Raw genomic sequence first — 115,343 nt, forward strand, 5'->3', positions numbered from 1 at the left:
AAAAAAAAACTAAAGGGGGGATAAAAAAATAGCGAAAGAAACCCATTGCTATCCGCTTACACCGGGATAATCCGGGATTACCGTAATATGCAACCATCAGGGTTTATTGTTATTATTTATTTCCGCACGCTCACCATCATGAAAAAAGACAACGAAAATGACAGTATTTAAGCGAATTAATCGTACGGATGTCATTAATCCATCATTTAATAAAACACGCACAATCAGACTTTTTTATTAATCAAAAAAAAAGCCCATCGCAGATGGGCAAACAGGGGGTAAAATTATTATACCAACATTATTTTTACTGGTGCCCCGGCTGACAGGGCACCGGGATTATTAAAAAGTTTCCCAGTCATCCCCGTTATCAACCGGAGATGTTTTGGATACCGGCTGTTGTGCCGACGCTATTTTACTCGTTTTCACACCGCTGCTGAGTTCACCGGCGCGGATATGGAACACGGCCACAGACTGCGTCAGTCTGCTGGCCTGCTCTGCAAGCGATGCGGCTGCCGCTGCCGATTGCTCGACTAACGCCGCATTCTGCTGAGTGACTTTGTCCATTTCTGTTACCGCCACACCAATCTGATCAATCCCGCGGCTTTGTTCATCCGAGGCGGACGCTATCTCACTCATAATATCGGTGACGCGGGTAACGGCGCTGACAATTTCATTCATCGTCTCACCGGCACGCTCAACCAGTACCGCACCGGTATCGACTCTGCCGACCGAATCCTCGATCAGGGTTTTAATTTCCCGGGCAGCCTGCGCACTGCGCTGGGCCAGGTTACGCACCTCACCGGCAACAACCGCGAACCCGCGTCCCTGTTCACCGGCACGGGCGGCTTCCACGGCGGCATTCAGCGCCAGGATATTGGTCTGGAAGGCGATACCGTCGATCACACTGATGATATCGGCAATTTTCTTCGAGCTGTCACCAATGCCGCGCATGGTATCCACAACATCATCCACCACTTTCCCGCCGCGCTCTGCGGTCTCAGAGGCGGTTAATGCCAGATGACTGGCCTGACGGGCATTATCAGCATTCTGCCGAACGGTCGCGGTCAGCTCTTCCATACTGGCGGCGGTCTCTTCAAGAGACGCAGCCTGTTGCTCGGTCCGTGAAGAGAGGTCATTATTACCGGCCGAGATCTCACTGGCGCCGCTGTAAATAGCATTGGCACCATCACGGACATCACCGACGGTAACCGCCAGTTCATGCTGCATATGACGCAATGCATCACCCAGCATCCCCATTTCGTTTCTGCCGGTCACATTCACCGGCGTGACCAGATCACCTTTGGCAACAGACTGAATACCTGAAACAATACGATTTAACGGTGTAATAATAATATTACGGATACCCGACCAGATAATCGCGATGCACACTAACAGAACTGCAAATATCACCACAAGTAACCATATCGTTTTGACATACTTCTCAGATGATGCCTTTATATTGCTTTCATAATAATCATTGTATAAACCCTGATAGTCCCCGTGGAGTTTTTCAAACTCACGCATGGCACCGTTTATCGGCATTCTGAGGAACTCATCGGCCTGGTTATTTTTAAGCAAATCATACGATTTCACGTTGAAATCGTAAAATGCATAAAAACTGGCCTGTAATTTTTCAAAATCATATTTGCCATCAATGGTTGACTCGCGAACGGCAAACGCATCCCAGAAAGACTTGGCTTTTTTCAGCTCTTCAGCGGCTGCACTCAATCTTGAATTAACTTCACTTTTATCTTCATTATCAAAAACTCTGGATGCGATATTGATCGATAATCTGGCTTTCAGTAAGTAAACTCGTGCCTCATCCAAATCTATTGCTTTTTTTGTTTCGTTATCAATTTCAACATTGAATTTTTTATCTGTCAGCGCATAGTTAAAGAGATAGGCACCCGTTGTTACCTGCAGTGCAAAGAACAAACAGATGATAATCATCATGCTTGTTGATATTTTAAAACGGCTCAGCATTCTGCCCCCGGAATATTTATTTTTCAGCAATAAACAAACATAAATCACCTTGCCGATTTAACGAAAAAATAAATTGTTATTTATTGGTGACATACAACACCCCCAGGTACGCCTTAAAAATAAAGATATTATTTATCAAATAATTACCGAATTAACATTCACCAACAGCCCAATAAAATAGCAACAATGAAACCTTATCCCATCATTAATCGGCTGTTTAACAACATAGCCAATAACGTATAATTATATTTTCCAGTGAAACATTATGACACGCGTGATAATATTAAAACACAACTTACTCAGTTACAGATATAAAATACCAAGCGGCCAGAAGAATAACAATTAAAATACACAACCGAAAAACAAAAAATATTTTTTATGAAAAAACCAACTAATTTATGTTAGTAGAAATATCTGCCTTTAACCGATATTATTCAATATCGTTTATTACCTCACCGTGTATATATTAAAGATGAAAAGAAAAATATTTTCTACGTCCCTGCTTATTATGAGTTTCTCATGTGTTTCCGCAGAAAATCATGCGCACTGGAGTTATCAGGGCCATGACCATCCTGATAACTGGGGTAAACTTTCTCCTGAGTTTTTATTGTGCGAAACCGGTAAAGCTCAATCACCCGTCAATATAGAGGGTCCCCTGAAAAAGGTTTCCGGTAAACCTGAATTTTTCTTTATTCCAGGGAAACAGGAAATGATGAATAACGGTCATACTATCCAGATTAATACAGAGGGCGGTAATCTATTGAAACTGGGTAGTGACATTTACATACTACAACAATTTCATTTTCATGCACCGGCCGAAAATACCATTAACGGTAAACAGTTTCCGTTAGAAGCTCACTTTGTTTATCAGGATAAAGACGGCGCCCTTGCTGTTCTGGGGCTGATGTTTGAAGAAGGGAAAGGTAATCCGCAATTAGCCCATGCCTGGCAACACATGCCATCAGCGGCCGGGGAGACTGCTGTGCTGAATACACCGGTCAATATTAAAAAATTGCTGCCGGGAAAACAGGATGTTTACCGTTTCAGTGGTTCACTGACCACACCACCATGCTCTGAAGATGTTCAGTGGCTGATTCTGAAGAAACCGGTCAGTGCTTCTGCGGAACAAATCAGTCAGTTCAGAACGGTACTCGGCCAGGATAATAATCGTCCGGTACAACCGCTGAACGGGCGCACTATCCATCATTGATACCGCGTATAAAAAAAGCCCGGCATAATACGATGCCGGGCTTATTGATATCAGAACAGATTAACGCAGCAGAGTCAGAACGTTCTGCGGAACCTGGTTTGCCTGTGCCAGAACAGTTGTACCCGCTGACTGCAGGATGTTCGCACGGCTCATGTTAGATACTTCTACCGCGAAGTCTGCATCCAGGATACGGGCACGGGATTCAGACAGGTTGATAACGGTGTTATCCAGGTTGCTGATAACAGAGTTAAAGCGGTTCTGGGAAGCACCCAAACCTGAACGCATTTCATCAACCATTGCCAATGCATCGTCCATAGTCTGCAGGGTTGTCAGACTTTTAACTACCGGGTCTGTTGCTGCATCGACAGCAGCTGCCGTACCCAGTGTTAATGCCGGATTATCAGGGTCAGTAACATCGATATCTGCTGTGACAGATTTCCATGTACCATCCGCTGCTACACCGATATATGCAGTCTTACCAGTAGCGTCATCTGTGTAAGCATACATTTTACCGCCGGTACCAGTGGCACCGAACAGTTTGGTTTCAATCGCAGTAACATCAGTATCTTTTAAATTATACTTCTCAGCACCATCAACGACCTGCATCCCTTCAGTAACCTGAGATGTTGCAACCATATTCATGATACTGAAACCATCCAGACCCAGCGTACCGGTATCCATCTGACCTAAGTTGATATCGATGGTCTGACCATCGTTCGCACCAACCTGGATGCTCAGCGTCTGATCTTTGCTCAGTACTTTGATGCCGTTGAATTCAGTCTGCTCAGAAACGCGGTTGATTTCAGCCAGACGCTGGTCGATTTCGTCCTGGATAGACTGACGGTCAGATTCGGAGTTAGTACCGTTTGCTGCCTGAACACTTAAACGACGGATGTTCTGCAGGTTATCGTTGATTTCGTTCAGCGCGCCTTCAGTAGTCTGCGCCAGGGAGATACCGTCGTTTGCGTTACGGGATGCCTGAGTCAGACCATTAATGTTAGCGGTGAAACGGTTACTGATCGCCTGACCTGCAGCATCGTCTTTTGCGCTGTTGATACGCAGACCGGAAGAAAGACGTTCGATAGCAGTACCCAGAGCAGCCTGTGATTTGTTCAGGTTATTCTGAGCCACCAGGCTCATGGCGTTGGTATTAATAATCTGTGGCATATTAGGTCCTCTAATATTATGAATAAATACGTGTTATTGCGATACATTTAAAATATCGGTATCAGCGGAAAATAACTAAATAGAGCCGGACACATTTTTTTCCGGATAAAACCGGGTATCCATAACAGAATTCCCCGCTATCAATACGATATAAAAAAGAAAAAAACGCCATCACCTTAAATGCCGTCAACTTTGAAGGCTTTTATAAGGATGATAATTACTGATTTTGTTTGATGTATTTGCCGAACAGGTTTAATTTTATGCAAATATATATTGGCTGTGTCTTTAGAACTGTCTTTTTCATACCGATATTATAAGTATTAACATTCATTCGCAGGCAGGATAATAATATGGCTTCAATAACATCGTTAGGAATTGGTTCAGGTCTGGATACAGCAACAATGCTTGAACAGCTCAAACTCAGTGAGCAAAAGCGTCTGCTGCCTTATACCAATATGCAGAAAAGCTATGAGTCGAAAATTTCTGCCTGGGGGCAGATTTCAAGCTCACTGGATGCCCTGAATAAAAGCATCAAGCCGCTGCAGGGCGATGCATTCAACTCTGTCAATGTCAGCACCAACAAGGCATTTACCGCAACAGCAAAATCCGGAGCAATCGCAGATACGCATGACGTGACAGTGACACAGCTGGCAACGTCACATAAAGCCAAAACTGCGGCAGTAGACGATCCGAATGCTATGCAAGGATCGAAGGATAAGGGTACACGGACAGTCATCATTACCCAGGACGATGGCTCAGAAATGCGCGTGGAGCTGAAGGATGACGAAACATCACTGAACCAGATTGCCAAAGCCATTAACAAGGAAAATGGTGATGTTCAGGCAAGCGTACAACATACTGATGAGGGTCATCAGTTAGTACTGACGTCGAAAACGACCGGTACTGACGGTAACATGAGTGTCCGGGTTGAGGGTGATGATGATCTGGATGATTTCCTGCGTCTGGGTGGCGATGGCAGCAAGCCGGACGGAATGAAAACCGTTGCAGCCGCACAGGATGCAAAACTGACAGTTGACGGCAGTAATTATACCCGTTCAAGCAATACCATCGACGATATCCTGACCGGTGTAACGTTCGAACTGAAAGAAGTCTCCGAAAAAGATCCTTCTGATCCCTCTGGTCAGACCCTGAAGGCGGAAACGTTGTCTCTGACACCGGATATGTCTCAGTATAAAACCAGCATTCAGAATTTCGTTAATGACTACAATGCGCTGATTAATCAGACCACCGCATCCAGCAAATATGTACCGAGTGACTCCTCCGGATTAACGAATGACGATATCCAGAGACCTAACGCAGAAAACGGCGCCTTAATGGGTGATTCCATGCTCCGCGGCCTGGTCAATGAAACCCGTACCGCTGTTAACGGTGTCTACGGTGAAAATGATGCAGAGTACCGGGCATTAGCGGATATCGGTATCACTATCGACCCTAAAACCGGTCTAATGACGCTGAACGAAGACAAACTTGATGCTGCGATTGCGGACAACCCTGATGATGTTGCCAATATTTTTATGGATAAAAACGGCAATGAGGGATTAGCCAGCACCTTAGGCGGGATAATCACCAAATATAATGGTGATTCTGAGAATAAAATTGACGGATCAATCAAAACCGCGACTGACAGCCTGAATAAACAAGTCGATCAGGTCAAAGAACAGATTGACAGAACACAGAAACTGATTGATGCGCAGGTTGAACGTTATCGTATCCAGTTCCAGAATCTGGACAAAACGATGGCCAGCCTCAACAGCACCAGTAATCAGGTCGGCGCTCTCATTTCAACATTAAATAACTAATATTTTGTTTTCCGGACAGGAGACATCTCCTGTCCTTTTTCTGCTACGGAATACATGATGTATACACCTCACAGCTCTAATTCTTATGCGCAGGTCGACTTACAAAGCAAGCTGATTGGCGCAACACCGCACCAGTTAATCACAATGCTGTTTGACGGCGCTCATAACGCTATTTTGCGGGCCAAAATCTATTTTGCTAATGGCAATATCGCAAAGCGTGGTGAAATGATCTCGAAAGCCATCAATATCCTTGATAATGGTTTGCGGGCATCCCTGGATCACAAAATCGGTACCACTATTTCTGCTGATTTAGAGAGCCTTTACGAATACATGTCACGAACCCTGCTTAACGCAAATTTAAAAAATGACCCGGCTTTACTTACCCATGTGGATGAGATATTGATGAATCTGGCAGATACATGGAAAGAAATTTCGCCAAATACAAGAGGTTAACAATGAATAAAACCACTTCCGCCTGTTTTCAGGATGTCTACAAAGAAAACCTGTCTCTGCTTGAAATGGCACGGGAAGAACGCTGGGATGAATTCGCTGAACAGGCAGAACGTTATGTGATTATGATTCACGATGTCTTCGGCATGGAAATTGATGAACTTGATTCCGAAGGAAAGCGCTCTCTGCTGAAAATTATGCAGGATATTCAGGATAATGAGAAAGAAATGACCGATAAATTAAAACAACGCCTTTCTTTTCTCAGAGAGAATATGTCAAGACTTCATCACGGCAACAAATGCAGCCAGCTCTACAGTAATCAGTTTATCTCAGTAAAACAAAATTATCGTTAAACACATCCGCTTACCGCTCAGAGACAGTCTGCCTGTTAATATCAGTTCACTTTATAGTTCATGGTCAGCGAGTTCCGGAGTACTCTCAGAGGAGGACGGAGCTGGCCAATAGCATTCACACTATACACAAAATAGTATGACTCATCCGCAGGCCACCGGGATTTCGGTGTGAACTGCCCGCTTAAACCATACAGTTTTTCACACCCTCCTGAGTAACAAAGCTGAATCTTCAGCCCTGCCGGCGGCGGGGACAACAACGCAACCTGCCAGTAAATCCGGGTGGCCGAGGCCTGCAGCGGAACAGACGCCGGCGCCTCCAGTACATTGCCTCTCATTGACTGGCGGCCCACACTAAGGAGGCCGCCTGCGGATTCTTTTTGCCATGATCCGGTTGTGTTTGCCTGAAGATCCGGACAAAACAACGCCACAATCAGCAAAAGGATCTTTTTACCGGTCATGAGGCATTATCCCCGCCGATAACGGCCGTAATGCGTACTGTCCGGTTATTAGTGATTTCCATATTGGAGAGCACCACCAACTGAGGATAAGCCCGGCGCAGGAAGCGCGACAGCATAACGCGAAGCAGCGGCGTGGTTAATAATACCGGTGTCACGCCCAGCGCGGTTTGCTGAGTAATTGCCCGTTCAGTCTGCGACAGTAAGTTTGCGGCGATACCCGGTTCAATCGATGTGCCGTTCTGTATTGACTGAATAAGCAGACGTTCAATCGTGCTATCCAGGCCGATAACCTGGCATTCCTCACTTCCCGGGAACCATTGCTGGGTGATCGCACGGCCAAGGCTGATACGAACCTGAGAGGTCAGGTCATCCGGATCTGTTATCGTGCCGCAATTGTCAGCAAGGGTATCAATAATCGTGCGCATATCGCGGATAGAGACACGTTCAGATAACAGGTTTTGCAGTACTTTGTGGAAAAGTGTGATCGAAACCAGTCCCGGAATGACATCCTCAACCAGCTTTGGTGATTCTTTGGTCAGGCGGTCCAGAAGCATCTGCGTTTCCTGACGGCTGAACAGTTCATCGGTATGTAAGACAATAAGATGGTTCAGGTGTGTGGCAATAACGGAGCTCGGGTCAACAACGGTATAATTGAGTGTCTGCGCCTCTTCACGCAATACTTCCTCAATCCAGTATGCCGGTAAACCGAATGCCGGGTCTTCGCACATGATCCCTGACAGTTCCCCGTCAGCGCAGCCCGGGTTAATCGCCATCCAGCGTTCAGGCTGAACCTCACCACGACCGATTTCAACACCTTTGAGCAGGATCCGGTAAACGGTCGGTGCCAGATCAAGATTATCCCTGATATGCACGGAAGGAAGTAAGAATCCCATGTCCTGAGCGAATTTTTTACGGATCCCGCGGATACGTGTCAGTAACTGGCCGTCCTGATTACTGTCAACCATCGGGATAAGGCGGTAGCCCACTTCCAGTCTGAGCACATCTTCCATCTGCACATCATTCCAGGACACTTCGGAAGCCTGTGTTTCTTCCTGCTGCAGCTTTTTCACGGCTTCATCTGTATTTTCGCCGGCAGATGATTCCTTTTTCTCATCCCGGCCGCGTAACCACCACGCCAGAAATAACAACGCGCTCGTAAATACCAGGAAGATGAAATTCGGCATCCCCGGAATTAATCCCAGCAGACCGATAACCGCAGCGGAAAGCACCATGACCCGTGGGCTGCTTAACAGCTGTCCGACCATCTGCTCACCGACATCCTGTTCGGTGGATACACGGGTAACGATAACACCGGCAGCGGTGGAAATGATTAAGGCAGGGATCTGGGCAACAAGGCCGTCACCGATAGTCAGCAAGGTATATGTTTCACCCGCCTGGGCGAATGACATATTATGCTGGGTCATCCCTATCAATAATCCGCCGATAAGGTTAATCGCCATGATCAGCAGGCCGGCAATCGCATCACCTCGCACAAATTTACTGGCACCGTCCATCGAACCGTAAAAATCGGCTTCCTGAGTGACATCTTTACGGCGTTTGCGGGCCTCAGCTTCGCCGATCAGACCGGCATTTAAATCCGCATCGATCGCCATCTGTTTACCCGGCATACCATCCAGGGCAAAACGGGCCCCCACTTCCGCAATACGCCCCGCACCTTTGGTAATAACCATAAAGTTAATAATAATCAGAATGGCAAAAACCACGATACCGATGGCAAAGTTACCGCCGACCAGAAAATGACCAAATGCTTCAATAACATGCCCTGCTGCCGCCGGGCCATTGTTCCCGTCCATCAGAACAACACGGGTTGATGCAATATTCAGAGCCAGCCGCAGCAAGGTGGAGAACAGCAGAATAGTCGGGAATGCCGAAAACTCCAGGGTATTCTGGTTAAACATTGCCACCATCAAAATCATCAGAGAAAGGACGATATTGAACGTAAATAATGCATCCAGAATAAACGGCGGCAACGGCAGAACCATCATTGCAAGGATCATGATGATCAGTACAGGGCCTGCAAGAATCTGCCATTGTGTCTGTTTAAAATTCGGTAAACGTAATTTACCGGCGAGATTAGCCATTTCTTGTTACTCTCTGGTTTGAAAATCCATATCCCGCGGAACGGGTAAATTATCGGGTGATTTCGGTTTAATACCTCCGCTGTTACGCCAGCGTCTGATACCGTAAACCCAGGCAAGGACTTCTGCGACGGCGCTGTACAATGTTACCGGGATCTGTTCTCCCGGCTCACAATGGCGATAAAGCGCCCTCGCCAGCGGAGGTGCCTCAAGCGATGGGATCCCGTGCTCTTTTCCCAGTTCACGGATCCGCAGTGCAACTTCACCGGCGCCTTTTGCCAGAACCACCGGGGCAGACATTCCGTTTTCTTTGTACGACAACGCGACGGAATAATGCGTCGGGTTATTGACGATAACGTCTGCATCAGGAACATCCGCCATCATCCTGCCGCGGGCCGCCGCGCGCTGTAACTGGCGGATACGTCCTTTAACCTGCGGATCACCTTCCTGCTGTTTAAATTCATCCCTGATTTCCTGGCGGCTCATCCGGAGTTTCTTCAGATTGCTCATAATCTGGTAAAAAACGTCGTAACCGGCGACAGGAATTAAAAACAAAATCACGGTCAGCAGGGCGTAAAGTATCAGCATCATGGCATCACTTAATGCCCCGACAACCGATTGGTTAACTAATTGAATAAAATATGATTTATTAAGATAGAAAAATAATGCACCGGCACACCCGACTAATGCGACTTTCAGGACACCTTTTAATAATTCAGAAAGCACCTGCTTTGACAGCAGACGCTTAAATCCCGCAACGGGAGAGATACGCTTTAAATCAACCTTGATAGATTTGGCACTTAAGTTCAGTCCGCCAAGCAGCAGCGGGGAAGCAATACCGGTAATATACAGCCCGAGCATAAAAGGCAGCACCGCTTTCATTGCCATACCAAACAGGTTATCCATCTGATAAAACATACGGTTAGTTTCAATTGCTGCGCTGATATCAAACCTCAGTCCTTCAGACAGCAATTGTGAGAGACCTCTTACCAGGTAGCTTCCGGATGAAAACATAAGTGCCCATCCCACCAATAACATCATTACGGATGTTAATTCTTTCGAACGGGGAATTTGTCCTTCTTTGCGTGCCTTCTCCCGTTTATGGGGGGTGGGGTCTTCTGTTTTTTCTACATCACTTTCTTCTGCCATAAGCGTTACAGATCAGTCAGAAAATAAAAAACAGAAAACGGCAGCTGTGATAAACAGCCGCTCCGCAGACACCCTTTACCGCAACACATCAGAAGCCAAGGCTCTCGAGTAAATCGTCCACCTGATCCTGTGTCGCGACAACACCCGTTTTACTCTGGTCAATCTGAGGGCCGTTTTTGAGATCATCCTTTTTATCCGCAGGTGCCGTTTCAGATTCAGGCATGTTTTCAACCAGAACCTGGACCAGCTCTTTTTCCAGCGCCTCAATCAGTTTCATCATCCGCTGAATAACCTGACCGGTCAGATCCTGGAAATCCTGAGCCATCATGATTTCCATCAGCTGCTCATTCGTCTGTCCGGCAAGCACCGGTACGGCGGTCAGAAATGCCCGCGTATCCGTGACTAACTCTTTGGCAACCGGCATTTCCACCGGTTTATCAAACCACTCATCCCACCGGGTGGTTAATTCGGTGGATCGGCTGCTCAGCTCATCCTGCAAAGGACGGGCGATTTCCACACAGTTCAGCGCACGTTCTGCCGCCTGTGATGTTTTACTCACAATATAATTCAGACGATCACGGGCATCCGGAATTGCTTCTGCCGCATCCATAATCGCGCGATCAAGTCCCAGATTCGTCAGACTATCGCGCAACAAACGGGTCAACTGACCTATGCGTGAGAAAATACTCCGGAAATTTTCAGTCGAATGCTGACTCACCTGCGTATCCATCATTTACCACCCGAGTTTTTCAAAAATTTTATTCAGCTTTTCTTCCAGTATTGCTGCTGTAAATGGTTTAACAACGTACCCGTTTGCACCTGCCTGAGCGGCTGCAATGATGTTTTCCTTTTTGGCTTCCGCAGTCACCATCAGCACCGGAAGCGCGGCTAACGCCGGGTCTTTACGGATTTCAGTCAGCAGCTGCAGGCCGTCAACATTCGGCATATTCCAGTCACTGATGACAAAATTGAATGTTGATTCACGTAATTTGTCCAGAGCATCCTGACCATCTTCGGCTTCTTCCACATTATTGAACCCGAGATCCTTGAGTAAATTGCGGACAATGCGCCGCATTGTAGAAAAGTCGTCAACGACTAAGAAACGAAGATTTTTATCTGCCATTACATTTTCCTGATTGTTTAATATTAACCAACATCACACCCGTTAAAGTGCTGAGAAATTAAATACGGTTCGCCTGACCAACGATATTATTGAGGATGCTGCGGGCTATCTGATCGAGGTCAGTCACTTCACATGCCGCATCCAGTTTGACGGCTTCACGCGGCATACCGTAGACCACACACGTTTTTTCACTCTGTGCAATCGTCCATGCACCGGCCTGGCGCATAGCCAGCAATCCCTGAGCACCGTCGCTGCCCATCCCGGTAAGAAGCGCACCAACGGCATTTTTACCGGCCACTTTGGCAACAGAGCATAACAGTGAGTCAACCGATGGCCGATGGCGGTTAATCGGCGGCAGTTCGTTAAGGCTTAAATGATAATTCGCGCCGCTGCGGACTAATTCCATATGCTTACCGCCGGGCGCAATATACGCATGCCCGGGTAAAACACGGTCGCCGTCCTCGCCTTCTTTGACGGAAATCGCGCATAATTTATTCAGTCGTTCAGCAAAAGAGTGCGTGAATCCCGGCGGCATATGCTGAGCAATAACGATTCCCGGGCAGGTTAACGGCATCGGTGTCAGTACGTGACGTAATGCTTCCGTTCCTCCGGTCGAGGCACCAATCGAGATAATTTTTTCACTCCCGACCAACGGTGTCTTAATCGCCGCAGGCTTAATCGCCCGGTTATCGCGGCGATAAACCCGGGCATTTGCCGCCATCCGGATCTTTTCAACAATCATCTCGCTGTAATTGCGCATACTATTTTGCAGATCCATCTGCGGCTTTGTAATAAAATCCACGGCACCGAGTTCTAATGCACTTAACGTAATTTCAGAACCTTTATGCGTTAATGATGAAACCATAATGACGGGCATTGGCCGTAAACGCATCAGACGCTCAAGGAAATTAAGACCATCCATACGCGGCATTTCAACATCCAGCGTCAGAACATCCGGATTATGAATTTTAATTAAATCCCGGGCGATAATAGGATCTAAAGCCACAGCCACCATTTCCATATCAGGCTGGCTGTTAACAATACTGGTCATAATATTTCTAATTAACGTAGAATCATCCACGCACATTACTTTAATCTTTTTCATTATTCCCCTTTACTTTCCCTCTCCGTCAAGTACATAGACTGACTGTCCTTTTAAACGAAAGGGTGTGGTGGATTTACTGAAATGTTCAGAATGACCGATAAATAATAATCCGCCGGGTTTAAGCATTTTAGCAAATCGGTTAATAATAGTTTCCTGAGTTTTCTGATCGAAATAAATCAGAACATTACGGCAGAAGATAGAATCAAAAGGTGCCGGTACATTCCAGGTACTGTTTATAAGATTAAGTGGTTCATAATGAATACAGGAGGCCAGCTCTTTTTTTACTTTAACCAGTTGGCTCTGATCATTTTTACCCCGCAGAAACCAGCGTTTTTTCTGCTCAGGCGTCAGCGATTCAATATCTCTCAGCTGATATAAACCTTGTTTGGCTTTTAATAATACATCAGTATCGATATCTGTTGCCCACACCCGCGGCGGCGTCAGAGACGGGCCAAGCGCCTCTTCAAGCGTTATTGCGATTGATAACGGCTCTTCACCGGTCGATGCGGCGGTACACCACACGGAATAATTATTCGGGCGGGAACGGGCATGCTCTGCAAGAATAGGAAAGTGATACGCTTCCCGGAAAAACGATGTCAGGTTGGTTGTCAGCGCATTGATAAAATGCTGCCACTCACCATCGTTCGTGCTGTTTTCCAGGATATTTATATATTCTTTGAATGAACGGACGTCGAGTTTCCGCAGTCTGCGTGAGAGACGGTTAAATACCATATCGCGCTTTTGCCCGGATAAAACAATGCCGGCACGACGATAAATAAGCTCATTGATTTTTGTCAGTTCTGACTCGTTCAGACTAAGTTGAATATATTCACCCGAGTCTGAACTTCCCCCAACATTATTTTTATTTAACATGTCTGCTTAAACTCTGGTCTTGGTTACCGGAAATAACCTGAAAATCGGATATGACTTCTTACTGTTGTACGTATCTGATCATTATATTTAAGCAATATATCAAATACACAAAAATCAATGGTTAAACAGACATATTCATAATTTCCTGGTACGCATTGACCAGCTTATTCCGGACCTGCACACCAAGGTTTAACGCAACTGATGATTTTTGCAAAGATACCATAACATCATCCAATCCGACCCCCGGCGCTCCAATCATATATTGTTGCGCCTGACTTTTCGCACTGACTTGCAAATCACTAATATTACTTATACTCTGAAACAAAATATCATTGAAATTCGTGGTTTTTGGCTGTTCGTTAATACGACCGGCCTGCGACGCCCCTTTAATTTCATTTGCCTGGATATTAATTTGTTCCAGAATGTTATTCATTGCCTGAATTGACATGGTTTTCTTCTTAAATTTATTGAAATAATCTTACCCAGAATAATTCGTCAACTATATCATGAGCGCAAAAGTGCATCATAGCCTGATAAGTTCACACAAATAGGAACTTATTATGCATTGGTTGTCAGTCGGTCTTATGGATAATGTGCGGTGGTATTATCCGTGACAAAACACAATCAGCCTTATTTTTTATAAGGTCATATTAGCCTTTGTTTGGTAGTTGCTTTATTCATATATACAGGACTATGGCATGAATGCCACAACCGCGAGTAGCAAAAAAAATATCGCTGAAGAGTTCAAAGTCGCACTTGAACGCTTTCGGGCTAACCCGAAAATTATCTTTGCAATTGCAGCTGCAGCAGCACTCTCTGTTGTTGTTGCCTTACTGCTTTGGGCCAGAAGTCCTGATTATCGCTTGCTGTACAGTAACATCAGCGATCAGGATGCCGGAGCAATTGTCGCTCAGCTGGCGCAGATGCAGGTTCCTTATCGCTTTGAAGAGCATGGCGGCGCCATACTCATTCCGGCCGATCAGGTATACGAAGTACGTTTAAAACTGGCGCAACAGGGTTTACCAAAAGGCGGAACCGTCGGTTTTGAACTGATGGATCAGGAAAAATTTGGTATCAGCCAGTTCAGTGAGCAGGTTAACTATCAACGTGCTCTGGAAGGCGAGCTTTCCCGGACGATTGATACTATCGGCTCGATCAGTAATGCCCGTGTTCACCTGGCGTTACCGAAAGCATCACTCTTTGTCAGAGAACAAAAGCAACCTTCGGCCTCTGTCACACTGACAATCGCCAGAGGGGGTACACTGGATCCGAATCAGGTCAATGCTATTACACACCTGGTTTCCAGTGCTGTTCCGGGCCTGACACCGGCCAATGTCACCATCGTTGATCAGAACGGTCAGCTGCTGACGCAAAATGGCGGACAAGGGACGCAAACCTCTCAGCTGAAATATACCGGCGAGATTGAAGCGGACTATCAGCGCCGGATCATTGCGATTCTGTCACCGATTGTCGGGGCCGGTAATGTCCGGGCTCAGGTGACCGCGCAGGTTGATTTTACTGAGCAGGAACAAACGTCAGAGCAATATCAGCCGAATACCGCCGCTGACAAAATGGCTATCCGCAGCCGTCAGAGCAGCTCTTCCGAGCAGGGCGGACGCAATGCCGCCGGCGGTGTTCCGGGGGCATTGAGTAATCAGCCGCCTGTCGCACCGGTCGCTCCGATTGAGGATCCGGCTGCCAATACCGCCGCTAACGGTAATGCAGGGAATAATGCCGGCAACAACGCAGGCAATGCCGCCCAGGGGCAGCAGGGAGCCGCGAATGCAAGAACCGCCGGTACACCATCCGTCCCTTACAGCCAGCGTAACGAGGAAACGACTAACTACGAAGTCGATAAAACCTTAACCCATACCCGCAAAAGTACGGGCACGCTGATGCGCTTATCTGCCGCCATCGTCATCAATAACCAGGTGAATGATGAGGGAGAGAGTATTGCGTTATCAAAAGAGCAGATGGATAAAATTGAAGCGCTTGCCAAAGAAGCCATCGGTTTCTCCGTCCCGCGCGGCGATACCCTGAATATCGTGAATACTCCTTTCAGCACGCTGGACGATATTGCAACTCCGCCGCTGTGGGAACAACCCGCTGTTATCGATGCCGGTCTGACCGCACTGCGTTATCTGCTGGTGCTCATTGTGGCCTGGATTCTGTGGCGTAAAGCGGTTCAGCCATTCTGGATGAAGCACCATGAAATGGCACTTCAGCGCCTGGAGATGGAGAAAGAAAAACGTCAGGCTGAAATTGACGCCAAGCTCAAACGTGCAGAAGACAATTTACGCTCGAAAGCTGAACAGAAAATGCAGAGCGAAGAGAACATGCATAAGCTCCGTGAACTCGCAGAGCATGATTCACAAATTATCGCACTGGTTATCCGTCAGTGGATAAATAAGGAGCAAAAATCATCATGAATGCTTATGAAAAAAGCGCCATTGTCATGATTACGTTAGGTGATGAACGTGCTGCAGCTGTATTTAAGCATCTGAATACGCATGAAGTCACCGAAATAAGCAGCGCGATGGCCAAAATGAGCAGCTACACCTACGAACAGCTTTCGCAGGTGATGAGTGAATTCCATCGTGATGCCGGCGAGTATGCCACGCTCAATATTAATACCAATGAATATCTGCGTAATGTTCTGGTACGGGCGCTCGGTGAAGAGCGCGCCGCCAGCCTGCTTGAGGATCTGCTCGATACCCAGTCCAGTAATGACGGTATTGAAACACTGAACGACATGGAGCCGCAGTCTGTCTGTGATCTGATTCGTGACGAGCATCCGCAGATTATTGCCACGATTCTGGTTCACCTCAAACGCAGCCAGGCTGCGGATGTGCTGGCCCGGTTCGACGAGAAAATCCGTAATGACATCATGCTGCGTATTGCCACCTTCGGTGGTGTTCAGCCTGCCGCATTACAGGAACTGACTGAGGTCCTGAATAATCTGCTGCACGGCCAGAATCTCAAACGAAGCAAGATGGGCGGCGTAAGACCGGCTGCGGAAATTCTGAACCTGATGAAAAGTCAGCAGGAAGATGCCGCCATTGCTGCCGTCAGAGAGTTTGACCAGGAACTGGCTCAGAAAATCATTGATGAAATGTTTCTGTTCGAAAACCTGGTGGAAATGGAAGACCGGAGTATTCAGCGGATCCTGCAGGATATCGAGCAGGAGTCGCTCATTATTGCACTTAAAGGTTCTGATCAGCAATTACGTGACAAGTTCTTCCGTAACATGTCGCGCCGTCAGTCTGAAATTATGATCGACGACCTCAATACCCGTGGTCCGGTACGTATGTCTCAGGTAGAAACTGAACAGAAAAATATCCTTAACCTGGTAAGACGCCTCGCAGAAAGCGGTGAGATTGTTATTGGTGGTGGTGAAGATGTCTACGTCTGATAATGCTCCGCAAAATTCATGGCAGCCATGGGTACCGGCTGATTTATTAGCCGGCAGCAAGGACGACATGCCTGTGATCCCTGCCGACACGCAAAGCAATAATACCGTGTCTGACGAAGCATCCAGGGCCGAGCATGCCCGTCTGCGTCAGGCTGCGGAAAAAAAAGGGTTTGAGCAGGGAAGCTCACAAGGTTATGAGGCCGGACGGAAAGAAGGCTTTGATACCGGATTAGAAGAAGGCAGACAAAAAGGCCTGGAACAGGGCAAAGAAGAGATGGCGCAGCGGCAGAAGGAAATGACTGACCGCCTGGGTGAGCTGATGCATAACCTGCAAAGCTCTCTCGACAATCTCGACTATGTTATCCCTTCCAGACTGATGCAGCTGGCACTGAGCGCCACACGCTCAGTGCTGGGCACACAGGCTATCGGTGATATCAGCACAACGCTGTTACAGGAACGTATAAAAGACATTCTCCGTGATGAGTCTCTGCTGAAAAATGAAGCCTGTTTATGGGTCAGTCAACAGGACAGTGATCTGATTAAAGAACAGTTTTCAAAAACGCTGGCTGCCCGCGGCTGGTCACTGAATACGGATAGCCACATGTTACCCGGCGGGTGCCGTATCACCACCGACGAAATGGAGATCGACGAAAGCCTCGAAATGCGCTGGAAGATGCTGTGCGAGCTGGCACGCGAGGATAATTATAAATGACCTCCGGATTAAAAAAATGGCTTAACGCACTGGATACCAAGGAAAAGGAAATCACAGAGTTACCGCCATACCGGCAATACGGAAAATTGGTCCGGGCAACCGGACTGGTCATGGAAGCGGCCGGGCTGAAACTGCCTATCGGGGCATTGTGTTTTGTTGCCCGCGATAACGGCGGCGAGCAGCAATACATCGAGAGTGAAGTCGTCGGCTTCAATGGCAAGACGCTCTATCTGATGCCGCTGGAGCATGTCGAGGGCCTGTTGCCGGGCGCGCTGATTTACACTGAAAAAAAATATACCGCCGGTAAAAAACTGCCGCTGGGTAAAGAACTGCTCGGCCGGGTGCTTGACCCGAGAGCCAGGCCTCTTGATGGCCTGCCGGTTCCGGTATGTGAAAAGTACGGTGAACTGTTTACCGCTCCTTTCAACCCGCTCCTGCGCGATCCGATAAAGAATGTGCTGGATGTCGGTGTCCGGGCAATCAATGGTCTCCTGACCGTCGGACGCGGACAACGAATGGGGCTGTTTGCCGGATCCGGTGTCGGGAAAAGTGTACTCCTGGGGATGATGGCCCGTTACACAAAAGCGGACGTGATTGTCGTGGGATTAATCGGCGAACGGGGACGCGAAGTAAAAGACTTTATCGAAAATATTCTCGGTAAAGACGGCGTAAACCGTTCCGTGGTCATTGCTGCTCCGGCAGATGTCTCGCCTATCCTGCGTATGCAGGGGGCCGTTTATGCGACACGTATCGCCGAAGATTTCCGTGACAGCGGTCTGAATGTCCTGCTCATCATGGATTCACTGACCCGCTACGCCATGGCACAGCGTGAAATAGCACTGGCGATCGGGGAACCGCCGGCCACGAAAGGGTATCCACCTTCCGTGTTTGCCAAACTCCCTGCATTAGTGGAGCGGACCGGTAACGGCATCAAAGGCGGGGGTTCCATTACCGCTTTTTATACCGTACTGACAGAAGGTGATGACCAGCAGGATCCGATCGCGGATTCCGCCCGTGCAATTCTTGACGGGCATGTCGTACTTTCACGGCGGCTGGCAGAATCAGGCCATTATCCGGCGATTGATATTGAAGCATCCATAAGCCGGGCAATGACGGAAATCATCGCGCCTGCACATTACAAAAAGGTTCAGAGATTCAAACAATTACTCTCTGCATATCAGCGTAACCGCGATCTTATCAGCGTTGGCGCCTATGCGGCCGGTACTGACCCGTTACTGGATCAGGCAATAGCGCTCTACCCCCGTCTTGAACGCTATCTGCAACAAGGTATTTATGAGCAAAGTGAATACGAAGCCTGTTACACACAGCTTTCCGCACTTTTTCCTGAGCTGCCTGATGAATAAACAGAGTGGATACTATGAACCGTCATGACCCTATGGACGTATTACGCGACCTGGCCGATAAAAAGCTGACCGATACCACGAACCATCTCGGAAAGATGCGGCAGGAATATGCTCATGCTAACAACCAGCTGACATCGCTCGAAAATTATGAGCAGGAATATCAGCAGCAAATGCAGTCAGGGATGACGGATAAAGGGATGACAGTCATTGAATTATTGTCACACCAATCATTTATTGCCTCGCTTGGTAAGGTCATCAATCACCAGAAACACCAGGTGGAATTGTGTCAGCACTCAGTCGATAACGCTGTTGGTTTATGGCACAAGGATAAACAACGGCTTAATGCTTTCGACACACTGAAACAACGCGCTGAAGTTGCCCGCGTAATGCAGGAAAACCGGCGTGACCAAAAATTGATGGATGAATTCGCTCAACGTGTTACCCGCAGGAATACTTAAATGAACATAAATATGATACCTACCTATTCCGGCACGCCTGATAGTCTCAACCATCAGGATTACACCGGGCAGGGTGATTTTGCCGCTGATATGGCCGGTTATATGGCCTTGTTAGCCTCGGTAACAGACAATGCGTCTGAAAATAATGAGAAACCACCGGAGGAAAACCCGGTCAATGAGATAGCACTCATTACCGCGCCGGTTAACACGCTCGAACAACCGATGCCGGCATTACCGTTACCGGCCGGCGCTGATCAGCCTGCCTTAACCGCTGACGGCAAACCGGTAGCCGGCGTACCGGCAGAAGGCGGTGATACCGCTGCTGAATCCCCGCTGATAAAAATGATGCCGGAAACCGACATCGCAGCCGCTGACGTACCTGATGAACTGGCAACCACCGCCGCGCAGGTCCGTGATGCCGTCAGTACCGTCAGACAGGATCCGGATAACCGGATGACGCTGGTGTCTGATAAAGCGCGGAATGCACCGCCGGCCTCAGCGCCGCAGCCGGCTGAAGTCTTATCCGGTAAACCTGCTGAACCTGTGGTACCGGTATACGGTAATATGCAGACGGATGAATCTGTTGTCAGTCATGAAAATACCCTTCCTGAAAGAACAACATTACTGCCGGCAGGGATTGCGGAAACCCGGCCTGCAACCATAACACCGGCCGCATCCGCCCCGGTTCCTGTATCGGTATTGCCTCAGACAACCGGAACAGCAGAATGGCAAAAATCACTGGGACAGCAGATTGCACTTTTCGCCCGTAATGGTATCCAGCATGCGGAACTGCGGTTACATCCGGAAGAACTCGGCGCGGTGCAAATCAGTATGCGGATGAATAATGAGCGTATGAGTATTCATTTCATCGCTGAGCACGCGCACGCCCGTGATGCCCTGGAAAACGCCCTGCCGAATTTACGCCAGTCGTTAAATGAATCCGGAATTCAGCTCGGACAAAGCCATATCGGCGCAGATTCCGGAACCACACCGGGGGATAAGCGGGCAGGAACACCGGAACGGCTCAGAAAAGAAGATCCGGATATTCAGGAAGAGCATGAAGAGCCGGCACCGGCAACACAATTAACTTATTATCGTAATGGTATCAATACGTTCGCCTGACGATAAGCGAATCAACCCTTAAACTGCCGGCATTAATTTTCGCTTTTCACTGAATTGTCTAACTGATGAGATGTAATAAGATACACATCTCATCTTTATTGCCATTTTTGGCATACAGATTTTTATACAGGAATTAATTCAAGAATGGCCAGGAAGAAACAAAAAAAAAGTGAAGGAAAATCTAAGTTTCCATTTCTTTTACTATTAATGATGAGTCTGACTATCTCTGCAATCGCATTTGCAGGGTATATGTGGTTTGAACATCAGAAAGTAAAAGATACATTAATGAATACTGCATCGGAAACTGTAGCCAAACCAGCTGTTGTATCACCTGAGCCGATTTATTTTCCTCTGGAAGCCTTTACGATCAGCCTGAAACCATCAGTGCCGGGAAGCCCTAAGATTTTATATATCGGCCTGACGCTGAGACTGGCAAACGAAACGTCAAAACAAAATATTGAGAAATTTTTACCGGAAATCCGCAGTCGTTTACTGATGTTATTTTCTCATCAGGAATCGGGTGATTTATTAAACGACGAAGGTAAGCAGCGTTTGATGTCTGAAATTAAAGATGTAATAAATAAGTCTTTGAACGGTCAGGACAGCATACAGATAACAGATGTCTTATTTAATGCATTTATACTACGGTAATATTTATGTCTGATAGTTTTTTATCCCAGGCTGAAATTGATCTGCTGTTAAATGGTGAAAACCAGGCAGAAAACAGCAGTTCTGAAGATAAGCTGAATCTTGATGCGAATATCAAGCCTTACGACCCGAATACACAACGCCGTGTTATTCGTGAACGTCTGCATTCACTTGAGATCATCAATGAACGTTTTGCACGGCAGTTTCGCAGCGGCTTATTTAATTTATTACGCCGTAGCCCTGACGTCACTGTAGGCGGGATAAAAATTCAGCCTTATCATGAGTTTGCCCGTAACCTTCCGGTACCGACAAACCTGAACTTAGTGCATCTGAATCCTTTGCGAGGGACTGCATTATTCGTTTGTTCGCCTAATCTGGTCTTTATTACAGTTGATAACCTGTTTGGCGGGGATGGTCGTTTTCCGACAAAAGTTGACGGCCGTGAATTCACCCCGACAGAACAACGCATAATTAACCGCATGCTGAACATGGCATTACAGGCCTATGATGAAGCCTGGAGTTCTATTTTTCCGCTGAAAACAGAATATGTCCGTTCTGAAATACAAGTGAAATTTACAAATATCACATCATCACCAAATGATATTGTGGTCACCACACCGTTTTATGTTGAGGTGGGATCACACAGTGGTGAGTTTGATATTTGTATTCCTTTCAGCATGATTGAACCTATCAGAGAATTACTGATGAATCCGCCGCTGGAAAATTCCCGGCAGGAAAATACAAACTGGCGTAACACACTCGCGCAGCAGGTAAAAAATACTGAGCTCGAACTGGTGTCAACGTTAGTGAATATTCCGACACGTCTTTCTGATGTATTAAAAATAAAGAAAGGCGACATTATTTCATTTGATAAACCCGATTTAATTGAAGCTGCTGTTGACGGAGTTCCCGTACTGTCAGCGAAATATGGCTGCAGAGAAAATCAGTATGCTTTACAAGTCGAGAATCTCATTCCCTCGGCTTTATTATCATTTACAAAGGAATAGTTGAAAAATGAGTGATAACGAAACTTCACCAACCGGAAATCAGGATAATTTAGATGACCTGTGGGGAAGTGCTATGAGTGAGCAGTCCGCAGCTGAGACATCAGAGCAGAATAAAACATCCAATGCGGCGACTGACCATATCACAAACAGCTTCCCTGAAGATCTCAATCTGATTCTGGATATTCCGGTAAACATGACCGTTGAACTCGGAAGAACAAAGATGACGATTAAAGAACTTCTGAGGTTAAACCAGGGGTCAATCGTTTCACTGGATGGTCTGGCCGGTGAACCTCTTGATATTTTAATTAATGGCTACCTGATTGCCCAGGGTGAAGTCGTCGTTATCTCGGATAAATTTGCGATACGTATTACCGATATTATTACGCCTTCCGAACGGATCCATCGTCTGAGCCGATAATGACAACACAAGCACAATCAACAACGCAGACAACAACACCGGAAGGCCCTGTATTTACACCGGGGGGCCTTATCAGTGAGGTGGGAGGAGGATTAGTCCTGGTACTTCTCCTCTTCGTTGTTGGTGCGTGGGTAGCTAAACGGTTACGTTTTTTTTCCGGAAAAACCGGCAACGGATCAAACCTGGTTACCGTCAGACATAACCAGCTTATCGGACAACATGGCCGGTTAGTCGTCGTTGAATTCAATGAACAATTGTTATTATTAGGTGTCTGTCAGCAAAATATGCAATGTCTGGCCACAATGGAAAAACCTGCTGAAGAACTATCAGATCCTGTCCCGGCACCCTTCAAAAAAATACTAAAAGGACTGACCGCCGGGAAAAGCGGAGCTGATAAAAATGATGCGTAAACATTACATTATTCCTGTACTGACAGCGGTATTTTCACTGTTACTCCCTCAGATCTCCTGGGCTGCAAACAGTGATCTCCTGCTGATGCGGGACGGCCACTCGGAAGGCTGGTCATTACCGGTTCAGACACTGGTTCTGTTAACGTCACTGACATTTTTACCGGCTTGTTTACTGCTGATGACCGGGTTTACCCGGATTATCATCGTGCTGGGATTATTACGCAGTGCGCTGGGAACACCATCAACACCCCCAAACCAGGTCTTATTAGGTCTCGCATTATTTTTGACCTTTTTTGTTATGGCGCCTGTGTTCAGTGATGTTTATGAAAATGCCTGGGTACCGCTGTCAGAAGATAAAATCACGATGGAAGAAGCGCTGCCGAGAGCGGAACAGCCTTTCAGGGCGTTTATGCTGGAACATACCCGTGAAAGTGATTTAGCGCTGTTTACCCGTATCGCCAAACATGATAACTACGCGACACCGCAGGATGTCCCGCTGCGGGTTCTGATGCCGGCATTCGTTATCAGTGAACTGAAAACCGGGTTTCAGATAGGTTTTACCGTTTTCATTCCTTTTCTGATCATTGACCTGGTGGTTGCCAGCGTACTGATGGCATTAGGTATGATGATGGTTCCGCCTGCGACAATTTCACTCCCCTTCAAGCTGATGCTTTTCGTGCTTGTTGACGGCTGGCAGCTGGTCATGGGATCGCTGGCACAAAGCTTTTACAGTTAAATTTAAGGAAGCAGCATGACACCAGAAAGTATTATGGGTATGGGCTATGAGGCAATCAAAGTCGGCCTGATTATTGCGCTTCCTCTGCTTCTGACAGCCCTGGGTACAGGTCTGGTTGTCAGTATTCTGCAGGCATCAACCCAAATCAACGAAATGACGTTGTCATTCATCCCTAAAATTTTAATGATCGTTGTTGTCGGTATTATGCTTGGCCCTAAAATGCTGGTGATTTTCCTGGATTATATGCATACCCTTTATACCAATATTCCGGGTTCAGTGGGGTAACCCTTGCTCTCGCTTTCCGTTCTCAGTTTATACCCCCTGATTAACCAATACTTTTGGCCATTTTTACGTATTCTTGCCGTTTTCAGTTCATCGCCGATTTTTAATGAAAAAGAAATCAATAAAAAAACCAAAATCGCACTGGCGATGATACTGACGTTACTGGTTGCACCCGGCCTTCCTCAGACACAGGTCAATATATTTTCAATCGATGCGTTATGGGTCGGTATCCAGCAAATACTGATTGGCGTGGCCATGGGGCTGACAATACAGTTTATTTTCATTGCTATCCGCCATGCCGGGGAAATTATCGGCTTGCAGATGGGTCTTTCGTTTGCGACGTTTTATGACCCTTCAGGCGGACAAAACATGCCTGTTATCTCACGTATCCTGAATTTACTGGCAACACTGCTTTTTCTTGCCTTCAACGGTCATCTGATGCTGATTGACGCACTGGTTATGAGTTTCGAAGCGATACCTATCCAGCACAACCTCCTTAGATCCGAAGGGTTTATGATTTTTGTGCAGACATCGGGATTAATTTTCACCAGCGGTATGATCCTGGCTTTACCTATTGTCAGCGTATTGCTTTGTCTGAACCTGATTATGGGGATACTCAACCGGCTGACACCACAGTTATCAATATTTGTCGTTGGTTTTCCGCTGTCATTAAGCATTGGTATGCTGTCACTGAGTTTACTGATGTACTCGTTCTCTCCTTTCTTTCAGAGATTGATTAACGCCATTTTTGAAAACCTGTCATCGGTACTGATAGGATTCAGTGTGGTATAATATTTCTCACACCACTATAATTTTATTATTGATTATGTTACATCTGGTAAAATATTTACTCTCATCCGGACACTTCTGTATATATTTTCATTCCGACATTTAGTCTCCTTATTTCCCTGCCGATATATACTTATGGGAGATGATATATATGGAATGAAAATCTATAAATTGGATATATTTCCATCAATTATCTCTTTGAATTAGTTTACGCACGTCACACTTCGGATGAAATTATTTATTCACATAATAACAACATCTATATGTTATATATAAATAAAAAATAAATTAATTTACATCCGGTGAAGATAATACTTAAACCAGAGGTTTTACATGTTAAAAAGAATAAAAACATCACGATTTTTATTATGTTTTGTTTTGATATTAATGATATCACAGTTAATAACCGGCACTTTTTTTTACACATCTATCGTCAATATAGGAAATGATTTTTCTGCTGTTATTTCGATAAAACAACGAATTGATCTGGTTAATGATTCAGCAGCGAATTTACAACAAGCAAGGCTTGATGCATCCCGCGCAGCCGCCAGGTTTGATAAGAACCGGATTGCGCAGGGCGAAGCGATTTTAAACACCGCCATGGCCGCACTGAAAAAATCCAAAGAAGAGTGGGATACTGCTGACGCTATTCCAAGCAGGGTCAATCCTGAATTGCTGAGTGAGTTATCAAAAAACTATAATGCATATCATCTGAGCATTGAAAAAATGCTGAATATATTAAAAAACAACGCCATGGAAGAATTTCACAATTATGATATAACACCTCAACGTGAAGCTTTTGATAAAATTTACTCAAAATATCTTAGCGACGTTGATTTTATTGTATCAGAAATGAATGATTCCGTTAATGAATTCATCAAAAAAATATCATTTATTATAATATCTTTAATATTTATCTTTTTATTAATAATATTAGCCATTTTATTTGGTTTCAAAAAACTTTTAACATCACCACTTGACCGAGCGATAAATTATATACATGACATTTCAAACGGAAACCTGACAAACCATATTGATAAGTCCGGATTCAATGAAATATATATGCTGACAGATGCATTAGATAATATGCAAAACTCACTGACTGATATTGTCGATAATGTCCGTTCCGGAACCGATGCGATTTATACCGGTATCAGCGAAATCGCCACAGGAAACAATGATCTGTCCTCCCGTACTGAACAGCAGGCTTCAGCACTGGAAGAAACCGCAGCCAGTATGGAAGAACTGACATCCACGGTAAAACAAAACGCAGAGAATGCCCTTCAAGCCAGCCACTTATCACAGAATGCGTCAGACACGGCCCGCAAAGGCAGTCTGGTGGTTAACAGCGTTGTGCAGACCATGCGGGATATTTCAGGCAGTTCGCAGAAAATTTCAGATATTATCAGTGTGATCGACGGCATTGCCTTCCAGACCAACATTCTGGCACTGAATGCGGCTGTGGAAGCCGCCCGTGCCGGCGAGCAGGGCCGCGGATTTGCTGTCGTGGCCGGTGAAGTGCGTAATCTGGCCCAGCGCAGCGCGCAGGCGGCCCGTGAGATCAAAAATCTGATTGAAGATTCTGTCAGCCGTGTAGATGTGGGGTCAAAACAGGCGGAAAGTGCCGGTGAAACCATGACTGAGGTTGTCAGCGCAGTTACCCGGGTGACCGATATTATGGGCGAAATTGCCTCGGCATCGGAAGAACAAAGCCGAGGTATTGACCAGGTCGGCCGGGCAGTATCAGAAATGGATACTGTTACTCAGCAGAATGCGGCACTGGTACAGGAGTCAGCTTCCGCTGCCGCCGCACTGGAAGACCAGGCCGGCAGACTGACTGATGCAGTCGCGATCTTCAATATCCGGAATGCCCTGCAAAGCCCGGTACAAAAAACAAGGGCTGCCTCTTTTGTTACGAATACGCAGGTAACACCGCATCATGCCATGCCGGAGGGTGTCAAAGAAAAATACGAGGAAGAGTGGGAAGCGTTCTGAGGAACATCCGTCAGGACGTTATCTGATATAGCGGGTTAAACGTTACCGGACAGGTATCAGGATTTGATCCTTATACCTAATCCGGTAACACTCAGACGTTATTCATGCCATTAAATCAGGCATTGCAGGGTCATTAAAATGTTTCCCAGTCATCGTCTGAGCTGTCTGTTTTTTTCTTCACTACAGGTGACGGCACCGGTATATTTTTACTGCTGTGATTCCGGAGATTCAGAGCGGATGCCTGAATGTTAAACACCGCTACCGCCTGAGTTAACCGGCTCGCCTGCTCTTCAAGTGATCCGGCAGCCGCTGCGGATTGTTCTACCAACGCCGCATTCTGCTGAGTCACTCTGTCCATCTCAACAACCGCCACGCCAACCTGATCAATACCACGGCTCTGCTCATCAGACGCTGAAGCAATCTCGCCCATAATATCGGTCACTCTGGTGACAGCACTGACGATTTCACCCATGGTTTCACCGGCACGTTCAACCAAAACGGATCCGGCATCAACTTTACTGACGGAATCCTCAATCAGGCTCTTGATCTCACGGGCCGCCTGCGCGCTGCGCTGGGCCAGATTACGCACTTCACCGGCCACGACAGCAAATCCGCGGCCCTGCTCGCCGGCACGGGCGGCTTCCACAGCCGCATTCAGTGCCAGAATGTTGGTCTGGAACGCGATACCATCGATCACGCTGATGATATCAGCAATTTTTTGTGAGCTGCCGCCGATATCACGCATCGTATCGACCACATCGTCCACAACCTTGCCACCACGCTGAGCGGTATCAGAGGCCGTCTGAGCCAGGTTACTGGCCTGACGGGCATTTTCCGCATTCTGACGTACCGTTGCCGTTAATTCTTCCATACTGGCTGCGGTTTCCTCAAGGGATGCCGCCTGCTGTTCAGTACGGGCCGACAGGTCGTTATTACCGGCAGAGATTTCACTTGCACCGTTGTAAATCGCATTAGCACCATCACGGACATCACTGACCGTATTTGCAAGTTCAACCTGCATATGACGTAATGCATCACCTAACTGCCCGATTTCATTCTTCCCGGTAACATCAATCGTTCTGACCAGATCGCCTTTGGCAATATACTGAATACTTTCAACAATACGGTTTAATGGTGAAATCAGTATCCGGCGGATACCTAACCATACTAAGCTGATAATAATAAATACACTGACAATAATGACCAGAAGTATCCATATAGAACGATTATATTCTATTGTATTCTCTTCAACGACTTTATTATAAAGAACACTGTTTAATTGCATATAATCATTATATTGACTTTCAAACGCATCCTGGAAATCCTGCGTCGGCTGAGCAATATACTCATCTATTTTTTCAGCGCGTAAAAAATTAACCAAACTACGCTGAGCACCAAGGTATTTATTATATTCTTCTTCAAGATATTTTGAATTGTCATTTTCCAGTGTTGTCGGCAATGATTTAAACAGCGCCCACTGTTTTTCAGCATCTGCCATTGATTTTTCAGCAGAACTGATAAACTCCAGTGATTCCGGTGTTATTTTATCATTATTACGCAACAGCCGTGATGATGCCCGGCTCAGTTCCATTCTGGATTTTAATAAATCAATCCAGACATCACCAAGGGCATCTGAACGTGCTTTTAAGTTATTAATCATGGTGAATTTTTCATTGTCATTCTTTACAGTCTGTAAGAAAAATCCACCGGAGACTAATTGCAACATACAAAAAATACCCAAGACAAGCAGTATGCTTGTCAGAATTCTTATTCTACTTAACATTTTTACCCTTTACCTCTATAGTAATTAAACAATTAAAATTTTCATTTTAAAATAAAGCAGCCATCCATTACGCATTATTTTACAGCCAAACTTTTTAAAAATATAAAACCATAAATCTAATTTTAATTACTGCAATTACTGCAATTACTGCAATTACTGCAATTAAACCAAAAACACAGAAATACAATTAATTGTAAAACCAGGAAACAACCAAACAAATCATGAAGCTATCGCCTCATAACCATAATATAAGGATGGTTATTCTTATTAATCACCAACCTTACTATTACTATCAAAACCGTCATCTTATTAACAGATAGGAGACCAAAACCATATAAGTTCAAGTGATTCAGAAAGATAGCCTCTTGCCACTCACCCTTGTCACACTGATACTATCGGGAATTGCACAAAAAAATATATTTAAAATAACGGAATGATGTCATTTCATTATTGATATTTAATTATTATCAATAAAATTATTTTATAAAATCAAATAACTACTAAGATTTTTCTTAACCGTAGTATATTACATCACAGTAAAATCCTAATCGTTTATAAACGCTCAAAAATGCCTGTTTATATTAAACTAACATATCGTTATTTGGTTGGTTAATACTCTACCGATGTTTATAATATAAATATTGCAGAGGAGGATATTGATATGAGTTACAAAGCCGATCTAAAAGAAATGATGACAGAAATGCAGGAAATTATACATAACTATGTCGGGAACAATGCCAAAACAAAAATATCTGTAAATGAAAACAGGTTATCTATAAGCATTGGTATTGAAGGTGTTTCTGATATAGACATATCAATATCAAAAAATAAACCATCGGAAACGCATGACACCAAAAAACAATAATGGTGGATCATCAATGATAGTGGTCAGTATTTTATGAAAAACGTTTGTCTTACCTCTGTTTGGATTCTCTGGCTTTACTTCCTGTACTCTGCGGTAACAAAAAATACCTTATGGCCTGTGCTTTTAATTTGCACTGTAATTCTGTCTGTAACAATCATTATATATAACCGGAAAAAAAACATGTTCAAGAATAAAAAAAATGTAAAACCTCAGGAAAAAAACGATCTGCAAAAAAAATCCAGTGCCATCAATGATAGTACAGATAATATCAATCTTCAGTCCGGTGACGCATCTCTGGTGCAGGAAGAAAAGCAAAAAGCACAGGAAGAACGACAAGTTACTGTTATAAGTAAAAAAACAAGTTTAACCGGTGATATTGAATTTAACGGTGATCTGCAAATATGCGGAAAAGTAAAAGGACAGATCAAATCAACCTCAGGCACTGTCAGTATTATGCGTTCCGGGTTAGTTGAGGGTGATGTCTTTGCTGAAACCGTATTAATTGATGGATCTCTTGTCGGTTCCTGTAATGCCAAACAATTAGATATTCTCGAACATGGTGAATTAAAAGGAATTTGCCGTGTATCTAACCTGGCTATCCGCAAAGGTGGTTCGTTTATCGGGCAATCTGAAGAATACGATGAAAAGAATGCAATAAAATCGTAATCGCAGGATAAAAAAAGGGGCGGAATATCGATTCCGCCCCTTTGCATATATACTGGCAAATTATATGAAAAAGATCACTATCACATCATATTAAATAATGACGTATTCTTCATGGACTGAAAAACTAACATTGATGCCTGAAGTGCGAAATCAGCCATTGCCGCCTGAGTTGTCAGAGATATAAATGCCTCAGAATCCGCACCGATCGTTTGCTCATAACTGCTTTCAACTGAAATTTTATTTACATCAGAAGCGAATCCCAGCTGTTCCAGTTGTTGTAAATTAGTACCAACCTGAGCCTGCACCTTACCCAGGTTATCAATGCATTTATTGATTGAACGGTTCGTGTTATCAAGCACATCACGTAATGCCTCACGATCCGCATCCGTTTCAACAGGTTGTCTTAATGCTGTTATCGCGTTATCCAGCGCAACAAACAGATCATCACTGGTTCCGCTCATAAAGACATCGCTGCCGGTATGACCAATCTGCATTTCTGCGCTGTCACCGACCTTCTGGGTAATCGCTTTATCACCGCCGACATAAGTACCATCCGGTAAAAATGGCGGAGAATCAGAATTATATCCGCCAAAAATATAGTGGCCATTACTGTTCTTGCTGTTACCCAAATCGAGCAAGTTATCGCGGATACCTTCCAGCTCGACGGCTAATGCCTCGCGATCTGCATCTGAATAGGTATCGTTACCTGCCTGAACAATTTTTTCTGTCAGGTTTTTGGTCAGAAGATTTGTGATAGAGTTCAGCGCATTATCTTCATAACTTAATGCATCCTGTGCAAACATTCTTGCAGTATCATACTGATTTATATCAGATAATGCATTTTTATAGATAATCGCCTGAGATGCCGCTGCCGGGTCATCAGACGGTTTCAGCAAAGTTTGTCCTGCAGACAGGCGCGTATAAACGTTATTAAAGTTCACCGTCGCATTAGACATACTGTCAACATTACGCTGATACATATAACTGGTACTAAAACGCATAATTAAACCTCTTGTTATATCTGCTGATTAGCGAATGCTCAAAATCGTATCAAAAATAGTCACTGCCGTTTGCAGAACCTGGGCATTTGCCTGGTAATACTGGGTGAACATCGCTAAGTTGATAAACTCTTCGTTCATATCAACACCCGAAACAGCTTGCTTCTGGAATGCCCATTGATCCAAGGCTTTACCCGTTGTTGTCAGATCACCTTTTAACCCGCTGACCGTACTGCCTACAGAACTCACCATACCGGCATACGCTTCTGTAAACGTGGAATTACCGATCATTTTTTTATCTTTTACTTCCAGTAACAACAGCAGGTTTTCGTTATTGCTGGTTTCACTCGTATCCGGTGAACTTGATGCTGCGATACCATAGCCATCGGCCAGTGCAACCGTTATGCCGCCTGCCACACCGGAAACCGGGTTCATGATAAAGCTGTCGCCTTCAACCGGAGTACCATTCGGTGTTACCGACACACCGTCAAATAACAGTTCACCATTCGGCCCCGTATCAGGCGTAATGGTGCGACCGTCACTGGTCTTAACCTGCCAGTCCGTGCCGTCAAAGGTCAGGCTGTATTCAATCGCATTAACTTCACTGATATCGGTGTAAGTAATATCTAACGTTGTATCACTCTGATTATTCCGGTTAGCCAGCGCAACAGGATCAGGAATATTAAAAATATCTCCGCCCGGATTACCGTCTGCGTCATAACCCTGAGCATTCACCGTATTGAACTCATTTGCCATCTGCAATGCCAGCTGGTTCAGTTCATTACGGGCAGTCACCAAATCGTTATTACGGAACTCAAATAATCCGCCAAGCTTACCGCCGGTGAATTTCTGCTCGTCCAGTAACAATGCATTTCCTGATGCATCAATATAGGCAACTTCTGTAATATTCGGATTCGATGGTGATGGTCTGGCTTCCAGTGCGTAGGCTTTATCACCATTAACTAATGTCAGACCATTGGCCAGCGTAACGTCAACCCGTCCTGTCTCACGATTTTCATTAACTCTTATATCAACCTGGCCACTCAGTTTATCCAGTAATAGATCCCGCTGATCTAATAAATCCGCCGGTAATGTACCTGTCTGAGCATATATTTTATCAATTTCGCTATTGATGTTCGCGAGTTGCTGGGCACAACTGTTAATATCATCTACTGATTGGCTAATCTGAGTATTTGTACTTTTTTCCAGCCCATCCAGTGTCTTACTGTCATTGCGGAATTTATAACTGATGGAATTAAACTGAGCATACGTTTCCTGACGTTCAGCAATGCCGGAAGGGTTACTGCTCATCTTTTGCATCGCTTCAAAAATACCGCCGAATGCGTTAGAGATATTATTACTGGTATCTCCGAACATATCATCTATCTGGCTGACATTTTGATAACGGGATCCGAGTGCGGAAAATTCAGAGTTTGAGTTCCGCACCTGATTATTAATGAATCCGTCATAGGCACGCTGTACACCATCAATCTGAACACCGTACCCGAAAAAGCCATAGCTCGTCGCTTTACCGCCGGCCTCGCCCAGAAGCAGCGTCTGACGGCTATATCCCGGTGTCAAAGCATTATTAAGGTTATTACCAACTATACTTAACCCCGCTTGTGCAGAGCTCAGCCCGCTGCGGGCCAGGAACATGAGATTCATTATTACCTGCTTATGACAAATTTATTTAGTCTGATATTAGAAATATCGGCGAATTAAAAAATGACTAAACCTTTCCGGATTAAAATAATTCAAAAGCATCATTTTTATAGGCACTGATAGCCTGACCCGTGCTGTTTTTAACCTGCTGAATAATATTAATCAGCTTGCCGGAGTAATGCGGATCCGTTGCATATCCGCCCGACTGCAACGCTTTTGCCGCTATTTCAGGTGATGGGGCACTGACCACATGTTTATAACGCGGGTTTTTACTCAATAAAGACGTATAATCAGATAATGCCGCAGCATAAGACGGATATACCCGGAACTCGGCTTTTACTTTCTGTTTTACACCACCGATATATTCTGTTGTGGTGATTTCTGTCCTTTCACCTTTCCAGTTCGGGGTCGCTTTGATACCAAATAAATTATGACTCGGTTTTCCGTCTTTGGTCACAATCTCTTTTCCGCCCCATCCGGATTCCAGTGCAGCCTGAGCAATAATCAGCTGGTGATGGATGCCGCTTTTTCTTTCCGCTTCAATCGCCGGTGCCAGCATTCTGGAAATAAAGCTGCCTGCAGGGCTCCCTTCCGATAACCGCGCCATTGCTGCTTTAGCCTGAGGAAGAACCTTTTCCGCACCGGCGATCAGTGCATTTCCGACTGTCCGTGACAGGCGGCCGGGCAGCTCAACGTGATTACCGCCGGTCAGCTGTTCACTGCTGACCTTTTCACCGGTAAGTTGCGACACAATCAGATCAGCAAGCCCCAGTTTGCCGGTCGCGGCAATTTCCTGGGAGATTTGCTGATCGTACATCGATGTAAACATATTGGACTGAGGGCTATCCAGAAGTCCGCCTTTGAACGAGGCATCCCGCATACTTTTCAGCATCATCTGGACAAACAGCCCTTCCATCTGATTAGCAACGGCCCTGACACCCTCTGAAGAGTCACTTTTGACCGAGGCTTTTAATGTATCCAGAGAACGTAAATCAAATACAGCGTCACGGTTCAGTAACTCATTCATCAGTTTATCTCCAGTCGTGCCCGCAGACACCCTGCACTTTTCATTGATTGCAGGATAGACATCAGATCATTCGGTGTGGCTCCCAGGCTGTTAAGCGTCCGGATCACATTATTCAAATCAGCACTGGTATTGATCCGGTGAAGGGCGCCGCCTTTATCCGTCAGTGAAACCTGTGTTTCCTGTGTTACGACAGTCTGTCCGCCGCCAAACGGGGTATCCGGCTGACTAACCTGATTCGTTCTCGAGACCTCAACAGAGAGATCGCCCTGCGCCACCGCACAGGATTCCAGCGTGACGTGTCTGTTCATGACAACAGAGCCGGTTCGTGAATTCACGATAACCAGTGCATCCCCGGCATCCACTCTCACCGGCAGGTTCTGAATTTCCGCTAGGAAACGAACCCGGGCAGCGCTGTCCATCGGTGCATGCAGTAAAATACTCCGGGCATTTTCCGGTGTCGCCGCCGCGCTGTACCGGCGGTTAATCACATCACTGATTGCCTGCGCAACGGTAAAGTTTTCCTGATTCAGCTGTAACTTAAGTACCCGCTGATTGGCAAAATCCATCGGCACTTCACGTTCGACGGTCGCACCATCACTGATACGGGCACCGTTAAGCTGATTAACCTGGACACGGGAACCGCCGCCCTGTGCCGACGCACCGGACATCAGCAGGTTTCCCTGAGCAAGGGCGTACACCTGATTATCCGCTCCTTTTAACGGGGTCATTAACAGCGTTCCGCCGCGTAAGCTCTTGGCGTTCCCCATCGAGGAAACCACCACATCTATCTTTTCCCCTGGACGGGCAAACGGCGGTAAATCGGCCGTTACCATCACCGCAGCCACATTTTTAAGCTGCATATTGGTCCCCGGCGGAACCGTGATCCCCAGCTGGGATAACATGTTATTCAGACTCTGCGTCGTAAAAGGCGTCTGCATCGTCTGGTCACCGGTACCATCGAGCCCGACGACCAGTCCGTATCCCATCAGCGAGTTGCTCCGGACACCTTCGATCGTCGTTAAATCACGGATTCGCTCGGCATAAACGGAGTGTGAAAAAGTCAGCGTACTTAATACGCACAACATTCCCATCCAATACCTTAAAAATATATTTTTCATGATTCACTTAATCAGAATGGAGAAATATTGAGGAATAAACGCTGCAGCCATCCCATTTGCTGCGCCTCGTTGATGTAGCCATTACCTACGTATTCAATACGTGCATCAGAGACCTGCGTTGACACCACAGTGTTACTGCCGCTGATAGTACGGGGGTTAACCACACCGGAAAAACGAATAAACTCAGTCCCCTGATTGATGGCTATCTGTTTTTCACCCACCACACTCAGGTTACCGTTATCCAGCACCTGCCGGACCGTTACTGTAATCGTACCGCTGAAGGTATTCTTCGCGGCTGCACCACCTTTTCCGGCAAACTTACTGTCTCCGCTTATGGCCGTGTTCGCACGGTCGCCACCAAAAATACCCTGCAGCATATGAGGCGTCGCATCAAAAGACAGCCCCGTTGAACCGTCACGGGAAGCACCGGCAGAAGAACTTTTGCTGGCACTGACATTTTCCTGCAACAGGATAGTCAGCGTATCCCCGATGTTACGCGGGCGGCGATCTTCAAACATCGGCTGATAACCATAATTCATCATCTGCCCTGTCTGGAAAATAGAACCGTTGGCTGCGACAGGTGAAGCCTGCTGCGGTGTGGCTGTCGTCGTTCCGGTCACCAGAGGTGTGTGCGGAAACTGCACACAGGCAGTCAGCAACAGTGGTAATGTCAGCGGGAGGATGCGGCGGGAAAGTGACTTATTCATCACGTTTTTTATCTGCCTGTCCAGCCGGGCGAAAAACAAAGTAGTTGTCATATTTTTCACTATAAGAAAGACAGTGACGGGCCATTTACATGACCCGTCACTGAAATCAAAGCTGTGCCAGACGTTGCAGCATCTGATCCGAAGTGGAAACAGCTTTACTGTTTATTTCATAAGCGCGTTGCGTCTGAATCATGCTCACCAGTTCTTCAGCAACATTGACATTGGAGGTTTCCACATAACGTTGTTTCAGCATACCTGCCCCGTTTAAGCCCGGTGTGGACTCATTCGGTGCGCCGGAAGACTGAGTTTCGAGATAGAGGTTACCGCCCATGCTTTCCAGGCCGGTATCATTAATAAACGTAGCCAGCGTTAACTGTCCGATTTGCTGTGAGCCGGTTTGTCCGTTAACCGTGATACTGACGGTACCGTCATTACCGACCGTCAGTTGTTTCACATCCTGCGGGATCATGATGGCCGGCTGAACAGGATAACCATTCGACGTCACTAACTGACCATTCTGATCCGGCTGGAAAGAACCATCACGGGTATACGCCGTTGTTCCGTCCGGTAACAGCACCTGAAAGAATCCTTTTCCTTCAATCGCCAGATCCAGCGGATTATTGGTCTGCACCAGGCTGCCCTGGGTATGCAGACGCTCCGTGGCAACCGGACGAACACCGGTACCAATCTGCAGGCCGGACGGGATCGTTGTCTGCTCCGAAGACTGAGCCCCCGGCTGACGCAGTGTCTGATACAGTAAATCTTCAAATACCGCGCGCTGACGTTTAAATCCGTTGGTACTGACGTTTGCCAGGTTATTGGAGATAACATCCATGTTCGTTTGCTGCGCTTCCAAACCTGTTTTTGCTATCCATAAAGAACGAATCATATTCCTGCTTCCTCTTCCTGTGACTAGCCGGCACTTAACAGCTGGTTAGCACTTTTGGCATTACTGTCAGCACTGGTGATCACTTTCATGTGCATATCGAAACTTCTGGCCGTGGCAATCATATCGACCATCGATTTAACCGGGCTGACGTTACTTCCCTCGAGCATTTCCGGCATCAGCTGTGCTTCCTGGTCAGCCGGTAACGGAGGTGCATCCGCAATTCCTGAGCGGAACAGGCCGTCATCGCCTCTGACCAGTGTCTGCACAGGGGCATTGACCAGCTTGATTCGTCCGACCTGAGCCAGTGCGGACGGTTCATCCCCTGCACCCTGTGCAGTGATGGTACCGTCAGAACCGATAGTCAGTGTTGATTGCGGCGGAACAGTCAGAGGACCGCCGTCCCCCATTAGGGGACGTCCGCGCACCAGTAATTGCCCTTCACTGTCAATTTCAATATTCCCGTTGCGGGTATATCCTTCCCCGCCGTCCGGCAGTTCAACCGCCAGCCAGATATCCTGAGGCAGTGCAACATCCAGTGCCCGCCCGGTCATATTGACAGGCCCCATTGCCGAACTGGATCCGGGGGTTGATTCAACAACCAGAGTCCGCGTTTCAACAGTCGGGCCGATAACAGGAACTGCACGATAGGCAGAAATCTGTTCCCGGAAACCGGTTGTTGATGCGTTAGCAAGGTTATTACTGGTAACAGCCTGACGATTAAGGGCGGCATTCGCGCCGCCCAGTGCTGTATAAATGACGTTATCCATAGTCAGCTTATGTTGACCAGTGTCTGTAACAGCTCAGACTGCGTCCGGATAGTCTGGGAGTTAGACTGGTAGTTACGCTGGAAAACAATCATATTGACCATTTCCTGGCTGAGATCGACATTGGATGCCTCAAGGCGTTGCCCGTAGAGCTTACCCAGATTTCCGGTGCCTGAAATGCCGGTTGTCGGCTGACCGGATGCCGGTGTTTCGCTCCAGCAGTTATTACCTTCCGGCGTCAGTCCGCCCGGGTTAGTAAAGTTGCTCAGCAGAATCTGTCCCACGGTCTGACGCTGTCCGTTGCTGTATGAGGCAATCACTTCACCGTTATCACCGATGATAAAGCCGTTCATCTCACCCGGTGCATAACCTGTCGTGCTCGGGCTTTTCATTGATGTGTCCGATGCCTGCTGGGTCATACCGGTCAGATCCAGCTCAAAATCCAGCGCCTCCGCACCATTGTACGGATCACCTTTGACACCCAGTTTGACCGGATCCTTTAACTGGCCTGATGTATCGAATTCAAGGGTTGTTTCCTGCCAGGCAGGGGCAGTTGTCGGTGATGTGGTATCCATAGAATAGGCTTTCCACTCGTTATCACCGGTCTTAACGTAATAAACGTTAATCGTATGTTTATTCCCCAGACTGTCATACGCATCGACCTGGCTGACAGAGTTGTAACTGCTGCCATTTTCAGGATCAAACGGAGTCGTTGCCTGGTCGATAGCTTCTGTTCCGGAGGAGAGGTTTCCGTTCATTTTACCGGCGTCAGACGCACGCGGCGGCATATTGCCGTTCGGGATCTGAATAGGTTCAATAGCGGCGCCCTGCTCAATAGTCGGTGGCGTACCGGTTGCCTGATAACCGGTCAGGTACATACCCTGGTTATTAATAATGTAGCCATCTTCATTCTGTTTGAACTGGCCGTTACGGCTGTAAAATACTTTACCGCCGCCATCAATCAGACGGAAAAAGCCATCGCCCTGAATACCCATATCCAGCTGGCTGTTTCCCATTCCCAGCACACCATCACTGAAATTCTGGTTTACACCGGCAACCTGAACACCCATACCGATCTGTGAGCCTGCGAAAACATCCGCAAACGCGATAGAACCTGATTTAAAACCAACCGTCTGTGAGTTGGCGATGTTGTTACCAACAACATCCAGAGCCTGGGACGCGGCATTTAATCCACTGAGACCTTGTGAAAAACTCATATTTAATATATTCCTGAGGGGTTAATAACTGCGGTCCGGCCGTTACTGAACCTGATAAATCTCACCGAGCATAACGGTGCCGTTTAAGCCATTGAGATGTAAAACAGCCACACCGCTTTTTATGTCAACGCTTTCCACTTCAGCCGATTTTAATCCGACGATATCCGGTGCATCACCGCTGGCCGTTGTCGCCGAATACGTGACAGTGAACGGTCCGCCTTCCGGTTCTGCCGGCTGGAAGTTGGTCACATCGTCCATGGTGTAGGTATTGATACCTTTCTTCACATCCTGAATTTCACCAACATACGCATTGCCCTGATCATCGGTGAAGGTAACTTTGACTTTTTCAACATCACTGTTGATAGAAAATGCCAGTTCCGGATTTCCGTCTTCCGTGATGGTTACCACCGTATCGCCCTCAACGAGAACAGTACGGCCTATCCAGTTAACCGCATTATTCTGATGCATACTGAACACCACACCCGTATTCATGGCGACTGTGCTATTCAGTTTTTCGATACCGGCGGCGGTCTGGAACTGTGCCAGCTGAGAGGTCAGCTGGTTGTTATCCATCGGGTTAGTCGGATCCTGGTTTTGCATTTGTGCCACCAGGAGCGTCATAAAATTGCTTAATAAATCATCAGCGGCGCTGACCTGATTTACTGCGCTGTAAGAGTCATCAGTGGTCGAATTTTGTGTTACGGGTGATACAGACATGTCAATTTCCTTACTGGCCTTACTGGCCTAACATCAATGTTTTCAGCATGAGTGTTTTTGCCGTATTCATAACTTCAACGTTTGCCTGATAACTGCTTGAAGCTGAAAGGGTATTTACCATTTCACCCACAACATCAACATTAGGCATACGGACATAACCACTGTCATCTGCAAACGGATTTGACGGGTCATAAATCAGGCGGAATGGTGCATCGCTTTCAATAACATCGGAGACCTGAACACCGCCAATCTCTGTTCCGATGGACGGATTCACCTGAAAAACAACCTGCTTTGCCCGGTACGGCTGACCATCCGGTCCGGCAACACTATCGGCATTCGCCATATTGCTGGCACTGACATTCAGGCGCTTTGATTGTGCCGACATCGCGGAGCCGGAAATATCAAAAATACTAAACAATGACATATAATTAACCCTGGCTGATAACAGTCATCATGCCTTTTAATTGTGAGCCGAGGATGGTTAAACTTGTCTGATATTTCACTGTGTTATCAGCGAAATTGACACGTTCACGATCCATATCCACGGTATTACCGTCTGCACTTGGCTGATCAGGCACCCGGTAAAGTAACTGGCTGTTTTCCAGTACGGAAGATGCACCCGGAATATGTTTTCCGGATGTCATTGCTAATTTAACATTTCCCATTTTCCCCACACTGAGACGATCATTCGCATCCTTCAGTTGTTGAGAAAAATCAATATCTCGTGCAAGATATCCGGGCGTATCTGCGTTAGCTATATTCGCAGCAATAATATCCTGACGCTGTGAAAGCAGCTGTAACGCCTCATGCTGGAAACGTAATTCATTATCAAATTTATCTAGCATTATCACACTCGGACAATATATTTTTCAGTTCAATTTATATTCTTATTTTATGAGAGAACAGGATAAATCTAAACGTTGAAAACCTGACAAAAGCTGAAGCTTTTATCTTTTTAAAATGTATGTAAATCTATTTACGAAACATTAAATACGCTAATTGCCGTCAGTTATGACGCTATTATCGCGCTATGGTTATAAGATATTTAATATACAATATCCGGATATGTATATTGTTTGATTTAACTCATTGAGGTCAGTGTGGACTTTAGACTCATCCGTTATTTTCTCTTACTGACGATTCCGTTCAGCCTGCCTGCATTCCCGGCATCGGAGCAGTCTGCGGTACTGGAAAAAAATATTCAGACACTGATTGGCGGGGAACTGCAGAAAAACACCGTACCGGATGATGACCTCAGAATTAAAATTCTTTCTTCCGGAAAACAACTGGAGAGCCTCTGCGATAACCCTGTTCTTTCACTCAGCGGGCAAAACAGTAAAATCACCGGAAACCGGACCGTACTGGCCCGGTGCGGGAAAAAAAGTCATTACATCCGGATCAATGTGTCGGTCACCGGAACATACTGGGTTGCCGGACAGGCATTGTTACCTGGTGAAGCCATCACCGCGGCACAGCTGGAACTCCGCACAGGAAGCCTGGACGGGTTGCCTGCGGATATCATCACTGATCCGCAGCAGATAACAGATAAGATACCAACCCGTTTAATCAAATCCGGACAACCGGTTACTGCCGGTTCACTGAGAAAAACGTGGTCTGTACTGACGGGAGATGAAATCAGTGTCGTTGCTTCCGGTAATGGATTTCAGGTAACAACTGTCGGAAAATCAATGGATAATGGTGCTTTAGGTGACACTGTACGTTTCCGTACCCGTTTAGGCCAGATTCTCACCGGGAAAGTCACCGGAAAGAAAAAAGTCACAATAAATATGCAAAACTGACTTCAGTTCTTTTTGTGCCATGCCGATATAATAAGTAACCGACTAAAAAAATCGTTAGGGTGGAAAATGAAAATTGCCGTTGAACGCCTGGAACAAGTTAACCATCTTGCTGCGACTCAGCAGGATCCGTCAGCTCGTAACAAAGCCGCTGTATCAGAACAGAGTGCATCTGATAAAAATAAAGACGCCTCGTTACAGGTTACTCTGAGTAAAAGAATCAGTAATATTAATACTGACACCACTCATGACGTTAATCTGGAAAATGTAAATAAAGTTAAAATGCAGATCAGCGAAGGTAAATACCTGATCGATACTGATGAAATAGCACAACAACTGGTTAGTGATATTTTTAATCTTTCTAAAACTTATTGATAATTTATTTTTATGGAAAAACTACGGCACACTTTACTTAAACTGCAAGAACTACTGAACCAGATGGACAGTTTACTGATAGAGGAAATCAAACAGCTTAGTTCCTTCAGAATAAATCCGGTCGCACTTCAGCCTATTTCTGATAATAAAAGCCGGATTCTTTCTGCTATCAATTTTTATGATAACCAGAGAAAACAATTAGAGAAACAAGGTCAGTTCAGTGCGCCTTACAGTAACTCACCAAAGTTATCTAATCTCTGGTCATCCATCGTATCTCAAACAAAAAATGCGAATGAGTTAAATCAAAAGAGCTATGCCTTATTAGAACTCCATATGCAAAAAATGCAGGAGTTTAAAAAAATGGTGAAAGATCTTGAGAAAAAAAATGCGATGTATGCATCCAGCGGAAAAGCTGAACAGGAAAACACAGGACAAATGTATAATATATCCATCTGATTTAATTAAAATCAGAGGCTGGTAAATCACATTTTTTGTTCAGATAATTTTATCAATGAACGAATTTCCTGTTTATATCAATTACAATCACGATTAGTGACGGCAATTTCGTGCACTTTTAGCACTATCATATAGTCTTATTTCCGCTATAAAAGACGGTAAAATAACGCATCTCAGCGTTTTCTTTTTTATCGTCAATAACGGAATAATATCACGTGGTAAAACCTTTTCTCCGCAGCGGTCGACGCAGCGATTATTTGCCGTTAGGTGAAAACGGCCAAACAGTCTTTGATTCCGCGTTGCAAATACGTGAGGCCCTGCGATTACAGGGCTTTCATGATGCAGCCAATTGTCTGGCAATACCGCAATGCCACAGTGACAGTGACCGTATTGACTGGTATGCCCCCCGTCACGGAACACTGACATCATGGACGCATATCAGCCATCCGCAGCGTTTACACCTCATCAGCTATTTACAGGAACGCCACGCCGAACTGGACGCTTTCCGGCTGCGTTGCGGCAGTGCGGAGAATATTTCCCTCAGACTTTTTGCGTCATTACTCAAACATGTTCTGCAATTTCCGGGTGTACAGCATATCTGGTTGCTGGATGATAAACCGGTCATTGAATTCTGGGGATTTTCTTCACTTCCTCTGCATTCGGATGCCCGTATGCTCGATATTATTCTGCGGGAAGAGGAAGAGCGCCAGCAGCAACTGATACAGTCGGCAGTGCAGGCGAAGCAGAGTGAACTGAGTGATGAGCAGGCCGCAGACGAACATCCCGGTGAACCGGATTCTGAAGAATCGCCTCCGCTCGTTGTCAGTTTGTCGCAGACCTGTAACGTACCGGATGAAGAACCCGTAAAAACGGCAGAACCAGAAACCCGTAAAAAACGCAGGTTCCCGGTTAAATATGCCGTGCTGACCGTCCTGCTTATCGCGGGAGCTACTGTATTATCGCTGCCTCTGTTTTATACACCGTCAGAGAATAAAAACAGCGGAACTGAACTCCGCCCGGCAGAGCCTGAACAGCAGACAGAACAACCGGAAAAAGCGCCTCAGCCTCTCCTTTCTGAGGTGATAGAAAGTACATTATCAACCGTGATGAAAACCATTTCGTCTGCAAAACCGGTCGTTGTGACCGCTCCGGCAGCGCCGGAACCGGAAGCATTACCGCCTGAACCGGCTGCACCTGAGATCCTCCCGGCAGAACCGGTACAGGATAAAGATACCCTGATCCTTTTCCCCAACTCAGTCAGAGCCGGCTCGGTTAAATTTCTGAACGGTAACTGGCAGGCTGTTTTCTTTGGTGAAACCGCGAAACCGGAGACTTACCCTTCTGTGCGTCTGCAGATAATGAATGGTAAAGGTCATATACACCTTAATGACGGAAATAAGTCATGCCAGGCCCCTGTTTCTGCCGGCCTGCTGCCTTCCGGGACACTGTCCGTAAAAAGCCGCACACTGCGGGCACGGTGCAATGATGGTTCCCAGCAAACTATTCCGGATATCAGTTGCAAGCAGGGCACCGATTCCGTCGCAATTTGTCAGGCGAAATGGTCCGATAACGAGTCATCTCAGCTTACATTCAAAAAAATTATGGATAAATAATAACGATGTTAACCGACCTTATTCATTATAAACCCGATGTAACGCTGATCCGCGACAGTGGCATCCAGTTTCTCGATTTTGGCCTGTATTTGCCGGAAAACTCAGATAAAAAAGGCTATTTTGTCCGTCAGACCGCCAACGGCCCGCTCCTGCATCTTCATCACGATGAAAATGACGGAACATTTACTATCCCGTCATCACAGGGCGAAACGGCAGAGCGTGTCAGACCGGAAAGTGCCATTCTGCTAGCTGATTCACTCTCGGTATCCGAAGGTCAGTGGCTGCCAGTTCCCTGGCTCAGAGGCAAGACCGGGAATACATCCGCATCCGGTCCTGATAACTGGTCACGCATTCAGATAAACCGGCTTAACGAGCCGGACGCCGCCGGAAATAACATCCGGATAAGCATTGCGTTTGATACCCGCACACTTCATGAAAATGATGCCGACCCGCTTCTCGCCCCGGTTCAGTCTGACATCGATAACGGTATCCGTTTTTCATTCGTACGGGAAAATGATGATATCGCCGCATTCCTTGATAATACGTGGATTGACGGCTGGCTGCGTGAAGTCTTTCTGAGCTATGTTCAGCAGCATGAAGATCGTACTGAACAGGAAGTCGCATCCGCACTGAAATTATTTGAATATCAGGCTCATTATCTGAACATTCTTCATATGATGGCAGATCACCTTGCTTTGCCTGATGTTCTTTTAAGCAGCGGAACACTGTATACCCCGGCCATTCCGGTTGATCTGATTCTGGATGTCGGCAGTACCCATACCTGCGGCATGCTGGCAGAAGATCACCAACAGGAAAATGATGGTTTCCGTCAGTGTGAAGAGCTGCGTTTGCGCTCACTCAGTCAGCCGTATCTTATCAGTGATACGCTTTTTTCCAGCAGACTTGAGTTTAACGAAGCGCAGTTTGGTAAATCGCATTTTTCTCTCGAAAGCGGTCGTGAAAATGCATTTCAGTGGCCATCGATTGTCCGTCTGGGGGATGAGGCAAAACAGTTAATGCATCAGCGCGCCGGCAGTGAGGGATACAGCGGTATCTCGAGTCCGCGCCGCTATTTATGGGATTCAGCGCCGGTCAGTCAGCCATGGCGTTTCAGCGGTCGCCGGAAAGAAGCGCCGGCTATTGCCGCGCCGTCCATGCTGCTGATGAATGATGAAGGGATCCCCCTGCATACCCTGACGCCAGAGGTACGTTTACCGGTATTTACCCCGCGTTACAGCCGGGCCTCTCTGATGACATTAATGCTCAGTGAGCTGATCTCACAGGCATTAGTGCAAATGAATAATGTGGCGGCACGTCAGAAAAAAGGGCACCGCAATGCCCCGAGACAGTTACGTCATATCATTCTGACACTGCCGTCCGCAATGCCGTATGAAGAACAAAAGCATTTCTATAAGTATATGAGTGATGCCATCTCGCTGGTCTGGAAAAGCCTGTCATGGCATCCGCAGGATGCCGGATTCACCCTGCAGGAAGACAAAGCGAAGAGTTTATATCCTGTTCCCTCATTCTCATTTAACTGGGATGAAGCGTCCTGCAGCCAGTTAGTCTGGATATATAACGAAAGCCGCCGCTATGGCGGGAAAATTGATAAATTATTCGGACTGCTCGGCCGCCCGGATCGCCGGTATGACAACGGGGAAATCAAAGGCAAATCATTACGTATCGCTGCAATTGATATCGGCGGCGGAACAACGGATCTGGCGATAACCCGTTATGACCTCGACACCCAATTAAGCAGTAACATAAAAATCACACCGCAGCTGCTGTTCCGCGAGGGATTTAAATGTGCCGGGGATGATCTTCTGCTTGATATTATCCGCCGTGAAATTCTGCCTGCATTTGAAAAAGCCATCGCACAGGCCGGGGTCAGTAACAGCAGGAGCGTCATGCAACAGCTATTTCAGGCTCAGGGACGATTTGATGATCAGGGCACATTACGCCAGCAGGTCTCATTACAGCTGATCATACCGCTCGGCCATGCATTACTGAATGCGTGGGAACACGGTCGTACCGTTAATACCACATTCGGTGAATTGCTGGCGACATTACCGTCACCACACGTACTGGCATATATTGAAGAGACCGTAAGGTTATCCGGGGGGACATTAAATGTTCTGAATATTCCTCTGTACAGCGATCCTGAATCACTCAATCATGCCGCATTAACCGGTCAGCTTTCTCTTACCGGCGTGCTGAAATCGTTATGTGAAATCATTGAATATTACCGCTGTGATGTCCTTTTAATTTCAGGACAACCCGGCAGCCTCCCCGGAATACAAACGTATTTCCGCCGCCGCCAGCCGGTACCATCGGTACGCATCATCATGATGCAGAATTATCCGTTGCACAGTGATTTTCCGTTCTGCCCGAAAAAAGGCGGTGAAAACGGTAAAATTACCGCCCTGCTCGGCGCCACGATTTTTCATCTTGCAACAGATCTCCGTCTTCCCGGATTCAATATCACGCCCGGGAATATCACGTCAGATTCGACTCTCCGCTATATGGGGGTGCTCGATGAAAATAATTTACTCAGTAATGAAAACATCTGTTATCAGCAAAACGATGACGGCAGTTTTCCGCAAGTCATCGATATTCCGATCCGCGGAAATATCCGGCTGGGGTTCCGGCAGGCAGATAACCCTGAATGGCCTGCGACACCGTTATATCAGCTGACCATCTCAGATCCGAATCTGGCGAGAGAGCTTGCCGGGGGCGAAATTCTGCATGTCCGTTTGTTACGGGAAGCCGGTCATGACGTATTTACACTGAAAGACGCAACACTTCAGAGCGGAAAATCAATCACACCGGAATGTTTACGTTTATCGCTGCATACACTGACAGACAGTAATACAGCCAACCGGGAATACTGGATCGACAGCGGAAACTTATTTCAATAATGATGACTAAATTCAATACATTAATTAACCGGATACAGACTCTCCGTCCGGATAATATCTGGCTGAATAATGAAGCCGATATCCTTATCGATCGTTTACTGCGATACAAACTGAGCCTCAGTCATTCAGAAACGGTACCGGTCACTCAGGATCATATCCTTCGCAGTACCACACCGGTACCTTTCTCTGATGAGCTGATTGCGCATGTGGCAAATGATCATCAGTGCATTAATATTATGCTGGATAATATAACGCTGGATTATCAGGCAGATATATTGCCTAATCTCAGAAATACCTCTCTGGCTGTGAGGTTTACAGATTCACAGCCACAGTGTTACGGTCCTTATACACTGACATTCCTGCTGATGAGCCCTGCAGAGAAGGCCTGCCAGCTGATCACCCGTTATCCCGCCGCGATACAGGAAGAGACTCTCCGGTATAAAATAACAGAGCTGGAAGAGCGTAAATTACAAAAAGCTCAGGAGATTCTCGATCCTGCTGAGTTTTTATCCCTTATCAGTTTCCGGGAAAAATGCCAGCCCGCCTCTCTGCCGCTTTCTGCCGCCCTGATACTCCGGATAAGTGAACTCGTTCCGTTTCTCAGCAAACATGATCTGACCGACTTACTGTCATTTTTCTGGGGCGGCGATCTGTCGGCCACGACTGAGTGGCTCCGGTATCTGCAGGCTAAAAATACGGTGAAAAATGCCCGTCAGGTTATTGCGCCGTCAAGAACCGTTATTTCATCCGGTCTGATGTCAGATCCGTTAACCACAGGAGAATATCCGGCCTGTTTTGATGATATTCCGCTGTGCCCGCTGGCTGACGGCGTTCCGTTATCTGTCGTGCCATTATCACGCCAGAGCCTGTTTGAGATAAGCCGGGAAATCACACTGACTGTTGCCCACTCTTCACGCCGGGATACCGTGATTATTCCGGATGATCCTTTCTTCACGTTCAGTGATTTTTATCAGCAGCGTGATGATACTGATCTCCTGCTGCAACAGGAAAATGACGCATCACAGCTTTGCTCACACCTGGCTTTTCTGTTCCGTAATACACCGTTCAGTGAACATGACATTCATGCACTTATCCGGACATTACAAACCCGTTCTGATCGCCATGGTGAATTACTGGATGGCCTGATGATTGATGAAACGTTACTGGGCGCATTAACCTATACGTCATCACAGGATGAATCATCCGTGTTTCCGGGTACCATTTATTTCCCGGATGAAGAACCGGCAGCCGGTAAAAATAAGTCCGGCGGGTTTACGACCAAGGCCTGGCAGCTATGGGTTAACCATATCCGGAAAAAAGGCTTCAGCAAAACACTGAGAAAACGCAGCGGGCTGACAGACAACGAGCTCAGCATGCTCTGCCAGATTTTGATTCAGGCCGGTTATCAGGCAAATTTACAGGATCACCTGGCACAGACACTGGAAGGATTGGAAAATAATGCCGTTGCCGGCGTTTGCTGTGCGGCCCGGGTACTTAATGAGTTTGTCGCCTGGCTTGGCTACAGTTTTGTCCATCCGGATGAACGACCTCAGAGTAAAATGAATCCGGGAGCGCCGCTTTTTACGCCTTCATCCGCCGCCGGTGACCCTGCTTTCTTTTCTTCAGACAATACCGTTTCCGGTAATACGATCTGGTTAGGGGACTGGCTTATCGCCCTGTCACACCGAGCAGCAGAACTGCCGGAAGGATACGGATTAACAACGGCACAGCGCAGAGAAATGAACAAAATATTACCCAAAAACCTCAAAGAAAATTAAAGTGTCCGGTTACAAACAGAAATGACATAAAAAAACGGGTAAATGAGAAGTGGCTCATTTACCCGTCAGGAAGACTGGTCCGGCAGGTTTATTCGTGTTTTATATAAACAAACACATTACTTTGGTGATAAAAATAATTCAGTAATCTGTTATCTCAGTTGTCAATTGATTAAAAACAAAACAACAATGTGTTTATTTTTGCAATTAACCACTTTATGACTAGCTAATTACGATATTATATTACACCCTGATTGATATTCATTTATTCAGAGTGGATTTCCCGATTTTACACCATGGAAATAATCATCAATCATAGCTGATGTATCATTATAAAAATGATTATTTTCTAATATTCTTTCACGAAAAGGTAAATCAGAGAATAAATCATTAACGCTGCATTCAAAAACCAGGCTTATTTTATACAGCGTATCTGCACATATTTTATTAACACCACGTTCATAACGGGATAACTGCTGATGAGACAATCCTGTTTTCTCGGCAATGTCACTAATATTCATGCCATTATACTGCCTTATTTCCTTTATTCTCTTACCGACGATGGCTGATATATCATTCATATTATTTATCACATAGTTAGTTAATATTTGGATTGTTATATCGCCACGATTCTTCTGTGTTGACCTCTGTACGCAGCGGTTTTATCAATCATATCATTGGCAGATATGATGCCGGATTATGGAATAGCATCATTCTGTCATAATACACTTACTGAAAAATAGTCAAAAATGCATTGGGTCATAATTAAATATCATAAACCCCTTACCCTGCGTTATAAAAAATAACCGTAAGACCCGGGTTTAATTATTATTGAAATTTGTAATTATGTTTACCGCGTAATGGTCATACAACCGAAGGTCACCATCACAAATAATATTTGTATTCACCTTCACCACTCGTATTATGCAACCATAAAAATCAAAAAAACAGGAAATCAAACCCGAGAAAACACGAAGAAAGTGAATTTTTTTAAAAAATACAACTATGATTTATGATAACGTCAATATGCATATCTGCATCGTATAATAACCTGACAGTTATTCGCTTATATTGTGCGTTATACCACTAAATACCCGCAACCTGTTCTTCATACGTTTTCGCACAATGTCCCTCAGACACTGCCTCCTGCTATAATCTGGTGATGTATATTCCCCGCCCGCAAAACGTCTCTTTCAGATTGATGACGACTGGAACCAACTACTCATCAAACGCTGTTTTGCCTTCCCCGAATGGACTAAATAAGTCATTGAGAGCATGCTCGCCTGTGGTACCTGGCTATACTGTTCTTATGCGCGTCAGCGCATGTCAGGCGGCAAAAATTACTGAAAATATCACTATGACCGGATAGCCGCCGCAGCCCGGCAGCGCCGGTGACAGGCTGTTATAGTTCGCATACCCTCCCCCGCCCTGCATGAATATCTCAGCTGTAAAACCGTTCTGTTATTTCATATTCCCGCCTTTGGCCGCAGTTGGCCGGGCGTGCCCGGCTGTACTGCGCGTTATGCTGCGCTTGCGCAGTATTACGGGGAATAGTCCACTGAACCTGAAGCCTCACCATTCTGAGCGGCGGGAACTTAGTTCCCTGTGAGCGAAGGCATTATCTGGTGTTTATTTGATGGGTGCGCTTAAAAAAACGCGCCCAATCTCCTTTTTATTAAAAAAGGACGTTTAGTTCAGAAGCTAAGAACGAATTTAACCTGATTCACTATAGTCTGTACGAAGTTAACTGGTGCTGTTTCATATCATACGAAATTAACTGACTGTATTATGCACAATTACCGGGTGTGATAACACCGCCACGCGCTCCGCAGGTAAAAAAAGTACCTGTCCGGGACATAAAAACAGGGCATTTCAGGCAAAGAATCAGCACGAAAACCGCCGGGAAGGCGGTCAGTTCAGACAGGGACTGGATTAATGGTCAGGCAGGTTATCGAGGTAACACTGATACAGCAGCTCGCCGTGCAACGCAGGGAACTGCGATTTTATCCGCTGCTCCAGCGCACGGACAACAGCCACCGGGTTTATCTGTTTCCAGCGCTCATACAGCCGCCAGGCATCCCCCAGTGTATCGTCCTGCGGACGGGAGGCTTTCAGTTGTGCTTTCTTCTCTTTCAGCGCTTTTTCCAGGTGTTTCTTTTCGCTTTCCAGTGCCTCATCATCTCCGGTCACCAGACGGCGCAGCTTTTTCAGCAGGTTTTTCAGTGTGTGCCGGTTATCCAGTGACGCGACATTCGAGCGGCTCAGGCGCAGCACATGACGGGCATACCGTTTCTGGTATTCTTCCCGCAGCCCTTTGCGCTCCATCCAGCGCCGGAAGCGCGTGACAATGTCACGCAGTGCTGCAAGTCCAAATCCCAGCCCGGCAAAAAACTCCGGCCGCAGCCAGATGCGCATCGCCTTGTACTGTTTCGCCTCACGGTCAAAATCACGGTGGATGATTATCAGGTTAGCGGCCTCCCAGTCGTGCAGCGCGTGCAGTACCGGATCATAGCTTTTGCGGCCGTTCTCATACTGATGCAGCTGACCGCACTGCGCGGCCAGTGTTTCCACCGGACACATCACCTCAAACAGCGCCTCACTGTCCGGGTTATAGTCCGCATTGGCTATCATCGCCAGCGCCAGCGCATACCAGGTTTCCCGGCGCTCGGAACGCACAGACACCCGCTGGTTACGTTCACAGCGCAGATTATAAATATGGGGATTCCGGTTCCAGTCATGACGCGACAGTGCCGCCGAAAAACGGCGCACCGCCGCAATGGCCGGTAATTTACCTTTAAAGACAGGCAGATAATGACGGTGAATTTTATGACCGTTCACCGGGGTACGAAGTGTCAGGGAATCAGACACATTCTCCTGCGCTTATGTTGTGCCGCAGGAGTTGAATTTTTCTCGGCATAATTCTATACTCCCCATCAGGAGTTCAACAATACCCCTGATGGAATCACTCTGGACAGCCCTGTTAATCTTACCTTTCCGCCAAGTTAGATGAAGATTGCAGGGCTTTTCTTTTGGGTTCGGCGCGGTTCTTTGTGCCTACGTCCCTTTATGTCACCTTTCGGCGTGACAACCAAAAAATTCGTTAATGCCGCTTAATTTAGCACTCAGCCGCACTTCCCGCAATCTTTACGGTCATTTATCCGATTTCGGATCACGTTCTGACTGATTTGTGCCTGGAAAACAGGGTAACTGACTGAACAGTAAGGCTGGCGGTGTTTTCCGGGAACGGGCGGGATTAACCGGGGCTATTCCCCGATCTCTTTTTCTCTCACCGGCTCTCTTTCTCTGATGATGTCTTTTTCGGCCTGCTGCAGTTGTTCCGTCTGCCGCATACGGTGTAACTGTTCCTGCCGGAGAATTTCATCCAGGCTGACGGCCGCTTTCCGGTCATGCGTGTTTTCCTGTGACTGCAGACGCTGCTGTTCACGGACAATTTCCGCGTCCAGACGGGCATCCGGCGGCGTATCACGGACGGTGTCTGCTTTCTCCGGTAATGCGGCGGCTTTCAGTTCGGCCTCACGGCGCTGCTCCTCCGCTGTTTTCAGGGTTATCGGGTCATCCGCTGCCGGGACACCGGCACGTAGCATGTCCGGCACACTGAGGTCAGCCGGAAGCCCGCCGGTCAGTTTACGCATCACCGCCGCATTCACCGGCTCCTCCGGCTGCAGCCGGACAACCACACCGCTGTCCGGGGTCTGTTTAAGCTGAGCCAGCGCCTCTGTCATGCTCTCCGCAATCCGTGTCTCTCCGTTACTGCCGCGCTGCAGTACCATCCAGACGGCTTCCTCACGACCGACACGGCGCTGTTCCTGCCCTGCACCGTTCAGGTGCCCCTGTTCATTCAGCAGCACCGGCGTTATCCGCGTACCCGCCGGTCTGCCGTGCCGGTCATACACCGGCCACGCCACACCCGGCTCCGGGTATTTCTGACTGCCGTACACAAAGCGGGCGGTACTCTCTGCGGTCAGCCCCAGCTCACGGGACAGGGCACGGCCGACGGCCGTGTCCGTCAGGGGTTTTGCCCCCGCGTACAGCAGGTTACCGGTCCCGGCCGCCCGGTCACTGTCTGCCATCAGTAAATCATGCACGGTCGGACGGGCAGCATTACTGCCGGTTTTGTCCAGCCACTTTTCGAGGTTATCGCTGTACACCTGCACATGGGTTTTCATCCTGGACAGTGCCACATAGGCATTACGCCGCGAGGCCAGCGGCCGACGGCCGCCGGTCACGCCGCCGAGCACAATCACATACTCCTCACTCGCCCCCTGTGCCTTGTGCGCCGTACCCGCATAACCGTAGTCAATATGCCGGTCAGCAGGCTCCGCCGGGTTAATCCGGATACTGTCCTGCCCGTCTGTCAGCGTCAGGGTGCCGTCATCGTGTATCTGACTGACGGTGCGGGTGCTGTTGACCACCCGCCCCCGGTTACGGTCGGTGCGGGTGAATGTCACTTTCTCTCCTTCGGCCATCTCACGGGTTTCTGTCCGGAACACCTGTATGTCCCGCGAGCTGTTCTCAAAGGCAGAGAGCGGGATATCCCTGTTATCCGCATCCCGTAACATCACCACACCGTCCGCGTTGTCACGCTCCGTGACAATCAGGGTGTAATAGGTATCCCCGGCGAGGACGGTTTTGCCGTGATGCTGTGCCAGTCCGGCCACCGAGTGCAGGGACGCCGTCTGTGTTTTTTCCTGCACCAGTACCGGTATCCGGACTTTACGCACGCCCTCCCCGGCTGTCAGTGCCTCATGCACCCCGGCGTTGACCGCCGCCCTGTCCGCGTTGGTCTGTACCACTATCAGGGTTTTTTCGCGGGCTTCCGGCGTCCGGCTGCTGTAGTCACGGACAATATCGCGGATAACGCCGTCTTCTCCGGCCTGCATGACCGACTTTTCGGGGATATGCGCGTCAGGCAGACGCGGCACGATAGCCGGGGACACGTTTTCCAGCAGTGCCGCTGCCTGTTTCATCTGACCGGCAATCACCGCCTCCACCGCCGGTTTCAGTGCCGGGGTCTGGCGGACAATCTCTTTCATAATCGCCGTATCCAGTGCGGACCGGGTCTGTGTCAGTTCAAACGGCGTACCGCTGTCAATCGCCTGCAGCTGTGCGGTGTCCCCGCTCTTGACCGCACGGCCGCCCCCTGCCTCAATCACCGCCACCACTTCCGCCATGTTGCGGTTCCCAATCATGGAGCTTTCATCAATCAGGAACAGGGTATTGTCAAAGCGCGGCGTTTCCCCGTTACGCAGCTGCTGCGCGGTATCAGTCAGAAACGACTGCAGGGTCTGCGCTTTCACGCCGGTTGCCGCCATTTCCCCCGCCGCCCGGTGTGTCGGTGCCAGACCGCGGACTTCCGGCCGGGACGCTTCCGGCAGCAAATCCAGACTGCGCATCACCGCCTTAAACTGAGTGGTTTTTCCGACCCCGGCATACCCCTGGACGGCGATAAACCGGTCGGTACTCTCCAGAATTAATCGTGTGGCCGCCTGCTGCCCCGGGGTCAGTCCGGCCAGCATGGCCTCCGGCACGCGCTCAAAAAACGGCTGCTGTGTGCCCTTACCCTGCAGGATGGCGCGGATAATCTGCTTTTCCGATTCCCACGCGGCAGCCGTCACATACTCATTTTTCCCCGACCCCGGCACCGGGATCAGTTCACCGGTCGCCGCCATTCTGGCGGTCTGCAGGCGGATGCTTTCCGCCGTCAGGGACGGGTGCAGCGGCAGCGTTTTTGCCACCACATCGGTGACAGAGAACATCACCTGATTTTCCTGCGTTAACACAATGCCCTGCCGCACCGCTTTCTCCGGCACTGACCACAGACGCGCTGCCGCCTGTCTGACGGAGGTATCCGGGCTTTGCGGGTCAGTGCCGAGTCGGGCGGCCACAGTCTGATAGTGCGGCGAACGGGCGAGGCGGCGGTCTGTTTCGGTGTTGTCCAGCGGGGTGAACAGTTCCACTTTCTCCCCGCTGCGGGCAACGGTGTTAAAAAAATCGGCCCGGGTGTCGCGGACTGACGCGGCGGCCAGCACCACCTGATTATCCGGCAGGGATTGTCCCGGCGTGGTCACATAAGCGTAATCCGCTTTGAGACCGGCCGTGAGCGGCAGCGTCACCCGGCGGCCGCGATGCGCTGCCGTCAGGGTGCTGTCCGTCACTGCGGTGACGGTCAGGGTGTCACCGGCGGCCATCCGCCCGTGTTTTGCCAGCAGGGTCAGTGTTTCTCCTGCCGCAATGGCTTTCTGTGCCGGATGAAACAATGACCAGCTGCTGTCAAGTTTCGTCACCTTTATCACCTGAGACTGTCCCCGGCGGTCTTTCAGCGTCACACTCCGCGTGGCCGGTGTCACCCGGGAGACGGTAAAACGCTCCGCGCTTTTTTTACCGTCCTGCCACTGCTCCAGTACCATCCCCTCCCGGTACTGACTGATGTCCCGGCGGGTTTTGCTGTCTGACCACACCGGTGTCAGCAGCGTGACACTGACCGGACTGCCGTGTAATACGCCCTGCGCGGTGAGTTCCGCCCTGACCGCGTCCGTCAGTGCCGCCCGTTCGCGGGTGCCCGTCACCTGTACCGTGACCGGCACCCCCTCCCGGCGCAGTGCCTGATAGCGGGCAGCCATGGCGGCATAACGCTGCGGCTTGTCCCCGATACTGTGTATCTCTGTCTGTACCGGCGGTTTCCCGGCGGCCGCAAACCGGACAACCCCGGCGTCCTCCAGGGTGCGCAGCGCGTTCCCGGTGCCTTTGCGACCGGCACTGTCGAGCAGCAGTATCTGGGTATTGGTCTCTTTTGCCTGCGCAAACAGCTGTACCGTCTCTTTCAGTGACCAGGTTTCCGCGCCGGTGACAATCACGGTGCCGTTCACCGGCAGCGCGGGTTTTTCTGTCCAGCGGCGTTTGTCTGTGCTCAGGGTGCCGCTGACCGGCTGCGGGGTGTGTTTACTGTCCGCCTCAATCACCAGAACAGTCCGTCCCTGCTGCAGGGCGACGGCGGCGGTTTCCGCCAGCCGGTCACGCTGCATCTGCCGGTTGCCCCGGCTGTCAATCACGGCCGCGTTCGGCAGGGTGTCTGCCAGTTTTTGTGCGGTGCCGGTGAAGACGGTTTCCGGCACCCGGAACACCGGGGTGCGGTTTTCTGTCCGCACCTCTGCGGCCAGCTGCTGCAGGGTCAGCTCATCCGTCAGGTGGGCGGCGGAGGTAAACAGCCCTTTCTGTTCGTCCAGCGGTATTAGCTGACGCTGTTCAATGGCCCGGTCAATGGCATTTCTTACCACCGTGATGATACCGGGGCTGGCATCCAGTCCGCTTAACGTCTTTGCCAGCACCGCGCTGTAGGTCATACTGACCTGCCGCTCACTGAGCGCGTTCACCGCCTCTGTCAGCGCGGCATCCGCCGCTTTCTGCAGTGCTGCCGGTAACGGCGGCGGGGTGAGACTGTCCTGCTCACGGGATTGCGCGGCCGTATTAAACCGGCCGCGTTCCTCACTGCCGAAGCCGTTTTTGTCCAGCCGGTCATACCACTCCGTCAGCAGTTCCGCTTTGTCCGGTGTCCGTTTGGCCTGCCGGGTATCCAGCGCGGCCACATCCCGGGATTTCAGGGAAGCGTCATGCCCTGCCGCGTCCAGAATCTGCTGCCGCCGCAGCGAAAACGGGGCGACCGGCACGCCTTCAATTTCCCATAATCCGTTTTTACCGGTTTCCTGTGTCCGGTAGCCGAGTGATTCCACCTGTCTGCGCAGTTCATGGCGGTAGATTTGTCCCAGCGCAACCTGGGAGGCATAAACCGCCTCCGTAAAACCGCTTTTGTGCCGGGTGTCACTGGAGAGTGTCCGCCACTGCTCCTCATGTGCTGTCATGTTCATCACCAGCGCGTGGGTGTGCAGCTGCGGGTCAAGTTCGCGGGAGGTATCATGGTTAAACGCGGCAATCACCAGATTGCCGGTCATGGCCGGTGCCGACGTCCCGTCTTTCATCACCCGCGTGGAGGCCAGTGTCTCCGTCTCTTTCAGGGCGGCGGTCACCGCCGCATTGTGCGCGGAAATCATCCGTTCATCCCCGAGCACCACCGCCAGAACCGACACACTCTTCGGTGCGGAAAAGGTCAGGTCATGCCCCTGCCGGTGGGTGTTTTTCCCGTTTTCCATCCGTTCCAGACTGCTGCCCTCCGGCAGACGCCCGGCCAGTATCTCGCGCAGCTGTTCTTTGCTGACCTCCCCGGTCAGCCCCAGCGCTTCCGCGCCTTTCCCCAGCCAGCGGGATCCGGCATGACCAAGAAAGTAATAGTTATCCTGTGCGGTATAGTAGTTTTCGGCATTTTTGGCTATCGGTGCGACACTCAGCATTACCACACCTCCGGCTCATGTTCGTCATGATCATCCGGCTCCGCCCTGCGGTGAACCGCGATATTTTTCTCCTCCTGATGCAGGGCGCTGTAGTTCTCATACATCGCGGCCCGGGTCTCCGCATCCGGCTCGTCTGTCCCCGGATAAACAATCTCACCGGTGGCGGTGTCTACCATTAAGTCCGGCTCGTCATGCTCCCGGCCGCCGGTCACGGCGGAGTCAGTCTGTGCGGTGTTTTCAGCAGTGACCGTTGTTACCTGTGTTGTCACGGACGGAACAGCGGCAGAAACCACCGGTGCCGGGGTGCCGCTGCCGTCCAGAAGACGCTGCAGCCGGGGATCATCCTGCTCTCCGGCGTCCAGCCGGGCGGTGATGTCCTGCTCAAGGCTGTCATTGAGTGCCCGTTCAGTAAATTCGGCAGCGACCGGCCGGATTTTTTCATAGGTCATTTTCATTCTGACCACAGGATAATCCCCCGGCAGGGTGACATAACATTCCAGATCCGGCAGTTTCTGGATATCGGAATAACTCACCAGGGTCTTGTCGTCCTCCTGCTTGGAGAACGACACCCCGTCACGCACCGTGTCCGCGCCGTAGCTGTACTGTTCGTTAAAGAGTTTTGCCCGCTTCTGCCCCAGCTGGTCACGCACCCACATAGCCACATTCTGGTCAGGGGAGCGGAAAAAGAACCGTGTGTTGAGCAAATCCATCATCGCATCGGCATAATCCTCCCCGTAGGTGAAGTCCAGCTGCGGCTTGTTCTGGAATCCCAGCACAAAACAGCCGCCGAACTTACGGGCTTCGGACAGCACCTGCGGTAATTCGGGGAGTTTGTGCAGGGAGGCCAGCTCGTCATAGATAAACCAGATACGCCGTTCCGGATTCTCGTTCATTTCCAGCACACAGTTGGCCGCCTGTGCCAGCCACATCGAGATCAGGGGTTTTAACGATTCGTGCTGCCGGGCATTACTGGTGATCCACAGCCAGCCGTGCGGTTTTTTCGGTTCATTGGCCTGCTTCATCCACTCACGGATGGCAAACGGGGCTTTGCCGTTGCGCTCAATCCCCTGCAGGTAGCGCAGTGCCTTGACGTAGTTGGTCAGCACGCCCCGGATGGAAATCGCCGTTTTCTCGACCTTCTCCTCCATCAGGTTGCTGGCCTCGGTTCCGGCCACATACTCCCGCAGCGCCTTTAAATCGATGGCCAGCAGGGTGCGCAGCAGTTTGTTGTAAGAACGTTCCGGGTCGTTTCTCAGCTTTGCTGCCACCGCCGTGAAGATGGTCCGGGCAGATCCTGTCCAGAACGGATCTTCTCTGGTGCCCTGCGGGATAAGGGTATTGGACATGCTGTCAAAATCGGGGGTTATCAGGCATTCGCGCCACAGATCCCAGTTCTCACAGCGCGCATCCAGCGGATTGAGTAATTTGTCGCGGTTTTCATTAAAGTGCTTTTTAACCAGGGAACAGCCTTTGTCGAAGATGATCACCATATCGCCGCGCTCACGCAGCTGCAGCAGCAGTTTGTTGATGGTATTGGATTTACCGGAGCCGGGCGTGCCGTGCATCAGCATGTTTTTGACTTCGCTGTTGAGAATGAGCGGCAGCTTATCAATCCGGATGGGGGACGCCTCACGGCGGCGCTGCATCTGACGGGCAACGGCACTGACATCCTCTGTCAGCTCACGGCCGCCGGTTGTCTCGTCTCTGGCCTGCTTTTCGCCCAGCCGGTGCAGCAGGGTATAGACCACAAACGCCAGCAGTAACACCAGAACAGAAGACCAGAACAGGGATAACCAGAGTTCCTGCAGAAAAATATCCCCGGCGTAGGTCATGTACGGGTCTTTTAAGATATTCGCTGACGTGAAGTGGTACACCGTTCCGTCAAAATTAAAATCATAAACCGGTGACACCCGGTATAAGGCTTTTTCACCCGGCGACATAAAATATAACCACCAGTAAAGGCCGCCGTTTTTAATTTCCTGCAGCGGGACTTTCAGATAAAAAATAACCGGGGTCAGAATCAGGTAAAATAATATCAGGTAAAATGAAATCCGTTTATTCACCTGCATAAACATCCCGAGCATATAGCCGAATACCTGCCCGCCCTGGGTAATATGTTTTGTTGAACTCATAATGTTATCACTCTGAGATTAAAAGAAGAGAAACATGATGCGGATAAAAAATAACGACATGTGGTATCACACCGGCATGAATACAGCGTCATTAAAACAGAAAAATAAATTTATAACGGAGAGATAAAATAAATGATAAAAAGGATCACCCGGTGCCGGTTCGTTCACGGTGTTCTGCACAGAAAACACAATACCGCACACCCGGCAGTGCCCGTCGGCGGACAGCCGGAATCACCTCACCGCAGCCGGTGCAGTATTCCGCGCTTTCCCCCTGATACTGTGTTCGTTTATTTAAATGCAGAGACAACAAAAAATCGCTCTCAGCCTGAGAGATATCAGCTTCATCGGCCATAATAATAACTCCTGAGACGGGACAGTCTGTTGCCCCGTAAAATTTATTATCCGGGGAAACGGACTGTTAACAAACGAAGTGCGTTAGTATTGATTATTCACAAAGCATCCACCCTTGAGGGGATTCCCAGATTATTTTTCCTTTAACATCATCAAAGTATGTGTTTTTATTACCATGTCTGGAATATCGCACTAAAATTTTCTTATTATCTTTCTTTTCAATATTACCAAAATAATATATTCTCTCATCAGGAGATTGCCATGAATTACTATAAACTTCATCAATCTTACAGATTGCATCTCCAATATCAGCCTTTAAAACTCGCTCTGGTGTTCCTGCCAACAGAGTATTATAGAAAGTTAATCTTTCATCATTATTTTTTCCCTCCAATGCTATTTCTGTTTCTCTTTCTTGTTTTGTTTTATATCCTTTCTCTCTTATATAGCTTAACCATACCTGATTTGAAGATTTATATTTTTCTAAAACCACTCCCTGCTGATACCCCCATAAGGGACTTCCATTTTTTATACACCAATAATGATTATTTCCATCATATATCAATTCACCACCTTCATCTTTGCACTCATCAGAAAAATAATTATGCAAATCACAACGTGATTGATAATAAAACTCCAGAATTCCAGTGTTTTTTTCATAGTACTCTCCGTTTTTTATTATCCCTAACGATTGAAAACAGTTAGAATCCGCAATAAAAGCACTGGTTTTATAAGATAATGTATTTTTATACTCCCTCTTGTTATTCATTGTAACCGATGAACAGCCTACAAGAGAAAATATAAAAAAAAAGAAAACATATTTTTTAATTCTCATTACCCACCCTATTTTAAAAAATCAATAGACGTTTGCTCCTATTAACCATCAATAAGAACAGCATCACCATATGCAATAATAAAAGCATTATTCCATCCATCACCACCAGACTGAAAGAGGAATGTTTTATACCTAAAATTTATAATTGCATTACCGCCAACACTATTAGCTTTTTTTATTAACTCGTCCTGTATTAAATTATCATCTCCATCGTAAGCACCACAAAAACGATGAGAAATACTAGCCTTTATCATGCCTAAATTAGTGATTATTTTTCGTTGTGGAATTACCGAAGAGGTAAAACAGACCGTAGAATGAGAAGAAAATACATTTTCTATTTTTTTATTTTTAGAAAATATTCCCATATTTATTAGTTCCTTATAAAAATTCCGAGTCAGTTTATATACAACCTAGATAAATATTAATACTTTCTGGGTTGCCTGAAACTTTGTTCTCTTAATAATTTTTCCCGTTCCTGTTGATCTCGTTCCTGGACTTCAGGATTCAGTTTCTGCTCATTTTTGGCCTGATTAAAATTCCCAGTGTGACGTACCTGCTGTACCTGATTTTCCGTCACGGCGACCACTTTCTGAGTATCAAGAGATTGTTTTTCTCCCGCCACCTTATCACGGTTATCACGGATATGCCGTTCAGTTTCAGACTGCTGCTCCGCCACTTTACCAGGAATATCCCGCCGGATATTTGCATCATCACTCATTTTTTCAATTTTTCTCTTGTTCTCCGCAAAACTTGTCGCCGGATCTGCCGATACTGAACCAATACCGGTGTCAGCAACGTCCGGTTCACTGACTTTCGCTTTATTCGCCGCATGTTCCGACTCCAGCTGAGGAACTATCCGCTCTTCCGCAAACGACTTCGCCAGCGCGTCACGCTCGCGGGCAACGTCCGGGGATGCGGTATCACTCAGAATACGGTCTGCACTGTCCGGTGCTTTCTCCATCACATAGTTCACAAACTGCTGGTCAAAGTTACTGTCAATCTGCGCGCTGTGACTTTTCGCCAGCGAGGCCATCTCGCTGTATTCCTGACTGCGTGTCCGGCTGGTCATATACTGGTCGTAACTGTTCTGGCTGACTGACAGGGTGGCCGCAAACTGGTTAATATCAGAATTGGCGGTATTATCGTTCTGACTGGTGCCGTGGCTAATCCTTTCACTCTCCAGCACATCCCAGCCTTCCCGGAAGTCTTTCTGCGCCTGGACATTCTGCCCGTAATGGTAATCGGTATTCCGGCTGCCGCCCTCCTGGGTGCCTTTTGTGACGCTGTCACGATCAGATTTATTAGTATCTATATAAATTTCACCACCCGCTTTAACTCCGAATACTGCAGGGGTATTGCCACCAACACTTCCTTTAATACCTGCCGTATACCCGCTGCTCACCTGATTGTTCATCAGCATTTCATAGGCTTCACGTTTGGAGATCCCCTGGTTTTTCGCAACCGTACTCACCGCATTCTGCATTTTCGCCACTGCCTGTGACTGGTTCGCGGTCATACCGGAATCCGTGCCCGAGGACAGTGTCGCACTGTTACCCGTCTGCGCGGAGAACTGACTCAGCTGATTCCAGCCGCTGTTCACACTGCTCTGGTAACCGTGCTGGGCGGAGGACGCCTGAACATCTGCCCGACGAGCCATATCCTGCAGCGTGCTGGCCGTGACATTCGAGCCTTTGATGGACACCGGCAGACGGGACATGGCGGTTGAACTGTCATACACCATCTGCCCCCCAGCCGTCTGTGTTACCGAGGCACCACTGGCAAGCTGCTGCGTGGTCTGCCCCTCACGGTGCGAATAGTTGGTATCCCATTTGTTCCCGGAGACATTGTCCGTCTGCATATTATTAAATGCCCATGTCCCGTCCGCCGCCTGGGATGATGACGCAGTGGCGGAGCTGTTAATCGCCGTGCCGAGGTAGTTACCGGCCTGCGAGACCACTGACCCCATGCCTTTCACAATACCGTAAGCGATAAACGGAATGGACAGGGTCAGCCAGCCCGCGACCAGCCCGATATCACTGTGCATTTCCTGTATAGACGCCAGATTGGCGAGGTTAAACTCCGTGCCGCCGGTTTTGCCGCGCAGGTAAAAGGTGGCGGCACTGTTGAGAATGGCAAACATCGGCGGCCATGACTGAAGATAGATAATGCTGAAAATGTAGTTTTTCAGCATCCCGATGGTCAGCGCGTGAATTGTCGCCAGTAAAATGGTGATCGGAAATAACGCAAAAATCAGCGCCAGCAGGATCGTGTTCATCAGCGGCAGAAATTTCACCCCGATGGAGCCGGAGGTCGCCCAGCTTAACCGCATTTTGTTATACGACGATGAGGATGAGAGATTCACCAGACTGGCCGTGTCACCGCTTTGTGCGCTGTAGGCACTGATACCGTTGCGCAGTGCATTCATCACCACCGAGGTACGCATCAGCTGACCGGCGGTCTGTCCGCCCTGATAATAATAATTGTAGCTGTCACCGAGCAGCGTGGCATACAGCACATCCGCGTTAGGAGCCCCGCCGAACAGGCGGCGGACGGTATATTCCCAGGTCGCTCCGCCGGTTGTGGTGTCGATCCCCAGCTTCGGCATCAGCACATTTTTCGCCAGCATCTCACATGTCCAAAATCCCTCCTGCTGTGCCTCACTGTTGCCGTACGGCACCATCACCCCGCGCAGCGGACTCGGCTGCCGGAATATCAGGGTATACGGATCCCGGCTGTTCATCAGTTCCTGGAAAGAATATTTGTGATTGAGCAGAATATCCCCTATCACACAGTTTTTGACATACATCCCCATCAGTTCCGCGAGGTCGCCGTTCACCGTCATCACATCGCTGACATGACCGACCAGATCCGCCCCGTACAGCATCCCGGTTTTGCTGTACATCAGGGAGTCCGGCAGATGGAACAGACGTTCATAGATTTCGGTGATATCCGTACCGATACTGGTGATAAACTTCGCCGGAACAGCCAGCCCCAGCGGCACATTATCGACACGGTACACGCCGGTCGGGTCGCTGCGGTCAATAATCTGCACGGAACGTTTCGGAATCAGCAGCACACTGGTGATCAGAATGATGAACGCGACAAATTTCACCAGTTCTTTCGGGTCATGCGACCGCATATAGACCGCCAGCGCACTCATCCCGGAAATCAGCATCACTATCCGCATCATGGAATCCCACGCGGAAGTGCCGACCATCGTTGCCACACCGTTGAAAATCTGTGCCATGTAGGCACCGCCTGCCATCACATAGACTGTATCAACCGCCATTGCCGTTACTCCCTTTCGGTTCCGGTGAGACAATGTTAAACCGGTAATTCTGCTGAAAACGCTCCTGAAGCTGGCTTGAGGTCTGCTGGCGCAGATAGCTCATCTGCCTGTCCAGATCCATCAGCACATTGGATTTCACCTCCACTGTTTGCTGCAGGGACTCCAGCTGGCGGGTTGCCTCCGCAATATTGTCCCGTAACGATTTCATCGACTCTTCCGGAAAGTTCCTGCTGTTCATCTGCATTCTGGCCTGGTCAACCAGCTCCTGCAGATACTGGAACAAAATGTCATAGGCAATATAGTCAGACAGTGCCGGTAATATGGGCGCATTGATATTCAGCTGCATCGGGTCAACGAGATAACGCAGGATGGGGATCGATGTACTCTGGATAAAGCCTTTTTCCTGCGAAGACAGCGCGGTATCGGACTGCAGTTTTCCCTGGATAGTCTGAATATTCTTTTTCACCATCCGGTTCAGACCATTTGACTCGCTGACGGTGATAGTTTTGGTGCGGGTTTCCAGACAGTCACCTGTGGACACACACCCGATGATTTCGATCTGTCCGCCGTACATCAGGGCTTTGATTAAGTCCTGCCGGTTGGCTTTCGGGATAATAAACTGCACATCCCCGTCTTTTTTACCGAAAATAATGGTGCCGGTGAGGTTCATCACCAGTTCTTTCAGCTCATCATTCCCGCTGAGCATGTTGTTTTTTTTCAGCACCTCCCACATCAGGTTTTTGTTGCGCATCACCTGGTCTTTCATGTTGTCGGGTGCCCTGTCAAATGCGCCGTCCATTTTCCCTCCGACCGTACAACCCTGACGGGAAGCCGCCCAGTCCGCGAACATATTGGTTTCCCCGGCAATGTCCTGACAGATTTTCTGGCTCTGGACGGAGTTGGTCGGCCACAGGCCGCCGATAATGCCCTGCGCTGCCTGACAGGAGGAAATATTGGTACTGTTGATGTCCGAGGCCATTTTCTGCAGGAAATCTTTGGCCTGTTTCAGCTCCGGAACAGTGGTCTGCAGGGCGAGATCAAACAAATATCCGGCGGCATTGGTCATCAGCTGCTGCACAAACTGGGTCAGCTGTTCGCTGTTGAGGTAGGAGAATGACCCGAGATAGGCATCAATGCCGCCGCAGCCGGCATTGAGGGACGGCGGGGTAAAGGAGACCACCTGTAACTGTTTCACCTGGTTGCGCAGAAAGATATTGCCCCCGGTGGCATACCCGGCGGCCTGTCCCTGCCATGCAGCGGCACCGGTGACGTTACTGTCAAATCCCAGCTTATTGAAAAACTTATTCATATCACCGTTCACATCCGCTGCCGCCGCGCCGGAGAACAGAAAACCGGCCAGTAACAGGGAAAGCACCTGTTTATTCATGACTTTCCCCCCGGCGGATGATTTTACGGAGCAGAACGGGCAGACCAGAAATCGTGATATCAACAGCCTGTATAACAACGCTGTTCAACAGAGCCACGAACAGATGTCCGGCTGCTAATCCTGCAAATGTCAGCGGTATGACGTACATCAGCACATTCAGCATATCTTTTATCCGTATCTCATTTTCAGGCACAGGAATGTCATTACCCGGCCAGGCCGTATAAAACAATGCGGTCAGTAAGCACCAGACAACAACCGCTGCTGTCAGGAATATAAATGAACGATCCAGCACATCATGTAACCGTTTCTGATAATCAGGGTGCACAACAGTGACAGGTGATTTTTTCATCTGTATTTCTCCGGGCGGACAACCGCCGCTGATAATGTCAGGAAGTTCCGGGATGCAGGCCCGGTACGGAAAGTGAAGAGAGCCGGTGCGGCAACAGAACGCTACCGGCCGGATTACTGTGCAGCCGCGAGTGTCCGGTGCAGCCGGTTTTCAATCTCCGGCAGCGGGGTTAATCCCTGTGCCAGTGGCGCGGTTTTCAGGGTGTTGACCTCGACCAGAAACAGGGTCGGCGTCATCACCGGTATTCCGCTGCCGAAAAAGGTCTGCACCACGGTCGGGGGTGCCGGTATCGCATCCGGGAAAGACGGGTCGCCCTGCCCGTTCAGGCTGTAGACAAACACCGTAAATCCGCGCATCTCCGCCCACTGTTTCAGCCGCGGGTCAAACTGACGGCAGTAAATACACTCTGACTGCATAAACAGCACCAGCGTGTAATCATTCAGGTTGACCGTCCGCCCGTCCGGCAGGGCATACGGACGCGGTGCCGGGGCACGGCGCAGCGGGGCGGGCGCGGTGACAGTGTCACCGCCACGGGTTTTCTGCCCTTTGGCCGCCTCCAGGGCGGCGATGTCCTCCAGAGTGCCTGCGGTTGCCGGTAAACAGAGAAAAAACAGCAGAATACACAGACGTTTCATGCCGATTTCCCCGCTGCCGATTTGCCGCTGACAAATTTTTTCCAGGCATTGAGTCCGCTGTAAATCAGGCCGGTCAGACTGAACGCCGCGCCGGTCACAAAGATAAACACCGTGCCGCTGTCGCGGATAAAATCCGCCGGAATCCCGCTGCCGTCCGGCAGCATACGGTTATTCAGCATCATGTCGGCCAGCACGTAAAACAGCAGGGACGCGGCCAGTAGCGCCCCGCCTGCAAACAGGAAAATATTTTCAAGCAGGGTGGTCAGAGTCAGTTTTTTCATCGGTAAATCATTCTGTTAATCAGCGGCAAAATCGGTCGCTATCTCAAGAAAACGGCGGGACAGCGCGTCCTGCGTCATAAAACCGAACGCCAGCGGCTGGTAGTGTTCAGTGGCGGGATCAACCAGATAGAGTGCCGGAAAATGACTGACACCCATTGCGGCGGCCTGTCCGCTGTCTGTCCGGGTGCCGGGCAGCGCGTCACTGCGTGCCCCGTCCATGCTGACCGGAATCAGGCTGATCCCGTTATCCTGCGCAAACTGCGCGACCACGGTGCTCATCCGGTTATCAACCGGCTCACGGCCCCGGTAAAACAGAAATAACCCGTAACGGCCGGACAGGTCGCGGACAGCCTGCTCCTCTTTCTCCCGGGCGGCCGCCAGCTGCAGCGGCACGGTGCTGTTGTAGTGGCTGTGTTCGAGGTTGTAATCCAGTGCGGGGTAATACAGCAGGGCTTTGCGGGCTGACCGCTCAAATTCGGCGGACTTCGTCAGCCAGTAACGCTGCAGGGACAGAAACCGGGCGGCATTTTCCGCACTCGGCACCATGATGGCGGTGTCCAGTGCCTCCTGCGTCATCTTCTGCATCACTTTTTTCTGCACGGCCGCAGATAGCGAGGACAGCGGGACTGTGTCCTGCGGCGGCGGTTCACTCTCATCGTCCTCCTCCGGCTGCGGTTCGTTATACCAGTGCCAGCCGGTCAGCGGGTCGTCCACATAAGTGTGTGTCTGCGGCTGCACCGCACCGGCAACGGCGGCACACAGACACAGCAGGGTCATCAGTGCGGGTTTTCTCATGGCCGTGTCCCCCGCTGCACATGGCTGCTGATTTGTTCTTTCACACGGTCAATCAGTTCCTGATCTGCCGGAATATCCGTACCGCTTTCCATATCCTCATAGAAATCCGCGAAATTCAGCCGGTCAAAATCAATGGCCTGCAGCTCATCAATGGTTATTCCCCGGCAGTCCGGATTGTTGCCGCTGCCGAAACCGATCCCCAGCTGCCAGCTCCGCCCCTGCTCCTGGACAATTTTGGCAAGCTTGCTGTCAAACACGCAGTAGCCTTCCTTCTTCTGCAGGCAGACGCCCAGTACCTTATTGGAGCAGTACGTACCGACATACACCGCCAGTTTGCGGTCTTTTGCTTTGCCGATGGCTTTTTCCTCACTGTCGCATCCGGCAAGCCCGGTATCATTACCCCAGCCGCTGTTTTTACAGCAGTTACTGAACCCGGCGGCGGCTTTGCGGCAGGACTGCCCCTGCCCGGTAAAGGCACGGATATTCATCTCATCGTTGAGTGCCGCCACGTCCTCCCCGGCGGCGGCCACTGCCGCCAGGGCGGAGACCGCGTGCTGAAAATCATTCACCCCGCCGCTGTTAATCTGGTCACATTCCCCGCTGGTGCAGACCAGATCCATACCGCATAACTGCCCGGCGGCACTGACTTTTTTCTCACAGGAAAAAACCGCCTGTTCGCGCAGACAGGCGGCACCGGATTGTTCAGTACAGGTGGTTTTTGCCAGGGTGCAGGCCGGATCTTTCATCAGCGCATCACAGGATCCGTTATCGGCCGCCTGGGAAATATAGCTGTCGGTATACTGCCAGCAGTCACTGTACACAGGATATTTTTTACCGCCGTACTCCACGGTTTTGGTACCGCCCGCCTCCGTACACTGAGTGGATAACTTCACTTCCTGCGATTTGTCGAACGGGCAGTGTTCCACCCATTCGATGTACGGCTCAACCGTCTTCACCTTAACCGTGACCACCATGACCAGCGTCAGGGTGGCGGATTTTTCCTGTGTAAACTGACGGTACATGCCTTCGATGAGTGCCCCGTTACAGTTGGTATTATCCGCCGGACAGCCGCGCAGACTTTTTACCGTCTCCCCTTCTTTCAGGGCATAGCCCGGCGCATTATTCAGGGTAAACCGGGCGGTGTTGGTCATCAGCACCGGACTGTTCAGCAGGGTCAGCCGGGTATTCCAGAGATAACGGTTACCGCCGACCCACACATCCAGTACCGCACTCTGAACAGTCCCGGTCACCGGGGATACAAATGCGGTATCAATACCGTTTCCGCCGTACGAATAGGTGAACCTGTCCGGGGGTATGGTGATACGTTGTGTTTCCCACGCATCCGCCGCTTTCCAGGCAATTTTCGCCGTCCGGGTGCAGGCCAGCGCTGCCGCCGGTGACCGCTCACAGTAACGGGTGGTGATATCAGTTTTATCCAGGGTCACGTCTTTGCACGGCACATCGGTGCCGCCGGTGATGGTCTCCGCATTGTCCCGGACAGTCAGTCCGTTACTGATAAACGGGGCATCCAAATCCGGTCTGTCCGGCGGACGGTTTTTAATGACATCAATAACGGTGTTTCCGGCCTCCGTGTTATGCAGCGCATCCGCCCCGGCGCTCTCCAGACCGGAGGCCGCACCGGCCTGCACACCGCCGTAATAGCCGCTTTCCGGCGGATTGGCGGTATACCCGGGGATCATTTCCTCCGGTTTCATAGTCTGTATCGCACCGGTGCCCTGCCCTTTCTGCTCACGGGCAAAGCGGGACCCGGCATCGTAATCACTCTGAGCACCGGCAAAACCGGCGAACAGACATAACAGCAGCACCGTATTCCGGTTAATCATCGCGGTTCTCCTTATTCAGCAGCCGTTTCGCCGTGTCCGCACATTCACCGTCACGGGCGACTGCTTCCAGCGCACTACCGATTTTCAGGTTGCCGTAGACCACGTCATACTGCTCCCCGCAGCGGACAACCAGCGCGGGCACCTGACGGATCCCGAAACGGTCAAATGCGGTCGGATCAATCTGTACACCGCTGTGTTCATTCTCTTTGGTCAGCCGGAAGACAGCGGCGGCGGTTTTGCGGAAATCATTGTCAATAAGCCCGTTAATCACGGACGGTATCCCGAATCCGGCCGCTTCCGGGATCATCAGTTTCAGGCCGTCTTCCGGCACGGAGAACGAAATCAGGTACAGCGCGTCTGACTGAGTGCGCGGCTGTGATGCCTGACTGTCCTGCTGACGGCGTTGCTGCAGCTGTGCCAGCCACGCCGCGTCAGTCTCACTGAGTTCACCCTGCGCGGCTGTTTCCGAGAGCGCGGGCGGTGCCTCGCGCAGTGACTGACTTTTGTCGCGCAGCGACTCAATAAACTGCTGCTGTTCCTGCACCGTTCCGGCGGCAGCCGCAAAGGCCGTCAGCCCGGTGAGTAACAGCGTTAATATCATTTTTTTCACGGGATTATCCCTCACAGAAAAACACAGTTGCGTTTGCGCCAGATAAGGTAGCCGAAGTTTTTGCGGCTGGCCGGAGAGGCGTGCCCGGCCTGCCAGTGCATGACTGACCGGCCGAACGGGTGACACATGGCCGTGTCCGGATACATATTCACCATCTGATAGCGGTAACGGTCTTTCGGCATAACCGGGGACGGGTATTCATAGCAGACGGCGGTATTCTGACCGGTGCTGTTCATGATCATGCCCTGCCGGTGCAGTTTGAACGCCATCCGCTCCGACAGCAGGACGGAAGATGCCTGCGGGCTGAACTCATTGGAGGTATAACCGGTAAAGGGATACATGCTGCCCTGGGAACCGGCACACCAGAACAGGGCATTGAGCGGTTTGTTAAAGGCACTGGCAATGGCATCCGCCGCACAGGCACCCTGAGCGATGGGATTGGCAAAGACAAAGGCTTCCGGGGCTATCACCGAGGACAACGAGCTGTCCTCCCACATCGGGTCAAGTTCGGACAGATAGCCGATATCCATATCCCCGGCCTGCAGACACCCGGCGGAGGTGATGATATTGAGCCAGTAGGTCAGCGGGTATTTGTACCAGTGGACATGATAAAACGCCCCCGGCGCCTCTTTATCGCTCTGACCGGCTGTGCCGCCGCCCATTTTGCCGATATTGAGGTTAAATCCGCCGAGATTGACCATGCAGTACGGGGAACGGGTCACATCGGTGAGCGCAAACGGCTCCCAGTAGCCGATCGCCAGCCCGATACGGTACAAAATCCCCAGCTGGCAAATCTGGATCGGCATGGACGGGTTTTCGGTATCCGGGGCAATGCCCGGGAACACCGGCACGTTACCGATGGTCATCGGGAACAGACAGTTCCAGCAGATATCGGTGATCGGGTTGACGAATTTTCCGTCACACGCCGGGTCAGCTTTCACCGGGGCGGTGAGGAAAAACACCGCAAAACCAAGCGCAATCCATCCTGTTTTCACGGCTGTCCCTCCGTCATGGCGGCAGACACAATCCGCAGCCGGTTACCTTCCTGCGTGACCACCGCCGGGATATAGCGGATCCCCAGCTGTGACGTCAGCGCCCCGTCCTGATCAAAGTAAATCCGTGTATTTAAGGTCTGCGTGGCCTCACGGATATTGCCCCGGGTCAGGATCACCTTGTAACGGACGGTGGCCGGTGTCTGTGCGTTCATCCAGGCCACCTGACGCGGGTCATCGGCATCGAGAAAATAGAGGGTCTGCGCAAACGCGATACTCTCCAGCGGATTCACCTGCTGCCCCTTACGGGCGAACACCCGGCCTTTGTCGTCAGCGAGATCCTGTCTGACCGTAAAGGTCGGGTCATACCAGACAGTGTGCGGTTCGGTATCCGTTTCCAGCCCTTCCACCGGTGCCGGGCGCAGCGTGTTCTCAGTCACGCGGTTTTTAAAGTCCTCCTGCCGCTGTGCCAGCTCACCGGTCTGCTCCATCGTTTTCAGCCGGGTCTCAATCAGAGATAACAGACTCTGCTCCGCGACCGGCCAGACATCCCCGCGCACACCGAGATCTTTTGCGGACACCCAGACCGGCAGCAGACATAACACCATCACAGGTAAACGCAGCATCATTCCCCCCCGTTCATTTTTTCCGCTATCGCCGCCTGAATATCCGCCGTGATATCGTGTGCGCCGGTGACCACAGCCGGTGTGACCAGAATGACCGCGTGATGAGACCGGCTGTATTCCTGCAGGCTGTCATTCATCGCTTCCTGAAAACGGCGGCTGGTCTGTGCGATCTGTTCTTCCGTCAGCGGATGCGCCGCGCTGATTTGCTGAGCCAGCTGGTCACGGAACTGATCCACTGTACGGGTCAGATCAAACGAGACGGTGACCGGAGCCAGCCAGCGGTGAACCAGTACCGATATCCCGGCACTGACGGCCACCGAGACGGCCAGAAAAAAACAGACGGCACGGATACAGTCATGACGGCGGCGGCTGCGCCGGGACGGTTTTACATGATCATTCACAACCGGGGTATTTGCTGTTAATGCCGGGTTTGTGGCTGCCATCGGGATAACGCCTCCATTTCACGGGGAAAATTACGCTGCGCCAGCTGATACAGGGTTTCGTTGATCGTCATCCCCTGTTTCCGGGCATGTTCACGGAACTCAAAGTCCTCACCGTTGGTTGAGAACATGACGCGGCTGAGGGGGTCAAGCAGCAGCCGGTGATAGGAGACCTGACCGGAGATGCGCAGCATAAAGGCACTGAAATGCGCATCACGGGCAGCAGGAAATCCCTCTATCACAGCACGCTCACTGACAGAGAACTGATCGGGGTTGTACTGGTTGTATTTGCGGAACGCTTCGGGGTTCTGTTTAAGGATGATTTTAAAGGAGGAGTTAGACCAGGCGGCACGGGCGGCCAGACTGGCCTGCTCCCCGTCAAAGTCCTCGATCCCCTGGGAAATAGTGATATACGCACCGCCGTGTTTGCGGGCGGTGCGGTAACCGTTCTCAATGAAGTCACCGACAAACGTATTTGTGCTTTTGAGCAGCCGCCAGCCCTCATCAATCGTGGCGATTTTTAATTCACTGCGCGGGGACAGGTACATCTGCTGCTCAATGTAAATCATCATGGAAAACATGATGGCGGCCAGCAGATCCGGTTTGTTTTTGAGTTTCCCCATCTCCAGCACGGAAAAACGGACATCATCTTTCAGGGCAGGCTCCGGATTGTTGAAATACTCCCCGTATATGCCCTCCGTGGTGTATTTTTTCAGGGAAACAATAATTTCCTGCATGCGGAAACGGATGGTATCGGCATCCGCAAAGATGCCCTTATCGATCTGCTCCTGCAGATGCAGGGACACATCATCAATCAGTGCCGAGCGGCCTTTGACTTCCCACACCTCCTGTACGGCATTGAGCAGGATGGATTTTGAGGTGTCATCCATGCCTCCGGCGGGATTGGCCAGCACCAGCAGCAGATCACGGATACTTTCCGCCGATTCCTTAATGTCGGTGATCCCAGCGAACGGGTTGAATTTCAGGGTGGTGGCATCGACATACACACCGCCGACCGCCTCACACAGTCCCTTGTAAGAATCGCCGAGATCAAGCACCCAGCCACGTCCGCCGCCGTCCAGCACCTGGCGGATCATCGCCTGGATCAGAAACGATTTGCCGCCGCCGGATGTCCCGCAGACCGCCATATTGTAGTTGTCGTTGCCGAGACCCGAGGCCGTGTCAAAGATATTCAGAAAAGACAACTGATTACGGTAAGACGGTATCGGCAGCCCCCGTGGCGAGATACGGTTATCGGCCACAACCGGCAGCAGGTTGGCGACATTAAAGGCTTCCGCCCGGAACGTGGCCCCTGCGCGGCGCATATCTGACCACAGTCCCTCCTGCATCTTGAACGGGAACAGCGCCAGATAATTGCGCAGCTGCATAAAGGTCGGGGAACTGACCGTCAGCCCGTTGCCGGTGAAGGTGTTCATCAGCGCCATTTCCGCCATCAGCGCCTTGTCATCATCATCCTCGCAGAACAGCGTGATACCGAAACTGTACCGCGCCAGGGCGGACTGGTTTTTACTGAGCCGGGTGCGCAGCTCCCCCCACTCATCCCGTGCCTGTTTCACCCCGGGGATCCAGCTGGCGTATTTAGAGTTGGCACGGCTGTCATTGGTCATGAATTTGCGGTTAGCCTCATTCTGCGAGGCCACCAGGTCTTCCACCTCCGTGGTCAGCGTGATCGCAAACGGACAGGGGACAGTGGACGCCGGGTCTAACAGATTGCTGAGGTTATCCCCGCCCTGCCACAGGGCAAAGCGGACCGGGTTTTTCTCAAGGGCATAATTCAGTATCCTGGTGCGGCTTTTCGTGCCGCCGGGCACCGACAGGGTCTGGTGCAGCGCATCCGGCTTCACGGTCAGGGTCAGGGAGCGGTCAGCGGTCTGAAAATTCAGCTCCTCATACGGATCGAGTTCGTCATCCGGCGGCAGGATCTGGTCATGCCGGAAGTTAATCAGCTCACGGACCAGGCGGATAAGTCCCTTATCGTCCATCCGCTCTGAGGAAATACCCGCGCCGGACAGGGACTGCTGAATGATACTGAGGGTTTTGTTGACCGACTGAAAGGCCAGGGCATCCGGCTTTTTGCACGGTTCGGCGTAGCTGACAAACAGACGGTAATTGCGCAGAGTCAGCGGGTAGTCTTTGCCGTTCGGGAAGTTGTTTAATGCCCCGTTCTCGTAATAGGCCCGGGTGACAGCATTAAACTTATCCGCCATATCCCCTTTCCACTGCATGTCCTGCAGCCCGTATGCCAGTGTGTCACTGACACATTTACTGCCGAGCAGCAGAAAGGTCAGGGGAACTTTGCGGGGCAGCTTGTTACGCAGGAAGTAGTCCAGCGCATCCACAATCTTGTCGTTGGCGCCAATCAGCGGGGTGCATTCCAGCACGAACCCGAGCGTGGTGTCATTGAGGAACAGCCCGGAATCCGGATCATACAGCCGGTACGGGAGTTCCCGGCTGAACGAAGGATAATCCATGTTCTCTTCCGCCTCATCTGCCTTGCGTTTACCGTCCGGTTTACGCCAGTCGGTAAAGAGTTTGTTCAGGGTATTTTCGTGCAGGCCGGAGACCGGTTCATCCGCCTCCGCCTGTGGTTTACCGGACACCCGGAACAGGTTTTTCAGGATGTCTTTCACGGATATCTGTTCGCTCATCACTGATACTCCGCCCACTGACCGCGTTTCACGACAAAGGAGACGACAGACGGCTGATAAAAGTTGTCATGTTCATCAATCCATCCGGCAATCCAGACGCGGGCGGTCGGCGCGGGCTGATACACCGCCTGTGTGATGCCGGTGTCATTCAGGGCAGAGACCGCACCGGCGCGGTTCACCGTGACGGAAGTGCGGCCGGTAACCGGCTGCGGGGAGACGGCCGTGCCGGATTTTACCGTCTGTGCCGTGGTCATCACCGGTGCCGGACGCGGCGTCAGGGTGCCTGCCGGTGAGCCGGTTTCCGTGTTACGCACCTGCGCGGGCAGGCGGACAGCCTCCGGCTGTGCCGGAACGGACTTTTTTGCCCCCGGCGCAGACAGGGACTGACTCTGCGCTTTTTTGTTCGCCTCCTCCATCGTCATGCAGGAATCCTGCGCGGTGGTATTACAATCAAAACTGCTTTTCATTCCGGCACAGCCGGAGAGCAGGCACATACTGAATAAAAGATATAAATGTTTCATAAGATTATTTCTCCGGCGGTATTCCGTAAGGGTATTTAAGGTTAAGCGCATCAATAAACTGACTGACCGGCATACTGAGCCGCAATGTTTCCCCCGTAATAAGCTCCACGACAGTTTCATCTTTTGTCAGTGTGCTGTTTCGGGCGGTAATAATTAATGAGGTCTGAATAAGAAATGTATTTTTTCCGTTATCCGTGACTGACCGTAAATCATACGGGCTGCACGGGGAAAGTTGATTTTGTTTTACATTAATATCTTTTGCCATACGAATATTCTCTATGGTATTTGAATTGACTCATCTGTAAAATGAAGGGAATATTAACTAAAAATAACAAGTTATTTTATTTAACTATGTAAATAATCAGTTGCGGGAAATAAACGATATGAAAACTATTTTGTCACACGGTTGATGCAGTAAATACGAATACCTCCATTAATGCCCGAAGAAGCAAGAAGGACGTCAGTCCTGCCTGCACTCTGCTCCCTGGCTGTCGCAGATAACCTTTTTATATCTGTCCTCATCAACCTGCAGGATGGTTTCGTTACACTTAATAATATTAACTTCACCGTCAACATTCCCGCCGGATAACACCAGAGGTTTACACTCTTCGCTGTAATACTTACCCATACTCTCCTGATACGGATTTCTTTTGTCGTTTATTGCGTCAGTAATAAACACGCCGGCAATAACCAGAATACCGGCTGCAATGATACAGATGCTGATTATTTTTACGGTTCTGTGTTCACAATGATAATATCGCCACACACCGGTAAGAATAAAAATAAATCCGACAGCCAACCCTGTTATTATCATATTTACCTCAGAATACAGTTAATGCCCTGTAAAAATCATAATAAATCATTGCAATTCCGGATATCAGCACCACAACTGCCACAAAAATAAAACCTTTATAAGGCCTTTTTCTGATATATCTGAGGTTAGTTGCCATTAATATAAACATACTAAATGAAATCAGCAGCAGAAACATACCGGCTGTCACGGTGAAACTGATATCCCTGATATCAGGGAAAAAACCGTCACACCCGAAATTTGGCTGCATCCGGACCAGTTCGCCGGTACTGAGATTCACACCAATCTCCGGAGGACACGGTTCAGTCTCAACATGACCCTGACCTGTCATCTTCGCCCACAGGCTGAGACCGTCACGCTGATAAAATGCCTGATTAATGAAGGCGGCACCGGATATCAGCAGGGCAACAAAGAGAAAGACCATGCCGGTGACCCGGCTCATCCGGATAACACCGAATTTAACCGTTTTGCATACAAACACAAACACAAACAATGCACTGTAAAGCAGAACAATACCTGAAGGCTCCTTAACCTGCCTGAATATCAGACCGGATATAATTACCTGCAAGCATCGCAAGTCCGCCGACCAATAAAGCAAACATCACTACCTCAGCCGGGACGCCGGGAACATACAGTGATATCAGGAAGAAAATAAGCCCGGTTAAGCACGGCACAAAGGTGATCACATTCATCATTGTCCCCTTACTGCGGATAACCGGACGGCTGCGAATACCCGTAAGCGGGTGCCGGTGCCGGATTTGAAGGTACGGGTGAACCAAGGTTCAGCTCACGCAGAGTTTCTTTTGAAACCGAGATCCCCTGCTGTACCGCCTCTTTCACCGGGGTTTTTGCCGCTTTCTTTTTCTTCACATCGGCAAATTCCAGCTGAAAACCTTCCTGAAACACCACGGTCACATCCACACCGGCACCGATGGGAATAACCGGATGGTACTGCTCTGCCCGTTTGATGAAATAATCGGACAGGGTTTTACCGACCTGAGAGGTTCCGGAGCCTAACCCGGCCCGGGCAACATCCCCGAACGACGTGGTGTCCGCCGCCCCGATACCGACCGTGGTCTGACCCACTTTGCCGATACCGCCGCCGATAGCGTCAATCGCACCGCCCGCAAACGCATACCCGATCATTTCCCCGTTGCGGATCACCGGCTCCCCTTTGATACCGTTTTTCCCCATAAAGGAAATGTGCCCCTTAAACTTCATATCCACGGTATGACCAAACAGTTTGCAGGACAGCCGGTCGGTTCTCACCAGCGCCCGTTCACTGGAGATATCCCCGTACACCCCTGCGGTCACCATGCAGCCGCGCAGATCGTATTCCTCATTGTTCGCCATCAGTACCGGCCCGGTGAGACGAAACTGCATCGGGGACGGATTGCTGTTGCCGGTGACAGAGGCATTGGCATCCGCTCCCTCAATAATGACGGCCTGCGCAAAACTGCCGGACGGGATATACGGTAATTCAGGGACAGCGGCTTCCGGCTCCTTATCCTCCTCATACTCAATCGTCACCGAGGACAGACCGCGCCCCAGATCCGGATTTACGACAAGCTGACTCTGCGGGGCGGCATACCCCTGTCCGCCCGGATAAAAGGCGGTCGGCGGCGGGATCACCGGCTGACCGGCACCCACATTGGGTGATGGTATAGTGCCTGCCGCAAAGCCGTTACCGCCGGGATCCGCAGACGGAAATGCCCGTTCACTCTGCAGCTCTGTCAGCTGCTCCTGCAGTACGGACAAATCCTTTTCCTGCTGCTCGATTTTGTCGCGGTAGGCTTTGTTGGTCTGCTCCAGTTTGTCGATACGGCCGGAAAACGCCCGGATTTTCTTGTCCGCCTCAGACGCGGTTTCCTGCAGATTTGCCACGGCGGCACCCTCCAGTTTTTTGTCAAATGAGGAGGAGACCACGCCGGTCATGTTCGGTGCCGGTTTCGGGGCTGCTTTTGCCGCCGGTTTCACCGGCTGACCGAGATACCAGGCCACGCCGCCGATAACACCCAGTCCGCAGAGTACCGCTATCAGCACCACCACCTGTTTGCGGCGGGTTTTCACATTAATATTCGCCATCTCAGTTATCCTCCCTGCTGACCGTCAGCCAGACCTGTGCGGTGGCCCCGGGTTTCAGCGTGACCGCAAACGGATGGATCATCACCGCCCGCACCCCGTCCGCCCGGAACAGTCTTTCCGGTATACCGGTTTCTGCCGCTCCCGTATTGCGCAGTGTGATCTGATAGATACGCAGCTGACCGCCGTTCCACATGTTCTCTGCCTGTACGGTCAGCGGGAACGGCAGGGACAGCGGCGGCAGGGGGGTCACCGGCGCACGGACAAAGCCGTCCGGCAGCTGATCGTTAAGCACCCCTTTCTGTAAGGCAATCAGTGTGTCCGGGTACGCCTGTGACCGCTCCCAGCGCTCTGCCGGTTTGCTGACCGCCGGACGGTCTGAGATAAACTGCAGCACCCGGCCGTCCCGCTTCTGCGGCACCGCCACCACGGAGACGGTCAGTCCGCCTGCGGTGCGCAGATAAAAGGTGAACGGAGCAGTCTGTGCCGTCATCAGCACCACGCCGCCGTTGGCCATCCCGGTGCGCCCGGTCTGACCGTCATTCAGGAACATCCCGGATGCACTGTCCACCGCGACAATCCGGTCACCCGGCACTATCAGCATATTGGGCTGGGTATTGCTGAACGCCACTTTTACCTGGCTGTCGGCGGTCACCGGAATACGCACAGGGGGCTGTGCCAACGGTTTACTGAATACCGGTGCAGACAACAGCAGACCGGCACAGAGCAGCAGGCCGGGAGCCGTACTGACCGGCGGGCTATTTTTTCTTTTTCTCATCAGTCATTTCCTTAAAATCACGGAGGGTGGTCAGCCCCCGGTCGTATTTCAGCGCCAGCCGGAGCCGTTTTTCCTCCGGCAGGGACTTCCGGTTGCCTATCCAGGTCTGCAGCGTGCCGGTGATATCCGCAATACCCTGGTCGGGATAGACATCAAGGCTGCTGATATAAAACGCCGAGGTCACGTTGTTGTCGGTGATGATCCGCGCTTCGTCGGCCAGCGCCTCCTGCATCTCCGTGCGGCTGTCTTTGTCCACGAACCGCAGCACCGCTTTGTGGTTGGCACGCACCGTTTCCGGTGACACGTTGTAACGCAGGAAAGTCAGGGACTGTGCCGTCTGTTCGAGATAATTGGCATCCGCATGGGTGCGGCTTAAGGTGAACGGCGTGTCAAAAAACATCGGGATATAGGTTTCCTGGCGGGAATTTATCAGGGTGTCTATCCGCATCCAGGCCAGCAGGTTACCGGCAAGGCTGGTTATCAGCAGAAAAACGAGGGTAATGAAGACCAGGGAGATAAAACGGTTAGCCGATTTGGCTGCGCTCAGTTTCATTGCGGAACTCCTATCTCAGCCAGAGCCTGAACGCGGACTCCGGGATCACTTTATACAGACCTCTGAAACAATACGCGGGCAGATACCAGTAGCAGGCATTGAGCAGCCAGGTGGTTCCCCGCCCCTTCTTGAAATACCTCAGTCCGAACCAGAGCAGAGCGCCGATCACCAGCCCGGCAAGATGCTGACCGTCCAGAAATCCCCATCCCATCGGGATGCCGATAACGGCGGTTTCATCCAACGGCAGTCCTATCGGACGGCTCTGCTCCGTGAGAGTCTGAGGAAAACTGAAACGTTTAATACGCTCCTCTTCCATCAAACTGTTCCTTATACGTCAGACTGCCTCAGCCGCCGGAGCGGGAGGAAATAATAGAGAAGATGATTTTGGTGACCACAATAAAGACCGGGATCAGCAGGAAGGTGGCCGGGTTGTGGTTACGCAGGTAAAGAATGAAGACCAGGATAACTTCGGCCAGCATGAAGTAATACATCATGGTGGAGTCTTCACCGAAGGTGTCCGCCGCATCCTCTTTACCGGCGGCGGTCAGGTCTTCCGCGTGTGCCACACCCCGGGCAGCCAGCCAGAGCGCCAGCGGTACCGCAACGCCCTTAAACAGCGCTTTGGCCGTCCGGCTGTTGACCGCCGCCAGCGCACGGGCAAACAGACCTTTTTTTGCCGCCGGTTGCGCGGCGTTATTATTCATGACAGACATTTCACTCATGGTAAGTTCCTTTTGAGTACACTGAAAAAATGATGACACAATAATGATTAACGTCATCGTTTGGGCAATATTACCCGCCATATTTCCTGTATTTTGAGTAAACAGAAATAGGGCGTGTAATACTGCCGGCATTAAGGTATAGCTACCGCACGGATTTGCCCTGCCCTGTTTTCAGGCAAAGCGCTACCGTTGCTGTGAAATACAACAAAATACAAATATGACGGGATTGTTATTAATGCTTAATTATATTTTAATATTTCGTCAGTAACTGCTGATAATGTCCCTCAATATGATCTACAGACCGGAGACTTTCAGATAACCGGATAATTGCCTCAATAGCCTTTGTGCGTTTTGACTGTCTGGCGGATTCAGTCAGTAAGCGGTTGGTTTCGGCAGAAATCGAAATACTGATCGTGACCGGACGGTATTCTTTCTGTTTCATAACAGCCTCATGGAAAAATAAAATTTAGCTTAAGGCGGTTAACTGACTCCGTCAATTCCCCTATTCGGGGCTGTTTTTTTATACAGTATTTAATTGTCAAATATAAAAACAGGAATCCACAAATCCCACCCGAGATACTTTGCTACTTCAATAAACAGTCCACGATGAAATATTGCAATCTTTGTTGCACCGAGAATTCTTTCTATTCTTTTTTTTATTGTATCTGGTTTTAATTTTAAATAAGTCGCAATTTCATTGTTTGTGAAATTTTGAATTACAAGCCAGGCTATAATCCATTCTTTTCTTGTAAAAATATCTAACGGATTGAATGTTGACAACCTCTGAATTTGAAATTCAAAATCCAATTCATTACCAAACGAATCCATTTTATTAAATAAATCATTATTTAAAAAACAATGATAAAAATCATTTCGCAAAATTTTAAAATAGACATAAAGAAAACAATATTTATTATGATAAGTAACGGGTATCTTAAATAGTTGATAGGGTGATATAATGGAGAATTTTTTATCTTCAATAAAGACAACGGATTCTAAGGGGAAAGTACTGAGAAGATAGTTTTTCTCAGGTTTGACTATTATTTTTTTCAGGTCAGTCATCGTGTTACTTAACAAAAAAACATCATCTGAACTGCAAACCATCCAATATGACGATTTTTTGATGATTTCTTTGAGTGAAGACACAAAAAAATCTTGAGATCTGAAGGATAGATCAATAGCATGTTCAACAGACATGTAACTGTCTCCTAAATCGGGAGTTATATGTTCAGCTCAGTAGGAAAGGAGCTAACTTTCTTACTGAGCGATTTCTTAAATTGTAAATTACATAAAATATAACACACACCAAAGTCAAATAACAATAAATTTAATTGCCATACATCACAAAATAATGATTTGACCTGATCATCTATTTTTTATAAATAGCATATTATGTATTTCATTTATCAGGAAACATTTCACCCAGCAGGTGTTGTGTTCTGCTTTTAAATCCTTCTACATATTCTCGATAGTTATATCGGCTATCACCGGATATTTCAGTCAGATGAAACATCATCTTAAACATAACCTGAATACACTGCCGGGATTTTGATAAATCTTCAAGAACCTGACGTTTATATCGTTCCTCAAAAGTTAATCCGTCATCCCCTTCTTTTTCTTTTCCGAGATTTTCAACAACCCTTAAGCCTATTTCCAGAAGTTCAGAACCCACACTGGATATATTAGCCTCACTGGCAGAGGCTCCTTCATTACGGCGCTTATCGACAAGACCACGGATACCGTCCAGTGTTTTTTGTTTCATGTATATATGTTGACGAGGCATGATGTTATTTCCCTTAGTATTTTTAGCCGCCCTTTGTGGGCTTTGATGTAAAAAACCAAAGACCACAAAAAGCCCACTCAAGAAAGCTGTTAAAATGGATACTTTAAATTCAGTATATTACAAAGCCCATAATCAGCCCACTTGTTTTTAAGAAAAATTATATATGATTGTAATTAAATGAAAAACCCACATAAAAAGTCTGATTAGCCCATAAACAGGGTCTTATCAGAACACATAAATGGGCTTTGATTTTGAAAAATACGAAAAAAAACACAAAATAAAAAAACTAACCACATGATTTAAATATAAATTCATGCAAATTTTAAATTTGCGTAGGGTGTGGGAATCTATTTTCAGAGAAGACTATTTTGTATCTTGTGCCTTGCGTGTATTAAAAAATAAAAACCCGCTTCCGTTTTTTGGTAAAAAATGCTGTAATCCATGAAAGTTAGTCACTGTCGGGGATATTATGAAAACACTTTTCACATTATTTTCTGCATTGATGTTTCCTGCCCTGTCAGTTGCACAGGATTGCTATGATCTTGCCGGTCGTGATTATGGTATTGACCCGGATTTATTAAGGGCGATTTCATTCAGAGAATCATCATTTCGTACTGATGCCCTTAACCGTGTGTCTGATGAAAAATATGCCGTTGGCCTGATGCAGATTCATTCTCAGAATTTTAATGAACTCCGAAAATACGGCATACAGGAAACGATGCTGAAACATGACCCCTGTATGAATATTTATACCGGCGCTTATTACCTGGCTAAATTCATTCATCTTGAAAAAGACATCTGGCGGGGCGTGGGTGCTTACAATGCAGGCAGGAAAAAATCACCGGAGCAGGAGATTAAAAGACAGCGTTACGCTAATGAAATTTATGTCATCTACAGAAACATAAAAAATAGTCATTGATATATTGACAGTAAGCCACGGCATTACTATTCTGATGCTGATAAAATTTACGCTGATGGTTTTATCAGGTCGGGGGAGTTTTCAGCCCCCAACCATTTAAAGATAAAAATTATGATTACTTTTGATGGTTTTTGATTTTTTTCAATGACTTCATCTTTTTTATATCCTTCCTTAGCCACCGGTGCAATATGCAGTTGCAACGGCGGCATAGTCAGATATTACAGATTTTAATTAACACGTTGTCAGATACCGGTGTGCTTTTGATGCTGCGCTCGCGGCTTTAAATATAAACCGCTTATCATCATTCAGCGCTTTCAGCCATGAGGATATATAGTTTTCATGCTGCACATCCCCGGTTATACCCAAATCCGCCATTAAAAAAGCACAGCCTAATTCTGCTATTAACTCTTCAAATGCATATTTGTCGGAACCGTATTTACCGCCTTTCTCTCTGTTTAACCGGGATTTAGCCCCTGTCCAGTGAACTAATTCATGAAGCTGTGTCGCATAAAAATCAGCAGCATTATTAAACCGGTATCTTTCCGGTAAATATATTTCATCGGTAGACGGCCGGTAAAACGCCTGTATGCCTTTCTCTGTAATTTTGGCACCACTGCGGGCGGTCAGTGCCTCTGCTTTTTCTATGGGATCAAATGACGCCACCGGTAATACAGCATATTCAACCGCTAAATTATCAATCTGCTGCACATTAAAAACGGTAAATGTTTTCAGCATCGGGATATGTTCAGTCTCCCCGGCCTCGTTTTCTTTTTCCAGCATTTTGTAATAAATAATGGTGGTGCCGTGCTCGCCTTTACGAACCTGACCGCCCTGCTCTGCAGCCTGTTTATAAGTCAGCCACCGGGGATCGGTATAACCCTGCTCCGCTGCACTGCTCCACAGCAGCATAATATTAATCCCGCTGTACGCTGTGCCGTTTGAAAAATTGGCCGGTAATCCGGAAGCAGCTCCGTTACCTGTCCACGGACAGACCCAGGGTTTTACGCCCGCCTCAAGCGCTTTGATAATATTGTCTGTCACCATCTGATACATATCCGGTTTTGCTTTGCGCTTTGTACATTTCGTTTTTGAGGAGCCTGACTGCTCCGGCGGGGATACGCTGGTCGCCGTTGCAGGGTTAGGGACAGTAGTTTGGGTGAGCTGATTCATAGTCATAACATTTTCTCCGTCAGTGTGAATTTCGTCTTCGTATCGCCTGACGGTTCGTCATCCCTGTTCTGTTTCGCAGTACAAGGGCGCGCAGCGTTTATATACCCTTGTAGTGCGGAACGGAACAGGGAACGATTACCGGAAGCTGATACGGAGGAGAAATGAAATACAGGAGAGAATGACGGCCGGGTCACCCGGACGTACTGACCCTTACACTGCGGGGGCGAAATGCTTTTCACCCGGCAGTTTGGGTGTTTGATCATTATTTTTAAGTAGTACTAAATAACGAGGGAAAAGCCCCCTGCAAAGGGCTGCCGGCCGGTTTAACACGACTCATCCGGAGAACGTTGGAATGTGTTTTTACTTCAGTTCAGAAGTCACCGCCCGGCCACGGCACCTACTGAGAAAGACAACAGACGGTTATAAAACAGCCTGTTCGCTTTGGCCGATGTTAAAGCAATCCGGCTAATTTTCTTTTTGCCTGCTTCAGTGCCTCTTTTTTGCTTTCATCCTGTTCCGGCTCTTTTACTTTCAGTGGTGCAGGTGTTATTGCACCTCCCAGATTTTCCAGGACTGATTTAATATCCGCTTTTGACGGCTGCCAGCCCGTTAGTAAGGCAATTAATTCAACCAGTTTATCGGCCGTCAGCTCTCCGGCCGATAACTCCGCAACCATGACCGGCAACCGTCTGTCCAGACGGTGTAATGCCAGCCCCGCCATGAATACGTTCCGGAAAAGCTCACCCCGGTTATTTTTCGGTACGGCATCAATGGCCTCCAGTGCCCGGGTGTCCGCGTCATTGTCCGGATGAAGATAGAGTGTGAATTTCTTCCGGTCGGTACTCATTGCATTATTCCTCTTTGAATTTCGCGATTGATTTCACAAGCGCCATCTGCGGTGTATCCATCACATGTATCTTATGGCTGATATTATGCCATGCCTGTTTTACAGCCGGTTCAATTAATGATGCGCCACCGCCGACCAGATATACCCGGTTCACATTCCGAAACCCGGCAAGATCATCAACAACTTCAGCCCCCAGTTTTTCAATTGCGGAGTTAATGGTACTCAGGACCAGCGGGATTTTACTTTCATCATTAACAACCTGACGGATAAACGCATCATCTTCACGCCGCTTTATCAGTTCATCAGCGACAAACGCGCTGGTGTCACTGGAAGCCATCTTCAGCGCGGTGAGAGCAGCCTGAGTGACCATAGATACACCGATAGCAGAATTTCCGTAAATAGCACTGACATCATCAAACTGGCCCACAATAACACCAACGTCCAGCGTGGTACCGCCCAGGTCAATGACCAGTGATTTTTCCAGCGCCCCCACTTCATCCTCAACCAGCTGAGAGAACACGGCGGGCAGCGATTCCGGCATCACTTCCACGCCGGTGATCACAAAACCCTCATGTTTATTTAGTCTGACCGGCCGCATCAGATTATCCGTCTTACGCTGAATGGCCAGCTCATTTTTTTGGCAGTCCGGTGTATAAAACTCACTGATTGGCAAAGTTACTGTTAATGATACTTCCTGTGGTGGTATACCACTCTTCAGCAATGCATGATGGACAGCGAGAACATTCACATCAGAATACTGATACTCAATATGAGTGGTTTTAATGGCTTCATTGCTTACCTCATCAAAGGTGAATTTCTGACCTTCCAGTTCATAATTGTAAGTCCGATTACTGCCCAGCCCCTCAACCTTCCAGCCTTTTCTGAAAGAATTCGTTGATAATGAAGTGTTTATGTTTCCTTTTTCAAACCAGGCCAGTTTTACGTTGGTTGAACCATCATCACAAAAAATCTTCATATCCCCTCATTACTCAAATTGAGTTCTATTAAATGTTTTCATCTTTTAGATACTCACAATGAGTATCCATCGCCAATGAGTATGAAATATGAAATAACAAGTAATTCTTCATATATATGAAGTATTAAATCATAAGTATCTTTTCATACATATGAAGTATTAAATCACACATAATACTTCATGTGTAATGATTCATAACTTACACTTTCTGACTACCTTTGATGCTCAATTCATACCGCTCTGATGAAATTTTTTCTTAATAGCCAATCTTGAATTGTTCATTTATAATACTTCACACTTCATACTTCATACGTTAGGAGAGAACTAATGATAACAGTTGTTGGGGGCAATAAAGGTGGATCAGGCAAGACAACAACCGCCGTAAACATAGCCGTGGAATTGGCTCAACAAGGGCAGGATGTATGTTTACTTAACGCGGATATACAAAGAAGTGCCGCTAAATGGCACGCAGAACGGGAGGCATCCGGAATACAGCCGAGAATTACATTAATAGAAAAGTTCGACAACTTAACGCAAACACTCCGGGCGTTAGAAGAAAAGTATGCTCATATTATCGTTGATGTCGCTGGCCGTAATTCCCGTGAATTTATTACGAGCGGGGTAGTGGCACACCAGATTATTGCTCCTTTACAGTGTTCACAACCAGATCTGGATACATTGGAAGAACTGCAACAACAGATAGAAGCTATGCGAGATCTTAATCCTGAACTTAAAGTATTTTGCCTACAAAGCATGGCATCAACTAATCCTATTTTACGCGGTAACGAGCGTAACGAATTCTTGGAATATTTAAGTGAATTCCCTACCATACAGACTTTAGAGTCAGTTATTTGTTTTAGAAAGGTTTACAGGGATTGCATGAGTAATGGGACCGGAGTAGTTGAAACAAATAACCAAACAGCAAAAGATGAAATTATTCAGCTGATGAAAGAGGTATTCTGATGGTAAAAAGACCAAGCCAGCAAGCCATTAACAGAACAGCTGTCACCAGTGAACAAGCCGATGAGCTTGCCAGAAAGTTAGCCGATAAACCTTATGGTTCCGAAGAACGACAGATTATTAATGAAGAAGCAGAAAAACAAAAAAGAACGACAATATCTATTAATGAGTCACTTCTATTGAAAATCGAAGATCTGGCTTTAAAAAATAAACGCGAAGGAAAATCTCACAAAAGTGTCAGTGCCATAGCAAGAGAAGCCTTTGAACTATATTTAGAAAAGTACACGGAAAAATAGCACTGTAATGGTGCTATTTTTTAGCTGACCTGAATTTATAACCTTCAACACAATACATTCTTAATATTCTCTCACTTGATACCAGTAATAATCATCTTTCAGACAGAAAAAGATCCCACTTCCTCAACACATAATTTCATAAGTAAATTATTTAGTTGGATATTTTAAACAACAAAATTATTTCAATAAGTTATATTTTAATTAGTTGATTGTTTATCTTGATATTTTCAATAGATCATCTATTTGATGATGATATAGTTTCTTTTGTAAATTATTTAGTTGGGTAATTTTAGCAAAAGAAGCTATTGCATAAGGGTATACCCTGACGCGATATGCGAAAAATGACATCCTCCAACCAATGCTATAATCTATATGCAACACATTAAACGCAATAACCTAAATGCAATAACGTGGTGATATTATGTTCATTCGGGCTTATTTGAGAGCATCAACGGAAGATCAATTTGCAGACCGGGCAAAAGAGATGCTGGAGCAGTTCGCTGGGGAAAGGGGATATAAAATAGCAAGCTATTACCGGGAGAATATCAGCGGAACAAAAATTGAGCGTCCTGAGTTGGGGCGTTTACTGATGGACAGTCACCGTAGTGATATTCTTTTGGTCGAGCAGATAGATCGCCTGACACGGTTGAGCAACAGTGACTGGATAACGCTGAAAAAACAGATCGAACAACATGAGCTGCGGATAGTCAGTTTAGATATCCCCACATCCTGGCAGGCACTTACGGATAAAGATCCCTCACGGAACGACCCTGTTACCCAGGCCGTGATTACTGCAATTAACAATATGCTCATCGACCTGATGGCAGCTATGTCTCATAAAGACTGGCTCAGTCGCCGGATGAGACAAAAACAGGGAATTGAGCGGGCACATAAACTCGGTAAATATCGGGGGCGACAGGCAGATCAGGAACGGCATAAAAAAGTACTGTACTACCGTCACGTAAAAAAGCTCAGCATCCGGGAAACGGCGGATGCAACAGGATACAGTCCCTCACAAATCTGCCGTATCCAGGCTCTGTACAAAAAAGAAGGGAATACTGACATTCCGTTATACGACAATTTTTTGTCCGTATCCCCTTATCTGAAAAATGAAATTTAAATAACCGCAGGAATACAGTGGTACAATTGAACAGAAGTGCTTACATTTGTAATCAGCACTCCTTTAACTGATGCCAACGAAAACAACCTGTGATGCCTGGTTAATAGCACGTTAAAGCGGATTTAATATAATTTCCACACGGCGGTTTTGAGCTTTACCTTCAGTAGTGCTGTTACTGGCTATTGGATTTACAGCTCCCATACCACGGGTTCGCAAACGGCCACCGACTACTCCCTGCGCGATGAGTGAGCTGGCTACTGAGTCAGCACGCTGCTGAGATAAAACCTTATTCAACTCTTCACTGCCGGAACTATCGGTATAACCAACTACGTTTACAGCAGTCTTGGGATACTCATTAAGCACCATTGCTACTCCGGTCAGTGTATTGACACCCGCTGGCTTAAGCTTTGCGCTGCTGCTGTCAAAAGTGATATTATTGGGCATATTGAGCATGATTGTATCGCCTGTTCGTACCACACTGACTCCGGTCCCTTTCATTTTCTCGCGTAGTTTGGCCTCTTGCACATCCATATAGTAGCCTATTCCTCCTCCGACGGCAGCGCCAGAAACAGCACCAATCAAAGCCCCTTTCTTCCTGTCCTTTTTCGAGGAAGACAGCACTCCGATACCTGCTCCGACAAGAGACCCCGATGCGGCACCAACTGTGGATTTACTGACTTCACGCTCACCGGTATACGGGTTAGTCGTGCAACCAGAGAGTGCTAATGCTCCGCTCACCAGAGCGGCTGTCATGACCACACGTTTTGTCATTTTAGTTCCTTGAATTCTTTGTTCCGGGGAAGATTTTTTACTAAAAACCATACATTTCACTAACCTTGGCAATGCGGCGATATATTAGTTTTGTTTATCAGGAATGTATAGTGTTTTAAATTATTTTTTAACATTTTTATCTGTTATCGTGGTGATAATTTCCCGGATATCAAGAAAGATTATGAGACGGCAGCCTGCCGAATTAATCGTCATCGCACCTGTTACTACCGAAAAAGATAATTGAAAGGGGTGTTGCGTTGACGGATTGAATCGATAGCCCTCACAAACCGATCGTTATTATCGATCGATAATGCAAAAATGATTTACCGAATCTATTGATGCGTGTTATGATTACATAATGCAACTATGGTGTTTACGTAAAATTGCTTTTTGTGTTACCAATGAAACAATTGTTACACAAAATATTAATATGTTTTTCTTGAACCTACTGCATCATTACATTACAAGGATACAAACAACCCGAGTATTAATTCTTTTCCAGGTAGATACTTAATCAAATAATAGCTCACTCCTTTTGGAGTGCGGTTTTTTATTTTTATAATATCAGACCGTATAAGTTTGATTTACCTAAATAGTTCTATCTTATTTTAAACAAGATAAATTCCATCACTTAAATGTTTTACAGGTGAAATATACTCACTGTATTTATTTTTCATAAACAGGAATGAATGAAAATGATGATTAACAGAAAAGCTCTCGTTGTCGCCGGTCTTTCACTGGTTATTTCAGCCTGCTCAACGTCACCGGTAAAGAAAAATACGGCAGTAGCTAAAAAACCGCCGGAAAAACAGCAAACCCGTTCTGCCACACCGAATGTCACCGGTAATAATGCGGCGCAGGCATATGTGGGAAGTAAACAAATGGCATCACAGGGGATTGTTATTGCTTCCACTAGGAATGCTTGCGTGGACGGATTTAATTTCCTTAAAGGTGTAAACCAGGCTGAATTTAATGACTTCTCGTCAAGCTACGGACGTATTAATCAGAATTATACCTTCTTAAACGTCAATAAAGAAATTATGGATAAAGACTCCCGTGAAGTGTTATCCATGACGCTGAACAAAAAACTGGACACCTTATGTACCAAAGTTCAGTACGCCGGTTTCATTGGTGTGAAGGATAAAATCAAAGCACTTTCTGATATTTAATGTTTCTGAATTTTTAATCTTACTCCGGGGATGTATTCATGCCTGTTATTTCTAATTACTCAAAAACAAAGAGGGTAACGGCCTGTCTGTTACTCTTTTTACAGTTATTTTTTCCGGTGTCGACGGCAACATTATCGGTTGCCTACGCGGCAGAGCAAAATGATGCATTAATAATGTCAGAAACGTTTGACGGACTTAATGCCCTGATGGATACATCCCCCGAACCACCTCTGCTGCCTCAAAGTAAAAGAACAGCGTCCGGCAGTACGCTGAGCGGTGAGGGATTTACCGTTGAAATGCCATCCGGCAGTGAATACGGCGTGATGCCGGCCGCTTCAGACAGCGGTTTTATCTCCGGGCAGAACGGTATGCCGTTTCCGATGAGTGTCCGCACGCTGCCGGACCCGGCGAATCCGGCACCGCGCGATAATACCGTGCGGACCGATGACATCTTCAGTGCGTTGCCGACCCTCGGTCTGCCGGATACGTCTCCGGAAGATAAAACGGTACAGAATGAAGCCCGCCTGGCGGGTTATGCCTCACAGACAGGGCAGATCCTTTCCGCAGATGATGCGATGAATGCGTCTCTCGGCTATGTACGCGGGATAGGTGAAAACCTGCTCAATCAGCAGGTAAACGACTGGCTGAACCAGGTGGGTCATGCCCGCATTCAGTTCGGCAGTAATAAAACCGGTGACGCCGATATCCTGGTGCCGTTAATCGATAACCCGAACAGCCTGTTCTTTTCTCAGGTCGGCCTTCGCGCCAACGACGATCGTACCACCACCAACCTCGGTCTGGGCTATCGTCAGTATGAAGACGGCTGGATGTGGGGTGTGAACAGCTTTTATGACTACGATATCACCGGCAGCAACTCGCGGGTCGGTATCGGCGGTGAATTATGGGCCAACTACCTGAAATTTGCGGCCAACGGCTACTTCAGGGTAACCGACTGGCACCAGTCAAAACTGCATGAAATGCGCGATTACGACGAACGCCCGGCGAACGGATTTGATATCCGCGCAGAAGGCTATCTGCCTGATTATCCGCAGTTAGGTGCATTTGCAAAATATGAACAGTACTTCGGCGACGGCATCAGCCTGGCCGCCACCACCTCTTCCGGTGAACTGAAAAGTAACCCGTCGGTCTCCACCCTCGGGCTCAGTTACACCCCGTTCCCGCTGATCACCTTTAAAGGTCAGACATCCCGCGGTGATTCCGGCGACAGCCAGGTCGGTATGGCGCTTTCCTACCGTTTCGGCGTGCCGTTATCACAACAGCTGGATACCGGTAATGTTGCCCTGATGCGTAATCTTGCGGGTAACCGTTACGACTTCGTCGACAGAAACTACAACATTGTGATGCAGTACCGTAAGCAGGATCTGCTGCAGATCGCCCTGCCGCAGACACTGCGCGGAGAAGCTGCACAAACACAGCCGGTGACGGTCAGTGTCCTGAAAGCCAAATACGGCCTGAAATCCCTGCGCTGGTCAGCGCCTGAACTGCTGGCAAACGGCGGTGAGATCAAGCAGACCGGGCTGACCACGGCGGACATTACTCTGCCGGCCTATATTTTTGCCAGCCGCAGCGGCGAACCTCAGGGCTACCGTGTGACCGCTGTGGGTGAGGATAACGAAGGCAACCCGTCCAACACTGCAGAAATGTGGGTGAATGTGATCCCGTCGGTGGAAACGGTCACTCAGCTGGCGGTAACACCGAACCAGTCACTGGTGGCGAATAACCGTGATCAGTTCACAGCAGCGGCGCTGTTACAGAATGATAAGGGCGAAGTGCTGCCGGACAAAGCCGTCACGTTCAGTGTATCCGGCCTGAAAAATCCGGAAGGCGTGACCATTTATGATGCGGATGGTAACCACGGTCAGGCACTGACTGTGATCTCAGGGCCTGACGGCACGGCAACCGTGAAAATCATCAGTAAATCTGCCGGTAAAGCATCAGTGCAGGCAAAGATGAATAACGGCAACAGCCGTGCGGAATCGATTATCTATATTGCGGATCTCAGTACCGCAAAAATCAACACCCTGGAGTTAACTAATAACAAAGCGGTGGCAGATGGTCAGGCGAAAAATATCGCCGTGGCAACAGTGACTGACCAGTTTGATAACCGAGTAGAAAATTTCCCGTTAACGGCCAGCGCGGATAACGGCGCAACAGTTATTGAGCCGGACCAGCAGACTGACGATAACGGCCAGATCACGGTCCGGTTCAGCAGTGAGACCGCCGGGGATTCCAGACTGGTGGTGGAAGGAACGGGTACCTCGAAGAGTGTGACCGCACAGTTCGTCGCGGATATGAGTACCGCGCAAATTCAGAGTGTAACCACTGAAAATGACGGCGCGGTGGCAAACGGGCAGGCGAAGAACAGTGCGCTGGTGACGGTGACAGATAACCGGAACAACCCGCTGGCGGGTGCACCGGTCACTATCAGTGTACCGGGTACCGCCCGTTACCAGACTCAGCCGGTAAGCGGAATAACGGATAATCAGGGTCGTCTGCGTGTTGATATCACCAACACCAAAGCCGGTTCTGAGGATTACACCTTCAGCATTAATGACAGCAGTGTCACCAGACAGCTGGTGTTTAAGCCGGATGAATCCACCGCCACCATGACAGACTCTCAGCTGAAAATCGTGACTGACAGACAGAAAGCAGACGGCACATCGGTAAACCGTGTGCAGGCGACTGTCCTGGATGCTTATGGTAACCGTATCCAGGGCTATACCGTACAGTTCGTGACGGATAACAATGCTCTGCCGTCGGAGTCTCAGCTGACGACAGACAACAACGGTGAAGCCGTCTTTGAGCTGACGAATACCAGGGCAGGTAAAACGAAGGTCACCGCCGAGGTTAACGGTAATACAGCATCAGCAAATGTGACATTTATTGCTGACAGTACAACAGCACAAATTCTTCCATCAAATTTGATTATTACAGCAGATAATAGTATTGCTGATGGTATATCTGTAAACAGTGTCAATGCGATTGTAACCGATGAATATAACAACGTTGTCCCGTATACAGACGTTATTTTCACTACTGACAATGGTGCTACGCCGGATTTGCAATCACTGACAACGAACGAGCTGGGTGAGGTCACTTTCAATATGACAAGCACGCATGCCGGACAGGTGACTGTTAAAGCTGAAATTAATAGCAGTAATCCGTCAGTCATTGTTACCTTTAAGGCTGACAGTGCGAATCCTGACGCTCAGAAATCTTCACTGACAGCTGAGCCTGAGACCATCACGGCAGATGGAAAGATGGCATCAACCCTACATTTCACCTTAAAAGACAGTCAGGGCAACCTGATCCCTGATCAGACTGTACGCTTCGAAAGCTCCCTAGCCGGTACAACCGCAAGTAATACTACCGAAAACCCTGACGGTAGTTATACGGCGAACCTGCAAGGTACGAAAGCCGGTGATGCTGAAATCAGCATTATGCTGAACGGCAGTCCTTTTGACGTCGCACCAGTGACCGTGAAGCTGACAGCGGACAACAATAATCTGGATAAAGATAAATCAGTACTGACAGCGACACCCCTGAGTATCGTGGCAAACAACACGGAAACCTCTGTCCTGACACTGACGCTGAAAGATGAGAACGATAACCCTGTTTCCGGAGAGAGGATTGAGTTTACGACGGAACTGGCAGAGCCAGTATTCAGTGCTGTAACCGATAATGATGACGGTACTTATACCGCAACGCTGAAAGGGACAACGGCCGGTACAGCAACGATCAAAGTGAAGGTAAACGGTACTGAACTGACGGGTATTACCGCTGATGTAACACTGATTGGTGATAAAAATAATCCGGATGCGACTAAATCAGTACTTACTGCACTACCTGATACTATTGTGGCTAATGGTACCGCTGAATCGGAACTGAAACTGGTTCTGCGGGATATCAACGGTAACCTGATCACCGGCCAGGAAGTCAGTTTCGAATCAACACTGGAAAATACCACGGTCGGCAGTACATCTGAAAATACCGGCGGGACGTATACCGCCAGCCTGACAGGGACGACGTCCGGTAAGACGACGATCAGTGTGACGGTCAACAGTGCTGCACTTGCAGTCACTGCGGCAGAGGTCACGCTGACGGCAGATAAGGATCATCCGGACAGCGGTAAGTCAGAGCTGACGACGGAACCGGATACGATTGTGGCAAATGACGCGGATGAATCAGTACTGAAGCTGACTCTGAAAGATGCCAACGGTAACCTGATCTCCGGACAGACGGTTGTGCTCAAAACAACGCTGGAAAATACGGTGATTACCATGACGCCGGGAGATCAGAACGGTGTTTATACCGGGACCCTGAAAGGCACAAAAGCCGGAACGGCGACGGTCACTGTGACGGTTAACGGAATGGAACTGGCGGGGCTGACCAAAGATGTCACACTGACCGGAGATAAGAACAATCCGGACAGCGGAAAATCAGAACTGGTGGTAACACCGGAGACGATTACAGCCAATGACACAGAAACGTCAGCACTGAAACTGGTTCTTCGCGATGTTAACAATAACCTGATCACAGGACAGACTGTTGAATTCACTACAGAATTAACCAATACCACTATTACCGGTAAACCGGAATCCCCGCAGGGTACGTACAATGCTGTGCTGAAAGGAAAAACAGCCGGTAATGCGGAGATCAAAGTGAAAGTGAATGGTGCAGATTTCGGCATTACATCAAAAACGGTGAAACTGGTTGCGGATAAGAGTACGGCAAAAATGATTATCACGAATTTAAATCATGATAAACATGCTGTTGCCGATACGGTATCGGTCAATAATTTAGAGATAAAAATTGTTGATGAAAATGATAACCCGATTAGTGGCGTGAACATCAAAGTCACCGAAAAAACGCAGCCTGCAATGGTGATGATAGACAATGCGGAAGGTGTTACCGGTGCGGACGGGGTATTTAAACCGGGCGTCAGAAGTAAAATTCAGAATGTCAGTTTATCTGTATCGGCAAAAGATACAGACGGAGTCAACATTAATGAAGATTATGCACTGATATTTGACCTGGTGAAATTCACTCTGAAGTCAGCCATCGTAACCAATTAATCCGTTACTGAATTGCCGGTATAAATATTGTACCGGCAATTCAGCTCTGTTTTTATAAGGGTAATATAATGAAAAATAAAACAATTGCCATGACATTAGTTATGTTGTCATGTAGTTCGTATGCACATTATCAGGTCGAAAATGTAAAAACGACCGCAACTATATTTTCATTCGAACTGATTCATAAGTATCTGGAGGGTCATGATACTAATCACGCAAATACATGCAGAAAAACCTATACAAATAACAAGCTGGAGTCCTGTACGCTGAATTATAAAGTGACATCCGGTGGTAATGATAAAGTAATTAAAACCGGTTTTGTTGATTTACGGGGAGACGGCAGTTTTGATGAGGAACTGATGAGTGCGACAACACATTATAATGCGTTACGGGTGGCAGAGGCTCATGGTGTTGATCTAAATCAGCTTGTTGAAATACAGCGAAACGATATTACGTCACTGACAGGTGGAAACAACAAATATACTGTGAGTACCTCATCAGCTGGGCGTGTGTGTGATGCAAATTCATCAGCATGTAAAGATTACGAAGATTCAGGTTATACCAAGGACACATTAGATTTTACGACAAAGACAGATTTACAGGTTGCCTGTGCATTCAGCAATAAAGATATATCTGTTAAAACATCATTGTCTGAGGATAACCTGTATTTGTATGATGGTTCAGACAATCAGAAAATACTCTCTTATAATTATGATGTGGATAATGTTTTGGTTGAGTGTGTTAACTGGCTTTCAACCTCAACATCAAACAATGTTACACTGAAATATGATGTTCTGGAAAAAACAGTAGATGATGGCGACACCAGGCTAACTTGTAAATTATTCGGTAATAGTACAGGAACAACCTTACCCGTATCGTCAACAAACAAAATAACGATTTCAGGATTCTCGACGAAGTATGAAACGTTTAAAATTCCGGAAGCATTTCTGGGATTTTATGTATCATCACCTTCCGGAAGTGCGCAAACATCGGTATTATTCGATTGTAACTTCCCGTTATCAACGGAAATAAATTAATAATACTGCACAACAACTCAATAATAGGGACGAAAATTAATTTAGTGTAAAATTTATATTTTTTACTATTTTAGTGGTCGTTCCTGATCTTTTAATCTGAAGTTGTTGCAAAGAATGAGTCGGTAATCCCCCGAAAACAGAATTACCTGTTTTGTGTTAAGAAACATATAACACAACACTGTTTGTCCTTATAAATTTTATCCGACTTCCCGAACAATAGCCGCCTGCGGCGGAGCTAAGACTCGGTAAGTGAATGGCTGTCCTCAGCAACCGTCTCACGCTATAATTCCGTGCATGTATATCCCCCAACCAGCGAAGCTTCTCTTTCAGATTGATGACGGCTGGAACCGCCTTCTCATCAATCGCGGTCATACTATCCCTGAATGGACCAAACTGGTCATTGAGCGCATGCTCGCCTGCGGCCCGGGGCCATGGGGATACGCCGTTATTGCTGTGAGTCTGCTCACTGCACACACACCAAATATTTCTGTCAGAGCTGCAAAAGCAAAGGGTGCAGCGCCTGCGGCATGAAAGCCACCGAGCAATGGATAGCAGAGCAGCAACACATCCTGCCTGACTGCGAATGGCAGCACATCACCTTTACCATGCCCGATAAACTCTGGCCGGCGTTTAATCTTAACTGGCCGTTACTCAATCAGTTGTTTGCCTGTGCCGCCAATACCCTGCTGAAATGGGCGGAAAAAATGGGCATTGAAATTGGATTGTTTGTCGCCCTGCACACTTACGGACGCCAGCTTAACCCGCATCCGCATATTCATTTATCAGTCACCCGTGTCGGGTTATGCCGCAAACACGGCGTCTGGCGCTCAGTTTTCTTTAAAAAGAAGGTGGTTGAGCGTTACTGGAGTCAGGCTGTCATTGCCCTGCTTCGTCAGCACTCTGCTTCGCTGGATTTAGCCGCCGCAGGCTACAGGCATATCCGCGACTACCGGGAATGGTGCCAGTTTCTGGAATCGCAGTATCAGCGTTGCTGGAAAATTCACTTTGCGAAGAAAACCAAACATGTCCGGAAAAATGTCAATTATCTGGGACGTTACCTGAAACGTCCGCCGGTAGCGGCGTCAAAACTGCGCCATTACAACGGCGGGACCGTTGTTCACCATTATTACGACCACAGGACGGGGCAGCACACAAAGCAGCATCTGAGCCAGGAAGATATGCTGTGGTGTTACAGCAGTCATGTTGACTTATGATGGCAGTGAAGAAAGCAGGAGAAACCTGGAACGTCTTACGATGAGCCCCTTAGTCAAGGGGCTGGAGTCCCACCTTGTCATGGTAAACGGTAAGAAGGAAGAGCTGCTGACCGCACAGCAAATTTTACGTGACGCGGGTATAGAAAACAGCACAATACATCTTACCGGGCAATCAGTCGGGGATGCGCTTATTCTGTAAGTATCCCGGAAAAAAGTCCCATTCACTTTCAGAGATCTTCATCCATACTGATATGTATCCTGAGGAGATCGCTATGCGCAAAGCCCGATTTACTGAACATCAGATTATCACCGTTCTGAAATCCGTCGAAGCCGGACGGACAATCAAAGATGTCTGCCGTGAAGCCGATATATCCGAAGCCAGCTACTACATCTATGGACTACCTCCGTTTTGCAAGTACTGAATCAGGTTTTAGGTTGTTGCTTACATCTATCCGGCATCAGAAATATCTGTGTCCAAATGGGTAATCCGCACACAATCGCCTCAACAACCGGACGGCCACGAAGGCCAATATAATAGTCAGGTTCCGATCGTGCAGGTTCAACCTGTGGCCATTTTTTAATACTTTGCAACTTTTAAAGGTATGCTATTACACTGCCGGTCTGTACTCTGTTTCATTGTGAAGAATTGACCAAATAATTCTGGCATTTTTATTGGCGACTGCAACGGTTGTTTTGTTAAATCCTCGTCGCTCTTTTAGCTGATTAACCCATTGATTTAATGTAACCCTCATTATTATTTGTAGCTACTCTAACGACTGCCCGGGCTCCATGAATAAATAAGGTTCGCAGGTGCTTATCGCCTTTTTTGGTCATGTTCATTAGCACCTGTCTGTCACCACTGGAGTGCTGCCTTGGTACAAGTCCCAACCAGGCTGAAAAATGACGGCCATTTTTGAATTCAGTTCCTTTGCCGATCGCAGCAACAACTGCAGTAGCAGTTTTAGGGCCAATGCCTTTAACTTTGGCAATGCGCTGGCAGGCTTCTGATTGCCTGAACACAGCATCAATTTCTTTATCAAAAAAGCTTATACGACGACCAAGATCGTTAAAGAGATCATAAAGTTCTGCAATCGTCCTGCGCATTCTAACGCTAAGACCATTTTCAGCATCTTCAAGAATTTTACGATCAGTACGTTTTTTATAAACCTGTTTACCCGTCTGATTTAATCCACAAAGCTGAAAAACATTTTTAGCCAGATCAATACCGAGATAGATAACATTCATGATAATGCTCCTGCTGAGTATATTTCGTTCAGTTAACCTCAGAGGGAGGAGGTAGTCCATCCCATTAACTGAAAAGCCAAATACGGCGGGATGGAAGCGTCTGATATTAAAAAATTAAAAGATCTTGAAGAGGAAAACCGGCGATTAAAGCAGATGTTTGCTGATCTGAGTCTTGAGTGCCGAGCTCTGAAGAATGTTATCGAAAAAAAGCTTTAAAAACAGCGGTAAAGCGGGAGCTTGTCAGTTACCTTATCGAATAGTATTCGATGAGCATTCGTCACGCCTGCCGGTCCTTATCGCTGAGCAGAACGGTGTATTTTTACAAACAGGATACCCGGTGAAAATGCGGATGGATAATGGTCCGGAGCTTATATCACTGACACTGGCACTCTGGGCGGAAGAGCATGGAGTAATACTGGATTTTTATTTGTTCCGGACACTGAATGAAGTACGGGAGATCAGGGAATACGGGCTGAGGGAATATAACCGGAAGAATACCGATTATTAGCTGAAAATAACGAAATCTCGAACAGTGTATGGAACTGAAACGAGCGTACTTACATGCTAACAGGAGAGTCCTTAGCAAGAAGATATTACTAGATAATGGTTTAATTTAATAACTTATGTTTATAATACAAGACTAATACCATGACAATGATTAATACATGTTAAAAAGGGATAAATATGGCATTATCACCAGAAAAAAAAAGAAAATGGGGGAAAGTAAACCCCCCCGTTTTTTTTACTTCAGCATTTATTATTTTGTGTGTTGTTGCGATAGCTGCAATTTTTCCACAACGTTCTGAAATATTACTTAAAACACTACAAGCTCAACTGTTTGAGAATGCCAGCTGGTTTTATATTCTTGCTGTTGCATTGATTTTATTGACGGTTGCTTATTTAGGCCTATCCCGGTTTGGGGAAATCAAACTCGGCCCTGACCATTCTCAGCCACAATTTAGTTATCTGTCCTGGTTTGCAATGTTATTTTCTGCAGGAATGGGGATAGGACTGATGTTCTTTGGTGTAGCCGAACCCGTAATGCATTATCTTGCACCGCCGGTCGGAGATGCGCAGACAGTTCAGGCCGCGAGAGAAGCAATGGAAATTACATTTTTCCACTGGGGATTACATGCATGGGCTATTTATGCGATTGTAGCCTTAATTTTGGCATTTTTTAGTTACCGTCATGGTTTACCACTTACACTACGTTCAGCACTGTATCCACTCATTGGTGAACGAATTTATGGACCAATGGGCCATGCTGTCGATATTTTTGCCGTTGTCGGTACCGTTTTTGGTGTTTCCACATCCCTGGGATTCGGGGTTCTGCAGGTCAATGCAGGTCTGGCTCATTTATTTGGACTTCCGGTCAGTCCTGCTATGCAGGTCATTTTGATTGTTATCATAACTGGGTTAGCCACGTTATCCGTGGTAAGTGGTTTAGATAAAGGAATCCGTATTCTTTCTGAGTTAAACCTGAGCTTAGCGGGGATCCTGCTTTTATTAATCGGTATTTTAGGACCAACAGTACTTTTACTAAAGTCATTTGTACAAAATACAGGAGCCTATCTTTCCGATATTATCAATAAGACCTTTAACCTTTATGCCTATGAACCCCAATCTACAGAATGGTTAGGAGGATGGACATTATTATATTGGGGTTGGTGGCTGTCATGGTCACCTTTTGTGGGAATGTTTATCGCACGTATCTCCCGCGGGCGAACAATCCGTGAATTTGTTACCGGCGTGTTGTTTGTCCCTGCTGGTTTTACGCTGCTATGGATGACTTTTTTCGGTAATAGCGCCATTTTTCTTATCCGGGATAAAGGTGCTGAGGTGCTGGCTCAGATAGTTCAGGAAGACGTGGCGCTGGCGTTGTTTCAGTTTTTAAATTATTTTCCGTTTTCATCAGTGCTTTCTTTTGTTGCAATGCTGATGGTTATCGTCTTTTTTGTCACCTCTGCGGATTCTGGTGCAATGGTCGTTGATACATTAGCTTCAGCAGGTGAAATACATACCCCAGTTTGGCAACGTATTTTTTGGGCCTTTCTGATGGGTGCTGTTGCAATTACATTATTATTGGCCGGTGGATTAACTGCATTACAAACTATGACTATTGCTACCGCACTGCCTTTTGCCATCATTCTGTTAATTGCTATTGTCGGATTACTTAAAGCCTTACGTATTGATGTCTACAAAAAAGATAGCCAACAACTCGCAACCTTAGCTCCTAATGCGGGAAGAGGCGGATTATCATGGCAACGCAGATTACGAAAAATAGCGTATTTTCCTAAACGTAATCAGGTTAAACGTTTTATGGCAGAAGTGATCGAGCCAGCCATGCAATCGGTGGTAGCAGAGCTGTCAAAGCAAGGTACAGAAGCAGCTATTCATAGTGACCGGGATGATAGAGTCACATTAGAAGTTCAGTTTAGTGATAATCTCAATTTTCTCTATGAAATCAGATTACGAGACTACCTGACCCCTTCTTTTGCATTAGCAGGAATGGATGATGAAAATAATGAATCTCAAAAATACTATCGTGCTGAAGTATATTTAAAAGAAGGCGGACAAGATTACGATATTATGGGATGGAGTGAGTCACAAATTATTCATGACATCCTGGATCAATATGAAAAACATATTCATTTTATTCATATTGTCGATAAATCATAATTACCCATGATAATGACGAGGTGGTTTTAATTTACCACCTCATTTAAAAAAACCTCATATTATTTATATCAAATATATTATTTTAAAGAAGAATATCGATGGGGTTCTTTATCTGTTAGTATAGAATGGAATCTCAAAATAAGATAACCTAAAATACCGGAAAAAAGAGAACCTAAAAACACTCCAATTTTACTGAGTGATTGTAATTCAGGAGAAACAAAAGCTAACACACTTATAAATAAGCTCATGGTAAAACCTATCCCGCATAATAATGCAACACCGTAAACCTGTAACCAGGATGCACCAGCAGGACGTTTAAATAACTTCATTCTCTCCCCTAAATAAACAATACCAAAAATCCCTATTTGCTTACCTAAAAATAGTCCTAATGTAATTCCTAAAACAACATGGTGTATTAACATTGATAAGTCTAGCTCAGAAAATGAAACGCCTGCATTAGCTAATCCAAAGATAGGTATAATAAAAAAACTGACCCAATGACTTAGCCGATGCTCCCATGTAATTAAAGGAGATTCTCCATGTGAAATATTTTTAACCTGATTCAGCGGAATTGTTAAAGCTAAAATGACACCAGCCAGTATTGCATGAACACCTGATTTAAAAATCATTACCCAGAGCACTAACCCACCCAACACATATAAATAAGGCCTCGTTATATTTTTAAAATTTAAAAAATAAGAAAAACAATACTTAAAGACGCGCCTAACAAGTAGGATAAATTAATATTGTTAGTATAAAAAACAGCGATAATAACAATAACTGCAAGATCATCAATAATAGCTAATGCCGTTAAAAATATTTTAAGTGATAAAGGGATACGATTACCTAACAAAGCTAAAATACCTAACGCAAATGCAATATCTGTAGCTGCAGGAATCGCCCAACCACTCATGGCATCAAAACTGTTTTTATTAAATAAATAATAAATAAATGCAGGCATTGTTAATCCTGCGATAGCCGCCGCTCCGGGTAAAATTCTTTGAGCATTAGTTGCTAATTCACCAACTAAAAATCCCCTTTTTAACTCCAAACCAACATATAGAAAAAATACCGCCATCAATCCATCATTAATCCAATGCAGAATAGATAAACCACCAATATATGCTTCCAGAATGGAAAAATAAAAATCAGCCAGAAAGCTATTAGCAATAATAATCCCCGATACTGCAGAGATCATTAAAATTATTCCACTTGCTGCCGGAAGAAAGAAGAGGTTTTTGATTTTTTTATACATCAAACCTCCAGATTTTATAAAAAACCAACATTTATACAATAATCCACATTTAAGTTTCACATACTTTTTGGGAATATCATCACTTTCACTAAAATATTTGTTATCAAATATATTATTTTTTAGCGACAAAGAACGACGCCCGCTGTTATATTTAGCCAACAAGCGCCCTTTTGTCTCCGGAACACAATTCAGTACGCACACTAAAATCAGGTATTTAGATTGCCTCAATAGATTTAGTGCCCCTGTTTTCCTAGATTCTCGTTGTGTGCGTCAAAACGACCAAAGCCCCAGTGTAAATTATAGCATTCGGGATAACAATGATATCACCATTTTCTGATGTTAAATACGTAGCACGAGTTGCAATCTCATCAACAGTTCCTTCAAACCCATTAATACGTATAGTATCACCAATTTTAAAGGGCTGATGGAGTAATATCAATATTCCAGACAACAGATTTTGTAAGATATCTTTGAATGCGAATCCGAATGCCACCGAACCAATCCCCAGAGTGGATAACATATCGGCAGGCTGAACAGAAGGAAATATCAGCGTTACAGCTACTAATAATCCAATCAGAATTATTGCCTAAAATATAAAAACACTAATTACACCTGCCAAAGCCCGACGATGGCGTTTTTCTAATGTAAAATGAACAAACCATTTCATGGATTTTGCCAAAATATAGAAGATCACAATTAACAAACCCGCAATGACAATATTGGGTAATTGCCACAGTAAATTATACTGCCAATCATTTAACTTCTCAGTAATAACAGATAAATAAGATAATGATTTCATTACATCTCCAAAAGATAAAATTTAAAACAAAAAATACAATTCCTATATTTTATCAGAAAAATGAAAATTACACACTCTTATGAGAAAGTTTCATCCTTATAAAAACATTGATTAAAAAATGTTTTATATCCAGCATAATGTTATCGTTTCTATGCACTGGTAATTAAAATCATTTGGTCAGAAAAGATCTGACTAACTGTCGCAAATCCTCTGAGTTGATACCATCAGGTATCTGTGATAGCAAAAAATTAAGACGTTTTTTTATCGGCAGGTTCCAATATACTGAATTAATCCGCTCAAGGGATACAATACTATTGATAAAAAACCCAATTAACTGTAAATCATTTTTCATTAAAGGAATGAGGGAATCAAAACAAACAGCTATAAGTTCTTCTTCGTTAATCATAGGCATAGATACATTAAGATAATATAGCTGCTCTGAACCCGGTTTTTCACTCCAGTGAGATAGCAGAGATATTAATTGTGCAATTACATATTTTGCAGTTCCTGAATCATTGATCGCTGGTGATAACGCCTTCATTGCCACCTCATTCAAAATCTCACATCCATAATACGGATCATAATCAAAAACACGCTCTGTTTTAATTATAAAATATGTCATTAATGTTTTTTTTCGCTATCGGATAATTCCACGGTTGAAGTTAAAAGTAAATGGGATAAATTAACCCAATAACCAATTTTAATACCAATGTAAATATGCCCGCCCTTGTTTTTCGCCCAGGAGTTAAGGCTTTTAATATCAATGTATTGAATAAATCCAATTTCCATAGAATAAACCTGACAGGTCTGTGGAAAAGATGGAGGAGGACCTAAGCTTAATCTTGCTCCCATTGAACGCAATGGTTTACGTGCCATCAAAGCATCAGATGTAACGTCTAATAGCTGCGAAGTAATATAATTAACTCTACCGAATACGAATAAATGATTAATCCAGCGAACAAAAGCAATAATTACAATAATTAAAACCCCAACGGTAACGAATAAAACAAAAAACTTACCTGTTGGCGTGTAAAAATCACTGTAGACACCGATTACGCCAACAAGGCTATAGAGAAAAGATCCAATAAATGTTGATAACACATACAAAATCGTTGGGTTTTTTGTAATTAATATGGTAGCACGTGGTGATGCTTGATTGGAAACCGAGCTATAGGTTGAAACAATAATACCTAATGAAAAAGTAGTCACCGTAAGTAAACTGGTCGCTAAAATATTAAGAATCGGCTCAGGACTTAATATCGTCCGTGGTAAGAAATTTATACCTGAAAAAACATCAAGCCCACCAAGCAAAGGAACTGACATGCCAATCAAAGCCCACAGGCTAATTTTAAAGACAAATCCTTTACTTAATAGCTTAATTCTGAAAAAAAAGTTCTCATAGAATATTTAACTTATATACGCCATCAGTCTTTTAATTATATCTTAGATATGTTTTTCATCATAGCCAACCACTCAAAATTCTATATCATATTTCAGAATAATGACAATAACACTTTGATTAAAAAGATTTTTGTTCGGAAAAAATTCCAGTCATCTTTATCAAAATGATAAATTAAGATCTGTGAAATTGAACGAAATTTTTTATTTAACTACTTATAAAGTCACAAGTATTACAAAATCTCTACGTAAAATTTAATTGTTCAGTTTAAAGCCCCCCCATAAGGTGAGAGCTTAGAAATGTGCAGAATAACGGGATCGCATTCAGCAACTATTCAATAAGAATAGGAAGTAGCTTTTTTGCTAATTCAGGGATTGTATTATGGGCTGTTGTTAGTGCCATTTTATCAGCAAGTGATGTACTAAAGTTTATAACTTCACTTTTTGTTATATTGTGCCAAATTGGTAGAATCCGTCCCGTGCCATTAATATCTTTAGCAAGAAGGTCGTTAACTTCGTATTCAGCCCAGTCTTTATTAACGAATTCTCTTGAGATAACCAAAATGCCGAACTTTGCGTTAGCAAGACCTCTGTCTATCTTCTTTATTAAGCTATCATCCCCTTGCAGGGTGAACTCATCATACCAGACACTAATACCAAGTGATTTCAGATAACGAGCAAATGGGCGAACAAAATCATCTTTATCCTCCCTGACATGAGAAATGAAAACGTCATGTTGTAAGCTGGTATTCACATCATGAATTTCGTTATCAAGAGCTTGCTTACTTAAAGCTAACTGAGTATGTACAGCTCTGTTTCTTGCCTCCTCTTCACGGGTTAGTATTTTCTCAAATTCAATTTTTTCTTCTGCTCGCTTCTTTATCTCAAGATCTTGTTTTTTTCTTTCATTTTCTTCATCTTGGGATAGCTGTAATTCATAGCGTTGAAGATCAATATTTTTTGATGCTATTTTTTTTAAAATTTCATCTTTTTTTTCTAAATGCCTAGCTACGTCACTATTATGACGCGCTATCTGATTAAGCTTTAATGTTATAGTGTCTGGTGAGATATTTTTATCAATACTCTCTTGTAACTGTATTATTTCTTGTTGCAATTGTGTTTTTTTTCTTACTTCATCTGATAGTTTTTTTTGTAGATCAGAAATATCTTTACGGATTTTTGAAATTGTGCTTCTTTTTGAACTCACGGACATACCTGCTCCTTGATAAATTATTAATAAAATAGAATTTAAGTACACTTACCAATCAAATGGTATTTAATTTATTACAAATCACAATATGATTTCATATCATAAAGTATCGTCCTATCTTACTATAAAAAAGCAGAATATTTATAGCAAGAAGATATATATTATTAACAATATCGTTGACGTCTGGTCTCTCTTGCTGTTAATCGCAGACGACAGGCAGACTGTCGGAGTACCCAGGGTTTACCGTCTGTCCTGATCTATTCAGAGTGCTTAGCGCATAATATAATCTTTTGAAATTATATTCATCGGCACTCTAAATTTAGATACCATCTCCACTGGAACAAGGCTTAGTCAAATATCAACTTATTCACAAACAGACCAACTGCACACATCTGTAGCAAAATGAAATAAAAATCCAGAGATAAAACGAACAAAAAGAGCTGTTATTGATTGATTGCCAGTGAGAATAAAATAAAATCATTTGTTATAATGAAGAAGCAGCAGTAAAAAAGATGGCAATAGAACTGATGAAAAAATTGTCACACTCAATAATAAAAATAACTTGCAAATAACCCATATGAAATCATGGTTATTTATGGTTCAAAGAGGTAATATTCAATGTTAAATAAAATTAGAATTACCACATCGCTCCTGTTTTTTTTAGTTTTATTCTTTATATTACAATTAGGTTCCGGTGGTTTTTCTTTACAAACAGTAAATAAATTCAATCATAGATTTAATACTGTTAGCGAATTAAGAGACCGTTCTGATGCAATTGCTGATGCATGGATCGATTTATTAAAAGCCAGAATGGATTTGAGCCGGGCGGCGAGCCGATTAGGATTAAATGGTAGCGTTGTTGATGAGAGTGTCGCACCTCTTTTAAATTCAGCTGATGAGCATCTTAAAAAAGCAACAGATGAATTTCAGTTATTCAAGTCACTACCAGAACCTCTGGTTAATTATGACGGAAGTAAATTAGATGATTCATTTAATAAATACAATTCTGAGCTTTTGTATTTATCTAAATCTTTGCGTGATGGTAAATTAGATGAGTATTTAAAACACCCGACTCAAAGATATCAAGATAACTTTGAAACTGAATACAGTGAAAATATAAAGTTAAATGACAGTGCATACACTAATCTTGTGGAGATGAATGAAAATGCTTATAAGCAGTCAATATCTCTTCTTATATTTATAATTTTTATTGTCTTTGTTCTTGTTACACTAATTTGGCTCGGTATCCGTAAAATGCTTATTACGCCATTAAATAGCATTGTATCGAGTATTCAATTGATTGCCAAAGGTGACCTGGTTACTCCGGTTAATGTTACAGGAAACAATGAAATTGGTATGTTAGCCAATACATTGAGACATATGCAACATGAACTGGCAGGAACGGTCGGTGATGTCCGTGATGGAGTGACAGCCATTTATAACGGGGCCGGTGAAATTGCAGCCGGAAATAATGACCTGTCATCCCGGACAGAGCAGCAGGCAGCATCCCTCGAAGAAACAGCTGCAAGCATGGAAGAGCTGACGGCCACCGTTCGACAGAATGCCGATAATGCCCGCCAGGCAAGCCATCTGGCATTAACGGCTTCTGAAACTGCTGAGCGCGGAGGTAAGGTTGTCGATGATGTGGTAAACACCATGCGTGGTATAGGTGACAGCTCGAAGAAAATCGCCGATATCATCAGTGTGATTGACGGCATTGCGTTCCAGACCAACATTCTGGCACTGAATGCCGCCGTGGAAGCCGCACGGGCGGGTGAACAGGGCCGGGGATTTGCCGTTGTCGCCGGAGAGGTCCGCAATCTTGCCCAGCGCAGTGCGCAGGCCGCACGGGAAATCAAAACCCTGATCGAGGATTCAGTCGGAAAAGTCGATGCCGGCGCCGCACTGGTTGAGCATGCCGGGGAGACAATGGATGAAATTGTCAGCGCTGTTACACGGGTCACCGATATTATGAGCGAGATTACTTCTGCATCAGATGAACAAAGCCGGGGCATTGATCAGATTGGTGTGGCGGTGACAGAGATGGACAAAGTTACCCAGCAGAACGCCGCATTAGTCGAGCAGTCTGCTGCTGCCGCAGCTTCACTTGAGGAACAGGCAGGCAGACTGGCTCAGGCTGTGTCTGTCTTTCATATACAGGCAGGGGAACTGAAGAGCAGCGTTAAAACCAATACATTGGTTCCGTTACAACGTCCTGATATAAAAAAACAAAAAGATAATGACGACGATGACTGGGAAACATTTTAGTGAATACACTGAAATAAAAACAGAATAACCACATCACCACAGAGTTGTATCCACCTCTATTTGCCCATGTTTCATGGGCTTTTTTTAGACCTGTTTGAGCTATTTAACAGATTACTTTATACGGTAAAAGCGTTCACTTTCTATTGATACGCTCACCACCGGCGACCTGAATGCAGACCTTGCCTTCACAGGTTCTGCTTATGGCAAGCGGGCTTTAGGCTTCCATTCCGATTCCGTCTGATGCATAGCGGCAAACATTGAAAAAACATCAGGAAAGAGCTCTCCCTCCACAAATTACACAAGTAACCAATGGAATATAAATAGACAACTTACTATAAGCACTCTACCACTAACATCACACTTGTTTGTTCATCCTCTCCTCTGCCGGACTAAATTTATCAGGCCTTACCTTTAGCTGCTGTTTTCTTAACTTTTCCATCCGCAGTACTGAATCCGCTTCCTCCTCCGGAGTTACTGTTCCGCAGGGCTGACCGTCCTTATCATAACGTACCGCACCGGCAACAACCGTCAGACGATAGCCGATTGAATGAGAGACCGAGGATAAACAGCGTGTCAGCGTTCTGGCTGACAACGGTAAAACTCTGGCTTTTTTGTCCTGAAATAAATCTTCACGCAGCCCATTTTTCATCGGACGCAGCTGACCGTCCGGAAACAGTTCCGGCCAGTACCGGGTTATAATCCCCAGTGCCTCAATGATATTCATCCGTTTTTTCGGCGGTGTCGGCGGGACCGGGACTTTTTCAGGCTTCACCGCAGGCGGTTCAGGTTTTTTTGCTTTTTTGACGGGAGCGGGGGGCTTTGCTGCCGGAGCCGCTTTGTTTTTTTTCGGGCGCGGGACAGCATCTATCCGCTGTTTTCTGCGGAACACCGGCTGTATCGGGGTATCTTTGCTTTTTTCCGGCTCCGCTTTCGGTTTACGGTTCAGCGTGAGAACGGGACGGGATGTTTCACTCATTACGGGTTCCTGCCGGTATTAATTTATCATTCTTAAATACCATCAAAAAGAAAATCAATCGCCGCTTTTATTTCTGTACGATAAAGAGAGGCATCACAAAACACAATACCCAGAGAACGGGCGGGAATACTGGCCATTTCATGTGTCATGACTGCATATTCTTTATCATCGGTCAGTCTGATAAGCGGAACCAACCGTTTGGGACGAGTGCCTGCGGGATAATTTTCAACGGGTAGCAGGGGAATCACAATCCTGCGGTTCAACTGACCGATAATATCGCTTGTTACATCAAGCAACATAGGATAGACAGCACTTTTCCCGGTATTATTGTATACAGTGAACTGCATTCTTAGAATGTCCTGTATTCATCGCTGAAACAACCATGTTCATCATGAAACCGGTTGAGTGCTTCCAGGGCTTCACTATTTTCCTCCTGCCATTTTTTCGCTTCATACCGGCGTAGTTCCGCATCAAGCGCAGCTGTCAGGGTTGCACTGAGATTAATTCCGGCCTCCCGCGCACGACTGAGCAAGACTCGCTCTACAGTCATGGTAACGCTTTTGGTTGCCCGTTGTTTTATAGCCATAGATTCCTCGCACCAATCATCGTGTAAGATACACGGTTAATTAAGCGTAGTATAACACGAAAAAAGTAATGCATCTTAAAAAAACGGGTGTAGACTATCCCATTATCAAATACACCGGACGTCCGGGATATACGCATCAGGAGCCTGCGCTGAGTTTAACAATCCGTATCACTGTCCGTTCTGAAACGCCGCACAACCTTGCGGTATCACGGATACTCTGTTTGTTTTTGGCTCGGAGTTCGATGATTTTTTGATGCAACTGCTCATCAGCCCGGCGTCCCCGGTATTTTCCGGCTGCCTTCGCTTTTGCAATCCCTTCTTTCTGACGGCGGCGGCGATCCTCATAGTCTTTGCGCGCAATCGCGGCCAGCATATCCAGCATCATCCCGTTAACCGCCTTAAGCATTGCCTGGGTAAACTCATCACCGGCAGATGACGTCAGCGCCATATGGCTCGTCGGGAGGTCAAGACTGACAACCACCAGGTTTTTTTCACTGATAAGGCGCTTTAATTTCTGCCAGCCGTCCTCATCCATACGCGAAAGGCGATCAACCTGCTCGATGAGAATAATGTCACCAGGTGCAGCATCATCAAGCAGCCGTAAAAGTTCCGGCCGCTGAAGTGAAGCACCGGAGACATTTTCGGTGTACCAGCTTGCCATCCGGAATCCTTTTTCTTCCACAAAGGCTTTCATCCTGTTTTTTGCCCGGAGAGCATCCTGCTCTTTTGTTGATGCGCGAAGATAACCGTAAATGTACATTTTTCACCCGTTTGTGACACTTAAATGATGATCATAACATACATGACAGATAGATAATGATCTAATGGAAAAATGGCAGCATTTCAGGCCATGACACTGGGGTATACCCTTATTTCCTGAAAACAGATAGCAGTTGCGATGATTTGCAGACTCATACGGCTAATGCGACAGAATCCCAAAAAATTCACAAGTAAAAAAGATAACAGCTAATTTTCAGAAAAGAGAACAAAGTTGAACTTCCCGCTTATTTTTATTCATACTGCACTGGATTATCAGGTAATATTTTTTATAACAAAACAAACAAGAAAGATACCTGAATATGACGATAAAAATAACTGCAATCTCTTTACTTATATTAATATTAACCGGCTGTGATTCAGATGAAAGTATTTATGGACGATGGAAAAACAAAGATACTAACTGTCAGGAATTATGCTCTTTTTCGATAAAAAAACAGGACAATGATTATTCAGATTCAGTTATTATATTTTTTAATGCAGAATCTACCTATATCAAAAGTAAACCTATTGTTCGTGATGATAAATATAAAAACAGATATCTGGCCAAAGGTGAGAACGGTGATTTTTTATTCGAACTCTATAAAAACCGCCTTTATGGTGCTGATAACTCTATTTATGAAAAAATACACAACGAATAACTGCAAGTACATCAATTGACAAAAAATCACTGTTATTTAAGGATTTTTTCGTAAGATAACATTATTTGCTGTAGTATACTCATACTCTGCACATAGCATCTCTTTGTGAATTGTTTGCCTCAATACCAGGGGCTATTTTTGGGCTTGTTGCAAATAATTGCCATGACTGTTTTTTGCTCAACAGTGATAGACATTTCACGCAAAAACAGTCTCCACATTGAATAAGTGATTGATAAAGGCAGATCGCTCCCGCACCCGAAACCTGGGTTCGTCATGACGGAGCCAATCATCAAACTGGCCTTTATTCAGTTTTCGCAAGGTTTCAAATCCCTGGAGGGTTGACCAGGCCCGCTTCGCCGATTTGAAGCCGCCCGTGGCGACAATCAATTTTTTAATCGGTGCGTGATCAGATTCAATACGATTATTGAGATGTTTTATTTGCCGTTGTTTTGCGTTAGCACGGAGTTTACCTTCTTTAATTAAACGGGCAATCGCATAACCGTAAGCGGCGTGTTTGTCAGTATTGAGTATTTCTGGCTGCCGCTCAGCAGAGTAAGGTTTTAATACCCGTTTGAGAAACTCATAGGCGGCATGGCTGTTACGTTTCGGGGAAAAATAGATATCCAGCGTATCGCCGTGTTTATCAATTGCCCGGTAAAGGTAAAACCATTTTCCGTTCACTTTCACATAGGTTTCATCAAGCTGCCAGGAGGAAACGGTACGAATAAACTGATACTTTTTGAGTTTTTTACGTAGCAAAGGGGCATATTGGATAAACCAACGATAAATGGTTGAACGGTGAACGGAAATTCCTCTTTCAGCTAACATATCGCTGACGTGAGCATAACTCAGCGGCGTCGAGCCATACCATCGAAGGCACCACAGGATAATAGTTGGCGCAAAATGCTTCCATTTAAAATCGGTAGACACCATTAAACTGCCCTCTGAAAGAGACTCGGGCTTCAGTGTTTATCATCAACTCGATTTTTGCAACAAGCCCGGAGAAACCGCCGAAACTGGGCTTTGCCTCTCTGATGAAACAGTTTACGCGGACAGATCCGTACCAGTGCGTGCTGTGCGGCGGCAGGATGGTATTTAACAGCGCGGAGGCGGGTATCAGGGCAGAAAGATTGCTGGAGATGCGGCGGGAAGAATTTAAGAAACAGCGATGGCTGCGGCAGGCAGCATAAGGAAGATCTGCCTGAAATTCAGTGAATTGAATAATAACTCATCGGGTTGCCGTAAATTCATACAGCCCCGTGCGGATAAAACAACTGATCGTTCATCAGCATAAGAAGCTAACGCTTGAAAAACAGGGTAAAAACAACTTTCAGTTTCCTAACCATCAACCCCCCCAAAAGAAGCGATTCAATCTCCTAACCATCAAGCCTAATTATATCGACGATAATATAATTATCGTCGATATAATTAGCTATAGTGCAATAATTTTCAATATGACGTGAAAAATTCAGGAAATTTACGTTATTTGCAACAGTGCCGATTACTTAATTGGCCCCTATGTCAGGGGCCTGTTTTAAAATAATCCTTTAATTGATTAATTATAATAATTAAAAATTAGTTTTCAATTTAAATTTACCATTTAAATTCTCTTGGATAGCCTTTACCATACGTAACTGTAAGTTCTATATTCTTGTATTCAGCGTCAAAGTTTTTAATAACCTGACTACATGATTCACAAATAGGGTATAAAGAGTGTAGGCGTACCTTGCCTGATACAGTATTTGATTGATGTACATCATGAAAATGATTAAGTAATGTAAATTCAGTATCGTAAATGCGAGGATTATCGCCAGTCCTTGTTGCTTTGAAATGTGCGTGTTCTGGTCTCTCCAATGATCTAAGCACTGCAGCATTAGTATTTTTCCCACTGGTGCTACGATATGTGATTGCATCATGATTATCTAATATAACCGTCATAAAAGCATTATTTCTTAATTTCCCTTGAATATTTTTATGTTTAGGCATTTTAGCCATGGCTGTTTTACTGTCAGACAAATTTTGCCGCATGTATTTGTCAGCTAATCCGTTTAATCCTTGTTCACGGATATTATATAATCTTTTTCTTAAATCAATAAAAGCATTTTTATCGGCCCAGTTCATCGCCTGTTTGCCGGCAACAGCTGTGACTCCTGCCATTGCAGCGATACCAAAAGCCAGTGATGTCCATCCCAGAACAGACGATGCCTGCGGATTGCTTTTTTCTGTGGCACCGCTGGCGATTGCCGTCACATCAGAAACGGCGGCTAATCCCCCTATTACCAGGGATGTCACTGACACAGAGCCTACTGCTGCGGATACGACCCCCAATGTCGATATGGATGCACCTGTTGCTATCGTGGTTGTTGCCGCCATCGCGATTGTCATTGCGACCAATGATGCCCCGGCGGTAAACACGGCAGCAAAAAGACCGGCAATTCCCACACCAATTGCCACACCGGCACCGGTGCTCATATGCCCTGACGGGTCGGTAAAATTCACCGGGTCTCCGGCACAATACGCATACGGGTTAATTCCCCCCTCACCAAACGGACTCAGGCTGTCCGGACAGTTAAAGCGCATCAGTACCGGATTATAGGCACGGTAGCCGTTCCCCAGGTGGTAACTGCCGCTCACCGGATCACACCGCTCACCGTTAAATCCCGGCAGTAAATCAACCGGATTTCCGCTGCCATACGGTGACCAGTTATGCCGTGTTGCCCCGTCATTTTTATTCTCTGACCATATCAGGCTGTTGTTGTGGTCGGTCCCCGTCAGTGTCAGAGCCCCCCCCTGGCTCATACCGAGACAGTGAGTGCCCCGTTTAATCAGCCGCGTCTCCTGCCGGCCTGCCGCCAGAACCTCATTGACCAGGGTGTTCCCGCGGTAATACAGCTCCCGCACATCCCCGCCGCTGACATGCTGGCTCACCAGCCGGTTGAGCGCATCATACTGATAACTGCCGCCGTTAATATTTTCTCCGCTGACCTCCGTCAACCGGCCAGCCACGTCGTAAACGAGGGTTCTGCCCGCTTCATCTTTAATCATCCGGCCGTTGGTATCATATTCCAGTTTAATCCGCGACGGATAAGCTGCATGAGTGTGTGTCACTTCTGACAGCTGTGCGGGATCTGCGGTATTCCGGTAGTGATACACAGCGGTATCTTTACTGCCGTCCGCCAGAGTGGTGGTAACCCCGGTCAGATTATTTATCGCATCATACTGATACTGCTGACCTGACAGCACGTTACCGTAAGCATCCGGCGGCGGGGTGCTGCCGCTCACCCGGTAACTGACCAGACGGTGACGGCAGTCATATTCATAGTGCTCATCTTTCAGCACCGTGCTGCTCTGCCGGGTGACCCGGCGGCTCAGCAGTCCGTTTTTCAGCCGGTGCATTTCTGTGGTCAGCGTGACGCCTTTACTGTCTGTGAGTGTCCGGCTGATTTCACGGCTGAAATCGTCATATCCAAACACAGTGGTCAGTTGTGCACCACTTGCTTTGTCCGTCACAGTCTGAACGGACAGGCGCTTCAGGGTATCGTAGTTCAGCACAACATCAAGCGCACTGTCCTGTATTCCGGTAACCCGTCCGTATTCATCGCGGGTATAACACGTCTGTGCTCCGGTAATATCTGTATAGCTGAGCGGCGCGCCGCCCAGTGTACAGGTATAATCTGCCTGCCGCTCACCGTTCCCACGGGTAAACTGCTCCTGAATCAGTTTGCCTGACGGTGACCAGACACAGCCGTAACCGGTATCTGCCCCGACGGCGCTTAACAGCTCACCGGTCAGGTTATCGTAGTCATACGTCTGGTCTAATCCCTCACCGCGCACACGACAGGGAACATTCCCCAGCTCCGGAATATAATCATATTTCAGTGACTCCCCCGACGGAAACGTGATTTCAGCCGGCACAGGAGAAGCACCCTCATAGCGGTACCCGGTCATCCTGCCGCCGCTGGTTTCGCAGGTTAACCGGCCCAGACTGTCATATTCACGCTGCCCCATGGTCAGCGTTTTTCCGTCAGTCCCCGGGCCGCATACCTTAACCGCGCTGACCTGCCCGCTACCTGAAGCAGGGGCATATTCACGGGTAACCACCGTGCCGTCGGCCAGCGTCCTGGAAATTTCCCGGTCAAACAGGTCATAACGGTAGGTGGTAATATTACCGTCTGTATCTTTTTCTTCCCGCAGACGGTTCAGTCCGTCATAGACATAACTGTGCTGCCCCTGCTCAGCCCCGGAAACATCCGTCATCGTTTCCCGCACCGGCAGCCCGGTGATTTTATCCAGCTGAGTACTGACAGTACCGCTTTTAACCTGTGCTATTCCTTCCCCGCCCTGTGCATATGAGCGGGAAACCCGACGGACAGGATCTGACCGGGTCAGTTTACGGAGACTGTCTGAAAAGACGGTTTCTGACGGGTTTCCCCAGTTGTCATAATCTGTAATGCTGCTGACGGTGAAATGCCTGCCGGAATCTGTCCCGTCAGTAATCCAGTCCTGTCCGGTATCACGCTGTTCCTGACCGAAGGCATCATACTGTACTGAGGCAACATCAAACCATTCGTCTGTATGGTCAGTATCAAGCAGCTGGCGG

110 protein-coding genes and 3 pseudogenes (1 of these 113 running past the window's edge) are annotated in these 115,343 nt (G+C 47.3%); 42 read left to right on the forward strand and 71 right to left on the reverse strand.

Features of this window, described 5'->3' with window-relative positions; genetic code table 11:
• Positions 1-339: 339 nt before the first annotated feature.
• Positions 340-1,983 (reverse strand): methyl-accepting chemotaxis protein, encoded by a 1,644-nt coding sequence (locus ACF8OF_RS00005; RefSeq protein WP_274371812.1) that lies wholly within the window; start codon positions 1,981-1,983, stop codon positions 340-342.
• Between the two features lie 472 nt (positions 1,984-2,455).
• Here ACF8OF_RS00005 and ACF8OF_RS00010 point away from each other — a divergent pair, with 472 nt between their 5' ends.
• Positions 2,456-3,193, forward strand: a complete 738-nt coding sequence (locus ACF8OF_RS00010) for a carbonic anhydrase family protein (protein WP_349468096.1) — start codon at positions 2,456-2,458, stop codon at positions 3,191-3,193.
• Between the two features lie 60 nt (positions 3,194-3,253).
• On the opposite strand, the gene ACF8OF_RS00015 is transcribed toward ACF8OF_RS00010, so the two are convergent.
• Positions 3,254-4,360, reverse strand: coding sequence for a FliC/FljB family flagellin (locus ACF8OF_RS00015; protein ID WP_392495327.1), 1,107 nt, complete (start codon positions 4,358-4,360; stop codon positions 3,254-3,256).
• A gap of 350 nt (positions 4,361-4,710) precedes the next feature.
• Here ACF8OF_RS00015 and fliD point away from each other — a divergent pair, with 350 nt between their 5' ends.
• Genes fliD through ACF8OF_RS00030 form a run of 3 tightly spaced genes read left to right on the forward strand, consistent with a single transcriptional unit; the run spans position 4,711 to position 6,983 of the window.
• Positions 4,711-6,180 (forward strand): flagellar filament capping protein FliD, encoded by a 1,470-nt coding sequence (gene fliD / locus ACF8OF_RS00020; protein ID WP_349467809.1) that lies wholly within the window; start codon positions 4,711-4,713, stop codon positions 6,178-6,180.
• Between the two features lie 57 nt (positions 6,181-6,237).
• Positions 6,238-6,633: a flagellar export chaperone FliS gene (gene fliS, locus ACF8OF_RS00025; RefSeq protein WP_025152266.1), complete on the forward strand. Its 396-nt coding sequence runs from the start codon at positions 6,238-6,240 to the stop codon at positions 6,631-6,633.
• Between the two features lie 2 nt (positions 6,634-6,635).
• A complete protein-coding gene (locus ACF8OF_RS00030) occupies positions 6,636-6,983 on the forward strand; it encodes a flagellar protein FliT (RefSeq protein ID WP_274371357.1) in 348 nt (115 codons plus the stop codon).
• A gap of 41 nt (positions 6,984-7,024) precedes the next feature.
• Here the strand turns inward: ACF8OF_RS00030 and ACF8OF_RS00035 are convergent, their stop codons facing one another.
• From ACF8OF_RS00035 to fliE, 8 genes are all read right to left on the reverse strand, one after another.
• Positions 7,025-7,441, reverse strand: coding sequence for a flagellar protein FlhE (locus tag ACF8OF_RS00035; RefSeq protein ID WP_274371356.1), 417 nt, complete (start codon positions 7,439-7,441; stop codon positions 7,025-7,027).
• Complete coding sequence (gene flhA, locus ACF8OF_RS00040; protein ID WP_349467808.1) at positions 7,438-9,543, reverse strand: flagellar biosynthesis protein FlhA; 2,106 nt, start codon at positions 9,541-9,543, stop codon at positions 7,438-7,440. The genes ACF8OF_RS00035 and flhA overlap by 4 nt, the downstream gene beginning before the upstream one ends.
• A gap of 6 nt (positions 9,544-9,549) precedes the next feature.
• Positions 9,550-10,689, reverse strand: a complete 1,140-nt coding sequence (gene flhB / locus ACF8OF_RS00045) for a flagellar biosynthesis protein FlhB (protein WP_349467806.1) — start codon at positions 10,687-10,689, stop codon at positions 9,550-9,552.
• Between the two features lie 88 nt (positions 10,690-10,777).
• Positions 10,778-11,422 (reverse strand): protein phosphatase CheZ, encoded by a 645-nt coding sequence (gene cheZ / locus ACF8OF_RS00050; RefSeq protein WP_392495328.1) that lies wholly within the window; start codon positions 11,420-11,422, stop codon positions 10,778-10,780.
• Positions 11,423-11,812, reverse strand: coding sequence for a chemotaxis response regulator CheY (gene cheY / locus ACF8OF_RS00055; protein WP_274371354.1), 390 nt, complete (start codon positions 11,810-11,812; stop codon positions 11,423-11,425). It abuts the gene before it with no gap.
• A gap of 58 nt (positions 11,813-11,870) precedes the next feature.
• The gene (locus ACF8OF_RS00060; protein ID WP_274371353.1) at positions 11,871-12,917 is read right to left on the reverse strand and encodes a chemotaxis response regulator protein-glutamate methylesterase; all 1,047 of its coding nucleotides are present in this window, start codon (positions 12,915-12,917) and stop codon (positions 11,871-11,873) included.
• A 9-nt stretch (positions 12,918-12,926) separates the two neighbouring features.
• Positions 12,927-13,790, reverse strand: a complete 864-nt coding sequence (locus ACF8OF_RS00065) for a CheR family methyltransferase (RefSeq protein WP_274371352.1) — start codon at positions 13,788-13,790, stop codon at positions 12,927-12,929.
• Between the two features lie 121 nt (positions 13,791-13,911).
• Positions 13,912-14,238 carry a flagellar hook-basal body complex protein FliE gene (gene fliE, locus ACF8OF_RS00070; protein ID WP_349467803.1) on the reverse strand — a complete coding sequence of 109 codons (327 nt, stop codon included), beginning with the start codon at positions 14,236-14,238 and terminating at the stop codon, positions 13,912-13,914.
• Between the two features lie 250 nt (positions 14,239-14,488).
• On the opposite strand from fliE, the gene fliF reads away from it, so the two are divergent.
• The 14 genes from fliF (at position 14,489) to ACF8OF_RS00140 (ending at position 27,143) form a co-directional block, all read left to right on the forward strand.
• Entirely contained in the window at positions 14,489-16,219 is a 1,731-nt protein-coding gene (gene fliF / locus ACF8OF_RS00075; RefSeq protein WP_274371350.1) for a flagellar basal-body MS-ring/collar protein FliF, read from the forward strand.
• Positions 16,216-17,202: a flagellar motor switch protein FliG gene (fliG, locus tag ACF8OF_RS00080; protein ID WP_274371349.1), complete on the forward strand. Its 987-nt coding sequence runs from the start codon at positions 16,216-16,218 to the stop codon at positions 17,200-17,202. Before fliF ends, fliG begins: the two co-directional genes overlap by 4 nt.
• Positions 17,189-17,914 carry a flagellar assembly protein FliH gene (locus tag ACF8OF_RS00085; RefSeq protein ID WP_349467802.1) on the forward strand — a complete coding sequence of 242 codons (726 nt, stop codon included), beginning with the start codon at positions 17,189-17,191 and terminating at the stop codon, positions 17,912-17,914. Before fliG ends, ACF8OF_RS00085 begins: the two co-directional genes overlap by 14 nt.
• Positions 17,911-19,278, forward strand: a complete 1,368-nt coding sequence (gene fliI, locus ACF8OF_RS00090; RefSeq protein WP_274371347.1) for a flagellar protein export ATPase FliI — start codon at positions 17,911-17,913, stop codon at positions 19,276-19,278. The genes ACF8OF_RS00085 and fliI overlap by 4 nt, the downstream gene beginning before the upstream one ends.
• Before the next feature lie 14 nt (positions 19,279-19,292).
• Positions 19,293-19,736, forward strand: coding sequence for a flagellar export protein FliJ (gene fliJ, locus ACF8OF_RS00095; RefSeq protein WP_349467801.1), 444 nt, complete (start codon positions 19,293-19,295; stop codon positions 19,734-19,736).
• Positions 19,737-20,858, forward strand: coding sequence for a flagellar hook-length control protein FliK (locus tag ACF8OF_RS00100; RefSeq protein WP_274371346.1), 1,122 nt, complete (start codon positions 19,737-19,739; stop codon positions 20,856-20,858).
• A gap of 144 nt (positions 20,859-21,002) precedes the next feature.
• The gene (fliL, locus tag ACF8OF_RS00105) at positions 21,003-21,509 is read left to right on the forward strand and encodes a flagellar basal body-associated protein FliL (RefSeq protein ID WP_262860397.1); all 507 of its coding nucleotides are present in this window, start codon (positions 21,003-21,005) and stop codon (positions 21,507-21,509) included.
• A 5-nt stretch (positions 21,510-21,514) separates the two neighbouring features.
• The gene (gene fliM, locus ACF8OF_RS00110; RefSeq protein WP_274371345.1) at positions 21,515-22,513 is read left to right on the forward strand and encodes a flagellar motor switch protein FliM; all 999 of its coding nucleotides are present in this window, start codon (positions 21,515-21,517) and stop codon (positions 22,511-22,513) included.
• A 7-nt stretch (positions 22,514-22,520) separates the two neighbouring features.
• Positions 22,521-22,931, forward strand: a complete 411-nt coding sequence (gene fliN, locus ACF8OF_RS00115; RefSeq protein ID WP_025152320.1) for a flagellar motor switch protein FliN — start codon at positions 22,521-22,523, stop codon at positions 22,929-22,931.
• Positions 22,931-23,341, forward strand: coding sequence for a flagellar biosynthetic protein FliO (locus ACF8OF_RS00120; RefSeq protein ID WP_274371344.1), 411 nt, complete (start codon positions 22,931-22,933; stop codon positions 23,339-23,341). The genes fliN and ACF8OF_RS00120 overlap by 1 nt, the downstream gene beginning before the upstream one ends.
• Positions 23,334-24,077 (forward strand): flagellar type III secretion system pore protein FliP, encoded by a 744-nt coding sequence (gene fliP, locus ACF8OF_RS00125; protein ID WP_392495385.1) that lies wholly within the window; start codon positions 23,334-23,336, stop codon positions 24,075-24,077. Before ACF8OF_RS00120 ends, fliP begins: the two co-directional genes overlap by 8 nt.
• Positions 24,078-24,092: 15 nt before the next feature.
• Positions 24,093-24,362 (forward strand): flagellar biosynthetic protein FliQ, encoded by a 270-nt coding sequence (locus ACF8OF_RS00130; protein WP_274371343.1) that lies wholly within the window; start codon positions 24,093-24,095, stop codon positions 24,360-24,362.
• 3 nt (positions 24,363-24,365) lie between these two features.
• The gene (gene fliR, locus ACF8OF_RS00135; protein ID WP_262860394.1) at positions 24,366-25,151 is read left to right on the forward strand and encodes a flagellar biosynthetic protein FliR; all 786 of its coding nucleotides are present in this window, start codon (positions 24,366-24,368) and stop codon (positions 25,149-25,151) included.
• A gap of 330 nt (positions 25,152-25,481) precedes the next feature.
• Entirely contained in the window at positions 25,482-27,143 is a 1,662-nt protein-coding gene (locus tag ACF8OF_RS00140) for a methyl-accepting chemotaxis protein (protein WP_337999361.1), read from the forward strand.
• 133 nt (positions 27,144-27,276) lie between these two features.
• On the opposite strand, the gene ACF8OF_RS00145 is transcribed toward ACF8OF_RS00140, so the two are convergent.
• Positions 27,277-28,926, reverse strand: coding sequence for a methyl-accepting chemotaxis protein (locus ACF8OF_RS00145; protein ID WP_349467800.1), 1,650 nt, complete (start codon positions 28,924-28,926; stop codon positions 27,277-27,279).
• A 661-nt stretch (positions 28,927-29,587) separates the two neighbouring features.
• Here ACF8OF_RS00145 and ACF8OF_RS00150 point away from each other — a divergent pair.
• Entirely contained in the window at positions 29,588-29,791 is a 204-nt protein-coding gene (locus ACF8OF_RS00150; protein WP_274371341.1) for a hypothetical protein, read from the forward strand.
• A 180-nt stretch (positions 29,792-29,971) separates the two neighbouring features.
• Positions 29,972-30,457, forward strand: coding sequence for a polymer-forming cytoskeletal protein (locus ACF8OF_RS00155; protein WP_262867990.1), 486 nt, complete (start codon positions 29,972-29,974; stop codon positions 30,455-30,457).
• A gap of 80 nt (positions 30,458-30,537) precedes the next feature.
• Here ACF8OF_RS00155 and flgL read toward each other — a convergent pair whose 3' ends face one another.
• The 11 genes from flgL to flgB all read right to left on the reverse strand — a co-directional run bounded on the left by flgL (position 30,538) and on the right by flgB (position 40,401).
• Positions 30,538-31,458: a flagellar hook-associated protein FlgL gene (gene flgL, locus ACF8OF_RS00160; protein WP_274371340.1), complete on the reverse strand. Its 921-nt coding sequence runs from the start codon at positions 31,456-31,458 to the stop codon at positions 30,538-30,540.
• A 27-nt stretch (positions 31,459-31,485) separates the two neighbouring features.
• Positions 31,486-33,120: a flagellar hook-associated protein FlgK gene (flgK, locus tag ACF8OF_RS00165; protein WP_274371339.1), complete on the reverse strand. Its 1,635-nt coding sequence runs from the start codon at positions 33,118-33,120 to the stop codon at positions 31,486-31,488.
• A gap of 79 nt (positions 33,121-33,199) precedes the next feature.
• A complete protein-coding gene (gene flgJ / locus ACF8OF_RS00170) occupies positions 33,200-34,144 on the reverse strand; it encodes a flagellar assembly peptidoglycan hydrolase FlgJ (protein ID WP_274371338.1) in 945 nt (314 codons plus the stop codon).
• The gene (locus ACF8OF_RS00175; RefSeq protein ID WP_051583020.1) at positions 34,144-35,235 is read right to left on the reverse strand and encodes a flagellar basal body P-ring protein FlgI; all 1,092 of its coding nucleotides are present in this window, start codon (positions 35,233-35,235) and stop codon (positions 34,144-34,146) included. Before ACF8OF_RS00175 ends, flgJ begins: the two co-directional genes overlap by 1 nt.
• A 38-nt stretch (positions 35,236-35,273) precedes the next feature.
• Entirely contained in the window at positions 35,274-35,969 is a 696-nt protein-coding gene (locus ACF8OF_RS00180) for a flagellar basal body L-ring protein FlgH (protein WP_274371360.1), read from the reverse strand.
• A 106-nt stretch (positions 35,970-36,075) separates the two neighbouring features.
• Positions 36,076-36,858, reverse strand: coding sequence for a flagellar basal-body rod protein FlgG (flgG, locus tag ACF8OF_RS00185; protein WP_025152306.1), 783 nt, complete (start codon positions 36,856-36,858; stop codon positions 36,076-36,078).
• Positions 36,859-36,881: 23 nt separating this feature from the next.
• Positions 36,882-37,625, reverse strand: coding sequence for a flagellar basal body rod protein FlgF (locus tag ACF8OF_RS00190; RefSeq protein ID WP_025152305.1), 744 nt, complete (start codon positions 37,623-37,625; stop codon positions 36,882-36,884).
• 2 nt (positions 37,626-37,627) lie between these two features.
• The gene (flgE, locus tag ACF8OF_RS00195) at positions 37,628-38,839 is read right to left on the reverse strand and encodes a flagellar hook protein FlgE (RefSeq protein ID WP_274371336.1); all 1,212 of its coding nucleotides are present in this window, start codon (positions 38,837-38,839) and stop codon (positions 37,628-37,630) included.
• Positions 38,840-38,881: 42 nt separating this feature from the next.
• Positions 38,882-39,556: a flagellar hook assembly protein FlgD gene (locus ACF8OF_RS00200; RefSeq protein ID WP_262860386.1), complete on the reverse strand. Its 675-nt coding sequence runs from the start codon at positions 39,554-39,556 to the stop codon at positions 38,882-38,884.
• A 19-nt stretch (positions 39,557-39,575) separates the two neighbouring features.
• Complete coding sequence (gene flgC / locus ACF8OF_RS00205; RefSeq protein ID WP_025152302.1) at positions 39,576-39,980, reverse strand: flagellar basal body rod protein FlgC; 405 nt, start codon at positions 39,978-39,980, stop codon at positions 39,576-39,578.
• 4 nt (positions 39,981-39,984) lie between these two features.
• Positions 39,985-40,401 carry a flagellar basal body rod protein FlgB gene (flgB, locus tag ACF8OF_RS00210; RefSeq protein ID WP_025152301.1) on the reverse strand — a complete coding sequence of 139 codons (417 nt, stop codon included), beginning with the start codon at positions 40,399-40,401 and terminating at the stop codon, positions 39,985-39,987.
• Between the two features lie 255 nt (positions 40,402-40,656).
• Between flgB and flgA the strand changes: the two genes are divergently transcribed.
• From flgA to ACF8OF_RS00240, 6 genes are all read left to right on the forward strand, one after another.
• Complete coding sequence (gene flgA, locus ACF8OF_RS00215; RefSeq protein WP_274371335.1) at positions 40,657-41,355, forward strand: flagellar basal body P-ring formation chaperone FlgA; 699 nt, start codon at positions 40,657-40,659, stop codon at positions 41,353-41,355.
• Between the two features lie 66 nt (positions 41,356-41,421).
• The gene (flgM, locus tag ACF8OF_RS00220; RefSeq protein ID WP_274371334.1) at positions 41,422-41,727 is read left to right on the forward strand and encodes a flagellar biosynthesis anti-sigma factor FlgM; all 306 of its coding nucleotides are present in this window, start codon (positions 41,422-41,424) and stop codon (positions 41,725-41,727) included.
• A 12-nt stretch (positions 41,728-41,739) separates the two neighbouring features.
• Positions 41,740-42,183: a flagella synthesis protein FlgN gene (locus ACF8OF_RS00225; protein ID WP_274371333.1), complete on the forward strand. Its 444-nt coding sequence runs from the start codon at positions 41,740-41,742 to the stop codon at positions 42,181-42,183.
• Positions 42,184-42,398: 215 nt separating this feature from the next.
• Complete coding sequence (locus tag ACF8OF_RS00230; RefSeq protein ID WP_349467798.1) at positions 42,399-43,796, forward strand: SrfA family protein; 1,398 nt, start codon at positions 42,399-42,401, stop codon at positions 43,794-43,796.
• A 5-nt stretch (positions 43,797-43,801) separates the two neighbouring features.
• Positions 43,802-46,714 (forward strand): virulence factor SrfB, encoded by a 2,913-nt coding sequence (locus ACF8OF_RS00235; protein ID WP_274371331.1) that lies wholly within the window; start codon positions 43,802-43,804, stop codon positions 46,712-46,714.
• Complete coding sequence (locus ACF8OF_RS00240) at positions 46,714-48,492, forward strand: virulence factor SrfC family protein (RefSeq protein ID WP_349467796.1); 1,779 nt, start codon at positions 46,714-46,716, stop codon at positions 48,490-48,492. The genes ACF8OF_RS00235 and ACF8OF_RS00240 overlap by 1 nt, the downstream gene beginning before the upstream one ends.
• Before the next feature lie 266 nt (positions 48,493-48,758).
• Here ACF8OF_RS00240 and ACF8OF_RS00245 read toward each other — a convergent pair whose 3' ends face one another.
• The 32 genes from ACF8OF_RS00245 to ACF8OF_RS00400 all read right to left on the reverse strand — a co-directional run bounded on the left by ACF8OF_RS00245 (position 48,759) and on the right by ACF8OF_RS00400 (position 81,334).
• Complete coding sequence (locus ACF8OF_RS00245; RefSeq protein WP_274371329.1) at positions 48,759-49,070, reverse strand: helix-turn-helix domain-containing protein; 312 nt, start codon at positions 49,068-49,070, stop codon at positions 48,759-48,761.
• A gap of 1,351 nt (positions 49,071-50,421) precedes the next feature.
• A complete protein-coding gene (locus ACF8OF_RS00250; RefSeq protein WP_349467795.1) occupies positions 50,422-51,357 on the reverse strand; it encodes a hypothetical protein in 936 nt (311 codons plus the stop codon).
• A gap of 395 nt (positions 51,358-51,752) precedes the next feature.
• Positions 51,753-56,852, reverse strand: a complete 5,100-nt coding sequence (gene traI, locus ACF8OF_RS00255) for a conjugative transfer relaxase/helicase TraI (RefSeq protein ID WP_392495329.1) — start codon at positions 56,850-56,852, stop codon at positions 51,753-51,755.
• On the reverse strand, positions 56,852-58,984 hold the full coding sequence (gene traD, locus ACF8OF_RS00260; RefSeq protein WP_392495330.1) for a type IV conjugative transfer system coupling protein TraD: 2,133 nt from the start codon (positions 58,982-58,984) through the stop codon (positions 56,852-56,854). Before traD ends, traI begins: the two co-directional genes overlap by 1 nt.
• A gap of 145 nt (positions 58,985-59,129) precedes the next feature.
• Positions 59,130-59,336: a TraR/DksA C4-type zinc finger protein gene (locus ACF8OF_RS00265; RefSeq protein ID WP_392495331.1), complete on the reverse strand. Its 207-nt coding sequence runs from the start codon at positions 59,334-59,336 to the stop codon at positions 59,130-59,132.
• Positions 59,337-59,429: 93 nt separating this feature from the next.
• Positions 59,430-60,167 carry a hypothetical protein gene (locus tag ACF8OF_RS00270; RefSeq protein WP_392495332.1) on the reverse strand — a complete coding sequence of 246 codons (738 nt, stop codon included), beginning with the start codon at positions 60,165-60,167 and terminating at the stop codon, positions 59,430-59,432.
• A 41-nt stretch (positions 60,168-60,208) separates the two neighbouring features.
• Positions 60,209-60,532, reverse strand: coding sequence for a hypothetical protein (locus ACF8OF_RS00275; protein ID WP_392495333.1), 324 nt, complete (start codon positions 60,530-60,532; stop codon positions 60,209-60,211).
• 56 nt (positions 60,533-60,588) lie between these two features.
• Complete coding sequence (traG, locus tag ACF8OF_RS00280) at positions 60,589-63,456, reverse strand: conjugal transfer mating-pair stabilization protein TraG (protein WP_392495334.1); 2,868 nt, start codon at positions 63,454-63,456, stop codon at positions 60,589-60,591.
• Positions 63,446-64,843: a conjugal transfer pilus assembly protein TraH gene (gene traH / locus ACF8OF_RS00285; protein ID WP_392495335.1), complete on the reverse strand. Its 1,398-nt coding sequence runs from the start codon at positions 64,841-64,843 to the stop codon at positions 63,446-63,448. Before traH ends, traG begins: the two co-directional genes overlap by 11 nt.
• The gene (locus tag ACF8OF_RS00290; RefSeq protein WP_392495336.1) at positions 64,836-65,192 is read right to left on the reverse strand and encodes a hypothetical protein; all 357 of its coding nucleotides are present in this window, start codon (positions 65,190-65,192) and stop codon (positions 64,836-64,838) included. Before ACF8OF_RS00290 ends, traH begins: the two co-directional genes overlap by 8 nt.
• A 113-nt stretch (positions 65,193-65,305) precedes the next feature.
• Positions 65,306-65,827: a type-F conjugative transfer system pilin assembly thiol-disulfide isomerase TrbB gene (trbB, locus tag ACF8OF_RS00295; protein ID WP_392495337.1), complete on the reverse strand. Its 522-nt coding sequence runs from the start codon at positions 65,825-65,827 to the stop codon at positions 65,306-65,308.
• Positions 65,824-66,108, reverse strand: a complete 285-nt coding sequence (locus ACF8OF_RS00300; RefSeq protein WP_392495338.1) for a hypothetical protein — start codon at positions 66,106-66,108, stop codon at positions 65,824-65,826. Before ACF8OF_RS00300 ends, trbB begins: the two co-directional genes overlap by 4 nt.
• A 15-nt stretch (positions 66,109-66,123) precedes the next feature.
• Entirely contained in the window at positions 66,124-66,903 is a 780-nt protein-coding gene (gene traF / locus ACF8OF_RS00305) for a type-F conjugative transfer system pilin assembly protein TraF (protein ID WP_392495339.1), read from the reverse strand.
• Complete coding sequence (gene traN / locus ACF8OF_RS00310) at positions 66,900-68,747, reverse strand: type-F conjugative transfer system mating-pair stabilization protein TraN (RefSeq protein WP_392495340.1); 1,848 nt, start codon at positions 68,745-68,747, stop codon at positions 66,900-66,902. Before traN ends, traF begins: the two co-directional genes overlap by 4 nt.
• Positions 68,740-69,348 carry a type-F conjugative transfer system pilin assembly protein TrbC gene (trbC, locus tag ACF8OF_RS00315; protein ID WP_392495386.1) on the reverse strand — a complete coding sequence of 203 codons (609 nt, stop codon included), beginning with the start codon at positions 69,346-69,348 and terminating at the stop codon, positions 68,740-68,742. The genes traN and trbC overlap by 8 nt, the downstream gene beginning before the upstream one ends.
• A 20-nt stretch (positions 69,349-69,368) precedes the next feature.
• Positions 69,369-70,337 (reverse strand): conjugal transfer pilus assembly protein TraU, encoded by a 969-nt coding sequence (gene traU, locus ACF8OF_RS00320; protein ID WP_392495387.1) that lies wholly within the window; start codon positions 70,335-70,337, stop codon positions 69,369-69,371.
• 11 nt (positions 70,338-70,348) lie between these two features.
• Positions 70,349-70,978 (reverse strand): type-F conjugative transfer system protein TraW, encoded by a 630-nt coding sequence (gene traW, locus ACF8OF_RS00325; RefSeq protein ID WP_392495341.1) that lies wholly within the window; start codon positions 70,976-70,978, stop codon positions 70,349-70,351.
• Complete coding sequence (trbI, locus tag ACF8OF_RS00330) at positions 70,975-71,418, reverse strand: type-F conjugative transfer system protein TrbI (RefSeq protein WP_392495342.1); 444 nt, start codon at positions 71,416-71,418, stop codon at positions 70,975-70,977. The genes traW and trbI overlap by 4 nt, the downstream gene beginning before the upstream one ends.
• Positions 71,394-74,084 carry a type IV secretion system protein TraC gene (gene traC, locus ACF8OF_RS00335; RefSeq protein ID WP_392495343.1) on the reverse strand — a complete coding sequence of 897 codons (2,691 nt, stop codon included), beginning with the start codon at positions 74,082-74,084 and terminating at the stop codon, positions 71,394-71,396. Before traC ends, trbI begins: the two co-directional genes overlap by 25 nt.
• The gene (traV, locus tag ACF8OF_RS00340; RefSeq protein ID WP_392495344.1) at positions 74,084-74,605 is read right to left on the reverse strand and encodes a type IV conjugative transfer system lipoprotein TraV; all 522 of its coding nucleotides are present in this window, start codon (positions 74,603-74,605) and stop codon (positions 74,084-74,086) included. Before traV ends, traC begins: the two co-directional genes overlap by 1 nt.
• Positions 74,606-74,609: 4 nt before the next feature.
• Positions 74,610-74,870, reverse strand: a complete 261-nt coding sequence (locus ACF8OF_RS00345; RefSeq protein WP_392495345.1) for a hypothetical protein — start codon at positions 74,868-74,870, stop codon at positions 74,610-74,612.
• Between the two features lie 195 nt (positions 74,871-75,065).
• Complete coding sequence (locus ACF8OF_RS00350; RefSeq protein ID WP_392495346.1) at positions 75,066-75,233, reverse strand: hypothetical protein; 168 nt, start codon at positions 75,231-75,233, stop codon at positions 75,066-75,068.
• A gap of 193 nt (positions 75,234-75,426) precedes the next feature.
• On the reverse strand, positions 75,427-75,858 hold the full coding sequence (locus tag ACF8OF_RS00355) for a hypothetical protein (protein WP_392495347.1): 432 nt from the start codon (positions 75,856-75,858) through the stop codon (positions 75,427-75,429).
• 85 nt (positions 75,859-75,943) lie between these two features.
• Positions 75,944-76,111 carry a hypothetical protein gene (locus ACF8OF_RS00360; protein ID WP_392495348.1) on the reverse strand — a complete coding sequence of 56 codons (168 nt, stop codon included), beginning with the start codon at positions 76,109-76,111 and terminating at the stop codon, positions 75,944-75,946.
• Between the two features lie 7 nt (positions 76,112-76,118).
• On the reverse strand, positions 76,119-77,501 hold the full coding sequence (locus ACF8OF_RS00365; protein WP_392495349.1) for a TrbI/VirB10 family protein: 1,383 nt from the start codon (positions 77,499-77,501) through the stop codon (positions 76,119-76,121).
• Between the two features lies 1 nt (position 77,502).
• Entirely contained in the window at positions 77,503-78,276 is a 774-nt protein-coding gene (locus ACF8OF_RS00370; protein ID WP_392495350.1) for a type-F conjugative transfer system secretin TraK, read from the reverse strand.
• Entirely contained in the window at positions 78,257-78,829 is a 573-nt protein-coding gene (traE, locus tag ACF8OF_RS00375) for a type IV conjugative transfer system protein TraE (protein WP_392495351.1), read from the reverse strand. The genes ACF8OF_RS00370 and traE overlap by 20 nt, the downstream gene beginning before the upstream one ends.
• Positions 78,830-78,839: 10 nt before the next feature.
• Positions 78,840-79,145 carry a type IV conjugative transfer system protein TraL gene (traL, locus tag ACF8OF_RS00380; protein ID WP_317420353.1) on the reverse strand — a complete coding sequence of 102 codons (306 nt, stop codon included), beginning with the start codon at positions 79,143-79,145 and terminating at the stop codon, positions 78,840-78,842.
• A 28-nt stretch (positions 79,146-79,173) separates the two neighbouring features.
• On the reverse strand, positions 79,174-79,551 hold the full coding sequence (locus tag ACF8OF_RS00385; RefSeq protein WP_045138922.1) for a type IV conjugative transfer system pilin TraA: 378 nt from the start codon (positions 79,549-79,551) through the stop codon (positions 79,174-79,176).
• A gap of 250 nt (positions 79,552-79,801) precedes the next feature.
• Positions 79,802-79,993 carry a TraY domain-containing protein gene (locus ACF8OF_RS00390; RefSeq protein WP_214183244.1) on the reverse strand — a complete coding sequence of 64 codons (192 nt, stop codon included), beginning with the start codon at positions 79,991-79,993 and terminating at the stop codon, positions 79,802-79,804.
• Positions 79,994-80,082: 89 nt separating this feature from the next.
• Positions 80,083-80,748 (reverse strand): helix-turn-helix transcriptional regulator, encoded by a 666-nt coding sequence (locus ACF8OF_RS00395; RefSeq protein WP_392495352.1) that lies wholly within the window; start codon positions 80,746-80,748, stop codon positions 80,083-80,085.
• Between the two features lie 202 nt (positions 80,749-80,950).
• Positions 80,951-81,334 (reverse strand): relaxosome protein TraM, encoded by a 384-nt coding sequence (locus ACF8OF_RS00400; protein WP_392495353.1) that lies wholly within the window; start codon positions 81,332-81,334, stop codon positions 80,951-80,953.
• A gap of 469 nt (positions 81,335-81,803) precedes the next feature.
• On the opposite strand from ACF8OF_RS00400, the gene ACF8OF_RS00405 reads away from it, so the two are divergent.
• Positions 81,804-82,253: a transglycosylase SLT domain-containing protein gene (locus tag ACF8OF_RS00405; protein ID WP_392495354.1), complete on the forward strand. Its 450-nt coding sequence runs from the start codon at positions 81,804-81,806 to the stop codon at positions 82,251-82,253.
• A 231-nt stretch (positions 82,254-82,484) separates the two neighbouring features.
• Here the strand turns inward: ACF8OF_RS00405 and ACF8OF_RS00410 are convergent, their stop codons facing one another.
• From ACF8OF_RS00410 to parM, 3 genes are all read right to left on the reverse strand, one after another.
• Positions 82,485-83,429, reverse strand: coding sequence for an ArdC family protein (locus ACF8OF_RS00410; protein WP_392495355.1), 945 nt, complete (start codon positions 83,427-83,429; stop codon positions 82,485-82,487).
• 445 nt (positions 83,430-83,874) lie between these two features.
• Entirely contained in the window at positions 83,875-84,270 is a 396-nt protein-coding gene (locus tag ACF8OF_RS00415; RefSeq protein WP_369445191.1) for a plasmid partitioning/stability family protein, read from the reverse strand.
• Between the two features lie 4 nt (positions 84,271-84,274).
• Complete coding sequence (gene parM, locus ACF8OF_RS00420; RefSeq protein ID WP_392495356.1) at positions 84,275-85,246, reverse strand: plasmid segregation protein ParM domain-containing protein; 972 nt, start codon at positions 85,244-85,246, stop codon at positions 84,275-84,277.
• Positions 85,247-85,573: 327 nt separating this feature from the next.
• Between parM and ACF8OF_RS00425 the strand changes: the two genes are divergently transcribed.
• The 3 genes from ACF8OF_RS00425 (at position 85,574) to ACF8OF_RS00435 (ending at position 87,622) form a co-directional block, all read left to right on the forward strand.
• Complete coding sequence (locus ACF8OF_RS00425; RefSeq protein ID WP_392495357.1) at positions 85,574-86,209, forward strand: AAA family ATPase; 636 nt, start codon at positions 85,574-85,576, stop codon at positions 86,207-86,209.
• Entirely contained in the window at positions 86,209-86,502 is a 294-nt protein-coding gene (locus tag ACF8OF_RS00430; RefSeq protein ID WP_392495358.1) for a CopG family transcriptional regulator, read from the forward strand. The genes ACF8OF_RS00425 and ACF8OF_RS00430 overlap by 1 nt, the downstream gene beginning before the upstream one ends.
• Before the next feature lie 421 nt (positions 86,503-86,923).
• Positions 86,924-87,622: a recombinase family protein gene (locus tag ACF8OF_RS00435; RefSeq protein WP_392495359.1), complete on the forward strand. Its 699-nt coding sequence runs from the start codon at positions 86,924-86,926 to the stop codon at positions 87,620-87,622.
• A 111-nt stretch (positions 87,623-87,733) separates the two neighbouring features.
• Here ACF8OF_RS00435 and ACF8OF_RS00440 read toward each other — a convergent pair whose 3' ends face one another.
• Positions 87,734-88,393 (reverse strand): OmpA family lipoprotein, encoded by a 660-nt coding sequence (locus ACF8OF_RS00440; protein WP_392495388.1) that lies wholly within the window; start codon positions 88,391-88,393, stop codon positions 87,734-87,736.
• A gap of 695 nt (positions 88,394-89,088) precedes the next feature.
• On the opposite strand from ACF8OF_RS00440, the gene ACF8OF_RS00445 reads away from it, so the two are divergent.
• From ACF8OF_RS00445 to ACF8OF_RS00470, 6 genes are all read left to right on the forward strand, one after another.
• A complete protein-coding gene (locus ACF8OF_RS00445) occupies positions 89,089-89,562 on the forward strand; it encodes a hypothetical protein (RefSeq protein WP_392495360.1) in 474 nt (157 codons plus the stop codon).
• Between the two features lie 173 nt (positions 89,563-89,735).
• Positions 89,736-94,658, forward strand: a complete 4,923-nt coding sequence (locus ACF8OF_RS00450; protein ID WP_392495361.1) for an Ig-like domain-containing protein — start codon at positions 89,736-89,738, stop codon at positions 94,656-94,658.
• 68 nt (positions 94,659-94,726) lie between these two features.
• A complete protein-coding gene (locus ACF8OF_RS00455) occupies positions 94,727-95,695 on the forward strand; it encodes a heme utilization protein (RefSeq protein ID WP_392495362.1) in 969 nt (322 codons plus the stop codon).
• A gap of 431 nt (positions 95,696-96,126) precedes the next feature.
• Complete coding sequence (locus tag ACF8OF_RS00460; RefSeq protein WP_392495363.1) at positions 96,127-96,909, forward strand: transposase; 783 nt, start codon at positions 96,127-96,129, stop codon at positions 96,907-96,909.
• Between the two features lie 40 nt (positions 96,910-96,949).
• Complete coding sequence (locus ACF8OF_RS00465; RefSeq protein ID WP_392495364.1) at positions 96,950-97,108, forward strand: hypothetical protein; 159 nt, start codon at positions 96,950-96,952, stop codon at positions 97,106-97,108.
• Positions 97,109-97,181: 73 nt separating this feature from the next.
• Positions 97,182-97,331: a transposase gene (locus ACF8OF_RS00470; RefSeq protein ID WP_392495365.1), complete on the forward strand. Its 150-nt coding sequence runs from the start codon at positions 97,182-97,184 to the stop codon at positions 97,329-97,331.
• A 186-nt stretch (positions 97,332-97,517) separates the two neighbouring features.
• On the opposite strand, the pseudogene ACF8OF_RS00475 reads toward ACF8OF_RS00470, so the two are convergent.
• A pseudogene (locus tag ACF8OF_RS00475) lies at positions 97,518-98,154 on the reverse strand (IS110 family transposase).
• 72 nt (positions 98,155-98,226) lie between these two features.
• Here ACF8OF_RS00475 and ACF8OF_RS00480 point away from each other — a divergent pair.
• From ACF8OF_RS00480 to ACF8OF_RS00490, 3 genes and pseudogenes are all read left to right on the forward strand, one after another.
• A pseudogene (locus ACF8OF_RS00480) lies at positions 98,227-98,486 on the forward strand (transposase); the annotation flags it as partial.
• 17 nt (positions 98,487-98,503) lie between these two features.
• Positions 98,504-98,662 carry a hypothetical protein gene (locus tag ACF8OF_RS00485; protein ID WP_392495366.1) on the forward strand — a complete coding sequence of 53 codons (159 nt, stop codon included), beginning with the start codon at positions 98,504-98,506 and terminating at the stop codon, positions 98,660-98,662.
• A gap of 176 nt (positions 98,663-98,838) precedes the next feature.
• Entirely contained in the window at positions 98,839-100,833 is a 1,995-nt protein-coding gene (locus ACF8OF_RS00490) for a BCCT family transporter (RefSeq protein WP_392495367.1), read from the forward strand.
• A 77-nt stretch (positions 100,834-100,910) separates the two neighbouring features.
• Here ACF8OF_RS00490 and nhaA read toward each other — a convergent pair.
• From nhaA to ACF8OF_RS00520, 6 genes and pseudogenes are all read right to left on the reverse strand, one after another.
• Positions 100,911-102,088: pseudogene (gene nhaA / locus ACF8OF_RS00495) on the reverse strand (Na+/H+ antiporter NhaA).
• A 250-nt stretch (positions 102,089-102,338) separates the two neighbouring features.
• On the reverse strand, positions 102,339-102,608 hold the full coding sequence (locus ACF8OF_RS00500) for a mechanosensitive ion channel domain-containing protein (protein ID WP_392495368.1): 270 nt from the start codon (positions 102,606-102,608) through the stop codon (positions 102,339-102,341).
• A 66-nt stretch (positions 102,609-102,674) separates the two neighbouring features.
• Positions 102,675-102,887: a hypothetical protein gene (locus ACF8OF_RS00505; RefSeq protein WP_392495369.1), complete on the reverse strand. Its 213-nt coding sequence runs from the start codon at positions 102,885-102,887 to the stop codon at positions 102,675-102,677.
• Between the two features lie 169 nt (positions 102,888-103,056).
• On the reverse strand, positions 103,057-103,509 hold the full coding sequence (locus tag ACF8OF_RS00510; protein ID WP_392495370.1) for a DUF2254 family protein: 453 nt from the start codon (positions 103,507-103,509) through the stop codon (positions 103,057-103,059).
• Positions 103,509-104,210, reverse strand: coding sequence for a DUF2254 family protein (locus tag ACF8OF_RS00515; RefSeq protein WP_392495371.1), 702 nt, complete (start codon positions 104,208-104,210; stop codon positions 103,509-103,511). Before ACF8OF_RS00515 ends, ACF8OF_RS00510 begins: the two co-directional genes overlap by 1 nt.
• 406 nt (positions 104,211-104,616) lie before the next feature.
• A complete protein-coding gene (locus tag ACF8OF_RS00520; RefSeq protein WP_392495372.1) occupies positions 104,617-105,498 on the reverse strand; it encodes a toll/interleukin-1 receptor domain-containing protein in 882 nt (293 codons plus the stop codon).
• Positions 105,499-106,113: 615 nt separating this feature from the next.
• Here ACF8OF_RS00520 and ACF8OF_RS00525 point away from each other — a divergent pair.
• On the forward strand, positions 106,114-107,763 hold the full coding sequence (locus ACF8OF_RS00525) for a methyl-accepting chemotaxis protein (RefSeq protein ID WP_392495373.1): 1,650 nt from the start codon (positions 106,114-106,116) through the stop codon (positions 107,761-107,763).
• Positions 107,764-108,118: 355 nt separating this feature from the next.
• Here the strand turns inward: ACF8OF_RS00525 and ACF8OF_RS00530 are convergent, their stop codons facing one another.
• The 4 genes from ACF8OF_RS00530 to ACF8OF_RS00545 form a co-directional block, all read right to left on the reverse strand.
• Complete coding sequence (locus tag ACF8OF_RS00530; RefSeq protein ID WP_392495374.1) at positions 108,119-108,739, reverse strand: ProQ/FINO family protein; 621 nt, start codon at positions 108,737-108,739, stop codon at positions 108,119-108,121.
• Between the two features lie 32 nt (positions 108,740-108,771).
• Complete coding sequence (locus tag ACF8OF_RS00535; RefSeq protein ID WP_262862893.1) at positions 108,772-109,086, reverse strand: CcdB family protein; 315 nt, start codon at positions 109,084-109,086, stop codon at positions 108,772-108,774.
• 2 nt (positions 109,087-109,088) lie between these two features.
• Entirely contained in the window at positions 109,089-109,325 is a 237-nt protein-coding gene (locus tag ACF8OF_RS00540) for a type II toxin-antitoxin system CcdA family antitoxin (RefSeq protein WP_036419383.1), read from the reverse strand.
• Positions 109,326-109,461: 136 nt separating this feature from the next.
• Positions 109,462-110,085: a recombinase family protein gene (locus tag ACF8OF_RS00545; protein WP_392495375.1), complete on the reverse strand. Its 624-nt coding sequence runs from the start codon at positions 110,083-110,085 to the stop codon at positions 109,462-109,464.
• Positions 110,086-110,404: 319 nt separating this feature from the next.
• On the opposite strand from ACF8OF_RS00545, the gene ACF8OF_RS00550 reads away from it, so the two are divergent.
• Positions 110,405-110,743, forward strand: a complete 339-nt coding sequence (locus ACF8OF_RS00550) for a hypothetical protein (RefSeq protein WP_392495376.1) — start codon at positions 110,405-110,407, stop codon at positions 110,741-110,743.
• A 195-nt stretch (positions 110,744-110,938) separates the two neighbouring features.
• On the opposite strand, the gene ACF8OF_RS00555 is transcribed toward ACF8OF_RS00550, so the two are convergent.
• Positions 110,939-111,676, reverse strand: coding sequence for an IS6 family transposase (locus ACF8OF_RS00555; RefSeq protein WP_392495377.1), 738 nt, complete (start codon positions 111,674-111,676; stop codon positions 110,939-110,941).
• A gap of 32 nt (positions 111,677-111,708) precedes the next feature.
• On the opposite strand from ACF8OF_RS00555, the gene ACF8OF_RS00560 reads away from it, so the two are divergent.
• Positions 111,709-111,933 (forward strand): hypothetical protein, encoded by a 225-nt coding sequence (locus ACF8OF_RS00560; RefSeq protein ID WP_392495378.1) that lies wholly within the window; start codon positions 111,709-111,711, stop codon positions 111,931-111,933.
• Positions 111,934-112,336: 403 nt separating this feature from the next.
• Here ACF8OF_RS00560 and ACF8OF_RS00565 read toward each other — a convergent pair whose 3' ends face one another.
• On the reverse strand, positions 112,337-115,343 hold the 3' portion of the coding sequence (locus ACF8OF_RS00565) for an RHS repeat-associated core domain-containing protein (RefSeq protein ID WP_392495379.1). It continues 1,961 nt past the right edge of the window; only the last 3,007 of its 4,968 coding nucleotides appear in the window; its start codon lies beyond the right edge, outside the window; its stop codon occupies positions 112,337-112,339.

Source organism: Morganella sp. TYF_1 (genome assembly GCF_043105645.1).
GTDB classification, from domain to species: Bacteria; Pseudomonadota; Gammaproteobacteria; order Enterobacterales; family Enterobacteriaceae; genus Morganella; species Morganella morganii_B.

What these genes read in the sequence shown, in the direction of transcription:
- ACF8OF_RS00400 (WP_392495353.1), bottom strand. Translation starts at nt 81,334, where the DNA reads ATGCCTCGTCAACATATATACATGAAACAAAAAACACTGGACGGTATC.
- ACF8OF_RS00085 (WP_349467802.1), top strand. Translation starts at nt 17,189, where the DNA reads ATGTCTACGTCTGATAATGCTCCGCAAAATTCATGGCAGCCATGGGTA.
- cheZ (WP_392495328.1), bottom strand. Translation starts at nt 11,422, where the DNA reads ATGATGGATACGCAGGTGAGTCAGCATTCGACTGAAAATTTCCGGAGT.
- ACF8OF_RS00430 (WP_392495358.1), top strand. Translation starts at nt 86,209, where the DNA reads ATGGTAAAAAGACCAAGCCAGCAAGCCATTAACAGAACAGCTGTCACC.
- ACF8OF_RS00550 (WP_392495376.1), top strand. Translation starts at nt 110,405, where the DNA reads ATGACGATAAAAATAACTGCAATCTCTTTACTTATATTAATATTAACC.
- ACF8OF_RS00530 (WP_392495374.1), bottom strand. Translation starts at nt 108,739, where the DNA reads ATGAGTGAAACATCCCGTCCCGTTCTCACGCTGAACCGTAAACCGAAA.
- ACF8OF_RS00440 (WP_392495388.1), bottom strand. Translation starts at nt 88,393, where the DNA reads ATGACAAAACGTGTGGTCATGACAGCCGCTCTGGTGAGCGGAGCATTA.
- cheY (WP_274371354.1), bottom strand. Translation starts at nt 11,812, where the DNA reads ATGGCAGATAAAAATCTTCGTTTCTTAGTCGTTGACGACTTTTCTACA.
- ACF8OF_RS00175 (WP_051583020.1), bottom strand. Translation starts at nt 35,235, where the DNA reads ATGGGAATGTTGTGCGTATTAAGTACGCTGACTTTTTCACACTCCGTT.
- traI (WP_392495329.1), bottom strand. Translation starts at nt 56,852, where the DNA reads ATGCTGAGTGTCGCACCGATAGCCAAAAATGCCGAAAACTACTATACC.
- fliL (WP_262860397.1), top strand. Translation starts at nt 21,003, where the DNA reads ATGGCCAGGAAGAAACAAAAAAAAAGTGAAGGAAAATCTAAGTTTCCA.
- ACF8OF_RS00385 (WP_045138922.1), bottom strand. Translation starts at nt 79,551, where the DNA reads ATGAGTGAAATGTCTGTCATGAATAATAACGCCGCGCAACCGGCGGCA.
- ACF8OF_RS00180 (WP_274371360.1), bottom strand. Translation starts at nt 35,969, where the DNA reads ATGAATAAGTCACTTTCCCGCCGCATCCTCCCGCTGACATTACCACTG.
- ACF8OF_RS00510 (WP_392495370.1), bottom strand. Translation starts at nt 103,509, where the DNA reads ATGACATATTTTATAATTAAAACAGAGCGTGTTTTTGATTATGATCCG.
- traN (WP_392495340.1), bottom strand. Translation starts at nt 68,747, where the DNA reads ATGATTAACCGGAATACGGTGCTGCTGTTATGTCTGTTCGCCGGTTTT.
- ACF8OF_RS00015 (WP_392495327.1), bottom strand. Translation starts at nt 4,360, where the DNA reads ATGCCACAGATTATTAATACCAACGCCATGAGCCTGGTGGCTCAGAAT.
- ACF8OF_RS00470 (WP_392495365.1), top strand. Translation starts at nt 97,182, where the DNA reads ATGCGCAAAGCCCGATTTACTGAACATCAGATTATCACCGTTCTGAAA.
- ACF8OF_RS00505 (WP_392495369.1), bottom strand. Translation starts at nt 102,887, where the DNA reads ATGAAATCATTATCTTATTTATCTGTTATTACTGAGAAGTTAAATGAT.
- ACF8OF_RS00005 (WP_274371812.1), bottom strand. Translation starts at nt 1,983, where the DNA reads ATGCTGAGCCGTTTTAAAATATCAACAAGCATGATGATTATCATCTGT.
- ACF8OF_RS00265 (WP_392495331.1), bottom strand. Translation starts at nt 59,336, where the DNA reads ATGGCCGATGAAGCTGATATCTCTCAGGCTGAGAGCGATTTTTTGTTG.
- traD (WP_392495330.1), bottom strand. Translation starts at nt 58,984, where the DNA reads ATGAGTTCAACAAAACATATTACCCAGGGCGGGCAGGTATTCGGCTAT.
- ACF8OF_RS00010 (WP_349468096.1), top strand. Translation starts at nt 2,456, where the DNA reads ATGAAAAGAAAAATATTTTCTACGTCCCTGCTTATTATGAGTTTCTCA.
- flgE (WP_274371336.1), bottom strand. Translation starts at nt 38,839, where the DNA reads ATGAGTTTTTCACAAGGTCTCAGTGGATTAAATGCCGCGTCCCAGGCT.
- fliN (WP_025152320.1), top strand. Translation starts at nt 22,521, where the DNA reads ATGAGTGATAACGAAACTTCACCAACCGGAAATCAGGATAATTTAGAT.
- traV (WP_392495344.1), bottom strand. Translation starts at nt 74,605, where the DNA reads ATGAAACATTTATATCTTTTATTCAGTATGTGCCTGCTCTCCGGCTGT.
- traH (WP_392495335.1), bottom strand. Translation starts at nt 64,843, where the DNA reads ATGAATAAACAGGTGCTTTCCCTGTTACTGGCCGGTTTTCTGTTCTCC.
- fliJ (WP_349467801.1), top strand. Translation starts at nt 19,293, where the DNA reads ATGAACCGTCATGACCCTATGGACGTATTACGCGACCTGGCCGATAAA.
- ACF8OF_RS00240 (WP_349467796.1), top strand. Translation starts at nt 46,714, where the DNA reads ATGATGACTAAATTCAATACATTAATTAACCGGATACAGACTCTCCGT.
- ACF8OF_RS00150 (WP_274371341.1), top strand. Translation starts at nt 29,588, where the DNA reads ATGAGTTACAAAGCCGATCTAAAAGAAATGATGACAGAAATGCAGGAA.
- ACF8OF_RS00465 (WP_392495364.1), top strand. Translation starts at nt 96,950, where the DNA reads ATGAGCCCCTTAGTCAAGGGGCTGGAGTCCCACCTTGTCATGGTAAAC.
- fliM (WP_274371345.1), top strand. Translation starts at nt 21,515, where the DNA reads ATGTCTGATAGTTTTTTATCCCAGGCTGAAATTGATCTGCTGTTAAAT.
- ACF8OF_RS00290 (WP_392495336.1), bottom strand. Translation starts at nt 65,192, where the DNA reads ATGAAAAAATCACCTGTCACTGTTGTGCACCCTGATTATCAGAAACGG.
- fliD (WP_349467809.1), top strand. Translation starts at nt 4,711, where the DNA reads ATGGCTTCAATAACATCGTTAGGAATTGGTTCAGGTCTGGATACAGCA.
- ACF8OF_RS00060 (WP_274371353.1), bottom strand. Translation starts at nt 12,917, where the DNA reads ATGAAAAAGATTAAAGTAATGTGCGTGGATGATTCTACGTTAATTAGA.
- traF (WP_392495339.1), bottom strand. Translation starts at nt 66,903, where the DNA reads ATGAGAAAACCCGCACTGATGACCCTGCTGTGTCTGTGTGCCGCCGTT.
- ACF8OF_RS00270 (WP_392495332.1), bottom strand. Translation starts at nt 60,167, where the DNA reads ATGAGAATTAAAAAATATGTTTTCTTTTTTTTTATATTTTCTCTTGTA.
- ACF8OF_RS00490 (WP_392495367.1), top strand. Translation starts at nt 98,839, where the DNA reads ATGGCATTATCACCAGAAAAAAAAAGAAAATGGGGGAAAGTAAACCCC.
- ACF8OF_RS00415 (WP_369445191.1), bottom strand. Translation starts at nt 84,270, where the DNA reads ATGAGTACCGACCGGAAGAAATTCACACTCTATCTTCATCCGGACAAT.
- flhA (WP_349467808.1), bottom strand. Translation starts at nt 9,543, where the DNA reads ATGGCTAATCTCGCCGGTAAATTACGTTTACCGAATTTTAAACAGACA.
- parM (WP_392495356.1), bottom strand. Translation starts at nt 85,246, where the DNA reads ATGAAGATTTTTTGTGATGATGGTTCAACCAACGTAAAACTGGCCTGG.
- fliI (WP_274371347.1), top strand. Translation starts at nt 17,911, where the DNA reads ATGACCTCCGGATTAAAAAAATGGCTTAACGCACTGGATACCAAGGAA.
- ACF8OF_RS00460 (WP_392495363.1), top strand. Translation starts at nt 96,127, where the DNA reads ATGGGGATACGCCGTTATTGCTGTGAGTCTGCTCACTGCACACACACC.
- traW (WP_392495341.1), bottom strand. Translation starts at nt 70,978, where the DNA reads ATGATGCTGCGTTTACCTGTGATGGTGTTATGTCTGCTGCCGGTCTGG.
- trbI (WP_392495342.1), bottom strand. Translation starts at nt 71,418, where the DNA reads ATGGCAGCCACAAACCCGGCATTAACAGCAAATACCCCGGTTGTGAAT.
- ACF8OF_RS00425 (WP_392495357.1), top strand. Translation starts at nt 85,574, where the DNA reads ATGATAACAGTTGTTGGGGGCAATAAAGGTGGATCAGGCAAGACAACA.
- ACF8OF_RS00455 (WP_392495362.1), top strand. Translation starts at nt 94,727, where the DNA reads ATGAAAAATAAAACAATTGCCATGACATTAGTTATGTTGTCATGTAGT.
- ACF8OF_RS00445 (WP_392495360.1), top strand. Translation starts at nt 89,089, where the DNA reads ATGATGATTAACAGAAAAGCTCTCGTTGTCGCCGGTCTTTCACTGGTT.
- ACF8OF_RS00120 (WP_274371344.1), top strand. Translation starts at nt 22,931, where the DNA reads ATGACAACACAAGCACAATCAACAACGCAGACAACAACACCGGAAGGC.
- ACF8OF_RS00355 (WP_392495347.1), bottom strand. Translation starts at nt 75,858, where the DNA reads ATGAGCCGGGTCACCGGCATGGTCTTTCTCTTTGTTGCCCTGCTGATA.
- ACF8OF_RS00300 (WP_392495338.1), bottom strand. Translation starts at nt 66,108, where the DNA reads ATGAAAAAACTGACTCTGACCACCCTGCTTGAAAATATTTTCCTGTTT.
- ACF8OF_RS00245 (WP_274371329.1), bottom strand. Translation starts at nt 49,070, where the DNA reads ATGAATGATATATCAGCCATCGTCGGTAAGAGAATAAAGGAAATAAGG.
- flgK (WP_274371339.1), bottom strand. Translation starts at nt 33,120, where the DNA reads ATGAATCTCATGTTCCTGGCCCGCAGCGGGCTGAGCTCTGCACAAGCG.
- ACF8OF_RS00365 (WP_392495349.1), bottom strand. Translation starts at nt 77,501, where the DNA reads ATGGCGAATATTAATGTGAAAACCCGCCGCAAACAGGTGGTGGTGCTG.
- ACF8OF_RS00535 (WP_262862893.1), bottom strand. Translation starts at nt 109,086, where the DNA reads ATGCAGTTCACTGTATACAATAATACCGGGAAAAGTGCTGTCTATCCT.
- ACF8OF_RS00235 (WP_274371331.1), top strand. Translation starts at nt 43,802, where the DNA reads ATGTTAACCGACCTTATTCATTATAAACCCGATGTAACGCTGATCCGC.
- ACF8OF_RS00405 (WP_392495354.1), top strand. Translation starts at nt 81,804, where the DNA reads ATGAAAACACTTTTCACATTATTTTCTGCATTGATGTTTCCTGCCCTG.
- flgC (WP_025152302.1), bottom strand. Translation starts at nt 39,980, where the DNA reads ATGTCATTGTTTAGTATTTTTGATATTTCCGGCTCCGCGATGTCGGCA.
- traL (WP_317420353.1), bottom strand. Translation starts at nt 79,145, where the DNA reads ATGGAAGAGGAGCGTATTAAACGTTTCAGTTTTCCTCAGACTCTCACG.
- ACF8OF_RS00435 (WP_392495359.1), top strand. Translation starts at nt 86,924, where the DNA reads ATGTTCATTCGGGCTTATTTGAGAGCATCAACGGAAGATCAATTTGCA.
- ACF8OF_RS00520 (WP_392495372.1), bottom strand. Translation starts at nt 105,498, where the DNA reads ATGTCCGTGAGTTCAAAAAGAAGCACAATTTCAAAAATCCGTAAAGAT.
- ACF8OF_RS00130 (WP_274371343.1), top strand. Translation starts at nt 24,093, where the DNA reads ATGACACCAGAAAGTATTATGGGTATGGGCTATGAGGCAATCAAAGTC.
- ACF8OF_RS00345 (WP_392495345.1), bottom strand. Translation starts at nt 74,870, where the DNA reads ATGGCAAAAGATATTAATGTAAAACAAAATCAACTTTCCCCGTGCAGC.
- ACF8OF_RS00200 (WP_262860386.1), bottom strand. Translation starts at nt 39,556, where the DNA reads ATGTCTGTATCACCCGTAACACAAAATTCGACCACTGATGACTCTTAC.
- ACF8OF_RS00030 (WP_274371357.1), top strand. Translation starts at nt 6,636, where the DNA reads ATGAATAAAACCACTTCCGCCTGTTTTCAGGATGTCTACAAAGAAAAC.
- ACF8OF_RS00555 (WP_392495377.1), bottom strand. Translation starts at nt 111,676, where the DNA reads ATGGTGTCTACCGATTTTAAATGGAAGCATTTTGCGCCAACTATTATC.
- trbB (WP_392495337.1), bottom strand. Translation starts at nt 65,827, where the DNA reads ATGAAACGTCTGTGTATTCTGCTGTTTTTTCTCTGTTTACCGGCAACC.
- ACF8OF_RS00140 (WP_337999361.1), top strand. Translation starts at nt 25,482, where the DNA reads ATGTTAAAAAGAATAAAAACATCACGATTTTTATTATGTTTTGTTTTG.
- ACF8OF_RS00190 (WP_025152305.1), bottom strand. Translation starts at nt 37,625, where the DNA reads ATGGATAACGTCATTTATACAGCACTGGGCGGCGCGAATGCCGCCCTT.
- traE (WP_392495351.1), bottom strand. Translation starts at nt 78,829, where the DNA reads ATGAAACTGAGCGCAGCCAAATCGGCTAACCGTTTTATCTCCCTGGTC.
- traG (WP_392495334.1), bottom strand. Translation starts at nt 63,456, where the DNA reads ATGGCGGTTGATACAGTCTATGTGATGGCAGGCGGTGCCTACATGGCA.
- ACF8OF_RS00225 (WP_274371333.1), top strand. Translation starts at nt 41,740, where the DNA reads ATGGAAAAACTACGGCACACTTTACTTAAACTGCAAGAACTACTGAAC.
- ACF8OF_RS00390 (WP_214183244.1), bottom strand. Translation starts at nt 79,993, where the DNA reads ATGAAACAGAAAGAATACCGTCCGGTCACGATCAGTATTTCGATTTCT.
- flgG (WP_025152306.1), bottom strand. Translation starts at nt 36,858, where the DNA reads ATGATTCGTTCTTTATGGATAGCAAAAACAGGTTTGGAAGCGCAGCAA.
- ACF8OF_RS00450 (WP_392495361.1), top strand. Translation starts at nt 89,736, where the DNA reads ATGTCAGAAACGTTTGACGGACTTAATGCCCTGATGGATACATCCCCC.
- flhB (WP_349467806.1), bottom strand. Translation starts at nt 10,689, where the DNA reads ATGGCAGAAGAAAGTGATGTAGAAAAAACAGAAGACCCCACCCCCCAT.
- flgB (WP_025152301.1), bottom strand. Translation starts at nt 40,401, where the DNA reads ATGCTAGATAAATTTGATAATGAATTACGTTTCCAGCATGAGGCGTTA.
- ACF8OF_RS00350 (WP_392495346.1), bottom strand. Translation starts at nt 75,233, where the DNA reads ATGGGTAAGTATTACAGCGAAGAGTGTAAACCTCTGGTGTTATCCGGC.
- ACF8OF_RS00155 (WP_262867990.1), top strand. Translation starts at nt 29,972, where the DNA reads ATGTTCAAGAATAAAAAAAATGTAAAACCTCAGGAAAAAAACGATCTG.
- fliE (WP_349467803.1), bottom strand. Translation starts at nt 14,238, where the DNA reads ATGTCAATTCAGGCAATGAATAACATTCTGGAACAAATTAATATCCAG.
- ACF8OF_RS00275 (WP_392495333.1), bottom strand. Translation starts at nt 60,532, where the DNA reads ATGGGAATATTTTCTAAAAATAAAAAAATAGAAAATGTATTTTCTTCT.
- ACF8OF_RS00145 (WP_349467800.1), bottom strand. Translation starts at nt 28,926, where the DNA reads ATGTTAAGTAGAATAAGAATTCTGACAAGCATACTGCTTGTCTTGGGT.
- traC (WP_392495343.1), bottom strand. Translation starts at nt 74,084, where the DNA reads ATGAGCGAACAGATATCCGTGAAAGACATCCTGAAAAACCTGTTCCGG.
- ACF8OF_RS00500 (WP_392495368.1), bottom strand. Translation starts at nt 102,608, where the DNA reads ATGTTATCCACTCTGGGGATTGGTTCGGTGGCATTCGGATTCGCATTC.
- ACF8OF_RS00035 (WP_274371356.1), bottom strand. Translation starts at nt 7,441, where the DNA reads ATGACCGGTAAAAAGATCCTTTTGCTGATTGTGGCGTTGTTTTGTCCG.
- ACF8OF_RS00540 (WP_036419383.1), bottom strand. Translation starts at nt 109,325, where the DNA reads ATGGCTATAAAACAACGGGCAACCAAAAGCGTTACCATGACTGTAGAG.
- flgL (WP_274371340.1), bottom strand. Translation starts at nt 31,458, where the DNA reads ATGCGTTTTAGTACCAGTTATATGTATCAGCGTAATGTTGACAGTATG.
- ACF8OF_RS00360 (WP_392495348.1), bottom strand. Translation starts at nt 76,111, where the DNA reads ATGATGAATGTGATCACCTTTGTGCCGTGCTTAACCGGGCTTATTTTC.
- flgJ (WP_274371338.1), bottom strand. Translation starts at nt 34,144, where the DNA reads ATGAATGAGTTACTGAACCGTGACGCTGTATTTGATTTACGTTCTCTG.
- ACF8OF_RS00410 (WP_392495355.1), bottom strand. Translation starts at nt 83,429, where the DNA reads ATGACTATGAATCAGCTCACCCAAACTACTGTCCCTAACCCTGCAACG.
- fliF (WP_274371350.1), top strand. Translation starts at nt 14,489, where the DNA reads ATGAATGCCACAACCGCGAGTAGCAAAAAAAATATCGCTGAAGAGTTC.
- ACF8OF_RS00485 (WP_392495366.1), top strand. Translation starts at nt 98,504, where the DNA reads ATGGATAATGGTCCGGAGCTTATATCACTGACACTGGCACTCTGGGCG.
- fliS (WP_025152266.1), top strand. Translation starts at nt 6,238, where the DNA reads ATGTATACACCTCACAGCTCTAATTCTTATGCGCAGGTCGACTTACAA.
- ACF8OF_RS00065 (WP_274371352.1), bottom strand. Translation starts at nt 13,790, where the DNA reads ATGTTAAATAAAAATAATGTTGGGGGAAGTTCAGACTCGGGTGAATAT.
- flgM (WP_274371334.1), top strand. Translation starts at nt 41,422, where the DNA reads ATGAAAATTGCCGTTGAACGCCTGGAACAAGTTAACCATCTTGCTGCG.
- ACF8OF_RS00515 (WP_392495371.1), bottom strand. Translation starts at nt 104,210, where the DNA reads ATGTCAGTTCCTTTGCTTGGTGGGCTTGATGTTTTTTCAGGTATAAAT.
- ACF8OF_RS00370 (WP_392495350.1), bottom strand. Translation starts at nt 78,276, where the DNA reads ATGAGAAAAAGAAAAAATAGCCCGCCGGTCAGTACGGCTCCCGGCCTG.
- fliG (WP_274371349.1), top strand. Translation starts at nt 16,216, where the DNA reads ATGAATGCTTATGAAAAAAGCGCCATTGTCATGATTACGTTAGGTGAT.
- ACF8OF_RS00545 (WP_392495375.1), bottom strand. Translation starts at nt 110,085, where the DNA reads ATGTACATTTACGGTTATCTTCGCGCATCAACAAAAGAGCAGGATGCT.
- ACF8OF_RS00395 (WP_392495352.1), bottom strand. Translation starts at nt 80,748, where the DNA reads ATGTCTGTTGAACATGCTATTGATCTATCCTTCAGATCTCAAGATTTT.
- ACF8OF_RS00100 (WP_274371346.1), top strand. Translation starts at nt 19,737, where the DNA reads ATGAACATAAATATGATACCTACCTATTCCGGCACGCCTGATAGTCTC.
- fliP (WP_392495385.1), top strand. Translation starts at nt 23,334, where the DNA reads ATGCGTAAACATTACATTATTCCTGTACTGACAGCGGTATTTTCACTG.
- ACF8OF_RS00525 (WP_392495373.1), top strand. Translation starts at nt 106,114, where the DNA reads ATGTTAAATAAAATTAGAATTACCACATCGCTCCTGTTTTTTTTAGTT.
- trbC (WP_392495386.1), bottom strand. Translation starts at nt 69,348, where the DNA reads ATGATATTAACGCTGTTACTCACCGGGCTGACGGCCTTTGCGGCTGCC.